Genomic DNA, 115343 nt, shown 5'->3' on the forward strand with positions numbered 1-115343 from the left:
TCAAACGCGAGCTGCGCGGCCGGTTAAACCAGGAAATTCGTGGTCTGGTTGAACAAAGTAATATGGCATTGCTCAATGAGAATGCCAATAAAGACAGTAAAGTGATCCCGACTCAACGCGATCTGCTGGCAGGGATTGTGGCCAAACATTATGCCAAACAGCATATCCTGCCACGCGACGTGGTCCTGGCCCATGAACGCGGCGAGATCCACTATCACGACCTGGATTACTCCCCTTTCTTCCCAATGTTTAACTGCATGCTGATCGACCTGAAGGGGATGTTGACCAAAGGGTTCAAGATGGGTAATGCCGAGATAGAAACACCAAAATCTATCTCCACCGCCACTGCCGTCACCGCGCAGATTATTGCCCAGGTGGCCAGCCATATTTACGGCGGCACCACCATCAACCGTATTGACGAAATACTCGCGCCTTTTGTCTCGCAGAGCTTTGCCAAACATCAGGCGATTGCCAAACAGTGGCATATTGCCGACGCCGAAGCCTTTGCCCACGAACGCACAGAAAAAGAGTGCTACGACGCCTTCCAGTCCCTGGAATATGAAGTCAATACGCTGCATACCGCCAACGGTCAGACGCCTTTTGTGACCTTTGGTTTTGGCCTGGGTACCTCCTGGGAATCACGCCTGATCCAACAGTCCATTTTACGTAACCGCATCGCCGGACTGGGAAAAAATCGCAAAACGGCGGTCTTCCCAAAATTGGTTTTTGCCATTCGTGAGGGTCTTAACCACAAGGCAGGCGACGCCAATTACGATATCAAGCAGTTGGCTCTCGAATGTGCCAGCAAGCGCATGTATCCGGATATTCTTAATTACGATCAGGTGGTTAAAGTTACCGGTTCCTTTAAAACGCCAATGGGCTGCCGCAGCTTTTTGGGCGTTTATGAAGAAAATGGTGAACAGATCCACGATGGCCGCAACAATATTGGCGTGATCAGCCTGAATCTGCCGCGCATCGCTTTAGAAGCCAAACATGATGAAGCCGCGTTCTGGGCCCTGCTCGATCAGCGTTTGCTGCTGGCGAAAAAAGCGCTGATGACGCGTATTGCGCGTCTGGAAGGCATTAAAGCCCGCGTTGCGCCGATTCTGTATATGGAAGGGGCCTGCGGTGTACGCCTGAAAGCCGACGATAATATCGCCGAGATCTTCAAAAATGGCCGGGCGTCTATCTCCCTGGGATATATCGGCGTCCATGAAACCATTAATGCGCTGTTTGGTAGCCAGACCCATGTGTTCGACGCCAGCCAACTGCGCGAAAAAGCGGTGGCCATTGTGGCCCGCCTGAAAGCCGCCACCGAGAGCTGGAAAGAAGAAACCGGCTACGGTTTTAGCCTCTACAGTACCCCAAGCGAAAACCTGTGTGACCGTTTTTGCCGTCTGGATGCCGCACAGTTTGGCTTGATTGAAGGCGTCACCGATAAAGGCTACTACACCAATAGCTTCCATCTCGACGTTGAAAAGAAAGTAAATCCTTACGAGAAGCTAAATTTCGAAGCCCCCTATCCCCCTTTAAGCAATGGCGGATTTATCTGCTACGGCGAGTACCCCAACCTGCAGCACAATTTGCAGGCGCTGGAAGACGTGTGGGATTACAGCTATAGCCGCGTCCCTTATTACGGCACCAATACGCCAATTGATGAGTGCTACGAATGTGGCTTTACCGGTGAATTCTCCTGTACCAGCAAAGGCTTTACCTGTCCGAAATGCGGCAATCATGATTCAGCGAAAGTGTCAGTCACCCGCCGAGTCTGTGGTTACCTCGGCAGTCCGGATGCGCGGCCGTTTAATGCCGGCAAGCAGGAAGAAGTCAAACGTCGGGTGAAACACCTGGCTAGCGGACAACTGGGCTAATAGATTGAATTATCATCAATATTATCCCGTTGATGTGATCAACGGGCCTGGCACCCGTTGCACCCTGTTTGTTTCAGGGTGCGTTCACCAATGCGTCGGGTGCTACAACAAAAGCACCTGGCGACTCAATTCCGGGCAGCCTTTTAGCCAGGCGATGGAAGATCAGATCATTGCCGATCTGCAGGATACGGAGATCCGCCGTCAGGGATTGTCGCTGTCGGGGGGCGATCCGCTGCACCCGCAAAATCTGCCCGCCATTGCGCAGTTACTCAAGCGCGTGGCCAGCGAATGTCCGGGTAAGGATGTGTGGCTATGGACCGGTTATTGTCTGGACGAACTCAGCGTCGAACAGCAACAGGTAGTAACGATGATCAATGTGTTAATCGACGGCAAATTTGTGGAAGCTTTGCGCGATCCTTCACTGGTTTGGCGCGGCAGTAGCAATCAGGTGATCCACTATTTGCGTTGAAGTGAGGCGGAAGGAAACTGCTCCTTTTGATGTACCACGGCCATGATAATGATCGTCTTGTTTAGTACAGCATAGACGATCAACAAGGAGGCTTTACTCATCAGTAATTTCTGCAGTCCTTGCATTAAAAGGATATAAAAACTCAAAAATTCTTTCCCTGTCCTGAACAGCACTCTCATCCCATTCGATAGGCATGGCACTCATATGTTGACACATTTGTGACAACAGATAAGCGTCACTGTCTGCAAGACTTCGTCCATTGTTCATCTCCCTGCAACTCCGCGATCACCAAACTGTCACTTATCCCGGGCAATATGAGGCCAACGTCGAACTGAGGTTGACATCATGCAAGCATCTCCCGCAATCCGATCATACTTCTCTCTGGCCATGCGCCGCACCTCACTGCAGGTAGCCGCTGCTGTTTCTGCGAGGTATTCACTGTGATGAACTTATCTAGACATCCGACCAGTTTCCCAACCCGTTATCAGCAAATTGCCGCCCAGCTTGAACAAGAGCTACGCAGCACCTATCGCTGTGGCGATTATCTGCCGCCAGAAAACCAGCTTGCCGAACGCTTTGAGGTTAATCGCCATACCCTGCGCCGGGCGGTGGATGAACTGGTTGAACGCGGTTGGCTGCAGCGTCGTCAGGGTATTGGCACGCTGGTGTTAATGCGCCCCTATGATTATCCGCTGCACTCACAGGCGCGGTTTAGCCAGAACCTGCTGGAACAGGGCAGTCACCCCACCAGCGAACGTCTGCTGGCGGTGATGCGTCCCTGCACCGATCACGTCGCCAGTGCGCTCTCCCGCGAGGAAGGCGACACAGTGATCCATCTGCGCACCCTGCGCCGGGTCAACAATGTGCCGGTATGCGTTATTGACCATTACCTGCCTGATCTTACCTGGTGGCCGGTTATTCAGCATTTTCAAAGCGGTTCGCTGCACGATTTTATCCGCACCGAGCTTAATCAGCAGTTAAGTCGCCGAACCACCCGTATCAATGCCCGCCGCGCGCTGGCAAAAGAGAGCAAGTTGCTCGAAATCGTGCCGCAAGCGCCATTGCTCTGCGTGCGAACAATCAACACCTGTGACAGTAACGATCGCGTGGCGGAATACTCCGTCAGTCTGACGCGTGCTGACATGATTGAACTGACGATGGAGCACTGAATGGACGCTTTACCAGGCCGTCAACGCTGGATGTCGGTGTTGGCCCATAGCCAACCTGCCGAGCTGCTTGCCCACTGGCAACCGCTGAATCTTAACCCGACTTTTCAACACCTGCGCCCGGCAGAAACCGGATTAACCCAGCTACAGGGGCGAATGGGCGGCAGCGGCAAACGCTTTGTGCTGGGCGATATGACCGTCACCCGCGCAGTGATCCAACTCTCCTCCGGGGTTTATGGCTACAGCTATGTCAGCGGACGCGACAAACAACATGCCGAACTCTGCGCGGTGATTGACGCCTTGCTACAGGTACCCGGTATGGATGAACTGTTACACAAACGGGTGATTGCGCCCCTGGCCGCCAGCCAACAGGCCACCCGCGAGCAGCGCGCCCGCGAAATTGCCGCCAGCCGCGTCGATTTCTTTACTCTGGTTCGGGGAGAATAAGCATGTCACTTGTTACCAGTTTTCAGCATCCGGTTGCCGATGCGCAGTACAGTTTCCGCCGTATTCTCAAGGCATTAAGCGAACCCGGCAGTCTGGTAAGACTGCCAGCGGTCAACGGTTTTGACGCGCTGGGATCCGCCAGCACCTGTGTGCTTTTGACGCTGGTCGATCAGGACACGCCGCTGTGGATCAGCCCGCAACTGGACAGCGATGTGTTGCGCCAGAATCTGCGTTTTCATACCGGTGCGCTACTGACCAAGGATCCCACTAACGTCAGCTTTGCGCTGGCCGCCGGATCTCTCGACAGCGCCACCTTATTGGCCTTCCCCTGCGGCGACGAAATGTCACCGGAGCTGGCCACCAGCGTGGTGGTGCAGGTTGACTCGCTCGAGGGCGGCACACCTTTACGCCTGCAGGGACCCGGCATTGAGCAACAGCGCATTGTGACCATGCAGTTGCCCGCTGCCGTGACCCGTTACCTGCTTAACCGTCCGCACCGCTTCCCGCTGGGGCTGGATTTTCTGTTTACCTGCGGTGAGCAACTGCTTGCCATACCGCGTACCACACGCGTGGAGGCTTGCTGATGTATGTAGCCGTCAAAGGGGGCGAAAAGGCCATTGAGGCCGCCCATCAACTGCTGGCGCACCAACGCCGCGGAGATCCGCAGGTTGCCGAGCTGGAAGCTGGGCAAATTGAGCAACAGCTGGGCCTGGCAGTGGATCGGGTGATGAGCGAAGGGGGAGTTTACGATCCCCAGTTAGCCGCGCTGGCGATCAAACAAGCATCCGGGGATCTGGTGGAAGCGATCTTCCTGCTGCGCGCCTATCGCACCACGCTGCCCCGCCTTGCGATCAGTCAGCCGCTAAACACTGCCGCTATGCGCCTTGAACGCCGGATCTCGGCAATTTATAAGGATCTTCCCGGCGGTCAGGTACTGGGCCCGACCTATGACTATACCCACCGCCTGCTGGACTTTGCGCTATTGGCCGAAGGGTTGCCGCCACAGGCCCCGAGAGCCAATGAAACACTGCCGGAAGATTGCCGCCACGTTTTTGACCTGCTGACGCAACAGCAACTGGCGGTAGCGGAAGAAGATGACGGCAGTGAACCGGACGATATCACCCGCACGCCACCGGTTTACCCGGCTTCCCGCGCGGCACGCTTGCAACAGTTGGTGCGCGGTGACGAAGGCTTTTTGCTGTCGCTGAGCTATTCCAGCCAGCGCGGCTATGGCCGTAACCACCCTTTTGCCGGCGAAATTCGTACTGGCTGGCTGACGGTGGAGATCGTGCCGCCAGAGCTGGGCTTTGCCATTGATATTGGCGAGATCCTGCTGACCGAATGTGAAATGGTTAACGGCTTTGTCACCCCGGCCGATAAACCCGCGCATTTTACCCGCGGCTATGGCCTGGTCTTTGGTCGCGCCGAGCGTAAAGCCATGTCGATGTCGCTGGTGGATCGCTCGCTGCAAAGTGGCGACTACCAGGAACAGGTCAGCAGCCCGGCGCAGGACGAAGAGTTTGTGCTGTCCCACGCCGATAACGTCGAGGCCGCCGGTTTTGTTTCGCACCTGAAACTGCCCCACTACGTCGATTTCCAGGCCGAACTGGAGCTGTTGCAGCGCTTACGCAAACAACATGCCAGCGCCGCGCACAAGGATCCTGCCGATGAAAAATAATCACCCCATTACCGCCGCCGGCTACAACGCCGGTTATCTGGATGAACAAACCAAACGCATGATCCGCCGGGCGATCCTTAAAGCCGTGGCGATCCCCGGTTATCAGGTGCCCTTTGCCGGACGTGAAATGCCCATGCCCTATGGCTGGGGCACCGGCGGTATTCAGATCACCGCCAGCGTGATCGGTGAGGACGATGTGCTAAAGGTTATCGATCAGGGGGCAGACGATACCACCAATGCGGTGTCGATCCGTCGCTTCTTCAAAGCGGTGACCGGGGCCGCCACCACCGAAAAAACCCGCGATGCCACGCTGATCCAGACCCGTCACCGCATTCCCGAAACGCCGTTAACAGAAGATCAGATCCTGATTTTCCAGGTGCCGATCCCCGAACCGCTGCGCTTTATTGAACCACGGGAAACGGAAACGCGAAAAATGCATGCACTGGAAGAGTACGGCGTGATGCAGGTAAAACTTTATGAGGATATCGCCCGCTTTGGTCATATCGCCACCACCTATGCCTATCCGGTAAAGGTCAACGATCGTTATGTGATGGATCCTTCACCGATCCCCAAATTCGATAATCCCAAGATGCATATGATGCCGGCGTTACAACTGTTTGGTGCCGGTCGTGAAAAACGTATCTATGCGCTACCGCCGTTTTGCAAAGTCGAAAGCCTCGACTTCGAAGATCATCCCTTTAGCGTGCAACAGTGGGATCAACCCTGCGCCATCTGCGGATCGCACAACAGCTATCTCGATGAAGTGGTGCTCGACGATCTCGGCAACCGCATGTTTGTTTGCTCCGATACCGACTACTGCGCCGAGCAGCTTGACGCCGCTCCCCGCCAAGAGGCCAATCATCCATGAATTCGCGCAATGCTTCTGCTCCTCCCCTGCTTTCGGTTGAGAACCTCACTCACCTCTATGCCCCCGGCAAAGGTTTTAGCGATGTGTCGTTTCAGCTTTATCCCGGTGAAGTCCTGGGTATTGTTGGCGAATCCGGCTCGGGGAAAACCACGCTGCTCCAGGCAATCTCCGCACGCCTGTCACCGCAGCAGGGTCGGGTGATCTACAACAACGGTATCCAGCCGGCGCAGTCGCTGTATCAAATGCCGGAAAGCGATCGCCGTCGCCTGCTGCGCACCGACTGGGGTGTGGTTCATCAGCATCCGATGGACGGTTTGCGCCGTCAGGTCTCGGCCGGTGGCAATATCGGCGAACGCCTGATGGCCATTGGCGAACGCAACTACGGTCATATCCGCCAGCAGGCCAGTCAGTGGCTGCAAGATGTCGAGATCCCGGTTTCGCGACTCGACGATCTGCCCACCACCTTCTCCGGCGGTATGCAGCAGCGGTTACAAATCGCCCGCAATCTGGTCACCCATCCGCGTCTGGTATTTATGGATGAACCAACCGGCGGGTTGGATGTGTCGGTGCAGGCACGTCTGTTGGATCTGCTGCGCACTCTGGTGGTGGAAATGCAGCTGGCGGTGGTGATTGTTACCCACGATCTCGGCGTCGCCCGTCTGTTAGCTCACCGTTTACTGGTGATGAAACAGGGCCAGGTGGTGGAAAGTGGTCTGACGGATCGGGTGCTGGACGATCCGCATCATCCTTATACCCAACTGCTCGTTTCATCCGTTTTGTCCTGAGATCCCTACATGAGTGATAAATCAATGACAGCCAGACTCCGGGTCGAAAAACTGAGTAAAACCTTTGTATTGCATAACCAGCAGGGAACCAGGCTACCGGTATTTAACGATGCCAACCTGGAGGTCAACGCCGGGGAGTGCGTGGTGCTGCACGGCCACTCCGGCAGCGGCAAGTCAACGCTATTACGTTCGCTATACGGCAATTATCTGCCGGACAGTGGCCAGATCTGGGTCTGGCATCAGCAGCAATGGCTGGATATGGTCAGCGCACCGGCGCGCGCCGTTCTTGACGTACGCCGCCACAGCGTAGGCTGGGTCAGCCAGTTTTTACGGGTGATCCCGCGTATCAGCGCACTTAATCTGGTGATGCAACCGCTGGTTGAACTGGGTATCGATAAAGCCCAGGCGCAGCAACGTGCCAGCGAGCTGCTACAGCATCTCAACGTACCGGAACGCCTGTGGTCATTGGCACCGTCCACGTTCTCCGGCGGCGAGCAGCAACGCGTCAATATCGCCCGCGGCTTTATTGTCGATTATCCAATTCTATTGCTTGATGAACCGACCGCCTCCCTCGACGCCACCAACCGTGCCGCAGTCGTCACCCTGATTGAGCAAGCCAAGGCTCGGGGGGCTGCCGTGGTCGGCATATTCCATGATCAAGATGTGCGACAACGGGTGGCAGATCGCCTGTACCTGATGACCCCGGAAACAGCTGATGCGGAGAATTTGGCATGATTATCAATAACGTCAATCTGGTATTGGCAGAAGAAACGGTCAAGGGTTCGCTGGAAATCAAAGACGGCATCATCGCCTCATTTACCGATAACCCTTCACAGTTGCCGCAGGCGCTGGATGCCGAAGGCGGTTGGTTAATGCCTGGATTTATCGAACTCCATACCGACAATCTGGATAAGTTTTTTACCCCGCGGCCGAAAGTTGACTGGCCTTCCCATTCGGCCATGAGCAGTCATGATGCGCTGATGGTGGCCAGTGGCATTACTACGGTGCTGGATGCCGTTGCCGTCGGGGACGTGCGCGACGGCGGTCATCGTCTGGAAAATCTGCAAAAAATGATCGATGCGGTGATCAACAGCCAACAGGCCGGGCTTAACCGCGCCGAGCATCGTCTGCACTTGCGCTGTGAGTTACCCCATGAGTCGACGCTGCCGCTGTTTGAACAGCTGATGCATAAACCGGGATTGTCGCTGGTTTCGCTGATGGACCACTCGCCAGGGCAGCGCCAGTTCGCCACCCCGCAGAAGTATCGCGAATATTATCAGGGAAAATATCAGATGAATGATCAGGAAATGGAGCTATTTCAGGCGTCGCAGATCGCCAACTCACGCCGCTGGGCACAGCCAAATCGTCAGGCCATTGCCGCCCACTGTCGCGAGCTGGGCATTGCGCTGGCCAGCCACGATGATGCCACTGCCGATCACGTCAGTGAATCCAAAGCGCTGGGCAGCGTGATTGCCGAATTCCCGACCACCGAAGACGCGGCCCGCGCTTCCCATGCGCACGGTCTGCAAGTATTGATGGGCGCGCCCAATATTGTGCGCGGCGGCTCGCATTCCGGCAATGTGGCAGCGAAACATCTGGCTTCGCTGGGGTTACTGGATATTTTATCTTCCGATTATTACCCTGCCAGCCTGATGGACTCGGTATTTCGCATTGCCATGGATGACAACAACGCCTTCAGCCTGTCGCAGGCGGTGGCGCTGGTTACACGCAATCCGGCAAGCGCACTGGGACTGAGCGACCGGGGGATGATTGCCGAAGGTAAACGTGCCGATCTGGTGCTGGCGCGCGCACACGACCATCATCACTATGTGCAAAACGTCTGGCGTCAGGGGATACAGGTGTTCTGATGACCCAGTTAGTCTATCTGATGGGCCCATCGGGTTCAGGCAAAGACAGCCTGCTTGATGCGCTACGTGATACCTCGCCACCAGGATTACTGGTGGCTCATCGCTATATTACCCGCCCGGCCAATGCCGGCGCGGAAAACCATATCGCCCTCAGTCTGCAGGAGTTTCAGCAGCGAAAAGCACGCCAGCTTTTCGCTCTCGACTGGCAGGCGCATCAAACCCATTATGCCCTCGGCATCGAAATTGATCTGTGGATGCAGCAGGGATTTACGGTGATTGTCAACGGCTCCCGCGCCTATTTACCTGTCGCCTCTGCCCGCTATCGCCAGGCGCTGTTGCCGGTTTGTCTGCATGTCTCCGGCGAGGTGCTTTCCCGGCGGCTAACGGCCAGAGGACGGGAAAGCACCGAGCAGATCGCCTTGCGTTTACAGCGCGCCGCCGACTATCAGCATACTTTGCCGTCAGACTGCTATCGCCTGAATAATGACGGTCATTTAGCGCATACGCTGGCCGAATTGCTGATGCTACTTGGCATCCGGTCAGCGCAGGCACAACCTCTCTCTTGCCCACAGGACACCCCTTTATGACAGCTGTCTATCCGCCACAAAGTGAACCCAGGGTTGGTCAAAACGTCGTGCTTAAACAGACCACGCTGGGTCAGTACGTCCATATCTGTGATGATGCGATCTTTGAAGAGGTCAGCATCGACGATTACTCTTATACCGCCGGACATAATCAGATCCACTACGCCAGTATTGGCAAGTTTGTCTCCATTGCCACCTATGTGCGCATCAATCCCGGCAACCATCCGACTTACCAGCGCATTGCCCAGCACCATTTTACCTACCGCAGTTCTGCCTATGACTTAGGCGACGACGATAATAATTTTTTTAACTGGCGACGCGAGCATGCTGTCAGCATTGGTCACGATGTCTGGATTGGTCATAACGCGGTGATTATGCCCGGGGTAACTATCGGCAATGGTGCAGTGATTGGTTCTGCGGCGGTGGTCACCAAAGACGTGGAGCCTTATGCGATTATGGCGGGCGTCGCCGCGAAAAAGATCGGCATGCGTTTTGATGATGCGTTGATCGCCAGGATCGAGCGCAGTCAGTGGTGGCACTGGGATCATCAAACGCTGCAGGAAAGAATGCCGGAGTTCAGGGATCGGGATCTTTTTGTTGAAAAGTATCTGTAAGGGAAATTTTGGTTTTTTAGCTTTAACCATAGCATAGGGGGGGCCATTTTTTAGAAAAATGGGGGGGAGTTTTTAATTGCAAATTTTCTTTTAACTTCAAGGTCAACTGCATTCGCTACGCTCACTGGGCGGCGGCCCAGACCGCCTCAAGGGTGCACCAGGGCCTGCACCCTTGAGAATCCCGGGCCCTGTCCAAATTGATATGTGTCGTGCCCTCGGTTCGAGTTCTTTCCAGTGACCCCTGCGCGTGGCCTAAACCACGCCGCTTCGCGGTCCTCTCGCTTGGTTTCGTGCCAACGGTAAGGCTGTTGTCACTCAACGCTGCGCTCGACGTAGGTTTTGAATCGGCCAGGAAACATTTACGGCAAAACCGGCAACATTAAAGGTCAACGGCGAAAGACAAAAAGACAAAAAGACAAAAAGACAAAAAGACAAAAAGACAAAAAGACAAAAAGACAAAAAGACAAAAAATCTTTGTCTGAAACGGCACGACATACATAGCTTACTGGCACATTCAGAGACGGCGCCGCGCGAAGCGGAGGGAGACGTTTTTGGCTCCCGACCGAGCAAGGGGACTGCGCAGCAGCGCGGCTCGTGCCACGCTCGGAGTCACTGAAACATAGCCGGTAATAGGCAGCAGACAAATCAACAACACCAAAAGGCCCAGGATTGTTAAGGAGCGGGCCAGCGCTCCTTAACTCGGTTCGGCACAGCGGGTTAAGTGGCCACTGCAATGATAAAACCGAAACAGCTCCTCATAGCCAATTGATTTTAAAACCATAAATTGACACTTAAGCCTAACCGAAACAATTCCGCTAAAGCCAATTAGTTTTAAAACAGAAAATTGCCATTTAAGCTGAAACGGCACGACGTACATAGCTAGTTGGCACATTCAGAGACGGCGCCGCGCGAAGCGGAGGGAGACGTTTTTGGCTCCCGACCGAGCAAGGGGACTGCGCAGCAGCGCGGCTCGTGCCACGCTCGGAGTCACTGAAACATAGCCGGTAATAGGCAGCAGACGAATCAACAACACCAAAAGGCCCAGGATTGTTAAGGAGCGGGCCAGCGCTCCTTAACTCGGTTCGGCACAGCTGGTCAAGTTGTCACAGCTATTATAAAACCGAAACAACTCCTCGGAGTTAATTGACTTTAAGCCCTCCCCCATAATAACTTCTTCCCAAACCCCAGGGTGTTATCGGTCATTTTGATCTCGTTTAAGGCAAGCTGCCAAATGGGCGCTTTCATCACCGCGGCAACAGGGAAATGCTTGCAGTATTGTGATCGGGCGGCCTTCTCGGCTTCCCCCTCCAGCACCGTGGCCTCGCCGCTGTATTGAATGCCTTTAATCAACGCCACGGTTTTAGGCTGGGTGGTGATAGTGCCGACAACATGCGGATTTTTATGCATCAGCGTACCGTGTCGGGTCTTTAGCTCGGTCATAAAATAAAGCACCATACGATCAACGTCAGCCACGTAAAAACAGTTGGCACTCCAGATATCACCTTCTGCCTGCGCGCACAGCGCCAATACATGGTTTTTACTTAGATAACGGCTAATAGTCTTTAGATCATCGGGATCGTTCATGCCCGGCTCCTGGCAACAAATTTGCCGACATTGTAACCCGATGTCCGGCGAGTAACAGCCTGCAGTTGCCACCGGGATACGCTTTTGCTTCACTTATGCCATCGACTGTGGGTAATCTGCAGCATTGTCAGCGACTGCCCAAAAGTAGCCTATCTATCGTGAACACCCAGCCTGCCGTTTCCTCCCTCTGGCATCTCTATATGCTGCGCACTCCAAGCGGCATGTTGTATACCGGCATCACCACCGATGTGATCCGCCGCCTACAGCAGCATCAAAGCGGTAAGGGGGCAAAAGCATTGCGCGGCAAAGGGGAACTGACGCTGGTATTTCATTGTCCGGCGGGCGATCGGTCGCAGGCATCAAAACTGGAATATCAGATAAAACAGTTGAGCAAGAAACAGAAAGAACAACTGGTGAATGATCGACCACAGAATATGACCGAATATTTACTGTAATAGGCGGGATAACCACATAAGGTTATTATTTAATAACGGGGCGTGATTGCGCCCCGCTTTATTAAAGCAACTCTTCGTACATTGTATCTATCTAAAGATGCAGACGATATTACAAAGCAACGTTAACGCTAATACCACCCACAAAAGCGTCTTTAACTTCAGATACAGCCCCTGGTGCAGAAATATATTGCAGGTTAGGACGTACTGTCAGCCAATCTGTGGCATGAATACCATAATAGAGTTCATAGTCGTATTCAGAACCACTCTGGATTGGTAAATAAGTCGGATTGCTGTACTCATTGACGTTATTTCCGTCATTCTGTTCACGCTGCGTACGGGTAAATTCATCATTGACGTGAATACGGCCCGCGCCAAATCCGATTTCATCTTTAGGACGTGCATCGAACAAACCGACATAAGTGACCGCCACTGACTGGAAGTTATCGGTGGTCGAGGTTTTCTTGTCGTTCATCACGCCCTGCAGGGTAAACGTCAGGCCACGGCTGTTATCGCCATCAACCGCAGTAAGTTGCTGTTGCACCAAAAAATAACCGCCGTAAGCGTGCGCCGTATCGCTGTATTGCATACCGCCGTTTTCAAAGGCACCGCTGCTGTAAACATTACCTTTGGTGGAGCTGTAGTAAGCACCAACTTTGTATTTACCCGGCAGCTGTTGCGCACCCAGTTTTGGCAACCAGCCAACTTCCAATGGGATCAGATTACCCACGGAGCCGGAGGTATCCAGACGGAAACCATTGCCGGTATCGTAGTTTTTCGGGTTCTGATTATAGATCCCGACCTGAGTATAAATTTCAGGGGTAAAGTTCAGTTTAACACGGCCGCCCCACTGGGAGATTGGCCAGTTATACCAGCGATCGCCACGCCAGTTACCCGCCGCACCGCTGCCCATGGTCAGGTTCTGGAAGTTGCTCTGCATGGAGTCGAAATCTTCACCCACCGTTACCCGACCGGCTTTGATATCCAGGGTATGGTTAAAATACCCCTGGCGCAGCCAGAACTGAGTCAGACGCGTAGTTTGCCCACGGCCATAGACTTCCTGGGTTGAGGAGAGTGTGCCCACCCGTGGATCGCCAATGGCGTCGTTGGTGACGTTTTTGCCGTTACGGTTGGTGACCGTCAGTTGGAATTCGGTGTCACTCCAGTTAAGCAGTTTTTCCAAATCAAGAGTGGTGCCAAACTGCCATTGATCGGCATAGCGGGCAGTGGTGGACTGATTATAACCGCCAGAAAAGTTGCTTGCCGCTTCACCGGTATAGTTTACCTGAAAATCAACGCCATCCTGCTTGAGCGCACTGCGCTCGCCACCCCAGTCCCCAAACATCCATGGAGAATTGACAGCCATTGGCGTCAGCGCATCAGCAGCTAATGCATGTGCGGAGGTAAAAAGCAGCGCGGCAGAACATGCCAGGCAGAGCTTTTTCAAACGAAGGGGAGTTTTATTGGCCACGTTAGATTCCTTGTTATACCTAAAGTTCAGTAACAACAATATTGTTCTTCGCGGAAGTTTATTCTGTGATGGATATTTGATTATTTTAAACAACGCAAGTAAATATGTAACAAGAGGTTGTTGGATATTTAATTATATAACTGACCACTGATATTCTTGTGCAAAAAGTGGCATGGTAATAAATAACTTTATAATACCATTACGAAATAGTTTCGTCGGAAAAAACATTATAACTCAATAAAAAGCATATTAGCACAATAAGATAAGACTTCATTAATTCCTTATTTATTCTTTATTTATTCATTATCTTTAGCAAATAAAGCTATTTATTAAAATAAGCATTAATTCCTAATAAAAAAGCCGACGTTTACGCATCGGCCTTTTCTTCTATAAAACATTTCATCCTGTACATCGTCGAGCAGGGTATATTCTGCGCTTAAAAGCGGTCGAAATGTGGCGGATAGGCCACCAGGCCGCTGACGCCTTCAAGGGCGTCTTCTGCCAAAACATAGAGTTGAAACGTCTGCTCGCTTTGCGGCCAGCGGCAATGCAAATTATGCTCAGCAGCTGGCTTAAAGCCAAACCGTTGGTAGTACTGCGGTGAGCCCAAGACCACCACGGTGGCATAACCAAACTCGTTGAGCGCATCCAAACCTTCATATACCAGTTTTTCAGCGATACCTTGCCGACGTAAGGAGTCTTCGACAGCCAGCGGGGCTAATGCTACCCACTGACGGTCTTCTCCCTGGACATCAACCGGGGTAAAGGCCGCATAACCTACAACGCCGCCTTCGTCGTCCGTGGCAACAATCCCCAACGTCAGCAAACCGTCTTCACGCAGTTGCTGCACCAGATCGGCCTCGTCATCGCGCGCAAAGGCTTTTCGCAATAAGCGATCTATCCCTGCGGCATCGACCGGAATTTCGACTCTGATTAACATGATGATATTGCCGGAGAGAATGACTCGCCGTCCTCTTGTTGACCCGCCTCAACGAAATCAGCCAGACGATGAAGCCCCTGGCGCAGTAGCGCAGGCATACTATCGAGTTCGATGGAGTCCATCAGATTTTTCACGTACAGGCCCAATTCCGTGTCTCCTTCAATACGCAAACGCCGTTTAAAGAACAGCGTATCCGGATCTTCGCGGCGGGCGGCGACCAGTATCAAGTCGTTAGCATTGCCGCTGAAGCTCACATCAAATTCTTTCTGCTCGCCAACCTGGATTTTGCCATCATTGACGGTCATCGACCATTGCAGATGCAGATCGGTGATCTCGATACGCAGCCAGCGACCCTCTAGAAAATCGAGATCCCCTTCAGCCAGCGCCTCCTGAAACTGCCAGCCAAGTACCTGTTGCAGAACCTGGCGCTTAAGTGCAAAGGGGGTAAATTTTAACGGCACACTTAACAGTGACGGCCCTTGGCGCACCATACGTGCTCGTAGTTTTTGCAACACTGGCACTTCTCCTCTGGATAACTTTTCTGGACATTATTGATGTCAAAACAGCCCATTTTGCCATATCGACGGCTTTGTACCGCGCTCTAAATCAATAATGTCTGATAAAAATAGTGCATGAGGTTAACTCCGCTAATTGTACGTGAGCATCGCTGACGGTCAAATCAAGTTGCAGCATCATGCAACAACAGGATTAAAGCTGCCTCAAATCAAAATATTGCCGACAGAGCTTATCTAAAATGAATCCCCGTTTGACCACACCAGGTGCTGGCCCTCACAGAAAGAACGACATGTTCGTCAGCTGTCCTTCGATCGGCTTCAGCAGGAGATGACTATGGAGCTACTTTGCCCGGCAGGGAATCTGCCCGCGCTAAAAGCAGCAATTGATAATGGAGCCGATGCGGTTTATATCGGTTTGAAAGATGACACCAATGCCCGACATTTTGCCGGCTTGAACTTCACCGAGAAGAAACTTCAGGAAGCGGCAGACTATGTTCATCGTCATCATCGCAAGCTGCATATTGCGATCAATACCTTTGCCCATCCCGATGGCTACCAACGCTGGGAGCGCGCCGTGGATATGGCGGCACAGCTGGGAGCCGACGCGCTGATCCTGGCCGATTTGGCCATGCTTGACTACGCCGCTACGCGCTATCCGTCGGTGGAGCGCCATGTGTCAGTGCAGGCCTCGGCCACCAATGAACAAGCCATCTCGTTCTACAAAAATAACTTTGATGTCGCCCGTGTAGTTTTGCCGCGCGTGCTCTCTATGCATCAGGTGCGTCAGCTGTCACGCAGCAGCGCAGTACCATTGGAAGTCTTTGCCTTTGGCAGCCTGTGCATTATGGCCGAGGGGCGCTGCTACCTCTCTTCCTATCTGACCGGTGAATCCCCCAACACCGTCGGTGCCTGTTCACCGGCACGTTTTGTGCGCTGGCAACAAACGCCACAGGGGATGGAGTCTCGCCTTAACGACGTGCTAATCGACCGCTATGAAGAAGGGGAAAACGCCGGTTATCCAACCCTGTGCAAAGGGCGTTATCTGGTTGATGGCGTGCGCTACCATGCACTGGAAGAGCCAACCAGCCTGAATACTCTGGAACTGCTGCCCGAACTCTTTGCCGCCAATATTGCCTCGGTTAAAATTGAAGGTCGTCAGCGCAGCCCGGCCTATGTCAGCCAGGTTACCCGCGTGTGGCGTGCGGCGATCGATCGCTGCAAGAACAATCCGCAGGAATTTACCACTGAGCAGTCGTGGATGACCGCCCTTGGCTCGCTGTCTGAAGGCACCCAGACGACGCTGGGTGCTTATCACCGCAAATGGCAATAATGAGGCGGAAACCATGAAATATTCTTTAGGCGCCATCCTCTATTATTGGCCAAAAACTGAAATTGAACACTTTTATCAAGCGGCCGTCGCCAGCGACGCCGAGGTGATTTATCTCGGCGAAACGGTGTGTAGCAAACGGCGGGAAATGAAAGTGGCCGACTGGCTGGACTTGGCCAAACAGATCAGTGCCAGCGGTAAACAGGTGGTGATCTCCACCCTGGCTCTGCTGCAAGCACCCTCGGAGCTGACAGAGCTGAAACGCTACGTCGAGAACGGCGAGTTTCTGCTGGAAGCCAACGATCTCGGTGCGGTCAATATGGCCTGGGAACGCAAGTTGCCTTTTGTCGCCGGTCATGCGCTGAACTGCTATAACGCCGTCACGCTGAAAATTTTGCACAAACAGGGCATGGTGCGCTGGTGTATGCCGGTCGAACTGTCACGCGACTGGCTGATTAACCTGCTCGATCAGTGTCAGTCTCTGGGGTTCCGCAATCAGTTTGAAGTGGAAGTGCTGGCCTATGGTCATCTGCCGCTGGCCTATTCCGCCCGCTGCTTTACCGCACGCGCAGAGAACCGCGCCAAAGATGATTGTGAAACCTGCTGTATTCAGTATCCACAGGGCAGAAAAGTCCTGTCGCAGGAAAACCAGCAAGTCTTTGTCCTTAATGGCATTCAGACGCAAAGCGGTGCCTGCTACAACCTTGGCAACGATCTCGCTTCAATGCAGGGACTGGTCGATATTGTACGACTTTCACCAATGGGCCTGGAGACGCTGCAAGTGTTGGCTGATTTCCGTGCCAATGAGCAGGGAGCCCATCCGCTGCCCTTAACGCAGCAAGCCGACTGTAATGGTTACTGGCGTAATATTGCCGGGCTGGAACTGGTCGGTTGACGCCCTGCCTCAGACGCATCCGGTCTGAGGCAGTGGTTTTCAATCATTGCGCAGCGGTCTCTTGCGTTGTAGCAACGTCCGCAAACGCCCGCTGTCGCGCAATAACCCCAAGCCAATCCCCAGCGCCGTATAAAATCCGCCAAGCACCAGCAGCATCAACATATCCCCGCCCACCTCGCTAAACGGCAATCCCATCTGATTGACGCCAGCAATGGCTTTAGTCGCCCAGGTGGAGGGCAGCATCGACGACACCGCTCTGACCCAGGCAGGCATGGCCTGCAGCGGCCAGATGGTGCCGGAAATATAAAATACCGGCATGGTGATAAACGACAGCGTCAGATAGATCATCTCTACGCTGCGCAGGCATTCGGTGACCAACTTGCCCAGCCCCAGCACCGCCAGCAGAAAAGGAAAGGTCAGCAAAATAATCTCGCCAATACTGGCGGTTTGCCGGTAGCCCAGCACCCAGGGCCACAATACAAACAGCACAATGGACAAAAACAGCCAAATGGGGATCAGCGCCGATAGCCCGCCGAGCATCGCCGGTATCGTCGGTTTACCGCTGGGGGCGCTTTTCAGGCCGATATTGACCCTGACACTGGCAATCAGCAGCGAGTGTTGCAACAACATCACCAGCAGGCCGGGGAAAATAATCGCTGCAAAACTGATCCCCGGATTAAACAGATCCAGGGTTTGTCCCACCATTGGTGTGAGCAGCACGCTGGCCTGACGACTGCTGAAGCCGCTACTCAGCAACAGCTGGCTATTATATTGCGTTAACAGGCTTTGATAGGCGGTCAGCACATCCTGTTCAATCTGACCGTTGGCCAGGCGGTTGGTGGCATCGCCGTATACCGGGATAACAATGGCTTCCCCCGCCAGAATTTTCTTTTCCAGATCGACGGGCATAATCACCACCGCAAACAGCTTGCGCTGCCCCAGATCGCGCTGCGCCTCGGGAATACTGTCGTAGGCGACAGTTTTGATTTTCGAGGTAGCATCCAGATCGCGGGTCAGCAGCCGACTGGCCGTGCTGTGGTCCTGATCAATCACCGCAACCGGCAGATCCCAGACGGTACGATTGGCGTAAACGGTACTCATCAGGCATAGCGAGATAAGCAACATCATCCACATTGGTTTTTCCAGCATGCCACTGAGTACGCGCACAAAGGTGCGCCAGTAGGTCAGTAATCCCTGGCGCCATGTCATTTGCCCGGCTCCTGTGTTTTAAGCCGTCGATACAGCCGACGATGGACCAATAACCCGGCCACCAGCGGGTAAATCAGCAAAATCGCACAAACGCTGACAATATGGCGGCCCGGCACCTGGCGTAAAAAGACATCAAACATCGCATTCAGGGCATGGGTCAGCGGTTCGATTTCCGAAATTATGCGCGCCGGCAGTGGCATCGACAGTTCAGGCACCGCCATGCCGGAGAAGGTTAATGCCAGACTAACCAGCATCGCCATCATGGTGTAAGCGGTAATGGTGCTGCCGGTAAAGGTAAACAGTAACAGCCCCAGGCTTTGCGCAGCAATTACGTAAAAAAAGGCAATCAACAGCATAAACAACGGATTGCCACTAACCCGAGCATCAAACACCCATACCAACAGCGCGATCTCGACCATCAGCAAGGTGGTGAAGCACAGCGTATAGGGGGCCAGCTTACCGAGCAGGCCAAAGGTGAAAGAAGGGGCGGCGATAAGCGCCTGGCTGCGGGCCATCACATAGATCATGCAGGTGACGGTAAACAGCTGCAGCAGATGGATGGTGGCGGCAAATTGCTGATAATAAACATAGCTGCCACTGGCATTGAACAAGCTGCCATAAGAGATATCCACGCTGGCAAGAGTGGGCACGGTTTTGCCGTACGACGAGGCAATAAAGGTGCGATAGCTGCTATTAAGTTCCGCGATCAGGCCACTAAAATCCTGGGTCGAATAGAGTCCGGCACCGTAAAACAGCGCATTATAATACAGCACCACGCTCGGCTGGCGACCGGCCAGCACATCGGCTTCAAAACGCGGGGGAATATACAGCAACGCATAGTCCTGCGCGGTACGCAGACGATACTCTGCCTCGGGTAATCCACCGCCGTAGGCTTCGACATGGGCATGAGAACCGGCATCCAGTTTGCGGATCAGCTCTTGGGACAGCGGACTATGGTCGTTATCCACCACCGAAACCGGTAACTCCAGCAGCGTACCTTCCGAAAAGTTACTGGCGATCAACACAAAGAGTAACAACGGAAAGCACCAGCATAGCCAGTGGATCACCTGTCGACGAAAGGCATGGTTTACCTCGCGGCTAAACGAACGGCTGAAACAGCGCCAGGCGGCCTTAACGCGATGCAACAGCAGGGAGCGTGCCATTATTGCCCGGTTTTCCACTGCCATAAGGCGCTCATTCCCTGACGCAGTCCGGCCACCGGTTGCAGGGGATAGAGTCGAACTTCAAAGGTTTTTAAGTCGAAATCGCCGGTCGCCCGGGTGGCGCGTTTGGTGGCGTAATCACCCAATGGAGCAATATAGCGAACCTCGGCATCGACGCGTTGGTTGGCCAGGCCCGGTACCTGCAAATTGACGCGATCACCTTTTCGCACCCCCGCCAAAATATCTTCACGCAGGTTAAAGACAAAATAGGCCTGCGGCAGTTGGATCAGAGTTAACAACGGGCTGTTGGCACTTTGCAGTTCACCGACTTCGGTGGGAATGGGCCCCACTTCGCCATCTACCGGCGCTTTGACCTGTAAATCATCGGTCTGGGCTTTTATCTCCAACAGGTTTTCTTCGGCAGCGCGCAATTGGGCAGCATAAACATCGCGCTGCTCAATACGGTCGCCGTTGACGCCCTGATCAAGATTGGCTTTCGCCACCTGCACCTGCTGATAGGCGCTGTCCCGTGCCTCACGGGAACTCTCCAGATCGGAGGCGGAGACATAGCCCTTGTCCGCCACGCGCGCATTGCGATTATAAAGGTCACGAGCATTAGTATAGGTGGCCTGAGCTTGCGCCAGAGTGGCTTGCAGATTGCGGATGCTCTCTTCGCGAGTGCCATTGCGTGAGAGATCCAGCTGAGCCTGAGCCTGATCGCGTGAAGCTTGCAGCGAGCGCAACTGCGCCATCAGTTCCGGGCTGTCGAGGGTTAATAGCAGTTGCCCCGCTTTGACATCGTCGCCACGGCGAACATGTCGCTCGACAATACGTCCCTTGGCCTTGGAGGCAACAATGACCTCAGGAGCATCCACTTCACCCTGCAACAATAAAGACTGGTTGTTGGCGCGAAATAATACGGCAAGAGAAATCGCCACCGCCACCAACAGCAGGGTCAATAATATCCTTTTATTCATCGTTTTTTTCCTTGCTGGCGGTCGAAAGCAAAGCTTCGCCTGACATAATTCTCAGGATCCCCTACCTTTTCATCGCCATCTGCCATGTTATCAGTGGCAATGCTAAGAGATCATAGCGCAGTTTTTTTAACACAACGTGTTGATATGAGACAAGCAAAGTCATGGCCACTGCTCACCGCTCAAATAGCGTATTCAAAACGGGGTAAATGGACGATACTTATCTTTATAATTAGCCAGCAAAGTTTTTTGCCACCCCCATCGCAGGCAATATCCAGGGGTAAGGCAGGAAGGCTTGCGGCCGGAACTCAAAAGGTGAATAAATATGTCTGAAGCGACAGCTAACAACAATCTGGTGCCTTTGTCGGTACTCGATCTCGCACCGGTGCCGCAGGGGGCCACCCCGGCGCAGGCCTTTCAATGCTCACTGGAACTGGCTCAGCAGGCAGAGAAATGGGGTTATCAACGTTACTGGCTGGCTGAACACCATAATATGACCGGCATTGCCAGTGCGGCCACTTCGGTGCTGATCGGTTTTATCGCGGCGGGAACCCACAGTATTCGTTTAGGTTCCGGCGGCGTGATGTTGCCAAACCACTCGCCGCTGGTGATTGCCGAACAGTTCGGTACGCTGGCCACCCTCTACCCTAACCGTATTGATTTGGGTCTTGGCCGCGCGCCAGGTACAGATCAGCGCACCATGATCGCTCTGCGCCGTCATCTGTCAGGTGAAGTTGATAATTTCCCCCGGGACGTGCAGGAACTTCAGCACTATTTTGGCGAGGTTCAACCCAATCAGGCCGTACAGGCGGTGCCGGGTCAGGGGCTACATGTGCCCATCTGGCTGCTGGGCTCCAGCCTGTACAGCGCCCAGTTAGCCGCTGCGCTGGGGCTGCCTTTTGCCTTTGCCTCCCACTTTGCCCCGGATATGTTGTATCAGGCGCTGTCGATTTATCGCAGCCAGTTCAAACCGTCGGCCCAGTTGCAGACCCCTCACGCCATGGTATGCATCAACGTGATTGCCGCAGATACTGATGAACAGGCACAGCGGATGTTTACCTCCAATCAGCAGCAGTTTATCAATTTGCGCCGCGGCAACCCCGGCAAGCTGCCAGCGCCGGTGGATAATATCGAAAGCCTGTGGTCAGCCCAGGAACGTTTTGGCGTCGATCAGGCCCTGCGTATGTCGGTGGTGGGCAATAAAGAGACTGTGCGTCAGGGATTACAGGCGGTACTGCGTGAAACCGAAGCCGATGAGCTGATGATTAACGGTCAGATCTTTGACCACCAGGCACGGCTACACTCGTTTGAAATCGTTGCCCAGTTGCAGGGCGATCTGCAAAAAACGGCGCGTATTAGTTAATCGCGGCAAGTGTCAGCGAAATAGCAAAAAAACAGCCCCGGATAAGTTGATATGCAACTTATCCGGGGCTGTTCGTTTTTCAGTGATCTTGCCATTATTTATCTTCGAACAGTTTTTCGATGGACTTTGTTGGGTAGAAAAGCGAGTTTGCATTATTCCCGGTCAGAGCAATAAACCCGAGCTTTAGGTAGAAGCGCTTAGCCTTTTCATTGATGGCATCAACAAACAGCCCATGCACGCCTACCGCCTGCGATGCAAGGTAGACCACTTTCATGGCATGAGTGACAAGGGTTGTCCCCCATTCTTGTCCCTGTAGGCCTTGATGAACAGCCAGACGACCCAAGGTCACGCTGGGTACATTGGGATAAGGCACTTTCCGCTTCTGTGTGTTCGATGGAAGGGCTTCTTTCTCGAAGCTGCTGCCAGAAAGCGTGTAGTAACCCATTACTTTGGGTTTGGGCTCTTTCGTCGTGAGCAAATAACCGCGCAGGATGCGGCCATTATGCTGACGCGCAAGATGATCGCCAAGAAAGGTATTTAGCGATCCTTCGCCACAGTCGAAGCCCGAAAAATCGTATTCGGTGTCTTCTGAAAAAATTTCAATGGTCAAATTGTCCACGTCTTACTCCATGCTTTGCAGACGGGCAGCTGCTCGTTTCAACCTTTCATTTAATGCAGGTGGATTGTTGATGGCATCCATGATCAGGTTCCAGGATTCCTCATTAAGAACCAGGCGACGATGTCGCTCAATAACTTCCGCAGCACGTTCAGAAGCACTGGCCACCATAAATTGAGTAATCGTCTGGTTGGATATTGCCGCAGCTTCTTCGATTGTGCTTTTATCTTCGTTGCTTAACCTGAGATCGATGCGCTGTTTTTTCAGTGCGGTCATGGTGTACTCCCTGGCTGGTTAACGCATTGCGGCAGCCATTCTCTTTACTTACGGTTTTAGTTTTTCAAAGCGATTCAATATTACGCCAACTGTACGGATTTATTCCGTACAAATACTATAAAGAGAGTCCCCCATTCTTGCAATAACTAAGTAGCCTTGCTGATTGAGAGACCAGAGCTTGATGCACAGCTCAAAAAAAAACCAGCCCGTAGGCTGGTTTTATTACTCATTATCTGACGAAAGCCTTGCGGCCCGGCAGATTATGCGTCAGTAGTACGACGCGGCGCACGGCTTGGCGGACGACGTTCGCCAGCGGCAGAAGCGCCAGCACCTTCACGGCGTTCACCAGGACGACCACGGCCACCTTCGCGACGTTCACCGCTGAAAGAACGCGGCGCACCGTTACCACGACGCTCGCCTGCTGCACCAGCCGGAGCTGCGCCAGCCGGACGTTCACGACGTGCTGGCTGAGGCTGTGCATCACCCAGCAGCTGCATGTTCATCGGCTTGTTCAGGATGCGAGTACGGGTGAAATGAGACAGAATTTCGCCCGGCATGCCTTTAGGCAGCTCGATGGTTGAGTGCGAAGAGAACAGCTTGATGTTACCGATATAACGGCTGCTGATATCACCTTCGTTGGCAATAGCACCCACGATATGGCGAACTTCAACACCATCATCACGGCCAACTTCAATACGATACAGTTCCATTTCGCCAGCGTCACGACGCTCACGACGTGGACGGTCACCGTCACGTGCCGGACGATCACCATCACGCGAAGGACGGTCGCCATCACGAGCCGGGCGACGATCGCTACGTTCGCTGCGTTCGCTGCGTTCGCCACGATCTTCAAATTCGCGACGTGGTGGACGGCTTTTGCCAACCGGATCCGCAGGAACGATCAGTGGACGTTCACCCTGAGCCATTTTCAGCAATGCTGCGGCCAGCGTTTCGATATCCAGTTCTTCTTCTTGCGGTTGCAGTTTAGCCAGCAGACCACGGTACATATCCAGATCGCTGCTTTCCAGTTGCTGCTGAACTTTAGCGGCAAACTTGGCCAGACGACGTTGACCCAGCACTTCTGCCGTTGGCAATTCCACTTCCGGGATTGCCAGCTTCATGGTGCGTTCTACGTTGCGCAGCAGACGACGTTCGCGGTTTTCAACAAACAGCAGAGCGCGACCAGCACGACCAGCACGACCGGTACGGCCGATACGGTGCACGTAGGATTCAGAGTCCATCGGGATGTCATAGTTGACAACCAGGCTGATACGTTCAACGTCAAGACCACGTGCTGCAACGTCGGTAGCAATCAGGATATCCAGGCGGCCATCTTTCAGGCGTTCCAGAGTCTGCTCACGCAGTGCCTGGTTCATATCGCCGTTCAGTGCTGCACTGCTGTAACCACTGCGTTCCAGCGCTTCAGCCACTTCCAGGGTCGCATTTTTGGTACGAACAAAGATGATAGCAGCATCAAAATCTTCAGCTTCCAGGAAACGAACCAGCGCTTCATTTTTACGCATGCCGAATACTGACCAGTAGCTCTGGCTGATATCCGGACGGGTAGTCACGCTTGACTGGATGCGCACTTCCTGTGGATCTTTCATAAAGCGACGCGTAATACGGCGGATCGCTTCTGGCATGGTTGCAGAGAACAACGCGGTCTGATGTTGAGCCGGGATCTGCGCCATAATGGTTTCTACGTCTTCGATAAAGCCCATACGTAACATTTCGTCGGCTTCATCGAGCACCAGACCGCTCAGGTTAGAGAGGTTCAGCGTGCCGCGTTTCAAATGGTCTAACAGACGACCCGGGGTACCAACAACAACCTGTGGACCCTGACGCAGTGCGCGCAACTGCACGTCATAGCGTTGGCCGCCGTAAAGTGCAACGACGTTAACGCCTTGCATATGTTTAGAGAAATCGGTCATGGCTTCGGCAACCTGAACCGCCAGTTCGCGGGTTGGTGCCAAAACAAGAATCTGTGGTGCTTTCAGAGAAGCATCAATGTTGTGTAACAGTGGCAGCGAGAACGCTGCAGTTTTACCACTACCGGTCTGAGCCATGCCCAGCACATCGCGACCATTTAACAGGTGCGGAATACATTCGGATTGAATCGGTGATGGTTTTTCGTAGCCCAGATCGGTCAGGGCAGCAATAATCGGAGCGGACAGCCCCAGGTCAGCAAAAGAGGTTTCAAGCTCAGTAGTCATGTACACGTGCCTCATTAATAATGGCAGCCAGTCTACATAACTCGTCGAGAAAATTTTCAGTCATTTTCATTGAAAAGTGTGAACCGGCTCAAAGTAGTTTATAAAACGAACAAAGCAACCCTCGCCCGTTAAGGCGATTAAAAATGGCATAGCACCATTGTTAATCAGGATGATATGTGTCGTCAGCTATTGCTGGTCCGATTCTGATAGGTCGTCTTGCTCTTGGCCCAAAAGCGCCAATTCCAACAATGCATAGCGGTGCTCAACAAAATTGTGAACGTTGTTAGCTACCGTCAGTTTGAACAATGCCGAAGCGCTGTTCTTGTCCCCCAGACTTAGGTAATGCTTACCTAAATAGAAGTCAGTTTCACTGAGATGCTCAGCGAGCGAAGTGTTATCCGTTGCTTCTGCCTTCAGGCGAACCATCAGCGTGGATTCGCTGATCTTGCCAAGGTAGAATTCGACGATATTCCATCCCCATTGCCCTCTGTCCGCTTTGTCATAGCGCTGCTGGAGCGCGACATCGGCATTCTTGGAATTGATTTCTCGCTCCACAAGATACAGCCATAACGAACGGAAGGGATCATTTGGATCGTCTCGATAAAACGCCTGCAAATCATCCTGCGCTAACGCATATCTGCCACCATAGTAAAGGGCGATACCGCGATTCAAACGCGCGTAATTGTAAGTTGGATCAAGCTCTAGTACAGAATCAAACGCTTCATAGGCAGCATCAAAATTGCCTGCCTGCGTTAGGTATATCCCCAGGTAATTAAAAACCTCTGGCATATCAGGACGAATAGATAGCGCTTGTGAAAAATCATTTCGCGCCAGCGCTCTTAGCCCGAGACTATCATACAGCACACCGCGCTCATATAATAGCTGTGCTCTCTCATCATCTGTTAAAGATCGACTGGCAAGTATTTGTTCCATACGCGCCAGGATCACTTCCTGCTGCAACGTCGGCTGCAGTGGGATCGCCAGGACTTCGTTTTTGCGCCAATCGTGGTTGCTGCATCCTGCCAACAAAAGTGTTGTCGCAACATAACAACAGCGCAAGAAAGGCTTCATTTCAACTCCCGAAGACAAACATTGGACAAACGTCCTGTTATCCGCTTGCTTAGCATAAGTGCATCCTGCACTCATGATACGAACAGCCCCCGGTCAAAAAACCGGGAGGCTGTAAACTACAGGTTACAGATTACTCTGCTGCTGGTTCAGCTGACTCGGCATCTGGCGTCGTCGCTTCTTTGATGCTCAAGCGTACACGACCCTGACGGTCAACTTCCAGAACCTTAACCGGTACTTCCTGACCCATCTGCAGATAGTCGGTCACTTTCTCTACGCGCTTGTCAGCGATTTGAGAAATGTGCACCAGACCTTCTTTACCGCCACCGATGGCAACAAAGGCACCAAAGTCAACGATACGGGTAACTTTACCCTGGTAGATGCGGCCAACTTCGATTTCGGCAGTGATCTCTTCGATACGACGGATAGCATGTTTCGCTTTTTCGCCGTCGGTTGCAGAAATTTTAACGGTGCCGTCATCTTCGATTTCGATGGTAGTGCCGGTTTCTTCGGTCAGCGCACGGATCACGGAACCACCTTTACCAATGACATCTTTGATTTTGTCAGAGTTAATTTTGATGGTGTGAATACGTGGAGCAAACTGAGAAATATCACCGCGCGGTTCGTTGATTGCCTGATTCATCACGCCCAGAATGTGCAGACGAGCACCTTTGGCCTGACTCAGAGCAGCCTGCATGATTTCGCGGGTAATGCCTTCAATTTTAATATCCATCTGCAGGGCAGTAATACCTTCGCTGCTGCCTGCGACTTTGAAGTCCATATCACCCAGGTGGTCTTCATCACCCAGAATGTCAGACAGAACCACAAAGTTGTCGCCTTCTTTAACCAGACCCATTGCGATACCCGCAACGGCGGCTTTAATCGGCACACCTGCATCCATCAGGGCCAGTGACGCGCCACATACGGAAGCCATAGATGATGAACCGTTAGATTCGGTGATTTCAGAAACAACGCGAACGGTGTAAGCGTAGTTTTCTGGCATCACAGCCAGCACACCGCGTTTTGCCAAACGGCCGTGACCGATTTCGCGACGCTTAGGTGAACCGACCATGCCGGTTTCGCCTACGGAGTACGGAGGGAAGTTGTAGTGGAACAGGAAGCTGTCGGTTTTCTCGCCCATCAGTTCATCAAGGTTTTGCGCATCGCGGGTGGTACCCAGCGTCGCGGTAACCAGCGCCTGAGTTTCACCACGGGTGAACAGCGCAGAACCGTGAGTACGTGGCAGTACGCCGGTACGCACATCCAGGCCACGGATCATGTCTTTTTCGCGGCCATCGATACGAGGCTCGCCTTTCAGCACGCGGCTACGTACCACGTTCTTTTCGATAGCGCCCAGCAGGTCACCGATTTCGCCAGCGTCCAGCGTTTCGTCTTGTGCCAGCAGGGTTGCAGTCACGTCAGCCTTGATCGCGTCAACGCGAGCATAACGTTCTTGCTTGTCGGTGATGCGGTAAGCGTCGCCGAGCTGAGATTCTGCCAGGGCAGCGATGCGCGCATGCAGGGCATCGTTGACCGCTTCTGGCTGCCAATCCCACTTAGGTTTGCCCGCTTCGGCCACCAGAGCGTTGATTTCGCTAATAACGATTTGTTGTTGATCGTGACCAAAGACCACGGCACCAAGCATCTGATCTTCGCTGAGGATTTCAGCTTCGGATTCAACCATCAGCACTGCGCCCTGAGTCCCGGCAACCACCAGGTCCAGTTTACTTTCTTTCAGTTCATCAGCCGTTGGGTTCAGCACGTACTGGTTATTGATATAACCCACGCGAGCAGCACCGATTGGGCCATTGAACGGGATACCAGACAGGCTCAATGCCGCAGAAGCACCAATCATCGCCACGATATCAGGGTTAACCTGTGGGTTCAGAGAAACCACGGTAGCAATCACCTGTACTTCGTTAAGGAAGCTATCCGGGAACAGTGGACGGATTGGACGGTCAATCAGACGTGAAGTCAGGGTTTCGCCTTCGCTTGGACGGCCTTCACGACGGAAGAAGCTGCCAGGGATACGACCGGCAGCGTAGGTACGCTCCTGGTAGTTCACGGTCAGTGGGAAGAAGCTCTGGCCGGCTTTGGCTTTTTTCTGGCCAACAACGGTAACGAATACAGCAGTGTCATCCATGCTTACCATTACGGCAGCAGTAGCCTGACGAGCCATCATACCGGTTTCTAAAGTCACGGTATGTTGACCGTATTGGAACTTACGAACAGTCGCTTTAAGCAATGTAATATCCTTTTTTGGTGACGCGCAGCTGTTATGACAGCAGTTCACATCAATTAATTCTGAACTTCACACTACATCCTCGCGACTAATGACAATCCTTAATCCGCTCATCGGGAATAAAGTCTCTCATTAGCCGCGCGAACCTCTGTAACGGAAGATCTCTCGAATAGATTACTCTTTTATAAAACATTTATTTCATAAAAAAGGTAGTAGAAACAACAGCTGTGTCAATATTTCGCTTTACCGTTGTTTCCTAGAATAAAGGGGCCAACTTGGCCCCTTTACACTGAAACTCGCTAACTTAGCGACGCAGACCCAGGCGTTCGATAACGCTGGTATAACGTGCTACGTCTTTACGCTTCAGGTAGTCCAGCAGTTTACGACGCTGAGAAACCATACGCAGCAGACCACGACGGCTGTGGTGATCTTTTTTGTGCTCTGCAAAGTGACCTTGCAGATGGTTAATTTGAGCAGTCAGCAGAGCAACCTGAACTTCGGTAGAACCACTGTCGTTAGTGCCACGACCGTAGTCTGCAACGATCTGAGCTTTAGCTTCAACGCTTAGAGACATAATTCACTCCAAAAATATTATAGTTTAATTAAACGGGCGCCGATCTCTAATTCAGCTACCCAATACACAAGCTGCGCTATTCTACTCTTTGAGTAGGCCGATCGCAACATGAGCAACACTGTGTTAACGAGCAAATCTGCGTCACAGATTTGTCGTTACTCAGGGTATTCGACGACCAGACGCTTAGGGGCCACGCGACCCTGATCGTCAATCTCGGCCACGCCGATAAACTTGCGTTCTTCGCCTTCGGTCATCCGCACCAGGCCGGATAATGGTGCCCCGGAGACCTGCACAGGTTGGCCCTGTTTCACGTAGCCGGCGACCACTGGCAGTAAATTGACTTCAGGAAAATCTTCGCACGGGCTGTCCATTGGCAACAGCAGCGGATCAAGCACCTCGCGCGGTTCGATGCCCTCGGCTTCGGCCTGGGCAATCAGCGCATTAAGCTGATCCATGGTCACCATCCGTTCCAGAGGATAGGTGGCAACCTGCAAACGGCGCAAAAAGCTGACATGCGCACCGCAACCGAGTTTTTCACCGAGGTCATCAACGATGGTGCGGATATAGGTGCCTTTGGAACAGTGAATTTCCAGCTCAACGTCGTGACCTTCCCAACGAATAAACTGTAACTCATACACCGTAATGCTGCGTGACTCGCGCGGAACTTCTATCCCTTCACGGGCATACTCATAGAGTTTACGCCCCTGGTATTTCAATGCGGAATACATTGAAGGGATTTGCTGTGTCTCACCACGAAAGCTTTCCAGCGCAGCATCTAACTCGGCCTGGCTAAAAGTCACCGGGCGTTCTGCAATCAGCTTGCCTTCGGCATCGGAGGTATCGGTGCGCTGTCCCATACGGGCGATCACGCGATAACGCTTATCGGAGTCGAGCAGAAAACGTGAGAACTTGGTGGCTTCACCCAGGCACAGCGGCAACATACCGGTAGCCAGTGGATCCAGCGCGCCAGTATGTCCTGCACGATTGGCGTTATACAGGCGTTTCACCTTTTGTAACGCGTCATTTGACGACAGACCCAGTGACTTATCCAGCAACAGAACGCCGTGAATATCACGGCCGCGGCGACGTGGACGACTCATCAGGACTCCTCGTTGTCGCCTGCTGCAGAACGACGCTCAGCATCGTTTCTCACTACGTTGGTCACCAGGTTGGACATACGCATGCCTTCAACCAGTGAGTTGTCGTAGGCAAAGGTCAACTCGGGCACCACGCGCAAACGCATGGCTTTACCAATCAGCGTACGGATAAAACCAGAGGCATCTTGCAGGGCCTTGATACCGTTTTTAATACGGTCAGGATCCTGTGGTGCGGTGGTCAATACGTCGAGGAAGGTAACAAATACTTTGGCATAAGCCAGGTCACGGGACACTTCAACACCGGAGACAGTGGCCATACCGACGCGAGGATCTTTCACTTCGCGTTGCAATATGATGGCAATCTCTTTCTGCATCTCCTGAGAGACGCGTTGGGTACGGCTGAATTCTTTAGCCATAATCTTTAACTCCACACGTTGACTTCGTCATGCTCAGCCCCTGTACCACAGTGGTGCAAGGTACAATATTCGGGTAAAGCTGATGACAAATAAGGGGGCGCAAGGCCCCCCCAATGGTTCTGAATGTAGTCGCAAAGCGGAACGTTAAGCGATGGTACGTTTGATTTCGATGATTTCGAAGACTTCGATCACATCGCCAGCACGTACGTCGTTGTAGTTCTTAACGCCGATACCACATTCCATGCCGTTACGGACTTCGCTAACGTCATCTTTAAAGCGGCGCAGGGATTCCAGCTCGCCTTCATAGATAACCACGTTGTCACGCAGAACACGGATTGGGTTGCTACGTTTAATCATACCTTCAGTAACCATACAGCCTGCGATAGCGCCAAATTTCGGTGACTTGAACACGTCACGAACTTCAGCCAGACCAATGATTTGCTGTTTGTATTCTGGTGCCAACATCCCGCTCATCGCCTGTTTGACTTCGTCAATCAGGTTATAGATAACCGAGTAGTAACGCAGATCCAGGCTTTCGTTTTCAACGACACGGCGAGCGGAGGCATCGGCACGGACGTTAAAGCCAAGGATGATTGCGCGAGAAGCGGCGGCCAGGGTCGCGTCGGTTTCGGTGATCCCACCAACACCCATACCCACGATCTTGACTTTGACTTCTGCCGTTGACAGCGCCTGCAAGGCATCAGAAATCGCTTCACAAGAACCCTGTACGTCAGATTTCAGCACGATGTTCAGTTCAGAAACTTCACCTTCGGTCATGTTCGCAAACATGTTTTCCAGTTTGGATTTCTGCTGGCGAGCCAGTTTGACTTCGCGGAACTTGCCTTGACGGTACAGCGCTACTTCGCGCGCTTTCTTCTCATCACGTACTACGGTGACTTCGTCACCCGCCGCCGGAACGCTGGACAGACCCAACACTTCGACAGGGATAGAAGGACCGGCACCGGTGATTTCACGACCCATTTCGTCGCGCATCGCACGCACACGGCCATATTCGAAACCACACAGGATGATATCACCCTTGTTCAGCGTACCTTCCTGAACCAGCACGGTAGCAACTGGGCCACGGCCTTTATCCAGGAAAGATTCGATAACTACGCCGCTTGCCATACCGCTGCGTACTGCTTTCAGCTCAAGCACTTCAGCCTGCAGCAGGATTGCGTTCAACAGTTCGTCGATGCCAGTACCTACTTTCGCAGAGACATGAACAAACTGAGACTCGCCGCCCCACTCTTCTGGCATAACGCCATACTGAGACAGTTCGGTTTTAACGCGTTCCGGATCAGCGTCTGGTTTATCGATTTTGTTAACCGCAACCACGATAGGCACGCCAGCAGCTTTCGCATGCTGAACCGCTTCGATGGTTTGTGGCATCACGCCATCATCGGCAGACACCACCAGAACCACGATATCGGTGGCCTGAGCACCACGAGCACGCATTGAGGTAAAGGCGGCGTGTCCCGGGGTATCGAGGAAGGTGATCATGCCATTTTCAGTTTCGACATGATAAGCACCAATGTGCTGGGTGATGCCGCCTGCTTCGCCTGCGGCTACTTTCGTTGAACGAATGTAGTCAAGCAAAGAGGTTTTACCATGGTCAACGTGGCCCATGATGGTCACAACAGGTGCACGCGGTTCAGCTGCTGCCTGAGTACCGGTATCACGGTCGCTCATCAGTGCTTCTTCCAGTTCGTTTTCACGACGCAGGATAACTTTGTGGCCCATTTCTTCGGCAACCAGTTGCGCAGTTTCCTGATCAATAACCTGGTTGATGGTGGCCATGGCGCCCAGTTTCATCATGGTTTTGATGACCTGAGAACCTTTAACTGCCATTTTGTTGGCCAGTTCGGCAACGGTAATGGTTTCACCCACCACAACGTCACGGTTGACGGCTACGACAGGCTTGTTAAAACTCTGTTGCAGCGTACTTGGCTTACGCTTGCCTTTACCACCACGGGTAACGGCACGAGCTTCTTCGCGATCGGCTTTAGATTCAGACAGTTTATTGCCTTTCTTCTGCTTGGTCGCTTTGCCACCGCGAGTACGGCTGCGGCGTTCGCCTTCAACTTTGGCGTCGTTTTCGTCTTCGGCAGCACGTGCGTGCTGGGAAGTGGTGACATGATAGTCGGCAGATTCGGATTCACTTGGCGCAACCGTTTCGGTCCACACGCCTGAGTCAGCCATTTTACGGGCTTCTTCAGCAACGCGACGGGCGTTTTCTTCGATTTTGCGTTGTGCTTCTTGTTCAGCTTTACGTTTAAGTTCTGCTGATTCTGCTTCACGGCGTGCTTTTTCTGCCTGAGCTGGCTTGGTTACTTCGTCGGTATGTTGATTCGTCACTTTATCTTTTTCCGCTGCGTCACGCTTAGCTTTATCAGCGGCCTCACGTTTGGCTTGCTCAACGGCTTCACGCTTCGCTTTTTCCAGAGCGGCCGCTTGTTGGGCCTGCTCCTGTGCTATGCGCTGTACCTGTTCTTCCGCTTCACGCTTTGCCTGCTCTTCCGCTTCGGCCTGAGCAATTTCTGCCTCGGTCATATCACGTTTGACATAAGTGCGTTTCTTGCGGACCTCGATTTGCACCGATTTACTCTTCCCGCCGGTGCTCGGAACATTAAGTGTACTACGCGTTTTGCGTTGCAACGTCAGTTTGTTTGTCGCATTTGAATTTCCACGGTTCAAATGCGCCAACAATGTCTCTTTTTCATGCTGGGTGACAGAGTCAGCTTCAGACTTGTCGATCCCTGCATCAGCAAATTGCTGTACCAGGCGATCAACCGGAGTTTGGATCTCCGCTGCCAGCGATTTTACGGTTACATCTGTCATGCTGTTCCTTCCTGCTACAGTTTATTACGCATTGTCGCCAAACCAACAGATATTGCGTGCGGCCATGATAAGTTCACCAGCCTGTTCGTCATTAAGACCTTCAACATCTGCCAGATCGTCAACACCCTGCTCGGCAAGATCTTCCAGCGTGCAAACACCGATTGCTGCCAGTTTAAACGCCATGCTGCGTTCCAAACCTGCAAGACTCAGCAGATCTTCAGCAGGCTTGTTGTCACCGAGACTTTCTTCCTGTGCCAGGGCCAGGGTGGTCAGCGCTTCTTTTGCACGTTCGCGCAGCGCATCTACCGTGTCTTCGTCCAGACCATCGATTTCAAGCAACTCGTTCACTGGCACATAGGCCAATTCTTCGAGCGTTGAGAAACCCTCTTCTACCAGGATCGTTGCAAAATCTTCGTCGATCGCCAGATACTTGGTGAAGGTAGCAATTGCAGCATGCGCCTCGGCCTGATGTTTGGCCTGCAGGTCGTCTGCCGTCATCACGTTCAGTTCCCACTTGTCATCATTGCGATGCTGTTTCAACAACTGGGAAGCTAAACGCACGTTTTGGCCATTACGGCCAATCGCCTGTGCCAGGTTGCTGGCTTCAACGGCGATATCCATGGTGCAGCGGTCTTCATCAACCACAATAGAGGCAACGTCTGCCGGAGCCATGGCGTTGATAACGAACTGCGCCGGATTATCATCCCAAAGGATAATATCAATACGTTCACCGCCCAGTTCACTGGAGACGGCCTGAACGCGCGCACCGCGCATACCGACACAAGCACCGACCGGGTCGATACGCTTGTCATTGGTTTTAACGGCAATCTTGGCGCGTGAACCCGGATCGCGGGCAGCGGCCTTGATTTCAATCAGCTCTTCGCCGATTTCAGGCACTTCAATGCGGAACAGTTCGACCAGCATTTCGTTGCGTGAACGGGTAACGAACAGTTGCGCACCACGTGCTTCAGGACGTACCGCATAAAGAACACCGCGGATACGGTCGCCGGAGCGGAAGTTCTCACGCGGTAGCATATCTTCGCGCAGGATAACGGCTTCTGCGTTGCTGCCCAGATCCAGAGCAATGCTGTCACGGTTAACTTTTTTCACCACACCGGTAACAATCTCGCCTTCCTGCTGACGGAACTGGTCAACGACCATGGCGCGCTCAGCTTCACGAACTTTCTGAACGATAACCTGTTTTGCCGTTTGCGTGGTGATGCGGTCAAAAGTAACGGATTCGATTTGATCTTCGACGTAATCACCCAACTGAATGGATGGATCTTCGTACTGTGCAGCTTCGAGTGTAATTTCGCGCGTCGGTTGGGTCACTTCGTCTACAGCAACCCAGCGGCGGAAGGTGTCAAAGTCGCCGGTTTTACGGTCGATGGTGACGCGAACTTCGATTTCCTGCTCGTACTTTTTCTTGGTCGCTGTCGATAAAGCAGTTTCCAGCGCTTCAAAAATCTTTTCGCGCGGGAGGGCTTTTTCATTAGAAACTGCTTCTACAACAGCCAGAATCTCTTTATTCATCCTAGTTGCCTCATCCTAACTTTAAAAGTGGGGTACCAGGTTCGCCTTCTGGATGTTGCTCAGTGCGAACACTTCATCTTTCCCATCCACCGTAACCGTGATCGTTTCGCCTTCGACAGCTTTGATTATTCCCTGCCACTTGCGGCGATTCTGCATAGCCATACGCAACACCACGCTCACTTCATCACCAATGAATCGTTGATAATGCGCTGCGGTGAACATAGGGCGATCGAGGCCCGGGGAGGAAACTTCCAGGTTATAGGCGACGGTAATCGGGTCTTCTACTTCGAGAACAGCGCTAACCTGGTGGCTGACATCAGCACAATCATCAACTGTGATCCCGTCTTCACTATCAATATAGATGCGTAGCGTCGACTGGCGAGCCCGTACGAACTCAATACCTACCAGCTCGAAGCCTAATGCTTCGACCGGTGCTGAAATCATCTCTGTTAATTTTTGTTCTAATGTGGACAACTCCACCCCCAAGACATAAAAAAAGGGCCTAATAGCCCAGTGATTCTGTTGCCAAATAACAAAAAACCCCGATAAATCGGGGCTTTATGCAACTGGACCCTATTTGCCGCATGGCGGCTTCGGTGCAACTTTCTAAAAGAATTCTTTTCAAATGGATACTCAGAATCACCGGGGAGATACTAGCAGTATATTTGAAAACAAAGACTTGAGGAAAGTGGTTGCGGGGGCCGGATTTGAACCGACGACCTTCGGGTTATGAGCCCGACGAGCTACCAGGCTGCTCCACCCCGCGTCCGAAAACGTGGCGAATACTTATTTTCGCGACTCGATGCCGCAAAATACTACGCCGATAACCGCAAGAATGCAAGTTATCAAAAGATTGGTACCGAGGACGGGACTTGAACCCGTAAGCCCATTCGGGCACTACCACCTCAAGGTAGCGTGTCTACCAATTCCACCACCTCGGCACTCTTTTTTTCTCAATCACGTTTACTGTCCAAGTAAGCGCAATTGTTTGAAAACCTTTTACTTCTTACTTCTTAGCACTGACTGTCAGGCGACAACTTATTTAGGAATATCACTGTTCGGCGCTGCAGGAGCGGCCGGTGCAGTTGTCTGCTCAGATTTCACTGGCTGACTCAAATTTTCCCACTGGCTGCCTTTTTGGCTCTTATTGGTGCTCATGTTCCCCAGAATCAAACTAATGACGAAGAACAGCGCCGCCAGAATAGCCGTCATGCGGGTCATAAAGTTACCGGAACCGCTCGAACCGAACAATGTGCCAGATGCACCTGCTCCGAAAGAGGCTCCCATATCTGCGCCTTTACCTTGTTGCAGCATAACCAGACCGATTAGGCCGATAGCTACGATAAGGAAAATTACCAGAAGAGCATCGTACATAGTTGTACCTGTATCCTTGCGGGATCACCGCGTGCTAATTGCTTCTCACCTGCTTCTTACTATGATTAGCTGCAGGTCTTCAAAGACCTACTGAAGCGGGTGTGAATACTAACCAAAGCGTTATGCTCACGCAAGGGCAATTTTCAGCTAAGTGTTCAATTGCGGAAAAAAGCGACAAACGCAGCAATTTTCAGGCCTTTTATGCCGACAAGATAAGCAACTTAACCGCGGATGCCCAGTTTGCGGCACAAAATGGCGATGCCGGCTCTTGATCTGCCGGCACCGTTTTTTGCTTAGGCGGCTTTCACCGCGTCGGCAATCAGGTTGGCCAGACGTTCCACCAACTCGGCATCTTCACCTTCGACCATTACGCGGATCAAGGGTTCGGTACCTGATTTACGCAACAGCACGCGACCTTTGCCCGCCAGTTGCTTCTCGACATCGGCAGTCACCGCTTTCACCTCGTCGCTTTGCAGCGGATCGTGCTCGCCGGTAAAGCGTACATTGACCAGGATCTGCGGCAGTAATTTCATACCACTGCATAAGTCATGCAGGCTCATATGGTTGCGAACCATCGCCGTCAACACCTGCAGCCCGGCAACAATGCCGTCACCGGTGGTGGTTTTGTCCAACAGAATAACGTGGCCGGAGTTTTCGGCCCCGATACGCCAGCCCTTTTCCTGCAGCGTTTCCAGCACATAGCGGTCGCCGACTTTGGCACGAGCAAAAGGGATACCCAGCTGTTTAAGGGCCAGTTCAAGTCCCATATTGCTCATCAGGGTGCCGACCACGCCACCGCGTAACTGGCCCTGACGCAGCCCCTCGCGGGCAATGATATAGAGGATCTGATCGCCGTCGACGCGATTGCCTTCATGATCCACCATAATGATGCGGTCGCCGTCACCGTCAAAGGCCAACCCCAGGTCAGCTTTCTCCTGCAATACGCGCTGTTGCAGCAAAGCAACGTCGGTTGCGCCACAGCCTTCGTTGATATTCATGCCATCCGGTTCGCAGCCGATGGCAATCACTTTGGCACCCAGCTCACGCATCACGCTTGGTGCAATGTGATAGGTCGCGCCATTGGCGCAGTCGACCACCATTTTCAGGCCACTAAGGCTGAGTTCTGCCGGGAAAGTACCTTTGCAAAACTCGATATAGCGCCCGGCGGCGTCAACAATACGGCTGGCTTTCCCCAGTTCGGATGAGTCGACGCAGGTCAGGGGTTTTTCCATTTCGGCTTCAATGGCTTCTTCCACATGGTCGGGTAATTTCGCGCCATCGATTGAGAAGAATTTAATGCCGTTATCATAATAAGGGTTATGCGACGCCGAGATCACAATGCCCGCTTCCGCGCGGAAGGTGCGGGTCAGATAGGCAATAGCCGGGGTTGGCATCGGGCCGGTAAAAGAGGCCGACAGTCCGGCGGCGGCCAATCCCGCCTCAAGGGCAGATTCCAGCATATAGCCGGAAATGCGCGTATCTTTCCCGATAATCACTTTACCCGAGCTGTGACGAGCCAGCACTTTGCCCGCCGCCCAACCGAGCTTCAATACAAAATCAGGCGTAATCGGGCTATCGCCAACCTTGCCACGAATGCCATCTGTACCAAAGTATTTACGGTTGCTCATAATTTATCTTTATCCCTTAGCTGAAAGTGTTGCTTCGACGATACGCATGGCCTGCACCGTTTCTTTAACGTCATGCACCCTGACAATCTGCGCGCCCTGCATGGCGGCAATCACCGCACAGGCAACGCTTCCCGTTACCCGTTGTTCCGGAGGCAGATGCAAAAGCTGGCCAATCATCGATTTTCTCGACATGCCGACGAGGAGCGGTAAACCAAAATGATGAAACTCGGCCAAGCGGGCCAGCAGTTCATAATTATGATTCAAATTCTTACCGAAACCGAACCCCGGGTCGAGCAACAATTTCTCTTTCGGAATACCGGCCTCAATACACTGGGCAATATGTTGCCCAAAATAGTGATCAACTTCAGCGATTAAATCAACGTATTGCGGCGCATGCTGCATTGTTTTTGGCTCGCCCTGCATATGCATCAGGCAAACCGGTAAGCCGCTCTCCACCGCCGCCTGCATCGCACCAGGTTCCTGCAATGAGCGGATATCGTTGATCAGGTGGGCACCAGCGCGAGCCGATTCGCGGATCACCGAGGCTTTGGAAGTATCCACCGACAGCCAGACGTCAAACCGGCTGGCCAGCGCCTCAACCACCGGCACCACGCGGGAAAGCTCTTCGTCATCACTTACCTCGGCCGCACCCGGACGGGTCGACTCGCCGCCAATATCAAGGATAGTCGCGCCGGCCTCCATCATCGCTTGCGCATGGCTAATCGCCAGATCCAGACGATTATGGCGACCCCCGTCAGAAAATGAATCGGGGGTAACGTTGAGGATCCCCATTACCTGAGGAAAAGTGAGGTCCAGTGTGCTGCCTTTTGCAGTGAGCTGCATGATGCCTTCCCGTCGCGCTGTTTTTGTGGGCTCAAAATGTAAAAAACCCCGGACAAGGCCGGGGTTTTAGTTTAATCAGTACAGGCTGTTGACGCAAAGCCCGCAATCAGCCATTTACTTACCGCTGAATTGCTCACGCATCGTATTGCCTGGGTTAGGCGTACGAGGCTCATCAACTGGCGTGGGTGCCTTAGGTGTACCGTTATCGTTTGAATCGTTGCTGCCGGTTTCATCCCAACCTGCTGGCGGACGAACCACTTCTTTACGCGTCATCAGATCGTCGATCTGCGGTGCATCAATGGTTTCATACGTCATCAGCGCTTTGGTCATATTGTGCAGGATGTCCATATTGTCATCCAGGATCTGACGGGCACGCTTGTAGTTGGTTTCGATCAGCAATTTTACTTCCTGGTCGATAATACGGGCGGTTTCATCCGACATATGCTTGGCTTTTGCCACAGAACGACCCAGGAACACTTCGCCTTCTTCTTCTGCGTAGAGAAGCGGGCCCAGTTTTTCCGAGAAGCCCCACTGAGTGACCATGTTACGGGCAATCGAGGTAGCCACTTTAATGTCGTTTGACGCACCGGTAGAAACCTTGCCAACACCGTAGATAATTTCTTCGGCTAAACGACCACCGTAGAGGGTGGAAATCTGGCTTTCCAGTTTTTCACGGCTGGCGCTGATAGCATCGCCTTCCGGCAGGAAGAAGGTCACACCCAGAGCACGGCCACGAGGAATAATCGTCACTTTATGTACTGGATCATGGCCTTTATCTTTCAGCAACCAGCCAATAATGGCGTGGCCAGCTTCATGATAAGCCGTCGACTCTTTCTGCGCTTCGGTCATCACCATGGAGCGGCGTTCTGCACCCATCATGATTTTGTCTTTGGCTTTTTCAAATTCAACCATCGACACAACGCGCTTGTTACCGCGAGCCGAGAACAGTGCAGCTTCGTTGACCAGGTTAGCCAAATCGGCACCGGAGAAACCCGGGGTTCCGCGGGCAATGACTGCTGCATCAATATCGGGAGACAATGGCACACGACGCATATGAACTTTCAGGATCTGTTCACGGCCACGAACATCTGGCAAGCCAACCACAACCTGACGGTCAAAACGGCCCGGACGCAACAGCGCTGGGTCAAGCACGTCTGGACGGTTGGTCGCCGCGATAACGATAATGCCTTCATTACCTTCGAAACCATCCATCTCAACCAGCATCTGGTTCAGGGTCTGTTCACGTTCGTCGTGACCACCGCCCAAACCTGCGCCACGCTGACGACCGACAGCATCGATTTCATCGATAAAGATGATGCAAGGTGCCGCTTTTTTGGCCTGCTCAAACATGTCACGCACACGAGATGCGCCGACACCCACGAACATTTCCACGAAGTCAGAACCTGAAATGGTAAAGAACGGCACTTTGGCTTCACCGGCAATAGCTTTTGCCAGCAAAGTTTTACCGGTACCTGGCGGGCCCACCATCAGTACGCCTTTAGGGATCTTGCCGCCCAGTTTCTGGAAACGGCTCGGTTCGCGCAGGTAATCAACCAGCTCGCTCACCTCTTCCTTGGCTTCGTCACAACCGGCAACGTCGGCAAAGGTGGTCTTGATTTGATCTTCTGTCAGCATGCGGGCTTTGCTTTTACCAAAGGACATCGCGCCTTTGCCGCCTCCGCCCTGCATTTGCCGCATAAAGAAGATCCAGACCCCTATCAGCAACAGCATCGGGAACCAGGAAATAAAGATAGATGCAAGCAGGCTCGGCTCTTCAGGCGGCTCACCAACAACTTTCACATTCTTCGTCAACAAGGTATCCAGTAATTTAGGATCGTTGACAGGGATATAGGTCGTGTATTTGTTACTGTCTTTCTTGGTAACGTTAATCTCACGGCCATTGATACGTGCTTCACGAATCTGGTCTTGGGTCAATTCGGACATGAAGGTAGAATAATCTACCCTACGGCCATTCGACTCGCTGGGCCCAAAGCTCTGAAATACAGACATCAATACAACCGCGATGACTAACCAGAGAATCAGGTTCTTCGCCATGTCACTCAAGGGATTAACCTCATATTACAACTGTGTTAACAAACAGCGTTAGGGTACTACAGTTTCCGCCCTGTCGCTACGATGTACACTTCTCGCGAACGTGCTCGGGAAGCGTCTGGCTTACGAATCTTAACCTTCGTAAACAGGGAGCGAATTTCCCGTAGGTATTCATCAAAACCATCTCCCTGGAACACCTTCACCAGGAAACTTCCGCCTGGTGCCAGTACATCTCGACACATATCCAGCGCCAACTCAACCAGATACATCGATTTTGGTATATCGACTGCCGGAGTACCACTCATATTCGGGGCCATATCGGACATGACCACCTGAACTTTGTTGTCTCCTACTCTATCGAGCAGGGCTTTGAGAACTAATTCATCACGAAAATCGCCCTGAAGGAAATCGACTCCAACGATTGGATCCATAGGTAAAAGATCCAAAGCGATAATCCGCCCTTTGTTACCAATCTGCGTGGCCACATATTGAGACCATCCACCAGGAGCTGCACCCAGGTCAACAACGGTCATACCCTGTTTAAACAGCTTATCGCTCTGCTGTATTTCATCAAGTTTAAACCAGGCACGGGAACGCAGCCCTTTTTTCTGTGCTTCTAACACATATTTATCGCTAAAGTGTTCCTGCAACCAGCGACTGGAGCTTGCAGAACGCTTTTTATTAGACATTATTTAGTAACCATATAGTGTTCAAACTACCCTGAGTTAGAGCCTTAACAACAAGCTCTTAGCGTCATTGCGTCTATGGCTAAGTCGTCTTGACACGTGACCCGGTTGCATACCGAGTTGGTGATAATGATGAGATGGCGGTAGAATGCACCGTTTTCAATCCCAACTTAAGTAAAAAAAGACGATGAATCTTAACAATAAGCAAAAACAGTACCTGAAAGGCCTGGCACATCCGTTAAAACCGGTGGTCATGCTGGGTAATAACGGCCTGACTGAAGGCGTGCTTGCCGAAATCGAACAGGCGCTGCAACATCATGAGCTCATCAAGGTGAAGATTGCAGCCGAAGAGCGAGAAACCAAGACTTTGATTGTTGACGCCATTGTCCGGGAAACCAAAGCGAACAACGTACAAGTCATCGGCAATATACTGGTGCTTTACCGCCCTGCTGCTGAAGACCGCAAAATCATCTTACCGCGTTAAGTCTTGAGAGTTTAACGAAAAGCGCGTTGGATTTAACGATTAAAGTTGCTATCTATACGTGGTTTTACAAAAGGCCTTAGCAGGCCTTTTCATTTTACCGCCAAAAGAGCCGGTAAAAAGAGCGGTAGTAATCACAAAACCACCGCCCCTCCACGCCAAATTAAATATATTCTACTTTCAGCACTTCGCACTCGACATCACCGCCAGGCGTTTTGATAACCACAACGTCATCTGGCTCTTTGCCAATCAGGCCACGGGCAATCGGCGAGTTCACCGAGATCAGATTCTGCTTAAAGTCAGCTTCATCATCACCCACAATGCGGTAAGTCTGCTGTTCATCAGTGTCGAGATTCATTATGGTCACGGTGGCACCAAAAATAACCCGCCCTGAGACCGGCATCTTCATGATGTCGATAACCTGAGCGTTGGATAATTTGGCTTCAATTTCCTGAATACGCCCTTCGCAGAACCCTTGCTGCTCACGTGCAGCATGGTACTCGGCATTTTCTTTCAAGTCGCCATGCTCGCGGGCAGTGGCAATATCAGCAATAATTTTGGGGCGACGAACGCTCTTCAGATAATCAAGTTCTTCACGTAATCTTTCAGCGCCACGCAATGTCATCGGAATCGGTTTCATATTTTCACTACCTCTAACTATGTCCTTTGGTCAAACACCGTCCTGAATTTATCAGGTAGAAATCAAGCCTTTGAGGTTGACTCGCTCTGGCGATAAACAAAAAAAACCTCACCCGGGGTAAACACCAGGCCAGGAGGGGTTTTTCATTTTGAGTGGTATTTTACCGTAGAGTTCCTTTGGGATCATCGTTTACTTTCACCCACGTTGCGCCCCCGTTCGTTGCATCGTAGTATGGCAACCATGTCATCCAGCAGTTATCCAGAGCCTATACTCAAAATAATGCGTTTTTTACGAATTGTCAGTGGATTAGCCTGCGCGATTGCTCTTAATGCAAACGCAGCGCAGGTAGAAAACTATACTCAATATCTGCCGGAAGGTACAAATCTGTCAGTACTGGTACAGAAGATTGGCGCAACCACGCCCGTTCTCGATTACCACGGTGATCAAATGGCCTTACCCGCCAGTACCATGAAAGTGCTCACCGCGCTGGCCGCCTTGTTACAGTTAGGCCCGGATTTTCGCTTTAATACCACGTTGGAAACCAAAGGCAGTATCAGCGATGGCATACTTCGCGGCGATTTAATCGCCCGTTTTGACGGTGACCCGACGTTTAAGCGTCAGAATATTCGGAATATGGTCGCAGTATTAAAAAAACAGGGCGTCAAAGAGATCAGCGGCAATGTGGTGATTGATACCTCGGTGTTCGCCAGTCACGATAAAGCGCCAGGCTGGCCGTGGAATGATATTACCCAGTGTTTTAGCGCCCCGCCGGCCGCTGCCATTGTCGATCGCAACTGTTTTTCGGTATCACTTTACAGTGCTGCCAAAGCGGATGAGAACGCGTTTATCCGCGTAGCCTCTTATTATCCGGTCCATATGTTTAGCGAAGTGCGTACGCTGGCCAAAGGCTCGCCGGATGCGCAATATTGCGAACTGGATGTTGTTCCCGGCGAGTTCAACCGCTTTACACTGACCGGTTGTCTGACGCAACGCAGCGATCCCTTACCTTTGGCCTTTGCCATTCAGGATGGCGCTGCCTATGCCGGGGCGATCCTCAAAGATGAGCTGTTACAGGCAGATATCCAGATTGATGGCACCTTAAAACGTCAAACGCAAGCCACCCCGGCCGGTACTATATTGGCGCAAACCCAATCGGCACCGCTGCACGAGCTGCTGCATATGATGTTGAAAAAATCTGACAACATGATTGCCGATACCGTATTTCGCACCATTGGTCATCAACGCTTTGGCGTACCCGGTACCTGGCGTGCGGGTTCCGATGCCGTGCGTCAGGTGTTGCGCCAAAAGGCAGGCATTGAGCTGGGCAACTCCATTCAGGTAGATGGATCCGGATTATCACGCCACGATCTGGTGTCGCCAAAGACCATGATGCAGGCGTTGCAGTATATCGCCGAGCACGACAAGGAACTGGATTTTATCTCCATGCTGCCATTGGCCGGTCATGATGGCACCTTGCAATACCGTGGCGGTCTGCATGAAGCGGGGGTCGATGGCAAAGTCTCGGCAAAAACCGGTTCTCTGGCAGGCGTCTATAATTTGGCCGGGTTTATTACCACCGCCAGCGGTCAGCGTTTGGCATTTGTGCAGTATCTTTCGGGTTATGCCGTTCCTCCGGAAGATCAGCGCACGCGCCGGGCACCTTTAGTTCGTTTTGAGAGCCGTCTGTATCGCGATATTTATCAAAACAACTAAGCGACTCAATCACTAAGAGCATAAACACTTTTTATGAAACTGCTGATAGTCGAAGATGACGAGCTGTTGCGCCAGGGGCTGACCCTGGCGCTAAACGGCGAAAATTATGCCAGCGATAGCGCCGCCAGCGCCGCTGAGGCCAATGCTTTGCTGCAAAGCAGTCAATACAGCCTGATCATTCTGGATTTGGGGCTGCCCGATATCGATGGCGCTACCCTGTTGCGTCAGTGGCGTCGACAGAATATTGCCTTGCCGGTGCTGATTTTAACCGCCCGTGATGCGCTGGAAGACCGTGTTGATGGGCTTGATGCCGGGGCTGATGACTATTTGGTCAAGCCTTTCGCGCTGGTCGAACTTTTGGCCCGCGTCCGCGCGCTGATCCGCCGCTATCAGGGGCATAGCGATAATTTGATGGTGGTCGGCAACCTGACGCTAAATCTCTCCAGCCAGCAGGTCTACCAGCAGGAACAGCTGGTAGAGATCACCCCAAAGGAGTTCGCCATTCTCTCCAGGCTGATTATGCGTGCCGGGCAAACCGTTAATCGCGAACTGTTGCAGCAGGATCTCTATTCCTGGCAGGACGATTTGGGATCCAATACCCTTGAAGTGCATATTCATAATTTGCGCCGCAAGTTGGGTAAAGATCTGATCCATACCGTACGCGGCATTGGCTACCGTCTGGATACGCCCGCATGACCAGCATGCGGCGGCGGTTGTTGGTGATGCTGGCGCTGATTCTATTTGTCACGCAGTTGACCAGTGTTTTCTGGCTATGGCATGAAAGCCAGGAGCAGATTAACTTACTAGTTAATGACACCCTATCGGCCAAGGTGCGCAATGCCCATGTCGAAAAGGAGATTGCCGAAGCCATTGCCTCGCTGATTGCCCCTTCGTTAACCATGCTAGCAGTCACACTGCTGCTCTGTTTCTGGGCGATAAGCTGGATCATCAGCCCCCTCAGGCAGTTGCAAAAACGCCTTGAGACGCGTTCTGCCGATAACCTCTCTCCCTTGCCATTAAACAGTGAGATCAGCGAAGTCGTGGCCGTGACCCGAGCGATCAATCAGCTACTTTCCCGACTGTCACACACTATTGCCCAGGAAAGACTCTTTACCGCCGATGCCGCCCATGAACTGCGTACTCCGCTGGCCGGGCTGCGGTTACACCTTGAATTGATGGATAAAAACGGGGTTGCAGGCAGCAGTATGCTGATCGGCCGTATCGATCAATTAATGCATACTGTCGAGCAGTTGCTGATGCTTTCCCGCGCCGGACAAAACTTTGCCAAAGGGCAGTATCAGCAAGTGGATTTGCTTAACCATGTGCTTGAGCCTTTGCGTGAAGAGCTTGCTGAAATGCTCGCCGGACATCAGCAACGTCTGGTAACCCAGGGGCAAATCCAGCGTGAAGTAGAAGGCGATGCGGTCCTGTTGCGATTAATGCTGAGAAACGTGGTTGAGAATGCCCATCGTTATAGCCCGCCGAACAGCGATATCACCATAACGCTCGCAGAACGCGATCAGGGCGTGTTGGTACAGATTGATGACTGTGGGCCGGGAATTGATGAGAAAATGGCAGGTGAGTTGACTGAGGCCTTTAAACGGGCCGATCAACGCTTTGGCGGCAGCGGTCTGGGGCTCAATATTGTTTTGCGCATCATCAATCTGCACGGTGGCCATTTGCGTCTGCTTAATCGTCAAAACAGCCCAGGGTTAAGCGTCCAGTGCTGGTTACCCTTCCGGGCCTTTACCCCTAACAGCGGCGAATAAAAAAGGCCGCTGTTAAGCGACCTGAGTTTGATGACAAAGTCGTCTTGATGATCGAGATACCCGGGCATAGCACACCTAGGGGCGCTCCGGCGGGCAAGCCCGCTACGACCCCAACGGTGCACTCTCCCTAATAACGGACTTTGTCAGCAGTCTGAGGCCGCTGTTAAGCGACCTTTTAGCACCATGGCTGAAATCTGGTTAAGCGAACTTAGCGTTCATAAATGATTTCGACACCTTCGTCGTCTTCATCATCCCAGTCATCCCAGTCTTCATCGTCTTCTTCTGCTTCGACTTCTGCCAGTTGTTCACGATGGTAATCATCCCACATGAATTCAACTTTTTCAGGTATCGCTTCTTCAATCGACATATGCACAGGGTTGTCGTTGATAAACTTCATCACTTCCCAGCACAGCGCGTTAACGCCTTCACGATTGGCCGCAGAAATCAGGAAGTAATCGCCTTCCCAGTTCAGGCCTTCGGCAATCTCTTTTGCCCGGCGCTCGGCTTCTTCCTTGTCGATTAGATCGACTTTGTTAAACACCAGCCAACGCGGTCTCTGTGCCAGCTTCTCATTATACTGTTGCAGCTCGTTAATGATAACTTTGGCATTTTCAATCGGATCGGATTCATCGATTGGCGCGATATCTACCAGATGCAGCAGCACGCGGCAGCGTTCAAGGTGTTTAAGGAAACGAATACCAAGACCGGCACCTTCCGAGGCCCCTTCAATAAGACCCGGGATATCGGCAATAACAAAGCTTTGTTCGTTATCCATACGCACTACGCCGAGGCTTGGCACCAGCGTGGTAAACGGATAGTCGGCAACTTTTGGTTTGGCGGCAGAGACAGAACGAATAAACGTGGATTTCCCGGCATTGGGCAAGCCCAACATACCGACGTCAGCCAGCAGCATCAGTTCCAGCGTCAGGTCACGCATTTCGCCTTTGGTACCCATGGTTTTTTGGCGTGGTGAACGGTTGACCGAGGATTTAAAACGGGTATTACCCAATCCGTGGAAACCGCCTTTCGCCACCATCTGTACCTGACCATGACGAGTCATATCGCCCAGCACTTCGCCGGTTCCCTGATCCAGCACGCGGGTACCGACAGGAACTTTGATAGTGATATCTTTGCCACGTTTACCGGTACAGTCACGGCTCTGACCATTCTCACCACGTTCGGCGCGGAAAGATTTTACAAAACGGTAGTCAATCAGCGTATTGAGGTTTTCGTCGGCGACTAAAAAAACGTCGCCGCCATCCCCGCCGTCACCGCCGTCAGGCCCACCATGAGGAATATATTTCTCGCGGCGGAAGCTTACGCAACCATTACCGCCATCGCCTGCTACGACCAGGATCGTCGCTTCATCTACAAACTTCATTTCAACTGTCTCCGTAAATCATTCACCCGGATGCTTTAAGCGAGCAACCAGGTTTTGTTCTGTTCTTGGATGCCACAAACGATGGCCAATTGCAGAAAACATTGCCCCTGCAACGACCACAAAGGCACCAAAATAACCGATCAGGTTAAGCACCGGCGCGGCAAAGGTGTTTGGCCAGGCGAGCACCAGTAAATCTGAAAATAACAGGGTAAACAGGGGCGTTAAGGTAATTAACGCACTCACCTGTGCCGCCTGCCATCTCGCCATTGCTTCAGCTAATGCGCCGTACCCCACCAGAGTATTTGCGCCGCAGAACAGAAGACAGGCTAGTTGCCAGCTATTAAGTTGTAGCACCAACCCGGGCTTGGCCACGGGAAAGAGTGCAATAGCACATAAAGTGTACAGCATAAAAAGAATCTGCGGTGAAGTCAGTCTTCGCAGTAGTACTTTTTGCGCGACACCATAACTGACCCAAACGGTGGCGGCGCCTATTCCCAATATCACCCCCAGGGTGTAATCGGTCAGGCGGGTAAAGATCTCGATCAAACTGGTATTGAAAAATAATACCAGCCCGCAAATCAGCATCACTGCGCCAATAATCTGCGTAAATCGCATGCGTTCTTTCAAGATAATGACGCTTGCGAACATCATGCCAACGGGTGAAAGCTGGCCGATTACCTGCGACGCCGTCGGACTGAGATATTTCAGCGACGAGCAAAATAACACAAAGTTACCCAGCAAGCCGCCAGTTGCGACCAGCAGGACAAATAACCATCGGGAACGACGGAAGAGCTGCATCGGAGGCAGTTTTCGCCGGACGAACAATATCGCCCCCAGAACCCCCCCGGAGATCGCAAAGCGAAACCAGACGGCGGTCAACGGATCCATCACCACCAACACCTGCTTTAAGGCAATGGGCAAAACACCCCAGCACATAGCCGTGATGACCGCGAGCATAATGCCGATAGGCGCTTGTGATTTGATATCCATTTTTTGGCCGGTGTGGGCTAACAGAATGTAAAAAGCCCCGCAACTAATTGCGGGGCTTACATCAATCTATTAAGACTCGAAGAAATTATTCAGCTTCGATGCTGATAAATTTACGATTTTTCGGGCCTTTAACTTCGAACTTGACTTTACCGTCAGCCAAAGCAAACAGAGTGTGGTCTTTGCCGCAACCCACGTTGATACCAGCGTGGAATTTGGTGCCGCGCTGACGAACGATGATGCTGCCTGCCAGTACTGCTTCGCCGCCAAAGCGTTTTACGCCCAGACGTTTAGCTTCTGAATCGCGACCGTTGCGTGTGGAGCCGCCAGCCTTTTTGTGTGCCATTGTTCCGCTCTCCTAAACTTAAGCGCTAATGCCGGTGATTTTAACATCAGTGAACCACTGACGATGGCCTTGCTGCTTACGGTAGTGTTTACGACGACGAAACTTAACAATCTTAACTTTCTCGCCACGACCGTGAGCAACTACTTCAGCTTTAATCACACCGCCAGCAATTAAAGGCAAGCCGATGTTGATTTCTTCACCGTTAGCAATCATCAGAACCTGGTCAAACTCAATCGTTTCACCAGTTGCGATGTTTAGCTTTTCCAAGCGAACAGTTTGACCTTCGCTTACTCGGTGTTGTTTACCACCACTTTGGAAAACCGCGTACATATAAAACTCCGCTTTCCGCGCACTCAACTTTGTATAGTCCAGAGGGCGCTATAAATATTCACAATAGGGCGCGAATTCTACGCAAAAAATCAGCATATGACAAGAGCACAATCACCAGAAAAGAAGAAAAAAAGCGCAGTTCATTTGAACGCGTTTATCTCGCTCATTTTTCAAGTACAATCAGTTCTACAGTTTGCATCATGTGCCAATGTGAGCAAGATCTCATTGCGGTGAAGAGAAACACAGCCGAAAAATCACAATGAACCTAGAACAGATTATCGATCTCACCGAACAAGATATGGCTGCGGTTAATGCAGCGATTCTCGAACAGTTGAACTCTGATGTCTCCCTCATCAATCAACTAGGGTATTACATTATAAGCGGTGGCGGTAAACGAATTCGCCCAATGATTGCCGTGCTTGCAGCCCGTGCCCTGAACTACAGCGGTGATAAGCACGTAACGGTTGCGGCGTTGATAGAATTTATCCACACCGCCACCCTGCTGCATGACGATGTCGTTGATGAATCTGATATGCGCCGCGGCAAAGCCACCGCCAATGCCGCCTTTGGCAATGCGGCCAGCGTACTGGTCGGCGACTTTATCTATACGCGAGCATTCCAGATGATGACCGACCTGGAATCGCTACCCGTTCTGGCGTTAATGGCCAAAGCGGTAAACGTGATAGCAGAAGGTGAAGTGCTGCAGCTGATGAACTGTAACGATCCGGACATTACCGAAGAAAGCTACATGCAAGTCATCTACAGCAAAACGGCAAGGTTGTTTGAAGCGGCTGCGCAGGCATCTGCCATGCTCGCCGGTGGTGACGACGCACAGGTCCAGGCATTGCAGGACTATGGTCGTTATTTAGGCACCGCCTTCCAGCTGATTGACGATCTTCTCGATTACGACGCAGATGGCGAGACGCTGGGCAAAAACACCGGTGATGACCTCAATGAAGGGAAACCGACGCTGCCCTTGCTGCATGCCATGAACCACGGTGATAGCGAACAGGCAATTATGATCCGCCAGGCCATTGAGCAAGGTAACGGCAGGCATTTGCTTGAACCGGTGCTGCAGGCCATGCATCAATGCGGCTCCCTTGACTACACGCGTAACCGAGCCGAAGAGGAAGCCGACAAGGCTATTGCCGCATTACGGGTATTACCTGAATCGCCTTACCGACTGGCCCTTGAAGGTCTCGCTCATTTAGCCGTCAAACGTGATTTTTAATTAAACCATTAACAAGGCTCTCCCCGCCTCAAATGCCGGGGTGGCTTTGTTTAGTCGAATTTTGCTCGTCGGCGTTAATGCAGTCGATCATCGCCGTCATTCCTTTTCTGACGATATAAGAGATAATTTGTTTGCGCTCTGTTTCGTTAAGTTGCTTATAACTCTCAATCCAGATTGCCAGGGGATCCTGATAGGAAGTACAAAGATATTCTGCAGATTTTTCCTGAATAATTAATGCAGGTTTTGTCCTGTTAGGCAGGCTATCGATATGATATTCCACTGCTCTGCCCTGGACACCAAAACGGCGCCGTTTTTCCCATCCCTGACGCCTTGCCATACCATGTACGCCTTGGGTTGAGGTAGGTAAACCATTTATCCCGACAAGCTCCTTTGCTGCAAACCATTCCTGTTTCATGGCATTCCTTTGTATTAGTTGCAAACCGAAAATAGAAAACCCGTCTGCATTTCACTCTACAGTCAAGGCAATATCTTTACATAACAAAGAATCAGAGAGGCCGATATCACTTAAATTTAACCGCTAATAATTAACACGCAATGTGTTGCCCTGAAATATATCATCACATAGGTAACATTACCCCTAAAATTGTCAAATTCCGAATTATTGCATCAAATTTAAAAAATCAGCAAATAGGTTCATCCAATAGATTCAGCCGCTTAATCATTTGCGTCAGTCCATCACGCACAATAAAGGTGATGATTTTCTTGCGCTCATCTTCATGCAGTTGCTTGTAACTCTCAATCCAGATAGCGAGCGGATCTTGATAACTGGAATACAGATATTCTGCTGACTGCTCATGCATCATTAAATTTGAAACCGTTTTGATTGGCAGGCTATCCACATGATATTCAACGCCACGCCCCTGAACGCCAAGACGTCGGCGCTTAATCCAATTCTGGCGGCGCGCCATGCTGTGTATTCCCTGAGTTGATGTCGGTAACCCAGGAAAACCAATCAGTTCTTTTGCTGAAAACCACTCTCGATTCATAATATTATTCTCTATTTAGCAAACGAATTATAATAAATATCAATCATTACTGCTCAAACGGGCAAGCGCGGTTATTATATGGGCAACGAGTTTATACGCTTATGCTGAAATTTAAGTTATACCACTACTCAATACTATTCGGAATTAACAAATTAAAAAATCATCATTTCATATTTTTTGATGAAATATTTTTATGAAAAAAAATGAAACCCAAAGCCTCATTTTACCCCTAAAATTTAATTACATTTAACAAATCGATTGAGAATAAGATAAAAATCATTACTTTCAATAAGATAATTTGAAATGCAAATAAATGCTGGCTTATTTTTTTTAGAAAAAATGCACTCACTATATGATAGTAACGACACAAAAAATCAAGCGAACAGAACCACTAATATCAAGAATATTTTATTTAACCCACCTTACCAGATAAACTAAACTCAATAATTACAGTGAGTTATTTCAAGAAAATTATGAACTTAGTGATTAGCGTAAGACTGTTGATTAATAATTAAAAATTGTGATTTTTTTTGAGAACTCGATTTGAACTATGTTCGTAAATTTGCTCATATATCTTTCCAAATAAAAAATTGCCAATCAAATTCCGTTCACCAGAACAGGTAGATAATTAGACAATGGAGCAAATATGCTATTAAAGAGAGAAGATTGGCATCACGCTGATATCATCGCATCACTACATAAACGTAGAACCACCCTGGCGGCTTTATCACGTTCTGCCGGGTTAAGTTCATCAACCCTGGCCAATGCCTTGTCCCGCCCATGGCCAAAAGGAGAGTGGATTATTGCCAATGCCCTTGGTTTACACCCTGCAGAAATCTGGCCCAGCCGTTACTATGACCCAAAAACCAATCAACTGTTAGAGAGGAGAATGCGCGCACAGCCGAGTTTTAAAATAACGAGGAAATAAGTGATGACCAACCCGCCGGAGCATGCTCCGGCGGCGGCAAAATAGAGAGGTAAGCGAAAAAAAATCAGCTGTTGATAAACTGCTCACCCAATTGGATATCCTGGTGAAGTACGTCAAGCATGGCTTCCATGGCTTGTTGTTCAAATGAACTCAGGGTGCCCAGTTCTTTGAGCTCTGCAATACCGTTTTTACCTAATAAGATCGGTTGTGCAAAGAAGCGAGCATGCTCACCGTTACCTTCAACATATGCACATTCAACGATACCTGCTTTCCCCTGCAACGCGCTTACCAGAGAGAGACCAAAACGCGCCGCCGCCTGTCCCATGGACAGCGTGGCCGATCCGCCGCCAGCTTTCGCCTCGACAACTTCGGTGCCGGCATTTTGAATACGTTTCGTCAGTTGGGCAACTTCAGCAGGGGTAAAACTGACATCGGGGATTTGCGAAAGCAAAGGCAAGATAGTCACACCGGAGTGGCCGCCAATGACCGGCACCTCGATATCTGCCGGTGACTTGCCTTTCAATTCGGCAACAAAAGTATTGGCGCGAATGATATCCAGAGTCGTGACACCAAAAAGTTTGTTTTTATCGTAAACACCGGCTTTTTTCAGCACCTCAGCCGCAATTGCCACCGTGGTGTTCACCGGGTTGGTGATCACCCCAATACAGGCTTGCGGACAGGTGACGGCGATTTGCTGCACCAAATTACGGACGATACCGGCGTTGACATTAAACAGGTCCGAGCGATCCATACCGGGTTTGCGAGCCACGCCGGCAGAAATCAGCACAACGTCAGCACCAACCAATGCCGGTTTGGCATCTTCACCACAGAACCCTTTCGTGTAAACCGCCGTGGGGATATGGCTGAGATCGACCGCCACACCCGGCGTAACAGGTGCGATATCATACAGTGAGAGTTCAGATCCAGCGGGTAATTGGGTCTTGAGTAGAAGTGCGAGAGCCTGGCCAATGCCGCCGGCAGCACCAAGGATTGTAACTTTCATCCTATACTCCTTTTTTTATGACGTTAAAAAAACACCACGAATTCATTCACTTAGTAACCTTAGTAAACTATGGGGTTAAAAACAAATACCAGATGGAGAGATTGCGAGGTCGCGCAGAAATTAAACTGTCGACCAGATCACCTTTATCAGGGCTTTTGTTTTCATATCATTAATATAAAGCAAAATATTTGTATAATCCCGGATCCTGTCATTTGGCTTACTCTGCGGTCATCGCCGCGGATCCGCTATAGGCAGAACAACCTCATTTCAATAACATGTAATTAACCTTTATTCCCAATGAGAGTGCACATATTTGGCATATTCACGATTCTCAAGATCAATAATAGAGTTACATGCCTTATGTTTTAGCTCCTTTCAAGTTAATAACATGATGTTTGATTGCATAAAAATGCAGTTATCTGCATAATCAATGCAACTACTTATGTGATGCAATGGGTGCAAAATGCGTAATCCTGCCAAACAGGAAGATTTAATCAAAGCTTTCAAAGCCCTCTTGAAAGAAGAGAAGTTTAGCTCTCAAGGTGAAATCGTTGTCGCACTGCAAGATGATGGCTTTGACAACATCAATCAGTCCAAAGTCTCACGCATGCTGACTAAATTTGGAGCGGTCAGAACTCGCAACGCCAAAATGGAAATGGTCTACTGCCTGCCTGCGGAGATTGGCGTACCGACAACCACCAGTCCTCTGAAAAATCTGGTTCTCGATATTGACTATAATGACGCGGTGGTGGTGATCCGCACCAGTCCTGGCGCAGCGCAGCTGATTGCTCGTTTGCTTGATTCGCTGGGAAAATCGGAAGGGATCCTCGGCACCATTGCCGGCGACGACACCATCTTTATTACTCCGGCACGCAAGTTCACCGTCAAACAGCTCTATGAAGCGATCCTCAGCCTGTTCGAACAAGAGCTTTAACTCGCCCTTTGGCCCGATCCTCTTTATCCACCCGCGCATGGCCGGGCCAATCAACCAGGCAATCATCCCTGACGGCTGTTGGTTTAACCTAAACCCGATAGCCCCTCACCCTTCATAAAAGGTGATAATCAATTATTTACCACTATTAATGGTTATCAATAACTGACCAACTTCCCTTCCGCTCCGCTTTCACCTTCTTTAGGTGGCTATCAGCCATCTTTTTTGGGCAACAACACTTGCAGCAGGATACCTTGTAATATTTCGCACAGATAGCTAATTCGCTACAATTAGTTGATAAGTATCAAATTTAACAATAAATGAACAATTTATCGGCATCTTTTATTCTTTTCTGTTATTAAAAATCAACTAAGCCCCCTCATAACAACCCAAAAAACTATTAGCAAACTATTAATTTTTGCAGTTATTAGATGTATACTCATTTTCGTGATGTGAATCACAGTTCGTTGGAACATATAAAAATAGAGACGAGGTCAAAAATGAAAATTAATACTACTATCGCAACTTTAGGCGTGCTTTCTGTTCTGTCATTTGGTGCTTTTGCAGCACAACCTGTTACAGAAGCGCAGACACAAAATTTGCATTCAGTCGGTGTGATCAGTGTCAGCGGCATTGATGGTACCCCTTCGGATATTCGTCAGGCGCTGTCTGATAAAGCCGACCAGCAGGGTGCCAAAGCCTTCCGCGTGATTGAAGCGCGTAACGAAGGCAACTATCACGCCACGGCTGAAATTTATCAGTAACCACTGAATTGTTACCTTCAGGTAAGAAATCTGAAGGAGCGAATATTTGAATATTCATTCAAATATCGCTGATGACACGGATTTATCGCTGCAAAAACCCATGCATTATGTTCGCCATAGATAGACGCGACGCGGTTAGTGCAACAGACGTTCTTACAGAATTGATAAATCCACTAATTGAACTGCGTAGTCATTTACGCATATGAAAATTGAGGACATTATCATGAAAATTATCACTGCTATTGCTGCTCTGAGTTTGCTTTCTGCCGTTTCATTCGGCTCGTCTGCTGCACAATTGATCAGTAATCAACAAGCTGAAAATCTGCGCCCTATGGGGGTGATCAGCGTAAGCGGTATTGATGGCACACCAACTGATATTCGTCAGCAGTTGTCCCAGAAGGCCGACAGTGAAGGTGCATCATCATATCGTGTTATTGAAGCCCGAAATGATGGCAACTATCACGCAACGGCAGAAATTTATAAATAACGCTTCTGTCCGGATCGGCCAAAAAATTTAAAACCATCGCATGCTTTATCTATTAGCTTAAATGGTTTCAACGGCCAACAATGATCACTAACAAGAAACACTGTTGAGGCCAAAGAGAACGGCACTGCCACTGCCCTGTTCTCTTATGAAACGAAACCCTCGTCGTCCTGTCCGACGACACCCTTTGCCCTCGCTTGCGAGGGTTTTTTTTATCTTTATTTCATAGAAAAAACAGGGGGATCGATGATACAGGCAAGAGAAGGAAGTCATGGATGCGGGATATGAGCACGGTGTTTACCGTGCTCATCGTGCTATCAGAGCGGAGGGGTCGCTTTATTGTCGGCCTGCGCTTTTTTCTGTTCCAGCGCAGCCAGCAATTTACCGTGAATACCGCCAAAGGCACCGTTGCTCATCACCAAAATATGGTCACCCGGTTGCGCGGTTTTCATGATCATATCCACCAGGGCATCGACGTCAGCATGCCAATGTGCCGGTTGAACACAGCGTTCGGCCACTTCTGAAACCTGCCAGGGAATATTGTGCGGTTGCAATAAAAAGACTTCATCCGCACGTCCGAGAGAAGGCGCCAGTTCGTTTTTACTCATGCCCATTTTCATGGTATTGGAACGAGGTTCGAGCACGGCAATAATCCGCGCCGTCCCACCCACCTTGCTACGCAGAGCCGCCAGGGTAGCCAGGATGGCCGTTGGGTGATGGGCAAAGTCATCATAGACGCTGACGCCATTGGCAACACCACGCAGCTCAAGACGGCGACGCGCATTAATAAATGCGCCCAATGCATGACAGGCATCAGCCGGGGTTACGCCAACATGACGAGCAGCCGCCACCGCCATTAAGGCGTTATGCATGTTGTGTTCACCCACCAGCGACCAGGACACTTCACCGGCGAGCTCGCCGTTGAGGTAGACCTGAAAAGTGCTGGCATCCGCAGAGGTCTTTTTAGCATCCCAGGTACAACCGTCACCGGTAAATTCCTGCTCGCTCCAGCATCCCATCGCCATCACCTGTTTTAACGGCGTATCGTGGTCCGGCAGAATGATTTTGCCCTGTCCCGGTACCAAACGAACCAGGTGGTGAAACTGCTTCTGAATAGCTTTCAAATCGTCAAAAATATCGGCATGGTCAAACTCAAGATTATTGAGTACCAGCGTTCGCGGGCTGTAGTGAACAAACTTTGAACGTTTGTCGAAAAACGCACAGTCATATTCATCGGCTTCAATCACCATAAAGGGACTGTTGCCAAGACGCGCCGAGACGTCAAAGTTGCCAGGCACGCCACCAATCACGTAACCCGGTTCATAACCGCAGGCTTCCAGGATCCAGGCGACCATGCCCGACGTGGTGGTTTTGCCGTGCGTTCCCGCTACCGCAATCACCCAACGGCCAGGAAGGACATGATCGTGCAGCCATTGCGGACCGGAAACATAGGGAATGCCTTGTTCCAGCACGGCTTCAACACAGGGGTTGCCGCGGACCATGGCATTGCCAATAATCACCAGATCGGGATGTGGCTCAAGCTGATCGGGCGAGTAACCCTGAATCAACTCAATACCCTGATTTTCCAATAGCGTACTCATGGGTGGATAAACATTATCATCCGACCCGGTAACCTGATGTCCTTGAGCGCGTGCCAGCATTGCCAGTCCGCCCATAAATGTGCCGCAAATCCCAAGAATATGAATGCGCATAATTTTTCCGTTATTGCTCTTAAGTCAGTGGCTATTCTAACGCTCAGAATCCATCAGAAGAAATGGATTTGCCTATGATCCGTCCATATATTTGGGCTAAACTGCTTTCGCTTCTGTAAAATTTTTATTAATAATCCGTTATTCATCCTAAGATTCAGGGAATGTGTCATGAAAACGTTAGGCGAATTTATTGTAGAAAAGCAGCAAGACTTTCCACACGCCACCGGCGAGCTGACTGCTTTGCTGTCCGCGATAAAACTTGGTGCTAAGATTATTCATAGGGACATTAACAAAGCCGGACTGGTCGATATACTCGGTACCAGCGGTGTTGAAAACGTGCAGGGCGAAGTTCAAATGAAACTCGACCTGTATGCTAACGAAAAACTCAAAGCAGCCATGAAAGCACGCGGCGAAATTGCCGGCATTGCCTCAGAAGAAGAAGATGAAATTGTGATCTTCGAGGGTGAACGTGCTGCCAATGCCAAATACGTGATCCTGATGGATCCATTGGACGGTTCATCAAACATTGATGTCAACGTTTCGGTCGGGACGATCTTCTCGATCTACCGCCGTACCACCCCGCTCGGTCAACCGGTCACCGAAGCAGACTTCCTGCAACCTGGCCATCGTCAGGTTGCCGCCGGCTACGTGGTTTATGGTTCATCCACTATGCTGGTTTACACCACCGGTGCTGGCGTTCATGCCTTTACCTACGATCCTTCATTAGGGGTATTCTGCCTGTCCCACGAACGCGTCATGTTCCCGGCGAAAGGTAATATGTATTCCATTAACGAAGGTAACTACATCCGATTCCCGCTGGGCGTTAAAAAATACATCAAGTATTGCCAGGAAGAAGATGAGTCAACCCAGCGTCCGTATACTTCACGCTATATCGGTTCTCTGGTTGCCGACTTCCATCGTAACCTGCTGAAAGGCGGGATCTACATTTACCCAAGCACCGCCAGTCATCCTCAGGGAAAATTGCGCCTGCTGTATGAATGTAACCCAATGGCCTTCCTGGCGGAACAAGCCGGCGGTAAAGCCAGCGATGGCAAAAACCGCATTCTGGATATTATCCCGCAGAAATTGCACGAACGTGCGCCTTTCTTTGTCGGCAACAGTTCGATGGTGGAAGATGCAGAACGCTTTATCAAACAGTTCCCTGACGAATAAAAAGCTCACTCACCCAATAAATAGTCACGCGCAGCAACAGGTTGCAGGTGATCGCAAGGGTGGGAATAATCGCAGTGCTGTTTGTTAACTGACCTTAACGTACCCAATAAGCGGGGGCATAATGCCCCCGCTTCAGACTGCTGACAAAGTCCATTATTAGGGAGAGTGCACCGTTGGGGTCGTAGCGGGCTTGCCCGCCGGAGCGCCCCTAGGTGTGCTATGCCCGGGTATCTCGATCATCAAGACGACTTGGTCATCAAACTCAAGCGGGGGCATAATGCCCCTGCTTTTTACTGATTTCAGCGGCTTGGCAGATAAGCCAGAGCCCCATGGGCCCCCACCTGCTGTTGCAGTTTGAACACCGCCACTGTTTGCGCCAGGCGTTGCGCCTGCTCTTCCAGCGAACGCGTTGCCGCCGTGGCCTCTTCTACCAACGCCGCATTCTGCTGAGCAACCCGATCCATTTGCGTAATCGCAATATTGACCTGCTCAATGCCGTGCGTCTGTTCGCTGGTGGCGATGGAAATCTCTTTCATCAGGCTGGTTACTCGCGTCACTTCGCTGGCAATTTCATGCATGGTATCGGCCGCCGATTTGACCATCACTTCCCCTTCAGCCACCCGGTTTTCCGAGACGCCGATCAGTTCTTTGATCTCTTTTGCCGATTGCGCACTGCGCTGCGCCAGGCTTCTGACCTCACCGGCTACCACGGCAAATCCACGACCTTGTTCACCGGCACGAGCAGCCTCTACCGCAGCATTCAGGGCCAGGATATTGGTCTGGAATGCAATACCATCAATCACCGAGACAATATCGCCAATACGCTTTGAACTGTCAGTGATCGCCAGCATTTTCTCCATTACATGTTGCACCACTTCACTGCCTTTATTGGCAATATTCGAGACGCTAATTGCCAGCTGGTTAGCCTGTTCGGAGTTGACGGCGTTCATTTTCACCGTCGAAGTCAACTGCTCCATACTGGCGGCTGTTTCTTCCAGCGAGGCGGCAGACTCTTCGGTACGCTGCGCCAGGTGGATATTTCCGGCAGCCAGTTCGCGGGAACCGACATCAATCTGATTGCCGGCATCGCGGACTCTGACCATTGAGCTATAAAGCGATCCCTGCATACTTTTCATCGCTTTCGCCAAACGCCCCATTTCATTGTCACTGGAGTCGTCAATCTCGTCGGTCAAATCCCCTTCGGCAATCAACTCGAGTTGACGAATTGCATGGCCCAGCGGGTGCATAATGATTTTTTGCAGGGCAAACCAGGCGAGCAGTGCGATCAATATAGCAATAACAAAAGCGCTGCTGATGGTGATGGTTTGTAACATTGCCAGATAATTGGCTTTGGCCATTCGCGCCTGGGTGGTCTGTTCGGCATACTGACGGAAATCTTCCAGCGCTTTATCATAAGCATTGCTGGGAGCGTTCATTTTCTTTTCCATCACGTCGTAATAGATATCGGTGGACTGATCTTTCACCGCCTGCGTGGCGGGTACCAGCCCATCCTTGCGATAAACGGCATAGGCCTCTTTAATGGCGTTGCTCAACGCCCGGCCTTGCTCATCCTTGTCATCCATTGCCAGAAAAGCGGCAACCTGACGATCTGAGGATTGGATATAGCTGTCAACGCGCTTCATGGTCGCCGCCGAGTCATCCAGCATGCCGATTTCCAACTGATGCACAGCAACCGCTGTTGCTACGCGCGCGCGTAACGAAAAAATATAACTGTTGGCCAAAGAGCCCAGTTCATCCCCCTGTAGCTGATTAATCTGCTGTAAAGAAGCGGTTCCCTGCCTGATGGCGTTCAACCCCAAAGTACTGACTAACAACAGAATCAGGGTCATTATCACTAACAAGGCAATTAGGCCTGTTTTAACGCTCATCTTGTTTAACATAGTGTGATATCCGGCCAGTTTGATAAATTGAGAAAAGGGGGGTAGGAGTGCAGATAATAAGTTTCTTTTCTTTGGAAGGATCTATCGGCTCAAAAGCACGTTACTTGAGAAGAAACAAAAAAACAGAGGGTTAGACGGGTAGTTCCGATAAAGAGAACAGATCCTGTTGTTAACGTACCATAAGATTCGTCTTGACCGTGGCTCGTGCTACGCCTGCGGTCATCGCGCATAAGCAAAATCCGGCGAGGAAAAGGCAGGAAATCGTGACGGAGTTGGCTATAATGTCCGGCACTCCATTCCTGGTCCAATAAAGGAACACCAACGATGAGCTTATTGAATGTACCGGCTGGCAAAGATTTGCCAGAAGATATCTATGTTGTTATCGAAATTCCGGCCAATGCCGATCCAATCAAGTACGAAGTAGATAAAGATACCGGTGCACTTTTTGTTGACCGCTTTATGTCAACAGCAATGTTCTATCCGTGTAACTACGGCTATGTTAACCATACGCTGTCTCTGGACGGTGACCCGGTTGACGTACTGGTACCGACACCTTACCCGTTACAGCCTGGTTCTGTGATCCGCTGCCGTCCGGTAGGCGTATTGAAAATGACTGACGAATCTGGCGAAGATGCGAAAGTTGTTGCGGTTCCCCACAGCAAACTCAGCAAAGAGTACGATCACATCAAAGATGTGAACGATCTGCCTGAATTGCTGCGTGCTCAAATCACCCACTTCTTCGAGCAGTATAAAGCGCTGGAAAAAGGCAAATGGGTGAAAGTAGAAGGTTGGGAAAATGCCCAGGCCGCGAAAGATGAAATCGTCACTTCATTCAAGCGTGCTGCCGACGCCAAATAAGTCCGGTTTAACCCGACTTGTTTGCAAAAAAACACCGCCTGTTAGACGGTGTTTTTTTTCCCTGACGGGGCAATTTGCCCTTTATGGTCTTCTCACTGCTCGTCTTGCAGACGCTTCACCCAGTCCCCACCTTTGATACGTTCAACACCATCCAGTGAACGAATATAGAGGTAGATCCAGGCGCTACCATACGGCGTAGCGATCAGCTCACGACGATAATCTTTGGTATTACTTTTCAGTTCGTCAAGCTCAGCCATAATGGACGAGTTAATACGGTAAACTTCGCAATAGATCTTCCCTTCCCCGTGAACCGCTGCCGGATAATGCCCCAGATTATACAGGGCATAGCCGTCAAGCTCGTGGTCACCCAACCACTGAGCGTTAGTCATCCAGTGACTGTTACCTTGCTTGCGTCGTAAACTGCCGTAGACAATTATTCGCATAGTTAAAACTCAAACTGATAGAGCAAATCTAATGCCTGGTCGATACCAGACACCGCTTCCAGATACAATTTAGGCATTAAACGATAACGCAAAGTCAGGGTCGCCAGCGAGTCAAAAATACCCACGCCATATTTCACTTGCAGCCCAGGCAGAACATAACCACTCACCACGACCTGCGAGCTGTCCCCGACACCTTGCGTATCCAGTGCCAGATTACTGACACCAAATGCCTCACCGATTTTACCCACAAGTTTGCCACTTTGCGCAACCCCCATGCCAATAAGCATCGAGGTCATGGCACCACTGTCGGCTCCCGAACTGTCCAGCCCTTGTCCCCGTAACAAATAGGAGAGCGCTTCCTGCTGTGACATGGTCGGGTCAGAGAAAACCTCCAGCTTGGGCGCATCTGCTTCGCCAGTCACCCGCACACCCGCTACAACGTCATTCTCGGTGGAGTCCGGATTGCGGATCGCCTCAAGATTGAGCAGCGGCTGGTCTGCCGGACCAGAGAAAAGCAGTTGGCCTTTCCTGACGATTAAATCTTGCCCGTAAGCGTGGAACCGGCCTGAAGGGATATCAATCTGGCCGTTTAATCCTAATCCACGTTTATCCTGAGCCACTTTAAGCGCGCCTTTTAAACGCGCTTTCAGGCCAAAGGCATCAATGCGAACATCATCTCCGATATTCACCACAAGATTACTGTTGATCGGTATCGAGGCGGAAGCAGGGGCAATCGGCTGATGCTGGTCATTTAACATCACCTCATCTGACGAGACTCCTACTGCGCTCTCGGGAAGTTCCTGAACCGTAATCCGTGCCCAGGGAATATCCACTCTTCCGTTCAACGAAAATGCTTGCGGTGTAGCATCAAACACTAGATCAGGCGAGACATCAAGCCGAACCATAGGTGGAATCGATACCCTGACCTTTTCTCCCTTGGCAGCGATACGCGCACGCCAGTTATTGAGTTCACTCCAGTCGGCATTACCGTTCAACGACAATTGACCGTGCGCAGTCTGGATCACCCCATCCAGTATTGAGGACATGCCGTTGAAAACGATGTTTAAATTGGCATTGGTAATATCAAACGGCATAAATTGACCGTCAAAATTCACCTGCGTCAGCATCAACTTGCCAAATACCTGCGGCTTTTGCGCATTGCCTGCCAGCCGTAAATTGGCGTTCAAGATACCCGATGCTTTTTCTCCGTCTGCCAGTGCCGGTTGCAGAATGGCCATCGAGAGACGGGTGATATTGACGTTACCGCCAAGCGTTCGTTTACCGAGGGGATCGGCTATCTGGATCTTGCCATCAAGTTGGCCGTTATTGGCAATTTTGATCAGCCAGTCGAGGTCTGCCTTGCCGTTTTGCAAGGCAGCATTAATATTCAGCGTATCAAAGGTAACGGGCAGAGGATTGCCCTGGATCAGTTGCTGCACTTTGACCCCTTTGCCCACCAGCGACAAACTGGCCTGTGGCAGACCGGCCTGCGCTTTCCAACTGACGTTGGCTTTGCCGCTAAATTGCCCGCTAAGCTGAGTCGCATCCGTCAGGAAAGGCTTGAGCATGGCTAAATCAAAACGATTAAGTACCAGGCTCGCCTGTCCGCTGGCACCGGCATCAATGGTAGTCGGCACGCAAATATCGGCGTTGGGATTCTGCCAGCAGTGTGGGCTAACGGTAACCCGCTGCTCGTGATTAAAATAAGCCAGAGCGATTGGCCGGGTCAGCCGCCATTGGCCTACCGGGGTGTCAAACAGCGTATTGGTAACTGTGCCTTTCCACTGCTGGGAGGGACGATCAAAACTGCCGTTCAGCACCAGGCGCCCTCCCACCGGCTTACCGGTGATGTTGAGAGTAAGCTGGTGCTGCTTTTCGTTACCTTTCGCGTCAAGACTCAGTTCGCCAATTTCCAGCGCATCCTGCTTCAGTTGTACGACTTTTACCGCCAGGGTGCCCTCTACCTGCTGTGTTGAGGTGATATCGCCTTTAACATTGACCCGATTGATGCTCAACGCCTGCCATTTCAGGTTGCTGGCGGTAAGGTCGGCCAGCAGTTGCGGCGCTTTGAGATTGCCACGCAGTTTGATCATGCCTTTGACGACGCCGCCCAGGCCGGGCAATGCGCCATCAAGATGCGGGGAGTCAACGTTGGCATCCAGCGCCCACTGGTCACTGAGTTTGCCTTTGACATCCAGATTATTACGCCCCAACTCCAGATGCAGTTGCGGAATATCCCACTGGCCGTAGCTGTTGCCGCGTAGATTACCGCGGGCCTTGAGCTGATTGTTTTTCACATTGCCGTCCAGCTCCAGCGCAGGTATCTGCAACTGCCAGCTGTCGCCATACAGGCTGCCACGCACGGCCAGCTTGCCCTGTAATTTGGCTGGCCACTCTGGCCACTGTTTGCCGGTATTTATGCCGTTTAACGTCAGCAGGGTATTCCAGCTCACCGCCTTGCTCCAGTCCACCAGCCCGCTTAACTCGGCGTTGCCCTGTAAGGCAGTCAGTCTCATCATTTGCAGAGTAAATTGTTCAGGATTACCTTTCCCCTGCAGAGATAAATTTGCGGGGGGAAGGCCCTCACCGCTGAAATCGGAATGTAGCGCAAGGGCATAATCGCTGGCTTTACCGCTGAGTTGCAGATCAAAACCCTTGATCTGATATTGCGGGGTGCCGCTTAATGGCCACTGCAATGCCTCGCTTTGCACGCGTAAATCCAGCGGCAGCCCAACCTGCGCCAGTTGGGTTTGCGCTGCCAGCTGCGCGCGCACGGGTCCGGAGAGATTCACCGCCAGGTTTAGCTGATTACGCAGTTCACCGCTCACCGTCAGTTTAATTTTCTCCCCTTTCAGCGGATCGATATTCAGGCCACTGTTGATGGTCAGATTCACCGGCCAGTTTTGCCTCAATGTCGCCTGGCCAATACCGTCGATTGACCCCTGCGGCGAGCGTACTTCGAGTTTATTCAGGGTCACCTGTTGATTTTCAGTGGTCACTTTTAGCAACAAGCGGGTGATAAGCAGCTCGCTGTCACCGGTCAAACGAAGATTTTCAGCGGTCAGTTGCTGTACGTTAAGATCGAGCGGCAGCGTAAAATCCGGCAATGTCGGCAGTAACGGCTTGGCAAACAACGCTTTTAACGTCTCACCCAGCGGCGCTTCAGGTACCGCAGGTCTGGCCGGCTGCGGCGGTTCACCGGTCACTTTTTCACTGACCTTGGCCACAGCCTTGTCCTGTACTGCCTGCACCACTGGCGGCAGCGGATTTTGCGGCGTTTTTGGCAAGGCAATCAGCAGACCGGCAATATTGGTGGGTAACAGCGTCAGGGAACGGGCTTTCCACTGCACACCGGTGCGAAACTCCGCCAGTGACACCGTGCGGTCATCCAGGGTGACATTGACATTGCTCAGTGTCAGCAGCCGCAGAGTAATGGGATAAGGCGTACTGAGATTGGTTAGCGGCTCACTGCTCTGTGGCTCAGGGGTACTGGCTGGCGCCATTTCCTTGCTGTTGACCACCACATTGATATCGCGGGCGCGCACGGCATTGAGACACAGTTCACTGTGCCGGAAACAAGACAAATCGACGGAAAGATGAAACTCGCCGGCTTTAACGTCAATTCCCGGCATGCTGTATTTGACATCTTTTAAGGTCAGGCTGCGCCAGCCGCCATCAACGCTGGCAATACTCAAACCAGGCACAAATCGCTGGGCACCGTTAATCACCAGATGCAGGCCGGTTTGCGTACCGACAAGAAACGCCACTGCGCCAGTAAGCAGCAGCACAATAAGGAGAAATACCAGACAGATCTTTTTAAATAAACTCATAATTCTGGCCCCAGGCCGATATAAAATTGCAATCCATGCTCACTCTGATCGGCCACTGGGGCCGCGATATCAAATTTCACCGGCCCAATCGGCGAGGCCCAGCGGACACCGACACCCGCACCGGTTTTCACATTGCTTTTGGCAATATCATCCACCGCTTCGCCACTGTCGACAAACACCGCCCCCCACCATTTCCCGGTAACGTTATATTGATACTCCAGCGATCCGGTGGCCAGTTTTGAAGCCCCGGTCAGTTTGCCGTCGCTGTCTTTCGGGGAGATGGATTTATATTTATAACCGCGGATGCTGCGATCGCCACCGGCAAAGAAGCGTAGTGATGGCGGCACCTTGTCAAAGTTGTTGGTCTCTATCCAGCCGAGATTACCGCGCACCACAAAACGGTGTTTTTGTCCCAACGTCCGTATCCAGACGTTTTGCGCCTGCACCACGGCGAAATCGATATCCGATCCCCAGGTAGTATCAGAAACATCGAGGGAGTAGCGCTGGGTATCGCCCCAGGTTGGCATCAGGCCACCGCGCGAGCGGGTACGGCTGATAGTTACCCCGGGGTAGATCAGCATGGTGGTATTGGTTACCGCAGCCTGGGTAAAGTGGTCAAGACTCCAGCGCAAATTGATTGAGCGCTGCCAGCCGCTGGACAGATCCCAATAACGCGCCACGTTGGCGGTGCTGGAATCTGACTTGGTATCATTGAGGTCTTCACGCTTGAACCCGCCCTGCACCAGATAATACTGTTCCAAGGGGTCTTTAAGCAGCGGGATCTTATAGCTGAGATCCAGGGTTTGCTCAGGAGCAGAGAGACTTACCGAGCTTTCGAGACTCTGGCCGCGGTCATTGATCCACGGTTTTTTCCAGTTGGCCTTGACCCTCGGTCCCACGTCGGTGGCATAGCCGCCCCCCAGCTCCAGGGTATTACGGTTGCGTGGCGTTACCAGCGCATTGAGCGGCAGCGTTTTATCGGTTTTCACGCTTTTTTGCGCAAAGTCCGGGGATACCACCACCGAATTAAACCAGCCGGTGGCCGCCAGCCGTCGATTTAGTTCTGCCAGTTGGGCTGAGGTGTAATAGTCGCCCTGATGGAAAGGCACCAGATTTTGCAGATAGTCATCGCGGATCTGCGCCCCTTTGAAATTGACCGCGCCAAAGCGATAGCGCTGTCCACTGTCAAAATCGATATCCCAAAATGCCTGATGTTGATCTTCGATGATCCCCAGTTGGCTTTTACGCATATCGGCATCGAAGTAGCCGCGCCGCAAAGCCAGCCCGGTTAGCGAGCTTTTAAAACCATCATAGGTACCATGATTTAAACGCGTGCCGATGGCCGGTACCTGCGCCTTTTTCAGGGCAGCAAACTCACTATCGTCCCTTGCCTGTCCGCTAATAACCACTTGGGTACCGGCAATTTTGATTGGTGTTCCGGGGGTGACTTTAGCCACTAAAACCGGACGACCCGGCGGCGGTGTCTGGATAAAATCAAAATCGATGGTGGGCTGATAATAACCCAAAGGACGCAGACCCAGCTGAATGGCCTCGCTGACACGGGCGCGAAAACGCCCGTCAGCCGCCACCTCATCAGTTCCAATGGCAGAGAGGCGCACACGAACGTTTTTTTCCAGGTCGCCATCCAGCCCTTCAAGCTGTAAACGTACTTTTGCGGCAAAAGATAAGGGGGAGGCCAGCAGTACGGCTAACACAAAAAGTTTAGGGTATCGTGGCACAAGCTCTCCTGCTACGTTTCATTGTCCTGTTAAAATATCAGATGCGATTTGCTGAAATCATGACCACGCGATTAAGGCATCTATTCCCCAGGTCATTGAAATTGTAGCAAGGCCACGCATAATCATCCGACATTCGTCACCACTTCTTATTAGTCAGTGTCGGTAAAGCTGCTACAGTTTCAATTTCAGCGGGGTTATAGCCAATAGTTTCAAAGATGAAGGCTATTAGATGGTATTGTGTGCAAAGAAGCCAGCGGATACAACCCACAAACTTTATCGATATAAATTAGCGGAGTCTCTTGTGGCGCAACTCACAGATAAAACCCAGGCTATCAGCAAAGAAGCGGCGTTAACCGGTCGTACCACTCCCATGCCGGTCGCAACGCTACATGCAGTTAATGGCCACTCCATGACCTATGTACCGGAAAATATGGAGATTGCCCTGTTTGCAATGGGCTGTTTTTGGGGCGTGGAACGCCTGTTCTGGCAATTGGATGGCGTCTATAGCACGGCAGCAGGCTACGCCGGAGGCTTTACTCCCAATCCAACCTATCGTGAAGTCTGCAGCGGTCAGACCGGACATGCCGAAGTGGTGCGTATCGTCTTTGATCCGGCAGTGATCGCCTATGAGCAACTGCTGCAGATTTTTTGGGAAAATCACGACCCGGCGCAGGGCATGCGTCAGGGTGGTGATATAGGCACGCAGTATCGTTCCGCCATTTACGCGCAAAGCCAGCAACAGCAGCAAGCCGCATTAGCCAGTCTGCAGCGCTTTCAGCAGGCAATGCGCAGCGCGGGGGATAATCGCGCGATCACCACAGAAATCAGCGAAGCACTGCCTTTTTATTATGCCGAGGACGATCATCAGCAGTATCTGGCGAAAAACCCCGAGGGTTATTGCGGACTGGGTGGGATTGGAGTCTGTTTACCCCGCCAATAGCCGGCTAAATTGGGCACTGGCGGCAATATGACCGCTCCTGCTATACTATCCGGGCCGCATTCGCGGCCTGGTAGATACGTTTCTTGCTGTTATCTTAGCTTTTATATCCAAGTCACTGCATTGCAACAAGGCAGCAAGCAAAGTGATACCAATGAGCTTACATAAGTCGCTGATTGGCATAAATGCGATTCGCCGCGGTAAATGCAGCGTCAGACTCGCAGGATATAGCGCATTTGAATGTTTTCTCTAACAATACCAAACGGATTAGCCTTCCCTGCCGGCATGAACCCCGGTGTTAAACGGATAGATTATGTTAAATAGTATTTTACTTATTCTTTTATTAATCGCGATCAGCGCCTTCTTCTCCCTTTCGGAGATATCGCTGGCTGCTTCGCGCAAAATCAAACTTAAACTGTTGGCAGACGAAGGAAACGTCAATGCCGCACATGTACTGAAATTACAGGAAACCCCTGGACTGTTCTTCACCGTGGTGCAAATCGGCCTCAACGCCGTTGCCATTCTCGGTGGTATTGTCGGTGACGCCGCCTTTTCCCCGGTATTTCGCATCTTCTTTGAAAAATTCCTGCCGCCAGAACTTTCCGAACAGGTCAGCTTTATCTGCTCGTTTATCCTGGTCACCAGTATGTTTATCCTGATTGCAGATTTGACGCCGAAGCGCATCGGTATGATTTCACCCGAAACGGTCGCCGTTCGGATAGTCAACCCGATGCGTTTCTGCCTGTTCGTTTGCCGCCCGATGGTGTGGTTCTTTAACGGATTGGCCAATGTTATCTTCCGTCTGTTTAAACTGCCCACCGTGCGTAACGATGATATTACCTCCGACGATATCTATGCGGTGGTGGAAGCCGGTGCGCTGGCCGGGGTGCTGCGCAAACAGGAACACGAGCTGATTGAAAACGTTTTTGAGCTGGAATCACGCACCGTTCCCTCGTCGATGACCTCCCGTGAAAGCGTGATTTACTTCGACCTGCGGGAAAGTGAAGAGAGTATCAAAGATAAAATTTCCACCCATCCCCATTCCAAGTTTTTGGTCTGCGACGGGCAAATTGACCAGGTCGTCGGCTATGTCGACTCGAAAGACTTGCTCAATCGCGTCTTGGGTAATCAAAGTCTGATGCTGAGCAGCGGCGTACAAATTCGTTCTGCGCTGATTGTTCCCGATACGCTGACGCTGTCAGAAGCCCTGGAAAGCTTTAAAACAGCGGGAGAAGACTTTGCGGTGATCCTCAACGAATATGCGTTGGTGGTCGGCATCATTACCCTTAACGACGTCATGACCACCTTGATGGGTGATTTGGTCGGCCAGGGTATGGAAGAACAGATCGTGGCGCGCGATGAAAACTCATGGCTGATTGAAGGTGGCACACCGATCGAAGACGTGATGCGCGTGCTGCATATTGAGGATTTCCCGCAGTCTGGCAATTATGAAACCATCGGCGGTTTTATGATGTTTATGCTGCGCAAAATTCCCAAGCGTACCGACTTTGTGAAATTCTCCGGCTTTAAATTTGAAGTGGTGGATATCGACAGCTACAAGATTGACCAGCTACTGGTCACACGCATCAGCGATCTGCCAGTTGCTCCATTGCTGCCAAAATCACCCGACGATAAAACCGCGTGATCATTGACGGTTCCTCGGGGCAACCCTGCCGGTAAACAACAACGGCCGCAATATCCATTGCGGCCGTTGTTGTTTTTACTGCTGGTGTCGCGTCAGCTACGCTATTCCGCCTGCAGGTGCATCACTTGGCGGTTAACCTCAGACATCACGCTAAAGTGGCGCCTGTCGCGAATTTTTGGCAACAGGATCTTGCCTTGGTCAAACTCAAAGGCGCCGACATCTTTGATATAAATGCGGCCTCTGAACAACGTTTTCACATATTTAGCCACTTTCAGTGGGTTATAACGTTGGAAGATTCTCATTTTTTTAACTTTCCTCCCTTCAAGTATCTAGCTTACTCAGACCACGAATGCAGAACTTGCCATCTGGGACCTAGACCTAAGTACAGTGAGTAGACCTGAAAGATAGCACCGAGTTCCTTTTAATCCAGTCTATTTCACTACTTTTACATAGTTTGACGATATTGAACTTCAACCAGTAAGCGGCACGCAGTATAACCGGTCAATATGTATCGTTGATGACAGAATCTTTTTTTTGCTTATCATTTTGTTAACAAATAAGCCCCGGCAGAGCACGCATTTTTGTTACTGGCAGCACATTATAGGTATCTCAACAGGACAGACCACTTGAAACAATCCTATGCTTGTCAGAGCCTATGGCCGCGATTCACCCTTTACGTTGCCTGCCCACCCGCCGTTTCAGGAGAATTTATGCTTCAAAAATGTTTAATAATTGTAGCTCTATTGTTAACACCTGTTGTGACCTCTGCCCACAATTTGGAAATTGGTAATCGCGTTCCCCCTGTCAGCGTGATGGACAAAGGTGAGCTGCTTTATATCAACGATGACTTCAGTTACAGCAACTGGACCAGCGTCAGGCTGCAGGGCAAGGTGCGCATTATTCAACATATTGCCGGCCGTACCAGTGCCAAGGCTCTGAATGCGCCGCTGGTTGATGCCATTCGCCAGGATAATCTGCCGCAAGACCGCTATCAGACCACCACCATCATCAATACCGACGATGCCATTATTGGCAGTGGTATCTTTGTACGAAACAGCATTGAAAACGGTAAAAAAGAGTTCCCCTGGTCGCAGGTGATTGTCGACAGTAACGGTGCCGTAGCGAAAGCCTGGCATTTACAAAGTAAAAACTCAGCGATTATCGTGCTGGATAAAGCCGGAATTATTCATTTCGCCAAAGAGGGGGCATTAACGCCGCAAGAGGTGAATCAGGTGATTGATATGGTTAACCAGTTGATCAAGGAATAGACCGACAATAAGCGCGGTGAACGCGCTTATTGTCGCGAGGAAGGTCGCGGTTATTCCTTAAAACAGTGACACCCGAAAGCCGGGATTCAGGAACGACTCTTTTGGCGTATACATCAGCGTCTGCCCTTGCCAGTCGGTCACTGTGGCTCCGGCGGCCTGAGCCACGGCATGACCGGCAGCCGTATCCCACACCGAGGTTGGCCCGAAACGCGGATAGAGCTGGGCCGAACCTTCGGCAACCAGACAAAACTTCAGCGACGAGCCAATGCTTACCGTCTGGTGCTCACCTAGCTGGGCCAGGTAATCCTGCAACTCCTGATCGCTACTGTGAGAACGGCTCACCACCACCAGCGGCGGATGTGCCTGGCGCGCATTGATATCAACTCGCTGGCCATTCTCTTCTTTCCAGGCTTTACCTTCTGCAGCAGCATACATCACCCCGGTCACCGGGACATACACCACACCAAGAACCGGCATGCCCGCTTCGATCAAGGCAATATTGACGGTAAACTCGCCATTACGTTTCAGAAACTCTTTGGTACCGTCAAGAGGATCAACCAGCCAGAAACGATCCCAACGCTGACGTACTTCCCATGAAGGGGGATCTTCTTCCGATAACAGCGGCGTCTGCGGATCCAGCGCCAGCAAACCTTGTTTAATCACATTATGTGCGGCGATATCGGCGGCGGTCACCGGTGAATCATCCTTTTTCTGGCGGGCATCGACCGGCTGTTCGCCATCGTAGACTTTCATTATGGCATCACCCGCTTCGCGGGCGAGCTGGCAAATTTGTTCCAACATCATTCACCTCAGTGGTTTTTTCTCTTAAGTATAAAGCCTAGTTTTTTTTAACCGGAATAGCTATCACCGATACCGCTTGTGCCGATGAATTCATTTCCGTCAAATTTACCGCTTCTGCCTTGGCACTTTAATTGGATATCTATCACATTTATTCGTGACAGTGAGTTACACCCGCTAATATTTTTGAGATATCTGTCGTGCTTTTCCCGCTCAATATCTCGAATGGAGGCAATGTTATGCTTAAGCGTCACCTGAGATTTTCTCTGGTCGCCATATGGGTTGCAATGGCCACCGCCCAGGCCGCAACTGTCGACCTGCGCATTATGGAAACCACCGATCTGCACAGCAATATGATGGATTTTGACTATTACAAAGATAAACCGACCGAAAAATTTGGCCTGGTGCGTACCGCCAGCCTGATAAACGCGGCGCGGGCGGAAGTCAAAAACAGCGTGCTGGTAGATAACGGTGACGTCATTCAGGGCAGTCCGCTCGGGGATTATATGGCGGCCAAAGGACTGAAAGACGGTGAGGTCCATCCGGTTTACAAAGCAATGAATACGCTAAACTATGCAGTAGGTAATCTCGGCAATCATGAATTCAATTACGGCCTCGATTATCTGCAAAAAGCCCTGGCAGGGGCAAAATTCCCCTATGTAAATGCCAATGTGATTAACGTCAAAAGCGGTAAACCGCTGTTCACCCCCTTTCTGATCACCGATAACCCGGTTACCGACAGTGAAGGCAAAACCCACAATCTGCGTATCGGCTATATCGGTTTTGTGCCACCACAAATCATGGTGTGGGACAAAACCCGGCTGCAAGGCAAAGTTACCGTGGCCGATATCACCGCAACAGCGAAAAAGTGGATCCCGGAAATGCGCAAACAAGGGGCCGAGATTATTGTTGCCATCCCGCACTCCGGACTATCGGCAGAGCCTTACCGGGCGCAGGCCGAAAACTCCGTCTACTACCTCAGCCAGGTCAAAGGCATTGATGCCATCATGTTTGGTCATGCCCATGCGGTTTTCCCCAGTGAAGAGTTTGCCGCAATCAAAGGGGCCGATATCAGGCAAGGTACCCTCAATGGCATTCCGGCCGTTATGCCGGGGATGTGGGGCGATCATCTCGGCGTGGTGGATCTGGTGTTGAACAACGATAGCGGCAGTTGGCGAGTCACCCAGGCCAAGGCAGAAGCGCGCCCCATCTTTGACAATGTGGCTAAAAAATCGCTGGCAGCGGAGGATCCGCAATTACTGCAGGTGCTGGCTGCGGATCATCAGGCCACCCGCGACTTTGTCAGTCAGCCGATAGGTAAAGCCACGGCAGATATGTACAGCTACCTGTCACTGATCCAGGACGATCCAACGGTACAGATCGTCAATAATGCGCAGAAAGCCTATACCGAACATTTTATTCAGGGCGATCCGGATCTGGCTGGTCTGCCGGTGCTGTCGGCGGCGGCTCCCTTTAAAGCAGGCGGACGCAAAAACGATCCGGCCAGCTTTGTTGAAGTCGAAAAAGGGCCGCTGACCTTCCGCAACGCCGCCGATCTCTATCTCTACCCCAATACGCTGGTGGTGATGAAAGTCAGTGGGCAGGAGGTGAAAGACTGGCTCGAATGCTCAGCCGGTCAGTTTAACCAAATCGATACCCACAGCAGTCAGCCTCAGTCGTTAATAAACTGGGATGGCTTCCGTACCTATAATTTCGACGTTATCGACGGCGTTAATTATCAAATTGACGTCACCCAACCGGCGCGATTTGACGGGGAATGCCAACTGAAAAATAAAAATGCCGAACGCATCAAGCATCTGACCTATCAGGGCAAGCCCGTTCGCCCCGACGCAATATTTTTGGTAGCGACCAACAACTATCGGGCTTATGGCGGCAAGTTTGCTGGTACCGGCGACAAACATATCGCCTTTGCCTCACCGGATGAAAACCGCGCCGTGCTGGCTGCGTATATCAGCGCCGAAACCAAAAAGCACGGTGCCGTTACGCCACAAGCCGACAATAACTGGCGACTGGCGACGATCAAGGCGGCGCAACCATTGGATATCCGCTTTGAAACCTCGCCAGATGATAAAGCCGCCGCGTTTATCAAGTCACATGCGCAATATCCGCTGACCGCCAAAGGCACGGATAGCATCGGCTTTGCTCTCTACCAGATCAACCTGCAACAATAAGCCTGGTCACAACGCCTCCTGATCGGAGGCGTTAAGTCAGTCGACAGTCACGAGCAGAGCGAGACAGTCCGAAGCCCCAAGGCTGTCTCGCTCTGGACATCGACTTCGTCAGCCCCCTCTCCCACCTGCGCATTTTATTTTCCCGTACTTCCTTTGAGCTATAGCCAAACTCTATAACATGTATTTATAATACATGTTATAGAGTTTACTCATTTAATAAGGCATCCCATGGACTATCGCAATCAACCTCTCGGTGCACTGGCTGTCGCCATTCCTCGCGCTACCCGCTTATTCCGTCAATACGATCTCGACTTCTGCTGCGGCGGCAAACAGACCTTGCTGCGGGCCGTCAGCAAAAAAGATCTGGATATTGATCTGATTGAGCGACTGTTGGCGGAAATTGAGCAACAGCCGGAGACCTCCGTCAACTGGCAAACCGCCACGCTGACCGAGATCATTCACTATATTATTCCCCGTTTCCACGATCGTCACCGCCAGGAGCTGCCGGAACTGGTGCTGATGGCCGAAAAAGTCGAGCGCGTACATGGCGATAAAGCCGCCTGCCCACACGGCCTGGCCGTGCAGCTACAAACCATCCTCGACGAGCTGACCAGCCATATGATGAAAGAAGAGCAGATCCTGTTCCCAATGATCGTCAGCGGTATGGGACGTCAGGCCAGCGGCCCGATTTCGGTAATGGAACGCGAGCATGATGACGCGGGCAATATTCTGGAAGAGATTAAACGCCTGACGAATAACGTGACGCCGCCGGAAGACGCATGTGTGACCTGGCGGGCGCTATATGCCGGGATCAACGAGTTTATTAGTGATTTGATGGAACACATTCATCTGGAAAACAATCTGTTATTCCCACGGGCTCTGCGTGGTGAATAGAGCGATAAACGATATGAAAAAGGACGCCATCGGCGTCCTTTCGTTTGATAACAAAGTGGTATTGCTGATCGAGATACCTGGACATAGCACACGACCCCAAGGGTGCACTCTCCCTAAAAACTGACTTTGTCAGCCGTCAGAAAGACGCAATTCGCACCCTTGCTATGTTAATTATCCCTTGGGATAATTACAGAATTTCCAGCAGCTCGACTTCGAAAGTCAGGGCACTGAATGGCGGGATGGTTGCACCGGCACCGCGTTCGCCATAAGCCAGGTTATGAGGGATATACAGCTCCCACTTGGAACCCACCGGCATCAGGGTCAGCGCTTCAATCCAGCCAGGAATTACGCCGCTTACCGGGAATTCAGCCGGCTCACCGCGCTGTACGGAGCTGTCAAACACAGTACCGTCGATCAGTTTGCCCGTATAATGCACACGTACGCGATCCTGACGGCCTGGAATAGCGCCTTCGCCCTGCGTAATCACGGAGAACTGTAAACCGGACTCAGTGCTGGTCACGCCTTCTCGCTGGGCATTGGCAGTCAGAAATTCCTGACCTTCCACTGCCAGCGCTTCCTGACGCTGAAGGCGAACGGCATCAGCACGTTCGTGTACTTCACGCAGTGCGCGGTGTACCACATCGACAGGCACAGCAGGGGTGTTCCCTTCTAGCGCATCGCGTAAGCCTGCAAGAAGAGCATCAGGCTCTAAGCCCTGTAAACCGGATTCCTGCAGTTGTTGACCGACCTGCAAGCCGATACCGTAACTTGCCTGCGCTTCAACGCTGTCAAATGAAGGGGTTGTCATGAAATATCCTTTAATCATAAAAAAGTCGAAGACGCAGCATAACAGCGTGGGAGTGGCGGGTAAAATCCTCTGTCGCCGAAGGTGATTTTTAACGCAATATTGGCGACGGCGGCGGTTAATTTTCACTTCTATTGCCGGGTCGTGCATCTTTTTACTGCGGTTTATGCTTTGTTCCTTTTCGCATCAAGCAGTTAACCAGCTATACTTAAGCGTATAATCAAGCAATAATTTTGACGTCTGATTTTTTTAGTATTATGCGCAACAAGAGAGGTTGTCATGGGCCAATTCACGCCCAGGAGAAGGAAGGCCACCCGTATTTTTCAACCCATGTTGAGATCCTGGATTGCTACCACTATGCAAAGGCCATTACGCAAAAAACCGCCAGAGACCACTGAGCAGGATGAGGTCGAAACAGCAGAAGTGTCCTCGCCTCACCGCGTGAGGGGAAAAGCTTCTACGCTGTTCGAACGAATCTGGCATTTAAGTGATGATTTTCACTGGATGGAACCGCTGCCCTATTTTCATCGTCGCTGGATAATCATCAGCCTTTTGCTGGTGGTGATCGCCATTCTCTGGCCCTATTCGCCGGAAAACACCTACGCCCCGTCCGATCAGACCAGCTCGGTGCCAATGCAGGCGGATCTGCGTAATGAGCAAGGGCGTACCACGCAGCTTGCTCAACCGCAGCCCGATCAGTCTCAACGAGTACAATCACAGCCGGCTTCACCGCCGGCAACCAGCGATCAGGGTAGCTGGAAAAGCTACCACATTCAGTCGGGTCAGACTCTGGCCCAGCTATTCCGCGATAATAACTTGATGGTCAATGATGTCTTCGCCATGGCGCAGGTGGAAGGAGATGACAAGCCGCTGAGCAATCTGCACACCGGACAGGAAGTGAAAATACAACGTAATGCCCAGGGCGTGGTCACGTCGCTGGAAGTGATTAACGATCAGAATACCGCCATACGCTTTACCCGCCAGGCCGACGGCAGCTATCAGCGCAGCCGCTAATTTCTCGAGATGATGGCTAACTTGCCCGCCAGGCCGATTGCCTGAGTGCAGAAAAGCAAAACGCCGGCACAAGGCCGGCGTCTTAACGGATCACTTAACGCGTAATATTACGCTTCAGCAACCACAACTACAGTCAGCTTAGCGAAAACATCGCTGTGAACCTGGAAGTCCACTTCGTGTTCGCCCAGAGTGCGCAGAACGCCATCTGGCAGACGAACTTCGCTCTTGGCAACTTTAACACCTGCCGCAGTCACTGCGTCAGAGATGTCACGAGTACCGATAGAGCCGAACAATTTACCTTCGTCGCCTGCTTTAGACGCGATGGTAACAGAGCCCAGTTCGTTGATGCTGGTTGCGCGAGCTTCAGCGGCGCCCAGAACGTCAGCCAGTTTGGCTTCCAGTTCTGCACGACGTGCTTCGAAATACTCAACGTTTTTCTTGGTAGCAGGAACAGCTTTGCCCTGTGGTACCAGGAAGTTACGGGCATAACCCGCTTTAACGTTAACTTGATCACCCAGGCTGCCCAGGTTTGCTACTTTATCAAGCAGAATAACTTGCATTACCTTATCCTCTCAAAGTCGTTAATGGACTGTGGCCTATTACTGATGACGATCAGTATATGGCAACAAAGACAGGTAGCGTGCGCGCTTGATACAACGAGCGAGCTGACGCTGGTATTTTGCACGAGTACCGGTGATACGGCTCGGAACAATTTTACCACTTTCGGTAATGTAGTTTTTCAGCGTAGCGATATCTTTATAATCGATCTCTACAACGCCTTCCGCGGTAAAACGGCAGAACTTGCGACGACGGAAATAACGTGCCATTTGGCTAGTCTCCAGAATCTATCAATTCAATCTGCTCGGCATGTAACACCACTTTATTGAGCCCATTGCGACCTTGATGGCAGCTAATGAATCCAGTGACGGTGAGTTGCGTGCCGACCGTTATACTGTGAGTTAATACTTGTGACTGATGTCCACTGACAACCACGGGCATTCGGCACCATGCTTGTCTGTTGAATCCGGCTTCCTGCTGCTGCGAGCGATGCTCAAGCACAAACTGGCAGTGAGGAATACCCGATGGACTGACTTTACGAATGGGGGTCTTGCACACTGTGCCAGACAACACCAGGCGATTAGTCGTCACAAAAATTACTCTTCAGAATCCCCAGCTTCAGAATCATCATTAGCTTCGGCGAAATCTTCACGACGCTCACGGCGTTCGTCTTTCGCTTTAACCATTGGTGAAGCTTCAGTTACCGCGTGCTTAACGCGCATAACCATGCTGCGGATAACGGCGTCGTTGAAGCGGAAGTTTGTTTCCAGCTCATCGATCGCTTCCTGCGGAGCTTCAACGTTCAGCAGAACGTAGTGGGCTTTGTGCAGTTTATTGATCGGGTAAGCCAGCTGACGGCGGCCCCAGTCTTCCAGACGGTGAATCTGACCAGCAGCGTTAGTGATGGTAGCACTGTAACGCTCGATCATGCCCGGAACCTGTTCGCTCTGGTCAGGATGGACCATAAAAACGATTTCGTAATGACGCATAGAATTGCTCCTTACGGATTATTCAGCCTCCTGTCAGGGTCAGCCGTGGCCCATGGAAGCAAGGAACGTGTTATGTGTACGGCTGAAAAAATGACGCGCAATTATAGGGCCGCACTCTCAGAAACTCAAGGACCCAGATAGATTAATTTCTCAGCGCCATTTTCGCCGTACTTTGGCCGCCCTTTTACAGCCGGGCGGCAAAAAACTCGGTGGTTTTCTGCAGGGCATTGACCGACACCTTATGCTTGGCCGCCGGGTCGCTGATAAAGGTCAGGTTGTGCGCCAGGTGGTGCTGCACGAGCGCCTGTTGCAGTCGCGCGCTTTCGGCAAAGGGCACCACATCATCCTGCTCGCCATGCCACACCAATAAAGGTTTGCTGCCCACCAGCGCCAGTTTGTCGCTGATATCGCACTGCAACAGCAGCGCCATCTGCTGCGTAAAGTCCGCCCGGGAGAGGCCGCTGTTGCCGCCAAAGGAGGGGAAAAGCCGTTCAGACAGGGTGGCAAAATACCCCGAGCCCATTAAATTGGCCGCCACTTTCACCCAGGGATAATGGATCAATGCCGCCATGGTGGTCATACCCCCCATGGACACGCCGCCGACACCCAGCCGCTGTTCATCCGCCAGCCCGCGGGCGACAAAAGTGTCTTTCAATAGCGCCAGCTCGGTCAGGTTGTTTTGCAGAATGCGCCAAAAGTGACTCAACAAGACGTTTTCATCCGTTTCAGCGCGCGCGCCGTGCATCAGCGCATCGGGCAAAATAACCCGAAAACCGGCCTGTGCCAGCGTGTAACCAAAATAGGAGTAGATCTCCTTGGAAGAAGTAAAGCCATGATAGAAAAATATAGTGGGCAGCAACTGATGATATTGCCCGGCAGGAACGGCGTGGATCAGCTGAATTCCATCCACAGTTTCCTCATACATTTCAACCATCTCACGCTCCCTGGCGCATAGCGCCACTTAAGGCAAAGGATAAGGACATAACTTATTAATCATTTTTAATTCAGAAAGGGAAAACATCGCAAATAGTAAACAATTATCGATTATTTATCAGCCATGCTTTTATCAATTGCGTTTTGCAAGATCAAGTCAGAATAAAGCGTAGCTTAGGAGATCACCGCATTTGCAAACTTTGGATGGGGATTTTCCAGACAAAACAGCACCGATCACGCAGTAAGCGCATACATAAGAAATATTTATTTACAAATGGTGACTAATCCTTTCAGGATTTAAGCCGTTGTAGCGCTTATCTAAGCTAACGAGATTTGATCATGACAATCGCCTCTCCCTTCTCTTTTCGCCACTGGACAGTTGGAGCAAAACTGGCGAGTTGCGCTTCTTTGCTGGTTGGCTCGTTATTTATTATTTTTACCCTCGCCCTCACCTACTCGGCGGGTAAGCAGGTTGACTCGCTGGCAGTCAGTGAAATGAACGAACAGGCGGCGGGCGTGGCGGATATGATCGAAATGGTCAATACCAGCCTAAATACTGAAGTTGACAGCTATACCCGCTTGTTTACCAATTTTTTGCCCAGTGATTTTGCTCTCGATAGCAGCGGTGATGCACATATTGGCAGCCTCGCCGTGCCGGTGCTGAAAGCGGGTGGCAAAGCGCTGAATCTCGATACCAGCATTCCCGATGATTTTTTACAACGCACGGGGGCGGTCTCCACCATTTTTGTGCGCGCTGGCAACGATTTTGTGCGCGTGACTACCTCGTTGAAAAAACAGGACGGTACTCGTGCCATGGGCACCGTGCTCGACCCGACTAGCCCGGCTTATGGCAATGTCATGGCAGGAAAATCATTTAGCGGGCTGGCGACACTATTTGGCAAAAGATATATCACCAAATATCAACCCGTCATCGACAGTGCCGGGCAAGTGATTGGCATTTTGTTTGTCGGCGTAGATATCACCAAACAGTATGGCGATATCCGTGAAAAAATCCTGTCAAAACATATTGGCAGCGACGGACATATGTTTGTGCTTAGCAGTGCCGCCGGCCCGCAATTGGGTAGTTATCTGGTTCACGCCAGTGATGAAGGTAAAAAACCTGACTGGCCGGCAAACGTCTTCGAGCAGATGATGCGTAGCAATAATGGTCAGGTTAGTTACCAAAATGCCACAGGTAACGAGCAGTTTATGGTTTATACCACCATCCCGAGCTGGCACTGGATGGTCGTAGTGAGTACCGATCGCGACAGTCTGACTGCCGAGGTGCATAAAACCCGCGATATGTTTCTGATCATTGGTATGATCGCGCTGCTGGCTTTTGTGCTGCTGTTTCTCGGGCTGGCACGGCGGCTGGTCAGTCGGCCATTGGTTGATGCGGTCAGTCTGGCGGAAAGATTTGCCAACGGCGATCTGCTGGCCCGCTCCGAGCACCAACGGGTTGATGAAATAGGCTCGCTGATGAGTGCGCTGAATGGCATTGGTCAGGGACTGGAAAAAATTGTCGGTGAAGTTCGCCAGGTCTCTTCTCAAGTCTTGCATGATACCGAGAATCTGGCAGCGGACAGTGCGCAAATCACCCGACAGATTGCCACTCAGGCCAGCAGCCTGGAACAAACCTCCGCCAGCATCGAACAGCTGACCTCTACCGTGCAAAACAATGCTCATAATGCTTCCCAGGCCACGCTATTGGTGCAAAAAACCGCAACGGCGGTAAAAGACGGTGCCAGCGCGGTAAGCAACTCAGTTGCCAGCATGGGGGCAATAAAACAATCTTCTCAGCACATTTCTGATATCACCACGCTGATCGAAACCATTGCCTTCCAGACCAATATTCTGGCCCTTAATGCGGCGGTTGAAGCGGCACGAGCGGGTGAACAAGGGCGAGGATTTGCCGTCGTGGCCTCAGAAGTCCGAGCTTTGGCACAGCGCAGCTCCAGTGCGGTAAAAGAAATTGAAGCACTGATCGCTGACTCACTGCAAAAAGTCGAGGAGGGACATCAGGGGGCCGAAAAAACTCAGCAGAAAATGCGCGATATTCTGGAAAGTATCGAGGGGGTAGAAACCTTGATGAAAGATATTGATACCGCCTCCCACGAACAGTCGATCGGTATTTCGCAGGTCAATATTGCCATTATGCAAATTGGCAAAGCCACGCAGGAGAATGCCACTCTGGTCGAGCATTCGCAGCATACTGCCGATGCCCTCAGCAACCAGGGCCGCCATCTCTCGGAAGTGGTCAGCGTGTTTAAAATTAGCGAATAACCCCTCGCCAGCCCTCGGTGGCGGGGGCTACACTGAGGTATGTGTTAGCGGAGAACAATCAATGAAACACTGCCTTTCCCTGTTACAGCGCGGCCTCAGTACCCTGTTGCTACTGAGCGCGCTGAGCGCCTGCAGCATACTGCAACCGACTCCCATGCCGCCCCCTGCGCCGACCAGCAAAGCGCAGGAGGTGGTACGTGGGCAAACGGCTACACTGACCAAGATAGGCAATGTTTCGGCCAGAGTGAGCGGCAGCCCGATGGATGTCGAGGCCGCCATTCGCCACAAAGCCGATGCCGCCGGTGCGCATTATTATCTGATCCTCTATGTCAGCGACCAAATCGTACCGGGCCGTTGGTCTGCCGAGGCCATTCTCTATCGCTAATCGCCACTGACTGCGGATTATTGGGCGCCCATCGCCCGATCGAGCAGTTGCTGGCACAGCCGTTCATCAATCAGGCTCTCGCCACGGGGATCGAGAGTCATTCGACACCAGGCATCCGCCATGGGCGGCGAGGAAACCTCGAGCATTTCGGCAGCAGCGTACAGATTAAACAACTGACTGGCGAGGGTGCGTCCGTAAGCTTCGTTGCCTCTTTTCAGGCATTGCATAAATTGCCGCGCCGCTTTGTCAAACAGGCGATTCTGGCCACGGACCTGATGCAGCCGCTGCTGGACCTCCTCCTGAGCGCCGGGCATTTTTTTCAGGCTACGCAACACGTCAAGGCACATCACGTTACCTGAGCCTTCCCAGATGCTGTTAACCGGCATTTCACGGTACAGGCGCGGTAGTTCGTTCTCCTCGCAATAGCCGATGCCCCCCAGTACCTCCATCGCCTCGGCGACAAAAGGTATGCCTTGTCGACAAACCTCAAATTTTGCCGCCGGTGTCAGTAAACGACTGATCACCTGTTGCTGGCTGTCGGTGGTATTGGCGCGAGCATGGGCCAGACGGAACAACAGTGCCGTTTGCCCCTCCAGCCTCAGCGCCATCCGGCTTAGCACCTGACGCATTAGTGGCTGCTCGATCAACGGCTTGCCAAACGCCTGGCGCTGGAAAGCATGGTACAACGCGACAGAGAACGCACGGCGCATCATGGCGTGGCTGCCCAGCGCGCAATCAAAACGCGTATGGCCGCCCATTTTCAAAATATGCCGCACCCCCTCCCCTTCATCGCCCAGCAGCCAGCCAATGGCATTAAAAAATTCCACTTCACCGCTGGCGTTAGACCTGTTGCCCAACTTGTCCTTTAAGCGTTGAATACGTACCGCGTTGCGCTCACCGTCAGGCAGCACCCGCGGTAAAAAGAAGCAGGATAGCCCACCCTCGGTCTGCGCCAGCACCAAATGCGCATCACTTTGTGGCACCGAGAAAAACCATTTATGGCCGACCAGCCGATAAGCCTTGCCGGGGCCGCGTCCCTCTATCGCCGTGGCGGTGGTGGTGTTGCTTAGCACATCGGAGCCGCCCTGTTTTTCGGTCATGCCCATACCAATCAGCAGCCCGCGTTTTTTGTCGCCAGGCATTAAGTGCGCGTCATAGCGATCGGACAGCAGCGGTGTCAGCCAGGCGCTGAACTCAGCGGGCAGAAACTGTTGCAGCACCGGTGTAGCACCGTAGGTCATGGTGATGGGACAGAGGGTTCCGGCTTCAACCTGGGCATGCAATACAAAGCGGGCGGCACGGGCAACAGCCGAACCGATGCGCGCATCTTCCTGCCAGGAAAGGTTATGTACCCGATTCGCCACCAGCCCTTGCATAAGTAAATGCCAGGCCGGATGAAAACGCACATCATCCAGTGGCTCTCCGCTGGGTTCAAAGCGTAATAAATCGGGAGGATTGGCATTGGCTAAGCGCCCCAGCTCAAGAGATTCGGCCGAGCCAAGCTGCTGCCCCAGGGAAGCCAGCACATCCAGGTCCCAGCCAGCACGCTGGCGCACTACCGCTTCACGCAGCGCGGTATCAGACAGGAATAAATTGCTGTTGTTCAGAGGTTTGGGCTGATTAAACACCCGATGAGTTTCCCAGTTCATATCCATCTCCCTAATCCGTTGCATCAGGATCAAGTATGGTAAAAACCAGTAATTTTACCGCAGAGTGGATCACAAACAGGGGAAACGCCTGCGGCCAGCAAGGCCGCAGGGGGGAAAGGCGACTCAGCCTTTGACTGAACGCTGGCGTACCGCTTCAAATAAGCAAACGCCGGTGGCCACTGACACATTTAATGAAGAGACGGAACCGGCCATCGGGATACTGATTAGCTCATCGCAATGGTCACGGGTCAGACGACGCATACCTTCGCCTTCAGCGCCCATCACCAGGGCCATCGGCCCGGTCATCTTGCTCTGAAACAGCGTATGGTCAGCTTCACCCGCAGTACCGACGATCCACACGTTATGCTCTTGCAGCAAACGCAGGGTACGGGCCAAATTGGTGACGTTGATTAGCGGCACGTTTTCGGCGGCACCGCTGGCGACTTTTTTCGCTGTCGCATTCAGCTTGGCCGAACGGTCACGAGGCACAATTACCGCATGCACACCGGCGGCATCGGCGGTACGCAAACAAGCGCCGAGGTTATGGGGATCGGTAACACCGTCAAGCACCAACAAGAAGGGGCTGTCCAGACTTTCCAGCAACGCGGGCAGATCGTTTTCCTGATACTGACGACCCTCTTTGACTCTGGCAATAATCCCCTGATGGACCGCGCCTTCGGATTTGTCATCCAGCCACTGACGACTGGCAACCTGGATCACAATGCCGCTGGCCTCGATTTCATCGATCAGCGGTTTAAGACGTTTATCATCGCGGCCTTTAAGAATAAAAACTTCCAGAAAGCGTTGCGGATCGTTGTCGAGTAAGGCTTTGACGGAGTGGATACCGTAAATAATTTCGCTCATGATGCTCTTTAAAATAGCTTTACGGGCAACAAGTGCCCGTAGTCTGATCGTGAATAGCTGTAATCAACAGCGGTAATGAATTGCTAAACCAATGGCAGCGATCCTGGCATGGACTGACGCAGGCATCAGTCCATAACCGCGCAAATCAGGAGGCAATCTGCTTTTTCTTTGCTCGTTTGCTCTTGGTCGCTTCGGCAATTTTCTGCGTCTTATCCGAAGGCTTTTTGGCTTTTTTAGGCTTGCCGTCTTTGCCAACGGCACTCACCGCTTTGCCCTCTTTTTTCGCTTTGGCCGGTTTGGCTGATTTGTCGCCTTCTTTGCGGAATGCGCTATCTGGCTCAAAATTGGTGTTTTTCTTCACCGAGCGACGACGACCGGCATTGGCCGGTGCCGTAGAACGCATCGTGCGCTCGCCGGGATTTTTTGCCCTGTCACGGGCAGTTTTGCCTTCGCCACGCGCTTTACGAGCACTGGACACCAACGCAAAATCGATTTTTCGCTCATCCATATGCACCGCTTCGACGCGAATTTCAACGGCATCACCCAGGCGATAAACGCTGCCCGAGGATTCACCGACCAGACGCTGACCGATATTATCATAGCGATAATAGTCGTTATCGAGGGTAGAGACGTGGACCAGGCCATCGATAAACAGGTCAGCCAGACGTACAAAGAAACCAAAGCCGGTAACGCTGGCGATAATGCCGTTAAACACCTCGCCAACGTGGTCCTGCATAAAGTCACACTTCAGCCAGTCGGCAACGTTGCGCGTCGCTTCATCAGCGCGGCGCTCGGCCATGGAACAGTGCTCGCCCAGTTGCAGCATATCGGCGTAATCACTATGCCAGCCACCGGTCGGCGTCCAGCGCTCCTTGAGGTTGCCATGCTCTTTAGCCAGCAGATATTTGATGGCGCGATGCAGTGACAGGTCGGGATAACGACGGATTGGCGAAGTAAAGTGGCCATAAGAGGCCAATGCCAGACCAAAGTGTCCGCGGTTTTCCGGATCGTAAATTGCCTGTTTCATCGAACGCAGCAGCATGGTTTGCAGCATTTCACGGTCAGGACGATCTTTGAGTTCATCCATCAACTGCGCGTAATCTTTTGGCTCAGGCTTCATACCGCCGCCCAGCGTCAGACTCAGTTCCGCCAGTACACTTTTCAGCGCCGAGATATGGTCATCGCTTGGACGGTCATGCACGCGGAAGAGTGCCGGTTCGTTATGTTTCTCAACAAAACGCGCCGCGGCAATATTCGCCAGGATCATACATTCTTCGATCAGTTTATGCGCATCGTTACGCACCGTCGGTTCCACGCGCTCAATGCGACGTTCGGCATTGAAAATAAACTTGGCTTCTTCGGTTTCAAATGCAATCCCGCCGCGCTCGGCACGGGCCTGATCCAGCACCTTATACATGGTATGCAGTTCTTGCAGGTGTTTGACCAGCGGAGAATACTGCTCGCGCAGCTCTTCGTTGCCTTCAATAATGTGCCAGACCTTGGTATAGGTCAGACGGGCATGGGAGCTCATCACCGCTTCGTAGAACTTGGAAGTCGTCAGCTTGCCCTGTGCCGAAATGGTCATTTCACAGACCATGCACAGACGATCAACCTGTGGATTAAGCGAGCAAAGGCCATTAGAGAGCACCTCTGGCAGCATTGGCACTACCTGCGACGGGAAATAGACAGAGGTAGCACGGCTGCGCGCTTCGGCATCCAGTGCCGTACCCTGACGCACGTAATAGCTGACATCGGCAATAGCGACCCATAAACGCCAACCGCCGCCACGTTTTTTCTCACAGTAAACGGCATCGTCAAAGTCGCGAGCATCTTCACCATCAATGGTAACCAATGGCAGACTGCGCAGGTCAACGCGGCCTTTTTTCGCTTCTTCCGGCACCTGTTCACTCAGGTCGGCGACCTGTTTTTCTACCTGTGGCGGCCAGACATGAGGGATTTCATGGGTACGCAAGGCAATATCCACTGCCATATTGGTGCCCATTTTGTCGCCCAGCACTTCAACGATTTTCCCCACCGCTTTGGTACGGCGAGTCGGACGCTGAGTCAGCTCGACCACCACCATATAACCCATACGGGCGCCGCTTACGGCATCGGCGGGGATCAGGATATCAAAGCTTAACCGGCTGTCATCCGGCACCACAAAACCGGCACCGGCATCGGTAAAGTAGCGACCGACGATCTGGCTGGTTTTGGGGACCAATACGCGAACGATACGCGCTTCACGACGGCCTTTACGGTCAGTGCCCACTGGCTGAGCCAGTACCACATCACCGTGAATACACATTTTCATCTGTTCGGCAGACAGATAAACATCATCTTTTTTCACACCTTCCAGACGCAGGAAACCGTAGCCATCACGATGGCCAATTACGGTACCTTTTAACAAATCAAGACGTTCTGGCAGGGCATAGCATTGACGACGGGTAAAGACCAGTTGGCCATCCCGCTCCATTGCCCGCAGTCTGCGACGCAGGGCTTCCAGCGCTTCTTCGCCTGACAGGTTCAGTTCATTGCCCAGCTCTTCGCGGCTGGCGGGAGTTTCACGTTTCCCCAGGTGTTCGAGAATAAACTCACGGCTGGGAATGGGTGATTCGTATTTTTCTGCTTCCCGTTCCAGAAATGGATCTTGTGACATCGCGGTTCCTCCGTTGTCATCAGCAGTTTGTTGAAGACTTTTCATTCAACAAGCAATAATTTGTAGAGTTGCGAATTATCTTGCACCATATCGGCCAAGGTATATTGGTTCAACTCATCAAGAAAATGTTCTACGGCGGTATGCAGTACATGCTTTAGCCGGCAAGCCGGGGTAATGTGGCAAAAACCTGTCGAACAATTAACCAGGGCTAACGGTTCCAGCTCGCGGATAACGTTACCCAATAAAATGGTTTCTGCCGGTTTACCCAGCCTGATGCCACCATTTTTACCGCGTGTTGCCGTAACGAGTCCCGCCCGGCTCAACTGGTTTATAATTTTCACCATGTGATTACGAGAGACACCATACACTTCGGTGACCTGTGAAATATTAGTGAGCTGACCCGCTGGCAGTGATGCCATATAGATCAGAGCTCTTAAACCATAATCGGTAAAACTTGTTAACTGCACACTAACCTCTGGGTATTTTTACCCGTTCTGTGGTCGCATCCTTAACCAATAGATTTCCTGGTGCACTCGAGATAATGACGGCGATCTGATGCGCTTAGTTAAGATTACTCTATTGCAGAGTCAACTCGCCACAAAGTTTGTCGCTATCCGCTTTATCTTTCACGTTGTCAACGACTCAGACATGCCCATATAGAGCGCAATAGTTGCCTTGGGCGCGGTATTCCCGGTGGTTAAAATCGATTGGGTGAGTACGAGACAAAAATCGAGATGACATTATCAGCAGATAAAAAAAAGAAACCGGGCAGATCGCCCGGTTGTCATCACGTGAGTTTCCCCAACGTGGTTCAGTGCCTGTTTTTGACGCTTAAGCGTCAAAAGGGTCACGCAGGATCATGGTTTCAGTACGATCCGGACCGGTGGAGATAATATCAACCGGCACTTCGGTCAGCTCTTCTACACGTTTAATGTAGTTACGCGCCGCCTGTGGCAGTTGATCCAGTTCTTTAACACCGAACGTGGTTTCGCTCCAACCTGGCATGCTTTCGTAAATAGGCTCGATACCTTCCCAATTCTCCGCAGCCAGCGGGGTGGTGGTCACTTCTTTGCCATCTGGCATACGGTAGCCGACGCACAGTTTGACTTCTTTCAGGCCATCGAGCACGTCCAGCTTGGTCATGCAGAAGCCAGACAGTGAGTTGATCTGCACCGCACGGCGTACCGCGACGATATCCAGCCAACCACAGCGACGACGACGACCGGTGGTCGCACCGTATTCGTTGCCCTGTTTGCACAGGTATTCGCCAATGTCATCAAAGAGTTCAGTCGGGAACGGACCGGCACCCACGCGGGTTGAGTATGCTTTAACAATACCCAGCACGTAATCGACATAACGCGGGCCAAGACCAGAACCGGTTGCTACGCCACCCGCGGTGGTGTTGGAAGAGGTCACATACGGATAAGTACCGTGGTCGATGTCCAGCAGCGTACCCTGGGCACCTTCAAACATGATCAACTCACCTTTTTTACGGGCGCTATCGAGCAGTTCGGAAACGTCAACCACCATGGCAGTCAGGATGTCGGCGATAGCCATCACTTCATCGAGGACTTTCTGGTAATCAACCGCTTCTACTTTGTAGTAGTTCACCAGCTGGAAGTTGTGGTATTCCACGATTTCTTTCAGCTTGTGAGCGAAATTCTCTTTATTGAACAGGTCACCGACGCGCAGACCGCGACGAGCAACTTTATCTTCATAGGCAGGGCCAATACCACGGCCAGTGGTACCGATAGCTTTCGCACCACGAGCTTTCTCACGCGCCATATCCAGAGCGACGTGATAAGGGAGGATCAGCGGGCAAGCTTCAGACAGTAACAGTCGTTCACGTACCGGGATGCCACGAGCTTCAAGTTCACCCATTTCTTTCATCAATGCGTCAGGGGCCAGAACCACACCGTTACCGATGATGCTAATGACGTTTTCACGCAAAATGCCAGAAGGAATTAAATGAAGAACGGTTTTTTCACCGTTGATAACCAGAGTATGACCGGCGTTGTGCCCGCCCTGATAGCGCACAACATATTTTGCCCGTTCAGTTAGCAAGTCAACAATCTTGCCCTTCCCTTCGTCACCCCATTGAGTGCCTAGTACGACGACGTTCTTACCCATCTCAAGAATCACCAGGTTGCTTAAAAAAGGATTCTAACATCTCATTAAGGGGCTTTCAGTAGTTTTAGCATACGATTGCGCGAAAAATTTCCATTTCGTGCCAGGTATCTCTTGTTACTGCATTTTCTTTATTGCCCCAAAAGCTAACTATTGAGGTGACGACTCAACATGTAGTAAATAACACAGCCGGCAACCACTAGACCGCCGCCAAAACGCCGTAACAGCCCGTCCGGCAGTTGCGTCATTGCCAGGATCATTTTTCGCCACGCGTGCGGAAAAAACATCGGCCCCAACCCTTCCAACACCAAAACCAGTGCGACAGACAACCAAATGCTTGTATTCATCATCGAGATACTCTGTGAAAACTCACCCATTGCAGATAAAACAAAAGGCCCGCTATGGGCCTTTTGGGGACAACATCTCGCTGCTTATCTTCGTTCACCTCAAGGATAACGAAAACCGGCAGGGTCATTATGCGGATTAAGGCTTGATGGTCTTTTCTGGCGATTTCATATAACGGAAGAAATCATCATTAGGACTCATCACCATCACATCATTACCGCTCTTGAAGCTTTCATCATAGGCACGCAGGCTACGAATAAAGGCATAGAAGTCCGGATCCTGACTGAAGGCATCAGCAAACAGCTTGGCTGCCTGTGCATCCCCTTCACCACGAGTAATACGTGCCTGACGCTCTGCTTCAGCCAGGGTACGGGTCACTTCATAGTCAGCAGTAGCACGCAACTTCTCGGCTTCTTCCTGCCCCTGAGAACGGTGACGACGCGCCACGGCTTCACGTTCTGCACGCATACGCTGGAAAATGGCGTCAGAAACTTCGGCTGGCAGATTGATCTGCTTGATGCGCACATCAACCACTTCAATACCAAGTGCCGCCATGCTGTTAGGATTCACCGCTGGCACTTTGCCGTTGGTTTCCTGCTCAACACGCTTGGCTACAGAAGCAATGGCGTTATCGGCTTCTGTCGTTGCAGCAGCGGCGGCATCTTCATCGTCGGTGCCTTTGTTCAGGGCATCGCGCACATCCAGCGTCAGACGACCGCGAGAGTCGGTCACGATATCTTTCACATCCAGACGGCCAATTTCAGAACGCAGACGGTCGCTGAACTTACGTTTCAACAGCACTTCAGCCTGAGAAACATCGCCACCACCGGTAGCCAGGTAGTAACGGCTAAAGTCACTAATACGCCATTTCAGATAAGAGTCGACGATCAGGTCTTTCTTCTCTTTGGTCACAAAACGGTCAGCCTGGTTATCCATGGTCTGAATACGGGCATCCAGCGTTTTGACGGATTCGAAAAAAGGCACTTTAAAATGCAGGCCGGGAGCATAAACCAGCGGTTTATTATCACCATCACGCAGCACTTTGCCAAAACGCAGAACAATGCCGCGTTGGCCTTCCTGCACCACAAACAGTGAAGCATAAAGCGCCACCAGCACTACAACAACGACAAGTAAAATTGACTTACGCATTGGTTATTCTCTCCCTACGCGAAGGGTGTCGTCACGCTGTGCATCCACACGGCGCTGCTCCATGACACTGCCAGAAGAACTCGAGCTGCTGTTACTGGCACTGCTGCTTCTATTACTCGTCGGTGGGGTCACCGGCCTTAACGGGATCATACTGCTGGCATTGGCCGCACCGTTATTACCGGCAGCGGATTTACCTTGCAGGATTTGGTCCAGTGGCAACACCATCAGGTTGTTACTCTTGTCGTTAATCAATACCTTGCGAGTGTTGCTCAGCACATTTTGCATGGTTTCAATATACAGACGCTCACGGGTGATTTCCGGGGCAGCTTTATATTCAGGCAAAAGTTCGGCAAAACGCGCCACTTCACCCTGCGCTTCCAGGATGGTGCGGTCTTTATAGGCCTTGGCGTTTTCCAGCAGGCGCTGTGCCTGACCGTTGGCACGAGGCTGAACTTCATTGGTGTAAGCTTCGGCTTCGCGGATATATTGCTGTTCGTTTTCACGGGCGGCAATGGCATCATCAAAGGCGGCTTTCACTTCTTCCGGTGGACGCGCCGTCTGGAAGTTAACGTCCTGAACGGTGATGCCCATATGATAAGGGCGAATAGTCTCTTCCAGTACGCGCTGGGTATCGCTACGCACCGTTGTTCGACCTTCCGTCAGAATTTTATCCATCGTGTACTTGCCAATCACTCCGCGCAATGCGCTGTCGGTAGCCTGACTCAGGCTGTCATCGGCATTGGCAACGCTGAACAGATAGGCACGAGGATCGGTAACGCGGTACTGCACGTTCATTTCGACGCGTACCACGTTCTCATCGGAGGTCAGCATAATGCCTGACGCCGCCAGCTCGCGCACGGTTTCGACGTTGACCGCCCGCACCTGATCGATAAAGGTCGGTTTCCAGTTCAGGCCCGGCTCAACCATATGATTGAATTGACCAAAACGCGTCACCACGCCCCGTTCGGCTTCTTTGATGGTATAAAACCCGCTGGCGGCCCAAATCACCACCACCGCTGCCACCGCAAGACCGACGAAACGACTATTCATATTTTTCTGCGGCGCAGAGGGACTACCACTACCGGACCCCTTGCCGCCAAAACCGCCGAGTTTTTTACTCAGTTTACGGAAGATATCATCAAGATCGGGAGGCCCCTGATCGCGGCCGCCCTTATTGTTATTGCCACCAGAATTATTTCCACCAGAGTTGCCGCTATTTTTGCTGCTTCCCCAGGGGTCGCGGTCCTGTCCGTTATTACCGGGCTGATTCCACGCCATGTTATAGCTCCATTATTCTATGATTGGTGTTCTTCAGGCCAAATCAGACAAGGCTTATACCCGCCATTTTTCAGGGTGCCAATACCTTGACTGTCCGTGCCTGTCCCCACGGCCTACAGCTGTAAGCTGCCGGGACAGGCTTGGTTGTCGCGGTACTGCATCATGAAATCTGTCAGGTATTGTTGCGGATATAACCGCTCATTGCCTGTTCTTGTTTGCAAAGGCGCAGCCAGTCAACAATGGGCATACGCACCATCAGACCAATACTGCCATCCTCTTCAATCCATTCTTTTTCAATCGCCTGAAGCTGGTAAAAACGGCTACGAAGGCGGCCAGCTTCTGGTGGCAAGCACAATTCTATCTGCGCTATTTCACCGGACAGACGCTCCGTTAATGCCTGAAATAGCAACGAAATACCTTCCCCCGTCACGGCGGAAAGCCAGACGCGGACAGGAACATTCTCTTCGTTGCGGTCAATACGCGGAACAAAGTCATCCAGCATATCTATTTTATTCATCACTAACAGCACAGGGATATCATCTGCATCAATCTCCGCCAGCACCGTATTTACCGCATCGATATTTTCCTCAACGCGAATATCGGCTGCATCAATCACATGCAACAACAGAGATGCCTGTCGGGTTTCCTGCAATGTTGCCTTAAATGCAGCAACCAAATCGTGAGGCAGGTGACGAATAAACCCTACGGTATCCGCCAGCACCGTTTCACCTACATCTGTCACCATCACGCGGCGCAGGGTAGGATCGAGGGTGGCAAACAACTGATCGGCCACATACACATCGGCCTCGGTAATACGATTAAATAATGTCGACTTTCCGGCGTTGGTATAACCCACCAGCGAAACTGTCGGCACATCGGCACGTACGCGGGAGCGCCGTCCTTGCTCACGCTGCTTGGCGACGCGTTCAAGACGACTTAAAATAAGGGTGATTCTGTCGCGCAAAAGACGACGGTCAGTCTCAAGCTGGGTTTCCCCGGGTCCACGCGCACCGATCCCGCCCCCTTGGCGTTCAAGGTGAGTCCAGCCGCGTACCAGTCGGGTTGCTATATGGCGTAACTGTGCCAATTCTACTTGTAATTTACCTTCGTGAGTACGGGCGCGCTGGGCAAAAATATCTAGAATCAGTCCAGTACGATCAACCACGCGGCATTCACACAAGCGTTCCAGGTTACGTTCCTGGCCAGGTGATAATGCGTGATCAAACAGGATTACAGATGCGCCGGTTGCTTTAACGGCATCTGCGATTTCTTGGGCCTTTCCTTCACCGACAAAGTATTTGGGGTGTGGGGCCTTACGGCTCCCGGTGATGACTTGCAACGCCTCAACACCCGCAGAAGAAACCAGCGATTCAAACTCGCTCAAGTCTTCTGTGTCTTTGTCCTGCGAGAAATAGATATGAACCAGTACGGCCTGCTCACCGGCTTCATAACGGTCAAACAAGCGTGTGACCTCTCAATTGAGAAAAAGAATTCAACGAGGGGCACATAAGGGGCAAAAAACCCTTTATGAACCCCTTCGATATTGAACGACCATGCGCCTTATTCGGCGTCATCGCCATCCTGCGGCTGCTGTGAAGCAGACGGTGCACTACCATGATGATAGTTGCTGGTAGTACCGCCAGTTGGCGTATTGCTATGATGAGATACCGGGCGAGAAGGCACCACGGTGGAGATAGCGTGTTTATACACCATCTGGTTTACCGTGTTTTTCAACAGAATGACAAACTGATCAAAAGACTCAATCTGGCCTTGCAGCTTAATACCATTCACCAAGTAAATAGAAACCGGAACACGTTCGCGACGCAATGCGTTCAGGAACGGATCTTGCAAAGATTGCCCCTTAGCCATTCTATCTTTTCCTTATTTGTTTGTTGTTTGTAACTTAGAGCCTACAAGCTCGAAAATAAATCACATAAAAAATTTGCGCGTTGAGTACTCATCAATTGTACACAATCATCCAACCTATGCACTAACAACCTGAATTACACGGTTTAAGGCCTCATTTGGCTTTTCTGAATCAAGCCATTCAACGCCTTCCCAACCCCGTAACCATGTCATTTGACGCTTGGCCAGTTGTCGTGTCGCACAAACACCACGATAAACCATTTCATCGTAGCCGATTTCACCAGAAAAATATGACCACATCTGGCGATAACCGACACAACGAATGGAAGGCATGTCCGTATGCAAATCACCCCGAGTGAAAAGCGCTTTCGCTTCTGCTTCAAATCCATTGGCAATCATTTGCCGAAAGCGCATTTCAATACGATCATGCAGCAATTCGCGACTCGTAGGTGCAATCGCAAATTGATGTACCCGGTAAGGTAAGGCTTCACCCGAAACTTTTACTAGTTCCGTTAAAGTTTTACCCGAAATATAAAAAACTTCCAGTGCTCTGGAGAGTCTCTGTGGATCATTCGGATGAATACGCATTGCCGCAACCGGATCGACTTCACTTAACTTCTGATGCAGCGCTTCCCATCCCTGTTCCGCCGCCTGCGCCTCAATGCGCTCGCGCACTTTTGCATCTGCGGCAGGCAGGGGAGAAAGTCCCTCCAGCAATGCCTTGAAATAAAGCATTGTGCCGCCCACCAACAACGGAATTTTCTGACGCGAAGTAATTTCGGCCATTTCGCGCAGGGCATCGGCGCGGAAATCAGCGGCGGAGTAAGACTGCGCGGGATCGAGAATATCAATCAACCGATGCGGTGCCTGCGCCAACTCTTCCGGCGAAGGTTTGGCCGTGCCAATATCCATCCCCCGATAGATAAGAGCAGAATCAACGCTAATAAGTTCAACCGGAAGATGCTGGCGTAAGGCCATCGCCAGGGCAGTCTTGCCCGAAGCGGTAGGGCCCATAATAAAAATTGCAGGAGGTAATGCTTTGTTTTCAGAATCAGTCATGCTTAAAAGCCGCCAATGCCGGCTGTAAATCAACAGGTTGCAAGAGTCCGGAAGGTGGAGATCTGACCAACTGCGGGCAAAGTCGCTCAACATCCGTGAGTAATTGTATTGCTTGAGAAACTGTCCAGACTTCATGCTCACTGCCAATACTGCGGGCAAACCACATAGCTACCGCATCAGGAGTCACCTCCTGGAGAACAGCAATATAGCCTAACAGTTCAGGTATCAACTTTTGTAAATTTTGTTGGCGCAATGGTAAAGGTACCGTTCGCAGCGTGCCGCGCTGTTGTTCAAGGACCATGTCGATACCAAAATGCTGCAAAAGCGCCTGATGGCGGGTAAACGCCGCCCGCTCTTCTTTACTCAACGTCAATTTAACCGGGATCAGTAACGGCTGAGGACGTAATCCTTCAGAAGTGGGGGTGAGTTGGGCCGTTTTCAACCATCGTTCGGCAACCGACAGTGATAACAGCACCAGTTTGTGATCTCTTTCCAGTAATGCAATATCCGCCGAACAGAGAGTCAATACGCGGCCAAAGCCCTGGCTATGCCCTTCGAGGGCCACTTCTGGCAAAGCGGGCTCCTGCGCTGCCGTGGCTACCGCCATGTTCTCGGTATAATCGCCGCGACCAGCAGCGGGCTTGAGCAATTGCTGATAAAGCTCGCCTTGTGGCTTGCTGTAAGCGTTGCCGTCGTTAAAACGCGGTGCCGGCTCCCGCAGATGGGCCGAGCGGCTGGTTTGCGGAAATACCGATTTTGCCGCCGACACCGGCGCTGGCGCACGTTTCTCTGTCGCGCCAGGTGGCGAGACTGGCACTGTCTTGTTCGCGGCTTCAGGCGGTGTTATTTCTGCTGGCTGAGCAAAATGGTTGCCGCCCGCAGCCTGGCGATTTTCAGGCTGCCAGCGCGGTGAGTCACCTTCCAGCTGCGTTGGATCGATAACCGGATCCCCCGCCTGCTGCAGCACAGTGACTACCGCCTGATAAATAAAATCATGCACCAGCCGCGACTGATGAAAGCGCACTTCATGTTTCGCCGGATGCACGTTAACGTCCACCTGATGCGGATCCACATCGAGATACAGCACATAGGCCGGTTGTTGATCGTCTTTCAACTGATCCTGATAGGCCTGGCGGATCGCATGATTAATCAGGCGGTCCTTCATCATGCGGTTATTCACATAGCAATATTGCATATCGTTGAGGCTGCGCGATCCCGCCGGATCGGCCACCCAGCCGTGGATCGCCAGATCGCCATGACGCCACTCCACCTCAAGGGCATGCTCCACAAAGGTGGGACTGCAAATTGTTGCCAGACGGCGCAGGCTCTGGGCCGGATCTTTTACCGCCCGGTATTGCCGCATCAATTTGCCGTTGTGACTGAGGTTGAACGCCACGTCAAAGCGGGCCAGGGCGATACGTCTGACCACCTCGTCAATATGGGTAAACTCGGTCTTCTCGGTACGCATAAACTTGCGGCGGGCCGGGGTGTTAAAGAATAAATCGAGCACTTCGACCGTGGAGCCCTGAGGATGGGCGGCGGGCTTGACGGTCACCGCCATATCACGCCCTTCGGCATAAGCCTGCCAGGCTTCATCCTGACTGGCGGTACGCGAAGTCAGCGTCAAACGGGAAACCGAGCTGATACTGGCCAGCGCTTCGCCGCGAAAACCCAGGCTGAGGATGGCTTCAAGATCGTCAAGGGAGCTGATTTTACTGGTGGCATGGCGAGCCAGCGCCAGCGCCAGCTCATCTTTGCCAATACCACAACCATTGTCACGAATGCGGATCAGCTTGGCGCCGCCGCGATCGATATCAATATCAATCCGGGTCGCACCGGCATCCAGGCTATTTTCCACCAGCTCTTTAACCACGGATGCCGGCCGTTCTACAACCTCACCGGCGGCAATCTGATTTGCCAGCTGCGGTGGCAGTACCCGAATTGGCATAACCGCTCCTGTCTTCTCAAGAAGATAATGTTAAACACCCGGTCAAGAATGCGGGATGGTCAAGGTTTGGCCGAGCTGGACTTCACCGGATTTCAGATGATTTGCGGTTTTGATATCACCCATACTGACGCCATATTTTGACGCAATGGCCGACAGCGTATCGCCGCGCACCACCTTGTGTCTGGTGGGCTTCTTCGCGCTGTTGGCGGCAGTAATGCGGGCAACCGGTGGCGTTGCAGCGACTACGGTGGCCCCCGCCGGAACTTTAATCCGTTGTCCGACCCAGACGCCGTCTTTTTTAAGTCGATTAAGATCGCGCAAGGCACTCATTGTCGTGCCGTAGCGTGCCGCAATGCCGGATAAGGTTTCACCGGGTTTGACCTGATGGACCTGCGTGGCCCCGGCCAATGCCGCCGTGGCCTCAATCGGGCCTGGCTGGCTCAGGGCGGGCGCTGCGGGAGTGTCATTCACCGCCGTTGCGCTGGCCAGCAACGGTCGGTTTTCGACCTTTGGGCCAGATTGTAACGGATGGGAAAGGAAATAACTGCGCAGGCCTTCATAAATGGCATGGGCAATTTTATCCTGATAATCACTGCTACCGAGCAACCGCTCACCGCTTGGATTACTGATAAAGCCGGTTTCTACCAGCAATGACGGGATATCCGGAGAGCGCAAAACGCCCAGGCTGGCATGCTCGGGTTTGCTCTTGTGTAATGCGCCAACCCGACGCAGTTGTTGCAACACTTTGGTTGCCACGTCGTAACCCACCCGCTGAGAGTGGCCAAACTGCAAATCCAGCACTGCCTGGCTCAGATAGGGGTCGGAGGCGGTGTTGGCCAGCATATCGCCTGCGCCACCCAGCAACTCAGACTGTTTCTCGTGCTGCTCCAGCCAGTTACCCATTTCATTGTTGGCACGACGGTTGGACAACACCCATACCGAAGCCCCGCTGACGCTGCGGTTAGGCGCGGCATCGGCGTGAATGGAAACCAGTAAATTTGCCCCCTTCTTACGCGCCACATCCGAACGGCCCATTACCGAAATAAAGTAATCGCCGTCGCGGGTCAGTACCGGTTTAAACATCGGATCCCGCGCCAGCTCCGCCTGCAGCTTGCGAGCAATGGCAATGGTGACGTTTTTCTCTTTTAGCCCGCCAATGCCTTGCGCACCGGGATCTTGCCCACCGTGACCGGCGTCGATGGCCACGATAACCTGGTTATCCGAGGTATTACCGCTGGTGCGCGGCGTTGGGGTACCGCTCAGCACCGGCGCACTGGTGGCAACAATACTGTTGTCACCATCAACGGGGGCACTCTGCGCTATGCTGCTGCGCGCTGGCCGGGAAAAGGTAGCTTTCGGAGCCGCGGCATTAAGGGTGAAGACCACCGTGTAATCATCACCATTGGGTTGAACCTGGGCGTTGGTGCGCACCTTTTGCGTCAGTTCAAACACCAGCCGTTGAGTGGTCGCCTCTGCTGGCGTACTGGCTCGCACGCGTTTAACCAGATTTTGACCGCTAAAATTAAGTGGCAATCCGCGCATCACGCCGTTTTGCTTGATATCAATGACCATGCGTTCGGGGTTATGCAGCGGGAAAAATGAGTAATCGGGTTTGCCATCAAAAGTGATGGTCACCAGCGATTGCGTGCTGCCGTTGGTGACATTGATGTTTTTCATCCCCGCAGCAAAAGCGGGAATAATGTTCGCCGATGCCATAACCGCCACAGTCAGCACCAGCATCGCTGCAATTTTGTTCAAAAATATCTTAACGCATTGAATCATTACAGCATTATCCTTGCTCTTGTAGCAACTGCAGTAAACGGTTACCTGCCTCTGAAACGGCCTTGATGGTTGCCAATCGCCCCTGTGGCTGATAAGTGAGCGTCAGTTCCAGGTCGGGATCGGGTAATACCCCTGCGCCCTGCTGCGGCCATTCCACCAGACAAATGGCGTCTTCGGTAAAATAGTCGCGAATGCCCATAAACTCGAGTTCTTCGGGGTCTGCCAGACGGTACAGATCAAAATGGTACACCGCCATAGGATCAAGCTGATAAGGTTCCACCAGAGTATAAGTGGGGCTTTTCACATTGCCTTTATGCCCACGCGCCTGCAGGAATCCCCGGCTAAAGGTGGTTTTTCCCGCGCCTAAATCGCCATACAGGTGAATAACGGTCGCACCTTGACAGGCGTTGGCTAAATCGGCGCCAAGTTTCAGGGTGGCGGCTTCATCTGGCAGAGCTAAGTCAAATTGAGTCATGGGCTGATTTCTATTTTTCAAGGTCAGGATTAACCAACGGGGTTATCCAGGTTAATAAATCCGTGGCCAGCATGCCGCGCATGCCTTGACGTTGCGCCAGGATGTCCGCCGCCGCACCGTGAACCACAGTGCCTGCGCAGGCGGCATCATAGAGCGATAATTTTTGTGCCAACAAGGCACCAATCACCCCCGACAGCACATCACCCATGCCGCCGCTGGCCATACCGGCATTGCCGACATCGGCCACGGCCATGCGCTGGTCGTCAGCGATGATAAGGGTACCGGCCCCTTTTAACACCACAACGCCACCATAACGTTCGCTCAGGCGGCGCAAAGAAAGTAAGCGGTCGCTTTCAATTTCTTTTACCGAGCATCCCAAAAGACGGGCCGCTTCGCCGGGATGGGGGGTCAACACGCGATTTTGCCGTTTCTGCGGGGTTATTGCCAGCATGTTAAGCGCATCTGCATCCCAGATCGCCGGTTTTTCACTTTCAGCCACGCGGCGAAAGGCAGATTTTCCCCATTCATTTTGACCCAGACCCGGACCAATCACGACGGCGCTGGCCCACTCGAGGCTGGCGATTAATGATTCATCGTTTAACTCTTGCACCATCAGCTCGGGACGGGCGGTTAACAATGGACCGATATGTTGTTTGTGAGTAAGTACTCGCACCATGCCTGCTCCGGCGCGCAACGCGGCTTCTGCCGCCATACGAATGGCACCGGCATAGCCGATATCACCGCCTATCAGCAGTAAATGGCCGTGATCGCCTTTATGGGAACAGGGACGACGAGGTTTGAGCCATTCACCCAGCCGCGAACGGTCAAGACGTGCCAACAACGGCTGATGTCCGCCTAGCCAGCTTTCCAGCCGCAGGCCGGCATAGTGCAACTCGCCAACGTAATCCCTCGCCTGGCCGGTCAATAACCCGACTTTCAGGGCAATAAAGGTCACTGTCGCTGTGGCATGGACCGCGTCACCGGGTGCCACACCATTTAACGCCGAGAGGCCAGAGGGAATATCCAGCGCCAATACGGCGGCAGGATGCTGGTTGATGGACTGAATTAGCCGCGCCATCGGCTCGCGGGGAGCGGCGGTTAAGCCGGTACCCAACAAGGCGTCCACCAGCAGATCGGCGTCCTGCGGCCAGGGTTGTTCGATATTGCCAATCACGCCCCCTGTCTTCTGCCATCCTTGCTGTGCCTGCTGCGCCTCTGCCGGCAACGGCTTACTGCTGGCAACCGCCAACAGCGTCACCTTGATCCCGGCATCCTTGGCCAGGCGGGCCAGCTCATAGCCATCGCCGCCGTTATTGCCAGGTCCACACAAAATCAACCAGTGCTGCGAGTGAGGGAAACGTGATCTTGCCACACTGAACGCTGCCGTTGCTGCCCTTTGCATCAGGGTAAACAATGAGATACCGGTGTCTTGCGCCGCTTGTGCCTCGGCCTGGCGCAGCCAGTCTGCAGAATAGACGGAATATGGTAAACTGGGCAGGTTCTGTTTTTCACTGTGGTTAGTCATGACGTACCTCCTCGATCTCGATCAATTAGCCCAACATATCAAGCAATGGGGCCAGTCGCTAGGCTTCCAACAGGTTGGCATTTGCGATACCGACCTCAGTGCAGAGGAACCTCGACTGCAAGAGTGGCTTGATAAACAATACCATGGCGAGATGGCATGGATGGCTCGTCATGGCATGTTGCGCGCCAGACCCCATGAACTGTTGCCCGGAACCCTGCGGGTGATCAGTGTGCGTATGAATTATCTGCCCGCCAAGGCCGCTTTTGCCAAAACCCTCAATGATCCCCAGCTTGGCTATGTCAGTCGCTATGCGCTGGGTCGCGACTACCATAAAGTATTGCGCCAACGGCTGAAAAAGCTCGGCGAGATGATCCAAAATTTCTGCAGTGAGGCGCAGCCTGATTTAGCGCTCAGCTTCCGACCTTTTGTTGACTCGGCACCGGTAATGGAACGCCCGCTGGCGGAAAAAGCCGGGCTTGGCTGGGTTGGTAAACACTCACTTATTCTTAATCGCGAAGCGGGATCCTGGTTCTTTCTTGGCGAGTTGCTGATCGACCTGCCGCTACCAGTGGATACGCCGCAGCCAGAACAATGTGGTCGCTGTGTTGCCTGTATCACCACCTGTCCCACCGGCGCCATCGTTGCGCCTTACCAGGTGGATGCCAGACGCTGTATTTCCTATCTGACCATTGAGCTTGAAGGCGCCATACCGGAAGCGTTTCGCCCGCTGATGGGCAATCGCATCTATGGTTGCGATGACTGTCAGCTGATTTGCCCGTGGAACCGTTATTCACAGTTGAGCGATGAGCCGGATTTCAGTCCGCGTGCGGCGTTGCATGCGCCCAAATTGGTCGAATTGTTCAGTTGGGATGAAGAGAAGTTCCTGCGCGTGACCGAGGGATCGGCAATACGCCGCATAGGCCATTTACGCTGGTTACGCAATATTGCCGTGGCACTGGGAAATGCCGCTTATGGCGAAGATATCCTGTTGGCCCTGCAAAGCAGGCAAGGAGAAAATAGTATGCTGGATGAACATATCACGTGGGCTATCGCGCAGCAGTGGCACAAACGGGGTGAACATCAGATAGAAGTACAATCTTCGCAGCAGAAACGACTGATTCGGGCAGTGGAAAAAGGCCTGCCACGGGACGCGTAAAGTAAGAATATTCTGCAGAAAATGAAATTACTCGGCTGTGAATAAAAATAAAAATGCTTTGTCGATCAATTGCAAAAAAAAGAGCAAGTGATCGTTATAACGTTTTCCCACAAATTTTAATTGTTATAAATCAATATGTTATTTTTTGGCAATATCCATAGCGCAAATAAAGAACAGTGCAAAAAATAAACAAAATCTGTGGATAACTCTGTTCACAAAGTTAATTCAGGCTATGTATAATTTAACAAAGCTGTCATGAACGCACGCAAGCAGCGCGCTGACTGGGGTAATGATAGAAAGATAAAAATTGGAGCGGGAAACGAGACTCGAACTCGCGACCCCGACCTTGGCAAGGTCGTGCTCTACCAACTGAGCTATTCCCGCATTTGAGATGCAAAGTGCACCTTGTTGTAAATTATTCTCTAACATCTTCCTCTTCGACAGAAGAGACAGTGATCGTTTAGACAAATACAACATTTGAAATTGAAACTTTTTGGAGCGGGAAACGAGACTCGAACTCGCGACCCCGACCTTGGCAAGGTCGTGCTCTACCAACTGAGCTATTCCCGCGTCGCATGGCACTACTTTTTCTTTACTGCTTTTTCTCTGGATTATCTCTTTAAAAAATAAGCCAAAAAAATTTGGAGCGGGAAACGAGACTCGAACTCGCGACCCCGACCTTGGCAAGGTCGTGCTCTACCAACTGAGCTATTCCCGCTCTGCATACTAACGAAATTCTTCATCGGTACGGGGTGCGCATTATACGAGAAATCTTTCTCCCCGCAAGCCCCCCAGACAAAAAAAGTCGTTTTTATTCGAGTAACTTGCGCGACTGCCGATTAAAAGAACAGAAAGCTCAATTAACCAGCAATCCTTTGATTTCAAGGCACTCGCTTAAAACAGAAAAATATTTTTCATACCATTACAGCTGGATAAAGTGTTCGCGGTAATAAGCCAGCTCGGCTACCGACTCACGAATATCATCCAACGCCTGATGGGTATTTTTCTTTTGGAAACCGGCCAGCACTTCCGGCTTCCAGCGACGTGCCAGTTCTTTCAGCGTACTCACGTCGAGATAGCGATAGTGGAAATAGGCTTCCAGCTCTGGCATGTATTTGAAAAGAAAGCGACGGTCCTGGCCAACGCTGTTACCGCAGATCGGCGATTTGCCGGCGGGGACCCACTGCTGTAAAAACTCGATAGTTTTTAACTGTGCGGCATTATCGTCATAAGGACTGGCTTTCACTCGCTCTACCAGCCCGCTGCCGGTATGGGTACGGACATTCCATTCGTCCATCAGGCCCAACTGTGCGTCCGATTGATGCACAGCCATTACCGGCCCTTCTGCCAGAATGTTCAAATGCGCATCCGTTACCAGAGTGGCAATTTCAATGATGCGGTCTTGCTCAGGGTCGAGACCGGTCATTTCCAAATCGATCCAAATCAAATTACTGTCATTCGTTGTCATATGTACTCCTGCCATGAAAAAACCCACAACGCTTAATTAATGTAAAATAGCTGGTATCATAGACGTTTTGGTCGCAACGAGCGATTAAAGCCAGTCAAGTGAGGCGCAGTGACTAAGATAAAACTGTCAAAAGGGCAACAACGTCGCGTTCATGCCAACCACGAGCGTCGTCTGCAAAAGACTGACAAACGTAAAGAGTTGGATGACTCCCTGCACGGCGAACCACAAGAAGGCGTGGTGATCAGCCGTTTCGGGATGCATGCTGACGTTGAAGCTACCGACGGCAGCCAGCATCGCTGCAACATCCGTCGGACCATCCGTTCGCTGGTCACCGGCGACCGTGTCGTTTGGCGTTCCGGCGAAAATGCCAGCGTCAAAGGCATTGTTGAAGCCGTTCATGAGCGTAGCTCAGTGCTGACCCGCCCTGATTTTTACGATGGCGTAAAACCTATCGCCGCCAATATCAACCAAATCGTGATTGTCTCGGCGATATTGCCGGAGCTTTCACTCAATATTATTGACCGTTACCTGGTCGCCTGTGAAACCGTTGAAGTCGAGCCGTTGATTGTCCTCAATAAAATCGACCTGCTCGACGACGAAAGCCGCAAGTTTGTGGCACAAATGATGGATATTTACCGTCGAATCAACTACCGCGTACTGGAAGTTTCCAGCCACACGGGCGAAGGGATGGACGCTTTTATTACCGCCCTCACCGATCGCATCAGTATTTTTGCCGGGCAATCGGGGGTCGGCAAATCCAGCCTGCTGAATACCTTGCTGCCGCAGGATGAAAAACAGATCGTGGTCAATGACGTCTCCGATAACTCGGGCCTTGGCCAGCACACCACCACCGCCGCACGTCTGTACCACTTCCAGCATGGCGGCGACGTGATCGACTCCCCTGGGGTGCGTGAGTTCGGTTTGTGGCACCTGGTTCCGGAACAGATCACCCAGGGCTTTATCGAATTCCGCCCTTATCTGGGCTATTGCAAATTCCGCGACTGCAAACATGGTTCCGATCCTGGTTGCGCCATCCGTGAAGCGGTAGACAAAGGCGAAATTGCCGAGGAGCGTTTTGATAATTATCATCGCATCCTGGAAAGCATGGCCGATGTCAAAACGCGTAAAAGCTTCGACAGTCTCTGAAAATAGCCGGCGATTAACGTAAAATCGCCCGGTTTTTTCTCACTTTTTATTCACTCGGCCGCTGCACCGGTGGCCAGATGACATTTTTTCAAGAGGATTTCCCGTGCTCGATAGCATCAAAATCAGGCTTCAATACTTACTTCCTAAACAAGGGCTGACCAGACTTGCCGGCTGGGGCGCTGAACGTCGTGGAGCGATGCTGACGCAGTGGGTGATCAAAGCCTTTGCCTGGTACTATAAAGTTGATATGAAAGAAGCTCAGGATCCCGAGTTTTCGGCTTATCCAACCTTTAACGAATTCTTTGTCCGTCCATTGCGTGACGGCGCACGTCCGGTCGTCAGTGGTCTGGATATGCTGTGCCTGCCCGCCGACGGCGCTGTCAGCCAGTTGGGGCCGATTACCGACGGCAAACTCTTTCAGGCCAAGGGCCATTTCTATAGCCTCGAGGCGCTGCTCGCCGGAAACTATCAACTGGCAGAACGTTTTAAAGAGGGCCTGTTCGCCACCACTTATCTGGCACCGCGCGACTATCATCGCGTGCATATGCCGTGCGACGGCGTACTGCGCGAAATGATTTATGTGCCGGGCGACCTGTTCTCCGTCAACCCGCTTACCGCCGCCAATGTGCCTAATCTTTTTGCCCGCAATGAGCGCGTCATCTGCGTATTTGATACTGAATTCGGTCCAATGGTGCAGATCCTGGTGGGTGCCACTATTGTCGGCAGCATTGAAACGGTGTGGTCAGGCACGGTCACGCCACCGCGCGAAGGGATCATCAAACGCTGGACCTACCCGGCAGCCAATGACGAAGCCGCCATTACGCTGGAGAAAGGTCAAGAAATGGGGCGCTTTAAGCTTGGCTCGACGGTGATTAACCTGTTTGCTGCCAATCAGGTCGCCTTTGTTCCGCAGTTAAGCAGCGGTACGGTTACGCGTATGGGTGCACCTTTTGCCGAAGCCCTTCGTCTTCACGCCGCCGAACCGGTGACTAGCGAGAACGTAATTTAAGTTATTGAGAGGAAGAGTGCCCTTGCGCCTGATATCCACCCTGCTGGTAACCTTGCTGCTGGCGTTGTCGCTGTCTGCCAACGCCGCACTGACTGAAGATCAACTCCAGCAAGAGTTGAAACAAGCCGAAGCCAACAAGGAAATGGCCAATCAGGCGCAGATCGTCGAGTCGTTGCAAAATGCCATTAACTGGCTGAATGAAGCTCGCGCCTCGCAGGCCAGTTCCGCGCAATACCAGGCGGTGATTGACGATTTTCCACGCCTGATGCAAACCCTGCGTCAGGAGTTGAAAAGTCAGAGCGAAAAGCCGCTGCCGATTGATGATGACCTGACCTCGACCCAGCTGGATCAGCAGATCCTGCAAGTAAGCAGCCAATTGCTGGAAGAAGCGCGTCAGCTAAGGCAAGAACAGGACCGTTCGCGGGAGATCAGTGATTCTCTCAGCCAGTTGCCGCAACAGCAATCCGAAGCCCGTCATGCCCTGGCCGATATTGACCAACGTCTGCAAAGTGCCGCCAACAGTAGTTCTCCCCTGGCTCAGGCGCGGTTAAAATTACTGCAGGCCGAGTCCGCCGCCCGTAAAGCGCGGGTAGATGAACTGGAGCTCGCCCAGCTTTCGGCCAGCAATCGTCAGGAGCTGTCGCGCGCTCGCGCCGAACTCTACAAAGTTCGCCACGATCGTCTGGATGAACAGCTGCAGACCCTGCGCAATAATCTTAATAGCCAACGCCAGCGCGAAGCAGAAAACGCCCTGGCAAAAACCGAACAATTGGCAGAACAAAGCGGCGAACTGCCGCAAAGTATCACCGCACAGCTGCAGGCTAACCGTGAGCTGTCAATGGCGTTGAACCAGCAAGCGCAGCGCATGGATTTGATCTCATCTCAGCAACGCAAGGCCGCCGCCGACACCCTTAAAGTGCGTCAGGCGTTGAGTACCATTCGCGAACAGGCGCAATGGCTGGGAGCCTCCAGCCTGCTGGCGGAAACCCTGCGCGCCCAGGTGAGTAAACTGCCCGAAATGCCAAAACCGCAGCAGTTAGACGGTGAAATGGGTGAGCTGCGCGTTCAGCGTTTGCATTACGAAGATTTGCTGGGCAAACAGCTGCAATATCGCTCCGCCAGTCAGGATGATGGACAGTCGCTTAGCGCCGCACAGCAAAAAATCCTCACCGCGCAGTTAAAAACCCAAACCGATTTACTTAACTCGCTGCTCTCCGGCTGTGACACACAGATCCTCGAATTAACCAAACTTAAAGTCGCCAATACACAATTGGTTGAAGCATTGAACGAGGTTAACGATGCGGCGCACCGCTACCTGTTCTGGGTAGCCGATGTTGATCCGCTCAGCCTGACCTATCCGCTGCAAACCATGCATGATCTTAATCGCCTGCTGTCGCTGGATACCCTTTCGCAGTTGGGTAAGGCGCTGATCATGATGGTCACCAGCCGGGAAACCCTGCTGCCGCTGTTTGGCGCGTTGATCCTGGTGATCATCAGCATCAGCTCCCGTCGGCACTATTATAATTTTCTCGATCGCGCCAGCAGTCGCGTCGGCAAAGTCACCCAGGATCAGTTTTCGCTGACCCTGCGTACGCTGTTTTGGTCGATCCTGGTGGCGATCCCGCTGCCGGTGCTGTGGGCCGCACTGGGGTATGGCCTGCAAAGCGCCTGGGAATACTCCATCGCCGTGGCCATTGGCGACGGGGTAACCGCGACCCTGCCGATCCTGTGGATGTTTATGATCAGCCGCTATCTGGCGCATCCCAAAGGACTATTTATTACCCATTTTGGCTGGCCGCAACCGCGGGTTTCGCGCGCCCTGCGTTACTATGCGCTGTCAATCTGGCTGATCGTACCGCTGATTATGGCGTTGATCACTTTTGATAATCTCAACGATCGCGAATTCTCCACCACCCTGGGCCGCCTGTGCTTTATTGTGCTTTGCGCCTTGTTGAGCCTGGTCAGCCACAGTCTGAAACGCGCCGGGATCCCGCTGTATCTCGATAAACAGGGCAATGGCAGCAATGTGTTCAACAGTGCGCTGTGGTGGATGCTGCTCGGTGCACCGCTGGTAGCCGCCATGGCCTCGATGCTCGGCTTTCTCGCCACCTCACAGGCGCTGCTGGCCCGCCTGGAAACCTCGGTAGCCATCTGGTTCCTGTTATTGGTGATTTATTACATCATTCGTCGCTGGATGCTAATACAACGCCGCCGCATCGCCTTTGAGCGCGCCAAACAGCGGCGCGCAGAAATGCTTAGTCAGCGCGCCCGTGGCGAAGAGGAAAATGCCCATAACACCAGTAACGAAGGGATGATTGACATTGAAGAGCCGGAAGTGGATCTCGATGCGATCAGCGCCCAGTCACTGCGTCTGGTGCGATCGCTGTTGGCGATGATCGCCTTGATCTGCGTGATCTTTCTCTGGTCTGAAATTCATTCGGCGTTTTCGTTTCTGGAAAACATCAAGCTATGGGATGTCTCCTCCACCAGCCAGGGGGTGGAAAGCACGCAGCCCATTACCCTCGGCCATGTGCTGATTGCCATTCTGGTGCTGATTGTCACCACACAACTGGTGCGTAACCTGCCCGCACTGCTTGAGCTGGCGCTGCTGCAGCATCTGGATCTTACGCCGGGTACCGGTTATGCCACCCTGACCATCACCAAATACGTGGTGTTGCTGGTGGGCGGTCTGACGGGCTTCTCTATGCTGGGGATCGAATGGGCAAAACTGCAATGGCTGGTGGCGGCTATGGGGGTTGGACTGGGCTTTGGTTTACAAGAGATTTTCGCCAACTTTATTTCGGGCCTGATGATCTTGTTTGAAAAGCCGATCCGTATTGGCGATACCGTTACCATTCGCGATCTGACCGGCAGTGTCACCAAAATCAATACTCGCGCCACCACCATTGTCGACTGGGATCGCAAAGAGATTATTGTGCCCAATAAGGCCTTTATCACCGAACAGTTTATCAACTGGTCGCTGTCCGACTCGGTGACTCGCGTAGTATTAACCGTGCCCGCACCGGCCGAAGCCAATAGCGAAGAAGTCACGACGCTGCTCACCCAGGCGGCACGAAAATGCTCGCTGGTGCTCGATAATCCGGCACCGGAAGCCTATCTGGTCGATTTGCAACAGGGTATTCAGATTTTTGAACTGCGCATGCACGCGGCAGAGATGGCACACCGCATGCCGTTACGCCATGAAATTCATCAGTTGATCCTTGCCGGCTTCCGCGAACACGGCATTACTCTTCCGTTCCCGCCTTTCCAGGTGCGCACGGAAACCCTGCATCGCGCACAAAAGACCGGCAACACGCCATTAAGCAGCAGCGCTGCACGTACCCCGGGCGATCTTTGATATTTTCCCGCGGGCAAATTGCCAGCGGGAAGACGCGGCATTTTTCTGCTCAGGCAAACTCAGGCGCGAGAGACAGGAAACGCCAGTACGTCGCTAAGACTCTCCACACCGAGGGCAATCATCACCAGGCGATCGACACCCAGGGCGACACCGGCACACTCCGGCATGCCGTGTTGCAGGGCATCCAGCAGATTGTTGTCGATAGGGTGTTGCGGCAAGCCTTTCGCCGCCCGCTTGCGGTTATCCTGCTCAAAACGCTGGCGCTGTTCGTTACCGTCGGTCAACTCGCGGAAACCATTGGCCAGCTCGACGCCTTTGTAATACACCTCAAAACGCTCGGCAACGCGGTGGTCTTCGGTGCTGATCTCCGCCAATGACGCCTGTGTGGCCGGGAAATGATAGACAAACGTTGGTTTGTCACGACCAATATGTGGCTCGACCCCCATGGCAAACAGCAGTTGCAATAGCGTATCGCGATCTTCTTCCTGATCGGCAATATTGGCCAGATCCAGTTTGGCGGCCGCTTCCCGCAGCTGGGTTTTATCGGCAGTTAATGGGTCGATATCGAGGTGGCGAATAAATACCTGCTGGTAGGAGACGGACTCGGCGCTGTCGCAATCAAGGATTTGTTGCAGCAAGTCATCGACTTCATTCATCAGGCGATACATATCATAACGAGGACGGTACCACTCCAGCATGGTGAACTCGGGATTATGGTAGCGACCGGCTTCTTCATTACGGAAACTGCGACACATCTGGAAAATAGGACCACTGCCGGCAGCCAGCAGGCGTTTCATATGATATTCCGGGCTGGTCATCAGATAGAGGGTCATGCCGTCGGCAGCACCCGGCCCGACAAAACGTGTCTCAAAAGGAAACAGATGAATGTCGGTGATCGTCGCCTGACTCATGGCCGGTGTTTCCACCTCCAATACGCCGCGATCGCTGAAAAAACGTCGAATTCCAGCAAGAATTGCCGCACGCTTCAACAAATTGGCGATAGATGCACTGGGTTGCCAGCTTGCTGTTTCGCTCATGATTACTTACTCCGATGTCAGACAGGGGATGCAGTCTACCCGTATAGCCGGATGCAAACAAATTTCCCCGAATTGTGATCCCTCCAGTATCCCCTTCTCACTCATCATGTCAAAAACTGACCAAATCAGCGTTCATATCAACATATGTCGCTTACTCCTTAAGTATTATTATGTGGGTACAAATTTTAAACAAACCGCTTTACGACCTCATTCATGGAGGAAAACCGTGGAAATTTTTAACGCTGATATTGTGATTATAGGTGCCGGGGGAGCAGGACTGCGTGCCGCAATTGCCGCCGCAGAAGCGCATCCAACTCTGAGTATTGCACTCGTATCTAAAGTTTATCCTATGCGTAGCCACACCGTGGCCGCCGAGGGAGGGTCAGCCGCTGTCACAAAGGATGAGGACAGCTTTGACTTTCATTTTCAGGATACGGTTTCAGGAGGGGACTGGCTGTGCGAACAAGACGTAGTTGATTACTTTGTTCACCAATGTCCTCAGGAAATGACCCAACTCGAATTATGGGGCTGTCCCTGGAGTCGTAAAGAGGACGGTAGCATCAACGTCCGCCGCTTCGGTGGCATGAAGATCGAGCGCACCTGGTTTGCCGCTGACAAAACCGGCTTCCATATTCTGCATACCCTGTACCAGACCTCGCTTAAATACCCGCAAATTCACCGTTTTGATGAACACTTTGTGATCGATATTCTTGTCGATGAAGGTCGCGTACAGGGAGTGGTGGCGATCAATATGATGGAAGGCACTCGCGTGCAGATCCGCGCCAATGCAGTGGTTATGGCCACCGGCGGCGCTGGCCGCGTGTATCGCTATAACACCAACGGCGGTATTGTGACCGGCGACGGCATGGGTATGGCATTGCGTCATGGCGTGCCTTTACGTGATATGGAGTTTGTGCAATATCACCCTACCGGTCTGCCTGGCTCAGGCATTCTGATGACGGAAGGCTGTCGCGGTGAAGGCGGTATTCTGGTTAATAAAAACGGCTACCGTTATCTGCAGGATTACGGCATGGGACCAGAAACCCCACTTGGCCATCCGCAGAACAAATATATGGAACTCGGCCCGCGTGACAAAGTCTCGCAAGCCTTCTGGCACGAATGGCGTGCTGGCCGCACCGATAGCACCCCTCGCGGTGATGTGGTGTATCTCGACTTGCGCCATCTCGGTGAGAAAAAACTGCGTGAGCGCCTGCCGTTTATTTGCGAACTGTCAAAAGCTTATGTCGGCGTCGATCCGGTGTCTGCTCCGATCCCGGTACGGCCAACGGCGCACTACACCATGGGCGGCATTGAAACCGATGCCAACTGCGCGACTCGTATCGCCGGACTTTATGCCGTGGGTGAATGCTCTTCTGTCGGTCTGCACGGTGCCAACCGTCTCGGCTCCAACTCACTGGCTGAACTGGTGGTATTTGGTCGCCTTGCCGGCGAGCAGGCGGCGCAATATGCCCTCGGCAGTGCCCCGCTCAATACTTCCGCCCTTACCGCTCAGGCCGCCGATATTGAACGTCGTTTACAGCAAATCATGCAGCAGGAAGGCAATGAAAGCTGGGCGGCCATCCGCGATGAAATGGGCCTGTCGATGGAAGAAGGCTGTGGTATTTACCGCACGCCAGAGCTGATGCAGAAAACCATCGATAAACTCGCCGAGCTGAAAGAACGCTTCAAAAAAGTCAAAATCAAAGATACCTCAAGCGTGTTCAACACCGATCTGCTGTATACCCTTGAGCTGGGTTATGGCCTCGATGTGGCGCAGTGTATGGCGCATTCCGCCTTCCAGCGCAAAGAATCACGCGGCGCGCATCAGCGTCTGGATGACGATTGCACCAAACGCGATGACGTCAATTTCCTGAAGCATTCACTGGCCTTTTATCAAGGGGACGATGCACCACGTCTCGACTATTCGCCGGTAAAAATCACTACCCTGCCTCCGGCTCAACGTGCTTACGGTGCCGCAGGCGAAGCTCAGGATAAAACCAAGAAGGAGCAATCCAATGGCTAAGCCCGAAAGCCGGAAGGTTGACATCGTCCGCTATAATCCGGAAACCGACACCAAACCTCATGCCGTCAGCTATGAGGTCCCTTTCGACCAGCAAACCTCGCTGCTTGATGCCCTCGGTTATATTAAAGATCATCTGGCACCCGACCTCTCCTACCGCTGGTCATGCCGTATGGCCATTTGTGGCTCCTGCGGCATGATGGTCAATAACGTGCCAAAACTGGCCTGCAAAACCTTTCTCCGCGACTATCCGCAGGGCATGACCATTGCCGCATTGGCCAATTTCCCGATCGAACGCGATCTGGTGGTCGATATGACGCACTTTATCGAAAGCCTGACGGCGATAAAGCCTTACATCATTGGCAACGATCGCAGCATCGAACAAGGTGCCAACAGCCAGACCCCGGCGCAAATGGAGAAATATCATCAGTTCTCCAGCTGCATCAACTGTGGTCTGTGCTATGCCGCCTGCCCACAGTTTGGCCTTAATCCAGAGTTTATTGGCCCGGCAGCTATCACGCTGGCGCAGCGCTATAACCTGGATAATCGCGACCATGGTCAAAAGGAACGTATGCCACTGCTTAATGGTGAAGACGGTGTCTGGCGTTGTACTTTTGTCGGCTATTGCTCGGAAGTGTGTCCAAAACACGTCGACCCGGCCGCCGCGATCCAGTTAGGGAAAGTGGAAAGCAGTAAAGATTTCATAATTGCGAAACTCAGACCGCAATGAAGGAGCAAAATATGACAGACACAAATTCGTCCGTAGGCTCTAAACGCAAGCCCTATCGCCAGGAGATGCCGGCCAACTGGTGGCGTCAATCGGCGTTTTATCGCTTTTATATGCTGCGTGAAGGCACGTCAATTCCGACGCTGTGGTTTGGCGTGCTGCTGTTGGCTGGCATTATCTGCCTGAAACGCGGTCCGGAAAGTTGGGAAGGCTTTGTCGGTTTTCTGCAGAATCCGCTGGTGCTGATCCTCAATGTGATCACCCTGCTTGCTACCCTGCTGCACAGCAAAACCTGGTTTGAACTGGCCCCCAAAGCCGCAATCATCATCGTGAAATCGCAAAAGGTCGGCCCAAGGCCGATTATCACGCTGCTGCGGGCAGTCACCGCCATTGTGACTCTGGTCGTGCTTGGCGTTGCGCTGTTTTATTAAGGGAGAAAAACGTGAAAACTATTCCTAAACGTTCTGATGAACCGATCTTCTGGGGGCTGTTTGGCGCTGGCGGTATGTGGAGTGCCATTGTCTCACCGGTGATCATTTTGCTGGTGGGGATCTTGTTGCCGCTGGGGCTGTTTCCCGATGCCGCGTTAAGCTATATGCGCATTGTGCATTTTGCGCAAAGTCTGATTGGTCGCCTGTTCTTGCTGGTGGCCATCGCGCTGCCATTGTGGTGTGCCCTGCACCGTTTACACCACAGCCTGCACGATTTGAAAATTCATCTGCCGGCAGAAAAATGGCTGTTTTACGGTTTGGCCGCCATTTTGACCATTATCTGCGCGCTTACGTTATTTATGATTTAAGCTGACCGTCCCCCTACAGCGGCTTATGGTTTAAGCCGCTGTATCTTCACTTCTTTCCTGTCCTTATTCCCTGCGCTTATCTACACTTTGTGTTCAATTCAAAAAAGGGAAGGCTATGCGTATCTGGTCAAAAATGGGCGTGATTATCTCCACGCTGCTTTCGGTCGCCTGCAGTGTGACTCCGCCTGCACACGTCAAGGTGGTGAATAATTTCGAGCTGAATCGCTATCTGGGCAGTTGGTATGAAATTGCTCGCCTCGATCACAGCTTTGAAAGCGGTCTGCAACAGGTGACGGCAACTTACAGCCTGCGCAATGACGGCGGCGTCAAGGTGATCAATCGTGGCTTTAATCCGGTAAAAAACCAGTGGCAGCAAAGCGAAGGGAAAGGCTACTTTATCGGACCGACCTCACAAGCCGCGCTTAAAGTCTCTTTCTTTGGTCCTTTCTACGGCGGCTACAATGTTATTGCCCTGGATAAAGAGTATCGCTATGCGCTGGTTTGCGGCCCAAATAGCGGTTATCTGTGGATCCTGTCACGCACGCCACAGCTTGATGCGGGCGTTAAACAGCAGTTGCTGAAAACGGCACAGGATTACGGTTTTGACACGCAACAGCTGGTGTGGGTCAAACAGCCTTAAAACGCGGAAAACAATGCAGAAGGGTGACACAGCGCGGATATCGTCACCCTTAAAAGGTTATTTGCCGATTATTGGCTGGCGCTTTTTTGGATGGCGTTGCCCCCGGCAGAAATATCCTCCCCGACACCGCGGGTAGTGTTACAGGCACTTAATAAACTGGCGACAACCACCACAGATACCACGGCAAGAATACTTTTCTTCAGCATATAAAAATCCTTCCTGTCAAAGAATGTAAGGTATTGCACTTTAAGTGTAGTTAAAAAAAAGCGAGGGGGGATAGCCGCAGGCATTAAGGCAAATCAGAGGGAATGGCAGAGAAGAAACTAAGGCTGAGCTTACCGTCAGCCTGCTCTGGAGATAGCACCGCCGAGGTGTTGCACATCCTGACCAAAGCCATGTACGGTGTTACAACCGCTCAGAGTAGTCAGCATCAGCACTGAAACCACGATAAACAACATTCTTTTCAACATTGTAAACGTAATCCAATTTATCAAAAATCCAAACATTGGCACCACGACAAAAGCAATTTGCCGTGGCGCCGTAACATGTCTTCGCGAGATTACTTAACGCGTGACACGTATTCGCCAGAGCGGGTGTCAACGCGGACAACTTCGCCAATCTGTACGAATAATGGAACCTTGACCACGGCGCCAGTGCTCAGGGTAGCAGGCTTGCCGCCGGTACCGGCAGTATCACCTTTCAGACCTGGATCGGTATCGGTGATTTCTGCTTCGATAAAGTTCGGTGGCTGAACAGCGATAGCGCGACCGTTCCACAGAGTGATAATACACTCCGCATTATCTTGCAGCCATTTTGCGGCGTCAGAAACGGTTTTGTCTTCAACCTGATGCTGTTCAAAAGTCTCAGGGTGCATAAAATGGTAGAACTCACCGTCGTTGTACAGGTAGTTCATATTGGTATCTACCACGTCTGCGCCTTCGCAGGAGTCAGTAGATTTAAAGGTTTTTTCCACACGGGAACCAGTGAGCAGACGACGCATTTTAACGCGTGCGAAAGCCTGGCCTTTGCCTGGTTTTACAAATTCACTGGATTCGATAGCGTAAGGCTCGCCCTCGAACATGATTTTAAGACCCGGACGGAAATCGTTGCTAGAATAAGTCGCCATAATGGCCCTCTAATTTTAAACTGGTAGCTTAGCCAAAAAAATGGCAAACATTGTAACCCTAAATACGCCATTTAGAGAAG

111 protein-coding genes and 5 tRNA genes (2 of these 116 only partly in view) are annotated in these 115343 nt (G+C 51.9%); 45 read left to right on the top strand and 71 right to left on the bottom strand.

Features of this window, described 5'->3' with window-relative positions:
• Nucleotides 1–1871: the 3' portion of an anaerobic ribonucleoside-triphosphate reductase gene (nrdD, locus tag GW590_RS02785; RefSeq protein ID WP_169401655.1), read on the top strand. 271 nt of this gene lie to the left of the window's left edge; the window shows 1871 of its 2142 coding nt (coding positions 272–2142); the start codon falls outside the window, past its left edge; it ends in the stop codon at nucleotides 1869–1871.
• Between the two features lie 4 nt (nucleotides 1872–1875).
• Nucleotides 1876–2340, top strand: coding sequence for an anaerobic ribonucleoside-triphosphate reductase-activating protein (gene nrdG / locus GW590_RS02790; RefSeq protein WP_169401480.1), 465 nt, complete (start codon nucleotides 1876–1878; stop codon nucleotides 2338–2340).
• Between the two features lie 93 nt (nucleotides 2341–2433).
• Here the strand turns inward: nrdG and GW590_RS24265 are convergent, their stop codons facing one another.
• The gene (locus tag GW590_RS24265) at nucleotides 2434–2607 is read right to left on the bottom strand and encodes a type II toxin-antitoxin system RelE/ParE family toxin (RefSeq protein WP_235955834.1); all 174 of its coding nucleotides are present in this window, start codon (nucleotides 2605–2607) and stop codon (nucleotides 2434–2436) included.
• Between the two features lie 176 nt (nucleotides 2608–2783).
• On the opposite strand from GW590_RS24265, the gene phnF reads away from it, so the two are divergent.
• From phnF to GW590_RS02845, 10 genes are read left to right on the top strand one after another with little or no spacing between them, the layout of a single operon-like run.
• Nucleotides 2784–3509, top strand: coding sequence for a phosphonate metabolism transcriptional regulator PhnF (gene phnF / locus GW590_RS02800; protein WP_169401481.1), 726 nt, complete (start codon nucleotides 2784–2786; stop codon nucleotides 3507–3509).
• Nucleotides 3510–3953 carry a phosphonate C-P lyase system protein PhnG gene (gene phnG, locus GW590_RS02805; protein WP_169401482.1) on the top strand — a complete coding sequence of 148 codons (444 nt, stop codon included), beginning with the start codon at nucleotides 3510–3512 and terminating at the stop codon, nucleotides 3951–3953.
• Nucleotides 3954–3955: 2 nt separating this feature from the next.
• Nucleotides 3956–4537, top strand: a complete 582-nt coding sequence (gene phnH, locus GW590_RS02810; protein ID WP_169401483.1) for a phosphonate C-P lyase system protein PhnH — start codon at nucleotides 3956–3958, stop codon at nucleotides 4535–4537.
• Nucleotides 4537–5631: a carbon-phosphorus lyase complex subunit PhnI gene (locus tag GW590_RS02815; RefSeq protein WP_169401484.1), complete on the top strand. Its 1095-nt coding sequence runs from the start codon at nucleotides 4537–4539 to the stop codon at nucleotides 5629–5631. The genes phnH and GW590_RS02815 overlap by 1 nt, the downstream gene beginning before the upstream one ends.
• A complete protein-coding gene (locus GW590_RS02820) occupies nucleotides 5621–6499 on the top strand; it encodes an alpha-D-ribose 1-methylphosphonate 5-phosphate C-P-lyase PhnJ (protein ID WP_169401485.1) in 879 nt (292 codons plus the stop codon). The genes GW590_RS02815 and GW590_RS02820 overlap by 11 nt, the downstream gene beginning before the upstream one ends.
• Complete coding sequence (gene phnK / locus GW590_RS02825; protein ID WP_169401486.1) at nucleotides 6496–7284, top strand: phosphonate C-P lyase system protein PhnK; 789 nt, start codon at nucleotides 6496–6498, stop codon at nucleotides 7282–7284. The genes GW590_RS02820 and phnK overlap by 4 nt, the downstream gene beginning before the upstream one ends.
• Nucleotides 7285–7308: 24 nt before the next feature.
• A complete protein-coding gene (phnL, locus tag GW590_RS02830) occupies nucleotides 7309–8019 on the top strand; it encodes a phosphonate C-P lyase system protein PhnL (protein ID WP_169401487.1) in 711 nt (236 codons plus the stop codon).
• Nucleotides 8016–9152 (top strand): alpha-D-ribose 1-methylphosphonate 5-triphosphate diphosphatase, encoded by a 1137-nt coding sequence (gene phnM / locus GW590_RS02835; protein ID WP_169401488.1) that lies wholly within the window; start codon nucleotides 8016–8018, stop codon nucleotides 9150–9152. Before phnL ends, phnM begins: the two co-directional genes overlap by 4 nt.
• Nucleotides 9152–9739 (top strand): ribose 1,5-bisphosphokinase, encoded by a 588-nt coding sequence (phnN, locus tag GW590_RS02840; protein ID WP_169401489.1) that lies wholly within the window; start codon nucleotides 9152–9154, stop codon nucleotides 9737–9739. Before phnM ends, phnN begins: the two co-directional genes overlap by 1 nt.
• On the top strand, nucleotides 9736–10350 hold the full coding sequence (locus tag GW590_RS02845; RefSeq protein ID WP_169401490.1) for a DapH/DapD/GlmU-related protein: 615 nt from the start codon (nucleotides 9736–9738) through the stop codon (nucleotides 10348–10350). The genes phnN and GW590_RS02845 overlap by 4 nt, the downstream gene beginning before the upstream one ends.
• Before the next feature lie 1149 nt (nucleotides 10351–11499).
• Here GW590_RS02845 and GW590_RS02850 read toward each other — a convergent pair.
• Nucleotides 11500–11934: a YhbP family protein gene (locus GW590_RS02850; protein WP_169401491.1), complete on the bottom strand. Its 435-nt coding sequence runs from the start codon at nucleotides 11932–11934 to the stop codon at nucleotides 11500–11502.
• 200 nt (nucleotides 11935–12134) lie between these two features.
• On the opposite strand from GW590_RS02850, the gene GW590_RS02855 reads away from it, so the two are divergent.
• The gene (locus GW590_RS02855) at nucleotides 12135–12389 is read left to right on the top strand and encodes a GIY-YIG nuclease family protein (RefSeq protein ID WP_211186613.1); all 255 of its coding nucleotides are present in this window, start codon (nucleotides 12135–12137) and stop codon (nucleotides 12387–12389) included.
• 109 nt (nucleotides 12390–12498) lie between these two features.
• On the opposite strand, the gene GW590_RS02860 is transcribed toward GW590_RS02855, so the two are convergent.
• The 3 genes from GW590_RS02860 to ubiT form a co-directional block, all read right to left on the bottom strand.
• Nucleotides 12499–13857, bottom strand: coding sequence for a carbohydrate porin (locus tag GW590_RS02860; protein WP_408014902.1), 1359 nt, complete (start codon nucleotides 13855–13857; stop codon nucleotides 12499–12501).
• 436 nt (nucleotides 13858–14293) lie between these two features.
• Nucleotides 14294–14797: a GNAT family N-acetyltransferase gene (locus tag GW590_RS02865; protein WP_169401493.1), complete on the bottom strand. Its 504-nt coding sequence runs from the start codon at nucleotides 14795–14797 to the stop codon at nucleotides 14294–14296.
• Entirely contained in the window at nucleotides 14791–15312 is a 522-nt protein-coding gene (gene ubiT, locus GW590_RS02870; RefSeq protein ID WP_169401494.1) for a ubiquinone anaerobic biosynthesis accessory factor UbiT, read from the bottom strand. The genes GW590_RS02865 and ubiT overlap by 7 nt, the downstream gene beginning before the upstream one ends.
• 334 nt (nucleotides 15313–15646) lie before the next feature.
• On the opposite strand from ubiT, the gene ubiU reads away from it, so the two are divergent.
• Together ubiU and GW590_RS02880 are read left to right on the top strand one after the other, a co-directional pair.
• Nucleotides 15647–16642, top strand: coding sequence for a ubiquinone anaerobic biosynthesis protein UbiU (gene ubiU / locus GW590_RS02875; RefSeq protein ID WP_169401495.1), 996 nt, complete (start codon nucleotides 15647–15649; stop codon nucleotides 16640–16642).
• Nucleotides 16643–16655: 13 nt separating this feature from the next.
• Nucleotides 16656–17534 (top strand): U32 family peptidase, encoded by an 879-nt coding sequence (locus GW590_RS02880; protein WP_169401496.1) that lies wholly within the window; start codon nucleotides 16656–16658, stop codon nucleotides 17532–17534.
• Nucleotides 17535–17573: 39 nt separating this feature from the next.
• On the opposite strand, the gene GW590_RS02885 is transcribed toward GW590_RS02880, so the two are convergent.
• Genes GW590_RS02885 through GW590_RS02895 form a run of 3 tightly spaced genes read right to left on the bottom strand, consistent with a single transcriptional unit; the run spans nucleotide 17574 to nucleotide 20883 of the window.
• Nucleotides 17574–18743, bottom strand: a complete 1170-nt coding sequence (locus GW590_RS02885; protein WP_169401497.1) for an ABC transporter permease — start codon at nucleotides 18741–18743, stop codon at nucleotides 17574–17576.
• Complete coding sequence (locus tag GW590_RS02890; protein ID WP_235955835.1) at nucleotides 18740–19930, bottom strand: ABC transporter permease; 1191 nt, start codon at nucleotides 19928–19930, stop codon at nucleotides 18740–18742. The genes GW590_RS02885 and GW590_RS02890 overlap by 4 nt, the downstream gene beginning before the upstream one ends.
• Nucleotides 19906–20883, bottom strand: a complete 978-nt coding sequence (locus GW590_RS02895) for an HlyD family secretion protein (protein ID WP_169401498.1) — start codon at nucleotides 20881–20883, stop codon at nucleotides 19906–19908. The genes GW590_RS02890 and GW590_RS02895 overlap by 25 nt, the downstream gene beginning before the upstream one ends.
• A gap of 322 nt (nucleotides 20884–21205) precedes the next feature.
• Here GW590_RS02895 and GW590_RS02900 point away from each other — a divergent pair, with 322 nt between their 5' ends.
• A complete protein-coding gene (locus GW590_RS02900; RefSeq protein ID WP_169401499.1) occupies nucleotides 21206–22243 on the top strand; it encodes a luciferase-like monooxygenase in 1038 nt (345 codons plus the stop codon).
• A gap of 94 nt (nucleotides 22244–22337) precedes the next feature.
• Here the strand turns inward: GW590_RS02900 and GW590_RS02905 are convergent, their stop codons facing one another.
• From GW590_RS02905 to rlmE, 19 genes are all read right to left on the bottom strand, one after another.
• Nucleotides 22338–22862: a GNAT family N-acetyltransferase gene (locus GW590_RS02905; RefSeq protein ID WP_169401500.1), complete on the bottom strand. Its 525-nt coding sequence runs from the start codon at nucleotides 22860–22862 to the stop codon at nucleotides 22338–22340.
• Between the two features lie 3 nt (nucleotides 22863–22865).
• Nucleotides 22866–23135, bottom strand: coding sequence for a type II toxin-antitoxin system TacA family antitoxin (locus GW590_RS02910; RefSeq protein ID WP_169401501.1), 270 nt, complete (start codon nucleotides 23133–23135; stop codon nucleotides 22866–22868).
• 260 nt (nucleotides 23136–23395) lie between these two features.
• The gene (locus GW590_RS02915) at nucleotides 23396–25348 is read right to left on the bottom strand and encodes a DEAD/DEAH family ATP-dependent RNA helicase (RefSeq protein WP_169401502.1); all 1953 of its coding nucleotides are present in this window, start codon (nucleotides 25346–25348) and stop codon (nucleotides 23396–23398) included.
• The gene (gene yrbN, locus GW590_RS24595; protein ID WP_096335046.1) at nucleotides 25338–25418 is read right to left on the bottom strand and encodes a protein YrbN; all 81 of its coding nucleotides are present in this window, start codon (nucleotides 25416–25418) and stop codon (nucleotides 25338–25340) included. Before yrbN ends, GW590_RS02915 begins: the two co-directional genes overlap by 11 nt.
• Before the next feature lie 116 nt (nucleotides 25419–25534).
• Complete coding sequence (gene nlpI / locus GW590_RS02925; RefSeq protein WP_169401503.1) at nucleotides 25535–26419, bottom strand: lipoprotein NlpI; 885 nt, start codon at nucleotides 26417–26419, stop codon at nucleotides 25535–25537.
• 130 nt (nucleotides 26420–26549) lie between these two features.
• A complete protein-coding gene (gene pnp / locus GW590_RS02930; protein WP_169401504.1) occupies nucleotides 26550–28661 on the bottom strand; it encodes a polyribonucleotide nucleotidyltransferase in 2112 nt (703 codons plus the stop codon).
• A gap of 301 nt (nucleotides 28662–28962) precedes the next feature.
• Nucleotides 28963–29232, bottom strand: a complete 270-nt coding sequence (rpsO, locus tag GW590_RS02935) for a 30S ribosomal protein S15 (RefSeq protein ID WP_169401505.1) — start codon at nucleotides 29230–29232, stop codon at nucleotides 28963–28965.
• 155 nt (nucleotides 29233–29387) lie between these two features.
• Nucleotides 29388–30332 carry a tRNA pseudouridine(55) synthase TruB gene (gene truB / locus GW590_RS02940; protein WP_169401506.1) on the bottom strand — a complete coding sequence of 315 codons (945 nt, stop codon included), beginning with the start codon at nucleotides 30330–30332 and terminating at the stop codon, nucleotides 29388–29390.
• Complete coding sequence (gene rbfA, locus GW590_RS02945; RefSeq protein WP_169401507.1) at nucleotides 30332–30745, bottom strand: 30S ribosome-binding factor RbfA; 414 nt, start codon at nucleotides 30743–30745, stop codon at nucleotides 30332–30334. The genes truB and rbfA overlap by 1 nt, the downstream gene beginning before the upstream one ends.
• Before the next feature lie 144 nt (nucleotides 30746–30889).
• Nucleotides 30890–33586 (bottom strand): translation initiation factor IF-2, encoded by a 2697-nt coding sequence (infB, locus tag GW590_RS02950; protein WP_169401508.1) that lies wholly within the window; start codon nucleotides 33584–33586, stop codon nucleotides 30890–30892.
• A gap of 24 nt (nucleotides 33587–33610) precedes the next feature.
• A complete protein-coding gene (nusA, locus tag GW590_RS02955) occupies nucleotides 33611–35119 on the bottom strand; it encodes a transcription termination factor NusA (protein WP_169401509.1) in 1509 nt (502 codons plus the stop codon).
• A gap of 21 nt (nucleotides 35120–35140) precedes the next feature.
• Nucleotides 35141–35593 (bottom strand): ribosome maturation factor RimP, encoded by a 453-nt coding sequence (rimP, locus tag GW590_RS02960; RefSeq protein WP_169401510.1) that lies wholly within the window; start codon nucleotides 35591–35593, stop codon nucleotides 35141–35143.
• Between the two features lie 215 nt (nucleotides 35594–35808).
• Nucleotides 35809–35885, bottom strand: a tRNA-Met gene (locus GW590_RS02965).
• A gap of 88 nt (nucleotides 35886–35973) precedes the next feature.
• A tRNA-Leu gene (locus tag GW590_RS02970) sits at nucleotides 35974–36060 on the bottom strand.
• A gap of 97 nt (nucleotides 36061–36157) precedes the next feature.
• A complete protein-coding gene (gene secG / locus GW590_RS02975) occupies nucleotides 36158–36493 on the bottom strand; it encodes a preprotein translocase subunit SecG (RefSeq protein ID WP_169401511.1) in 336 nt (111 codons plus the stop codon).
• A 293-nt stretch (nucleotides 36494–36786) separates the two neighbouring features.
• Nucleotides 36787–38121 (bottom strand): phosphoglucosamine mutase, encoded by a 1335-nt coding sequence (gene glmM, locus GW590_RS02980; RefSeq protein WP_169401512.1) that lies wholly within the window; start codon nucleotides 38119–38121, stop codon nucleotides 36787–36789.
• Between the two features lie 9 nt (nucleotides 38122–38130).
• Nucleotides 38131–38964: a dihydropteroate synthase gene (gene folP, locus GW590_RS02985; RefSeq protein WP_169401513.1), complete on the bottom strand. Its 834-nt coding sequence runs from the start codon at nucleotides 38962–38964 to the stop codon at nucleotides 38131–38133.
• Nucleotides 38965–39078: 114 nt separating this feature from the next.
• Nucleotides 39079–41019 carry an ATP-dependent zinc metalloprotease FtsH gene (gene ftsH, locus GW590_RS02990; protein WP_169401514.1) on the bottom strand — a complete coding sequence of 647 codons (1941 nt, stop codon included), beginning with the start codon at nucleotides 41017–41019 and terminating at the stop codon, nucleotides 39079–39081.
• Nucleotides 41020–41075: 56 nt separating this feature from the next.
• Nucleotides 41076–41705, bottom strand: a complete 630-nt coding sequence (gene rlmE, locus GW590_RS02995; RefSeq protein ID WP_169401515.1) for a 23S rRNA (uridine(2552)-2'-O)-methyltransferase RlmE — start codon at nucleotides 41703–41705, stop codon at nucleotides 41076–41078.
• A gap of 184 nt (nucleotides 41706–41889) precedes the next feature.
• Between rlmE and yhbY the strand changes: the two genes are divergently transcribed.
• Nucleotides 41890–42186 (top strand): ribosome assembly RNA-binding protein YhbY, encoded by a 297-nt coding sequence (gene yhbY / locus GW590_RS03000; protein WP_169401516.1) that lies wholly within the window; start codon nucleotides 41890–41892, stop codon nucleotides 42184–42186.
• Between the two features lie 160 nt (nucleotides 42187–42346).
• On the opposite strand, the gene greA is transcribed toward yhbY, so the two are convergent.
• A complete protein-coding gene (greA, locus tag GW590_RS03005; RefSeq protein WP_169401517.1) occupies nucleotides 42347–42823 on the bottom strand; it encodes a transcription elongation factor GreA in 477 nt (158 codons plus the stop codon).
• A 279-nt stretch (nucleotides 42824–43102) separates the two neighbouring features.
• On the opposite strand from greA, the gene dacB reads away from it, so the two are divergent.
• The 3 genes from dacB to pmrB are packed head-to-tail and all read left to right on the top strand — an operon-like array spanning nucleotide 43103 to nucleotide 46305.
• Nucleotides 43103–44536, top strand: coding sequence for a serine-type D-Ala-D-Ala carboxypeptidase (dacB, locus tag GW590_RS03010; protein WP_169401518.1), 1434 nt, complete (start codon nucleotides 43103–43105; stop codon nucleotides 44534–44536).
• Nucleotides 44537–44569: 33 nt separating this feature from the next.
• Nucleotides 44570–45232, top strand: coding sequence for a two-component system response regulator PmrA (gene pmrA, locus GW590_RS03015; protein ID WP_169401519.1), 663 nt, complete (start codon nucleotides 44570–44572; stop codon nucleotides 45230–45232).
• The gene (gene pmrB, locus GW590_RS03020) at nucleotides 45229–46305 is read left to right on the top strand and encodes a two-component system sensor histidine kinase PmrB (RefSeq protein ID WP_169401520.1); all 1077 of its coding nucleotides are present in this window, start codon (nucleotides 45229–45231) and stop codon (nucleotides 46303–46305) included. Before pmrA ends, pmrB begins: the two co-directional genes overlap by 4 nt.
• A 208-nt stretch (nucleotides 46306–46513) precedes the next feature.
• Here the strand turns inward: pmrB and cgtA are convergent, their stop codons facing one another.
• From cgtA to rplU, 4 genes are all read right to left on the bottom strand, one after another.
• Nucleotides 46514–47686, bottom strand: a complete 1173-nt coding sequence (gene cgtA, locus GW590_RS03025; RefSeq protein ID WP_169401521.1) for an Obg family GTPase CgtA — start codon at nucleotides 47684–47686, stop codon at nucleotides 46514–46516.
• Between the two features lie 18 nt (nucleotides 47687–47704).
• Nucleotides 47705–48670: a DMT family transporter gene (locus GW590_RS03030; RefSeq protein WP_169401658.1), complete on the bottom strand. Its 966-nt coding sequence runs from the start codon at nucleotides 48668–48670 to the stop codon at nucleotides 47705–47707.
• Between the two features lie 91 nt (nucleotides 48671–48761).
• On the bottom strand, nucleotides 48762–49019 hold the full coding sequence (rpmA, locus tag GW590_RS03035; RefSeq protein ID WP_169401522.1) for a 50S ribosomal protein L27: 258 nt from the start codon (nucleotides 49017–49019) through the stop codon (nucleotides 48762–48764).
• An 18-nt stretch (nucleotides 49020–49037) separates the two neighbouring features.
• Nucleotides 49038–49349, bottom strand: coding sequence for a 50S ribosomal protein L21 (gene rplU / locus GW590_RS03040; protein WP_169401523.1), 312 nt, complete (start codon nucleotides 49347–49349; stop codon nucleotides 49038–49040).
• A gap of 259 nt (nucleotides 49350–49608) precedes the next feature.
• Here rplU and ispB point away from each other — a divergent pair, with 259 nt between their 5' ends.
• Entirely contained in the window at nucleotides 49609–50580 is a 972-nt protein-coding gene (gene ispB / locus GW590_RS03045) for an octaprenyl diphosphate synthase (protein ID WP_169401524.1), read from the top strand.
• A gap of 28 nt (nucleotides 50581–50608) precedes the next feature.
• On the opposite strand, the gene GW590_RS03050 is transcribed toward ispB, so the two are convergent.
• Nucleotides 50609–50995 carry a DNA-binding protein gene (locus GW590_RS03050; RefSeq protein WP_169401525.1) on the bottom strand — a complete coding sequence of 129 codons (387 nt, stop codon included), beginning with the start codon at nucleotides 50993–50995 and terminating at the stop codon, nucleotides 50609–50611.
• Nucleotides 50996–51221: 226 nt separating this feature from the next.
• Nucleotides 51222–51587: a DNA-binding protein gene (locus tag GW590_RS03055; protein ID WP_169401526.1), complete on the bottom strand. Its 366-nt coding sequence runs from the start codon at nucleotides 51585–51587 to the stop codon at nucleotides 51222–51224.
• Between the two features lie 646 nt (nucleotides 51588–52233).
• Between GW590_RS03055 and GW590_RS03060 the strand changes: the two genes are divergently transcribed.
• Nucleotides 52234–52515, top strand: a complete 282-nt coding sequence (locus GW590_RS03060) for a helix-turn-helix domain-containing protein (protein ID WP_169401527.1) — start codon at nucleotides 52234–52236, stop codon at nucleotides 52513–52515.
• Between the two features lie 64 nt (nucleotides 52516–52579).
• On the opposite strand, the gene mdh is transcribed toward GW590_RS03060, so the two are convergent.
• Nucleotides 52580–53518, bottom strand: a complete 939-nt coding sequence (gene mdh / locus GW590_RS03065; RefSeq protein ID WP_169401528.1) for a malate dehydrogenase — start codon at nucleotides 53516–53518, stop codon at nucleotides 52580–52582.
• Between the two features lie 463 nt (nucleotides 53519–53981).
• On the opposite strand from mdh, the gene argR reads away from it, so the two are divergent.
• The 3 genes from argR (at nucleotide 53982) to yhcN (GW590_RS03080) (ending at nucleotide 55700) form a co-directional block, all read left to right on the top strand.
• Nucleotides 53982–54452, top strand: coding sequence for a transcriptional regulator ArgR (gene argR / locus GW590_RS03070; protein ID WP_169401529.1), 471 nt, complete (start codon nucleotides 53982–53984; stop codon nucleotides 54450–54452).
• 497 nt (nucleotides 54453–54949) lie between these two features.
• The gene (gene yhcN, locus GW590_RS03075; protein ID WP_169401530.1) at nucleotides 54950–55213 is read left to right on the top strand and encodes a peroxide/acid stress response protein YhcN; all 264 of its coding nucleotides are present in this window, start codon (nucleotides 54950–54952) and stop codon (nucleotides 55211–55213) included.
• A 223-nt stretch (nucleotides 55214–55436) separates the two neighbouring features.
• A complete protein-coding gene (gene yhcN, locus GW590_RS03080) occupies nucleotides 55437–55700 on the top strand; it encodes a peroxide/acid stress response protein YhcN (protein ID WP_169401531.1) in 264 nt (87 codons plus the stop codon).
• Nucleotides 55701–56014: 314 nt separating this feature from the next.
• Here yhcN (GW590_RS03080) and mpl read toward each other — a convergent pair whose 3' ends face one another.
• Nucleotides 56015–57409: a UDP-N-acetylmuramate:L-alanyl-gamma-D-glutamyl-meso-diaminopimelate ligase gene (gene mpl / locus GW590_RS03085; protein ID WP_169401532.1), complete on the bottom strand. Its 1395-nt coding sequence runs from the start codon at nucleotides 57407–57409 to the stop codon at nucleotides 56015–56017.
• 168 nt (nucleotides 57410–57577) lie between these two features.
• Here mpl and fbp point away from each other — a divergent pair, with 168 nt between their 5' ends.
• Nucleotides 57578–58582, top strand: a complete 1005-nt coding sequence (gene fbp, locus GW590_RS03090) for a class 1 fructose-bisphosphatase (RefSeq protein WP_169401533.1) — start codon at nucleotides 57578–57580, stop codon at nucleotides 58580–58582.
• 299 nt (nucleotides 58583–58881) lie between these two features.
• Here fbp and GW590_RS03095 read toward each other — a convergent pair whose 3' ends face one another.
• The gene (locus tag GW590_RS03095; RefSeq protein WP_169401534.1) at nucleotides 58882–60483 is read right to left on the bottom strand and encodes a methyl-accepting chemotaxis protein; all 1602 of its coding nucleotides are present in this window, start codon (nucleotides 60481–60483) and stop codon (nucleotides 58882–58884) included.
• A 324-nt stretch (nucleotides 60484–60807) separates the two neighbouring features.
• Here GW590_RS03095 and ppa point away from each other — a divergent pair, with 324 nt between their 5' ends.
• Nucleotides 60808–61341, top strand: a complete 534-nt coding sequence (gene ppa, locus GW590_RS03100; RefSeq protein WP_169401535.1) for an inorganic diphosphatase — start codon at nucleotides 60808–60810, stop codon at nucleotides 61339–61341.
• A gap of 92 nt (nucleotides 61342–61433) precedes the next feature.
• Here ppa and GW590_RS03105 read toward each other — a convergent pair whose 3' ends face one another.
• From GW590_RS03105 to tamA, 3 genes are read right to left on the bottom strand one after another with little or no spacing between them, the layout of a single operon-like run.
• Entirely contained in the window at nucleotides 61434–61784 is a 351-nt protein-coding gene (locus GW590_RS03105; RefSeq protein ID WP_169401536.1) for a gamma-glutamylcyclotransferase family protein, read from the bottom strand.
• A 2-nt stretch (nucleotides 61785–61786) separates the two neighbouring features.
• On the bottom strand, nucleotides 61787–65614 hold the full coding sequence (tamB, locus tag GW590_RS03110; protein ID WP_169401537.1) for an autotransporter assembly complex protein TamB: 3828 nt from the start codon (nucleotides 65612–65614) through the stop codon (nucleotides 61787–61789).
• On the bottom strand, nucleotides 65611–67353 hold the full coding sequence (gene tamA, locus GW590_RS03115) for an autotransporter assembly complex protein TamA (protein ID WP_169401538.1): 1743 nt from the start codon (nucleotides 67351–67353) through the stop codon (nucleotides 65611–65613). Before tamA ends, tamB begins: the two co-directional genes overlap by 4 nt.
• Before the next feature lie 301 nt (nucleotides 67354–67654).
• Here tamA and msrA point away from each other — a divergent pair, with 301 nt between their 5' ends.
• Entirely contained in the window at nucleotides 67655–68293 is a 639-nt protein-coding gene (msrA, locus tag GW590_RS03120; RefSeq protein ID WP_328803031.1) for a peptide-methionine (S)-S-oxide reductase MsrA, read from the top strand.
• Between the two features lie 310 nt (nucleotides 68294–68603).
• Nucleotides 68604–69935: a hemolysin family protein gene (locus GW590_RS03125; RefSeq protein WP_169401540.1), complete on the top strand. Its 1332-nt coding sequence runs from the start codon at nucleotides 68604–68606 to the stop codon at nucleotides 69933–69935.
• Nucleotides 69936–70036: 101 nt separating this feature from the next.
• Here the strand turns inward: GW590_RS03125 and GW590_RS03130 are convergent, their stop codons facing one another.
• Nucleotides 70037–70237 carry a DUF1107 domain-containing protein gene (locus GW590_RS03130; RefSeq protein WP_169401541.1) on the bottom strand — a complete coding sequence of 67 codons (201 nt, stop codon included), beginning with the start codon at nucleotides 70235–70237 and terminating at the stop codon, nucleotides 70037–70039.
• Nucleotides 70238–70645: 408 nt separating this feature from the next.
• On the opposite strand from GW590_RS03130, the gene GW590_RS03135 reads away from it, so the two are divergent.
• Nucleotides 70646–71203: a YtfJ family protein gene (locus GW590_RS03135; RefSeq protein WP_169401542.1), complete on the top strand. Its 558-nt coding sequence runs from the start codon at nucleotides 70646–70648 to the stop codon at nucleotides 71201–71203.
• A 57-nt stretch (nucleotides 71204–71260) separates the two neighbouring features.
• Here the strand turns inward: GW590_RS03135 and cysQ are convergent, their stop codons facing one another.
• The gene (cysQ, locus tag GW590_RS03140) at nucleotides 71261–72004 is read right to left on the bottom strand and encodes a 3'(2'),5'-bisphosphate nucleotidase CysQ (protein WP_169401659.1); all 744 of its coding nucleotides are present in this window, start codon (nucleotides 72002–72004) and stop codon (nucleotides 71261–71263) included.
• A gap of 236 nt (nucleotides 72005–72240) precedes the next feature.
• Between cysQ and GW590_RS03145 the strand changes: the two genes are divergently transcribed.
• Complete coding sequence (locus tag GW590_RS03145) at nucleotides 72241–74193, top strand: bifunctional 2',3'-cyclic-nucleotide 2'-phosphodiesterase/3'-nucleotidase (protein ID WP_169401543.1); 1953 nt, start codon at nucleotides 72241–72243, stop codon at nucleotides 74191–74193.
• A 228-nt stretch (nucleotides 74194–74421) separates the two neighbouring features.
• Complete coding sequence (ytfE, locus tag GW590_RS03150) at nucleotides 74422–75087, top strand: iron-sulfur cluster repair protein YtfE (protein ID WP_169401544.1); 666 nt, start codon at nucleotides 74422–74424, stop codon at nucleotides 75085–75087.
• Between the two features lie 187 nt (nucleotides 75088–75274).
• Here ytfE and fklB read toward each other — a convergent pair whose 3' ends face one another.
• Nucleotides 75275–75895 carry an FKBP-type peptidyl-prolyl cis-trans isomerase gene (gene fklB, locus GW590_RS03155; RefSeq protein WP_169401545.1) on the bottom strand — a complete coding sequence of 207 codons (621 nt, stop codon included), beginning with the start codon at nucleotides 75893–75895 and terminating at the stop codon, nucleotides 75275–75277.
• 276 nt (nucleotides 75896–76171) lie between these two features.
• Here fklB and GW590_RS03160 point away from each other — a divergent pair, with 276 nt between their 5' ends.
• On the top strand, nucleotides 76172–76906 hold the full coding sequence (locus GW590_RS03160; protein ID WP_169401546.1) for an OapA family protein: 735 nt from the start codon (nucleotides 76172–76174) through the stop codon (nucleotides 76904–76906).
• A gap of 107 nt (nucleotides 76907–77013) precedes the next feature.
• On the opposite strand, the gene rplI is transcribed toward GW590_RS03160, so the two are convergent.
• The 5 genes from rplI to yjfP all read right to left on the bottom strand — a co-directional run bounded on the left by rplI (nucleotide 77014) and on the right by yjfP (nucleotide 79387).
• Entirely contained in the window at nucleotides 77014–77466 is a 453-nt protein-coding gene (rplI, locus tag GW590_RS03165) for a 50S ribosomal protein L9 (RefSeq protein WP_169401547.1), read from the bottom strand.
• Nucleotides 77467–77505: 39 nt separating this feature from the next.
• Nucleotides 77506–77733, bottom strand: coding sequence for a 30S ribosomal protein S18 (gene rpsR, locus GW590_RS03170; protein ID WP_002210155.1), 228 nt, complete (start codon nucleotides 77731–77733; stop codon nucleotides 77506–77508).
• Between the two features lie 4 nt (nucleotides 77734–77737).
• Complete coding sequence (priB, locus tag GW590_RS03175; RefSeq protein ID WP_169401548.1) at nucleotides 77738–78055, bottom strand: primosomal replication protein N; 318 nt, start codon at nucleotides 78053–78055, stop codon at nucleotides 77738–77740.
• Nucleotides 78056–78060: 5 nt separating this feature from the next.
• Nucleotides 78061–78453: a 30S ribosomal protein S6 gene (gene rpsF, locus GW590_RS03180; RefSeq protein WP_169401549.1), complete on the bottom strand. Its 393-nt coding sequence runs from the start codon at nucleotides 78451–78453 to the stop codon at nucleotides 78061–78063.
• A 184-nt stretch (nucleotides 78454–78637) separates the two neighbouring features.
• Complete coding sequence (gene yjfP / locus GW590_RS03185; RefSeq protein ID WP_169401550.1) at nucleotides 78638–79387, bottom strand: esterase; 750 nt, start codon at nucleotides 79385–79387, stop codon at nucleotides 78638–78640.
• Nucleotides 79388–79725: 338 nt separating this feature from the next.
• Here yjfP and GW590_RS03190 point away from each other — a divergent pair, with 338 nt between their 5' ends.
• A complete protein-coding gene (locus GW590_RS03190) occupies nucleotides 79726–81669 on the top strand; it encodes a methyl-accepting chemotaxis protein (RefSeq protein ID WP_169401551.1) in 1944 nt (647 codons plus the stop codon).
• A gap of 61 nt (nucleotides 81670–81730) precedes the next feature.
• Nucleotides 81731–82054, top strand: coding sequence for a biofilm peroxide resistance protein BsmA (gene bsmA, locus GW590_RS03195; protein ID WP_169401552.1), 324 nt, complete (start codon nucleotides 81731–81733; stop codon nucleotides 82052–82054).
• Between the two features lie 17 nt (nucleotides 82055–82071).
• On the opposite strand, the gene GW590_RS03200 is transcribed toward bsmA, so the two are convergent.
• The 15 genes from GW590_RS03200 to nnr form a co-directional block, all read right to left on the bottom strand.
• A complete protein-coding gene (locus GW590_RS03200) occupies nucleotides 82072–83703 on the bottom strand; it encodes an isovaleryl-CoA dehydrogenase (protein WP_169401553.1) in 1632 nt (543 codons plus the stop codon).
• A 123-nt stretch (nucleotides 83704–83826) separates the two neighbouring features.
• The gene (rlmB, locus tag GW590_RS03205) at nucleotides 83827–84567 is read right to left on the bottom strand and encodes a 23S rRNA (guanosine(2251)-2'-O)-methyltransferase RlmB (protein WP_169401554.1); all 741 of its coding nucleotides are present in this window, start codon (nucleotides 84565–84567) and stop codon (nucleotides 83827–83829) included.
• A 145-nt stretch (nucleotides 84568–84712) separates the two neighbouring features.
• Nucleotides 84713–87223 carry a ribonuclease R gene (rnr, locus tag GW590_RS03210; protein ID WP_169401555.1) on the bottom strand — a complete coding sequence of 837 codons (2511 nt, stop codon included), beginning with the start codon at nucleotides 87221–87223 and terminating at the stop codon, nucleotides 84713–84715.
• Between the two features lie 41 nt (nucleotides 87224–87264).
• Nucleotides 87265–87690, bottom strand: coding sequence for a nitric oxide-sensing transcriptional repressor NsrR (gene nsrR, locus GW590_RS03215; protein ID WP_169401556.1), 426 nt, complete (start codon nucleotides 87688–87690; stop codon nucleotides 87265–87267).
• A 364-nt stretch (nucleotides 87691–88054) separates the two neighbouring features.
• A complete protein-coding gene (locus GW590_RS03220; protein WP_169401557.1) occupies nucleotides 88055–89353 on the bottom strand; it encodes an adenylosuccinate synthase in 1299 nt (432 codons plus the stop codon).
• A gap of 143 nt (nucleotides 89354–89496) precedes the next feature.
• On the bottom strand, nucleotides 89497–89697 hold the full coding sequence (locus GW590_RS03225; protein WP_169401660.1) for a DUF2065 domain-containing protein: 201 nt from the start codon (nucleotides 89695–89697) through the stop codon (nucleotides 89497–89499).
• Nucleotides 89698–89833: 136 nt separating this feature from the next.
• Nucleotides 89834–90844 carry a protease modulator HflC gene (gene hflC / locus GW590_RS03230; RefSeq protein WP_169401558.1) on the bottom strand — a complete coding sequence of 337 codons (1011 nt, stop codon included), beginning with the start codon at nucleotides 90842–90844 and terminating at the stop codon, nucleotides 89834–89836.
• A gap of 3 nt (nucleotides 90845–90847) precedes the next feature.
• The gene (hflK, locus tag GW590_RS03235) at nucleotides 90848–92122 is read right to left on the bottom strand and encodes an FtsH protease activity modulator HflK (protein ID WP_169401559.1); all 1275 of its coding nucleotides are present in this window, start codon (nucleotides 92120–92122) and stop codon (nucleotides 90848–90850) included.
• 172 nt (nucleotides 92123–92294) lie between these two features.
• Entirely contained in the window at nucleotides 92295–93584 is a 1290-nt protein-coding gene (gene hflX / locus GW590_RS03240) for a ribosome rescue GTPase HflX (RefSeq protein WP_169401560.1), read from the bottom strand.
• Between the two features lie 98 nt (nucleotides 93585–93682).
• Nucleotides 93683–93991: an RNA chaperone Hfq gene (gene hfq / locus GW590_RS03245; protein ID WP_169401561.1), complete on the bottom strand. Its 309-nt coding sequence runs from the start codon at nucleotides 93989–93991 to the stop codon at nucleotides 93683–93685.
• 114 nt (nucleotides 93992–94105) lie between these two features.
• Nucleotides 94106–95047, bottom strand: a complete 942-nt coding sequence (gene miaA, locus GW590_RS03250; protein ID WP_169401562.1) for a tRNA (adenosine(37)-N6)-dimethylallyltransferase MiaA — start codon at nucleotides 95045–95047, stop codon at nucleotides 94106–94108.
• Nucleotides 95040–96995 (bottom strand): DNA mismatch repair endonuclease MutL, encoded by a 1956-nt coding sequence (gene mutL, locus GW590_RS03255; RefSeq protein WP_169401563.1) that lies wholly within the window; start codon nucleotides 96993–96995, stop codon nucleotides 95040–95042. The genes miaA and mutL overlap by 8 nt, the downstream gene beginning before the upstream one ends.
• A 42-nt stretch (nucleotides 96996–97037) precedes the next feature.
• On the bottom strand, nucleotides 97038–98735 hold the full coding sequence (gene amiB / locus GW590_RS03260; protein WP_169401661.1) for an N-acetylmuramoyl-L-alanine amidase AmiB: 1698 nt from the start codon (nucleotides 98733–98735) through the stop codon (nucleotides 97038–97040).
• A gap of 49 nt (nucleotides 98736–98784) precedes the next feature.
• The gene (gene tsaE / locus GW590_RS03265) at nucleotides 98785–99252 is read right to left on the bottom strand and encodes a tRNA (adenosine(37)-N6)-threonylcarbamoyltransferase complex ATPase subunit type 1 TsaE (protein ID WP_169401564.1); all 468 of its coding nucleotides are present in this window, start codon (nucleotides 99250–99252) and stop codon (nucleotides 98785–98787) included.
• Between the two features lie 10 nt (nucleotides 99253–99262).
• Nucleotides 99263–100777, bottom strand: a complete 1515-nt coding sequence (nnr, locus tag GW590_RS03270) for a bifunctional ADP-dependent NAD(P)H-hydrate dehydratase/NAD(P)H-hydrate epimerase (protein ID WP_169401565.1) — start codon at nucleotides 100775–100777, stop codon at nucleotides 99263–99265.
• Between nnr and queG the strand changes: the two genes are divergently transcribed.
• Nucleotides 100776–101933, top strand: coding sequence for a tRNA epoxyqueuosine(34) reductase QueG (gene queG / locus GW590_RS03275; protein ID WP_169401566.1), 1158 nt, complete (start codon nucleotides 100776–100778; stop codon nucleotides 101931–101933). The genes nnr and queG overlap by 2 nt on opposite strands.
• A gap of 308 nt (nucleotides 101934–102241) precedes the next feature.
• Here the strand turns inward: queG and GW590_RS03280 are convergent.
• The 4 genes from GW590_RS03280 to orn all read right to left on the bottom strand — a co-directional run bounded on the left by GW590_RS03280 (nucleotide 102242) and on the right by orn (nucleotide 103401).
• Nucleotides 102242–102317, bottom strand: a tRNA-Gly gene (locus GW590_RS03280).
• 110 nt (nucleotides 102318–102427) lie between these two features.
• Nucleotides 102428–102503 (bottom strand) — tRNA-Gly (locus tag GW590_RS03285).
• Nucleotides 102504–102575: 72 nt separating this feature from the next.
• Nucleotides 102576–102651: transfer RNA gene (locus GW590_RS03290), tRNA-Gly, on the bottom strand.
• Between the two features lie 204 nt (nucleotides 102652–102855).
• Entirely contained in the window at nucleotides 102856–103401 is a 546-nt protein-coding gene (gene orn / locus GW590_RS03295; protein WP_169401567.1) for an oligoribonuclease, read from the bottom strand.
• A 108-nt stretch (nucleotides 103402–103509) separates the two neighbouring features.
• Between orn and rsgA the strand changes: the two genes are divergently transcribed.
• The 3 genes from rsgA to mscM all read left to right on the top strand — a co-directional run bounded on the left by rsgA (nucleotide 103510) and on the right by mscM (nucleotide 108914).
• The gene (gene rsgA / locus GW590_RS03300) at nucleotides 103510–104547 is read left to right on the top strand and encodes a small ribosomal subunit biogenesis GTPase RsgA (RefSeq protein ID WP_169401568.1); all 1038 of its coding nucleotides are present in this window, start codon (nucleotides 103510–103512) and stop codon (nucleotides 104545–104547) included.
• Nucleotides 104548–104650: 103 nt separating this feature from the next.
• Entirely contained in the window at nucleotides 104651–105556 is a 906-nt protein-coding gene (gene asd / locus GW590_RS03305; RefSeq protein ID WP_169401569.1) for an archaetidylserine decarboxylase, read from the top strand.
• A 22-nt stretch (nucleotides 105557–105578) separates the two neighbouring features.
• Nucleotides 105579–108914 (top strand): miniconductance mechanosensitive channel MscM, encoded by a 3336-nt coding sequence (gene mscM / locus GW590_RS03310; protein ID WP_169401570.1) that lies wholly within the window; start codon nucleotides 105579–105581, stop codon nucleotides 108912–108914.
• Between the two features lie 59 nt (nucleotides 108915–108973).
• On the opposite strand, the gene epmA is transcribed toward mscM, so the two are convergent.
• The gene (gene epmA, locus GW590_RS03315) at nucleotides 108974–109951 is read right to left on the bottom strand and encodes an elongation factor P--(R)-beta-lysine ligase (RefSeq protein ID WP_169401571.1); all 978 of its coding nucleotides are present in this window, start codon (nucleotides 109949–109951) and stop codon (nucleotides 108974–108976) included.
• A 226-nt stretch (nucleotides 109952–110177) separates the two neighbouring features.
• Here epmA and frdA point away from each other — a divergent pair, with 226 nt between their 5' ends.
• The 5 genes from frdA to blc all read left to right on the top strand — a co-directional run bounded on the left by frdA (nucleotide 110178) and on the right by blc (nucleotide 114137).
• A complete protein-coding gene (frdA, locus tag GW590_RS03320; RefSeq protein WP_169401572.1) occupies nucleotides 110178–111974 on the top strand; it encodes a fumarate reductase (quinol) flavoprotein subunit in 1797 nt (598 codons plus the stop codon).
• Entirely contained in the window at nucleotides 111967–112701 is a 735-nt protein-coding gene (locus GW590_RS03325; protein ID WP_169401573.1) for a succinate dehydrogenase/fumarate reductase iron-sulfur subunit, read from the top strand. The genes frdA and GW590_RS03325 overlap by 8 nt, the downstream gene beginning before the upstream one ends.
• Before the next feature lie 11 nt (nucleotides 112702–112712).
• Nucleotides 112713–113129 (top strand): fumarate reductase subunit FrdC, encoded by a 417-nt coding sequence (gene frdC, locus GW590_RS03330; RefSeq protein ID WP_169401574.1) that lies wholly within the window; start codon nucleotides 112713–112715, stop codon nucleotides 113127–113129.
• Between the two features lie 11 nt (nucleotides 113130–113140).
• Nucleotides 113141–113497, top strand: coding sequence for a fumarate reductase subunit FrdD (gene frdD / locus GW590_RS03335; RefSeq protein ID WP_169401575.1), 357 nt, complete (start codon nucleotides 113141–113143; stop codon nucleotides 113495–113497).
• A gap of 115 nt (nucleotides 113498–113612) precedes the next feature.
• A complete protein-coding gene (gene blc / locus GW590_RS03340; protein ID WP_169401576.1) occupies nucleotides 113613–114137 on the top strand; it encodes an outer membrane lipoprotein Blc in 525 nt (174 codons plus the stop codon).
• Between the two features lie 68 nt (nucleotides 114138–114205).
• Here the strand turns inward: blc and GW590_RS03345 are convergent, their stop codons facing one another.
• The 3 genes from GW590_RS03345 to efp all read right to left on the bottom strand — a co-directional run bounded on the left by GW590_RS03345 (nucleotide 114206) and on the right by efp (nucleotide 115263).
• Complete coding sequence (locus GW590_RS03345; protein ID WP_169401577.1) at nucleotides 114206–114343, bottom strand: entericidin A/B family lipoprotein; 138 nt, start codon at nucleotides 114341–114343, stop codon at nucleotides 114206–114208.
• Between the two features lie 135 nt (nucleotides 114344–114478).
• Nucleotides 114479–114607 (bottom strand): entericidin A/B family lipoprotein, encoded by a 129-nt coding sequence (locus tag GW590_RS03350; RefSeq protein WP_169401578.1) that lies wholly within the window; start codon nucleotides 114605–114607, stop codon nucleotides 114479–114481.
• An 89-nt stretch (nucleotides 114608–114696) separates the two neighbouring features.
• A complete protein-coding gene (gene efp, locus GW590_RS03355; RefSeq protein WP_169401579.1) occupies nucleotides 114697–115263 on the bottom strand; it encodes an elongation factor P in 567 nt (188 codons plus the stop codon).
• Between the two features lie 40 nt (nucleotides 115264–115303).
• Here efp and epmB point away from each other — a divergent pair, with 40 nt between their 5' ends.
• A protein-coding gene (gene epmB / locus GW590_RS03360; RefSeq protein ID WP_169401580.1) for an EF-P beta-lysylation protein EpmB crosses the window boundary here: on the top strand, nucleotides 115304–115343 show its start. 989 nt of this gene lie beyond the right edge of the window; 40 of the gene's 1029 nt are visible here — the first part of the coding sequence; its start codon is at nucleotides 115304–115306; the stop codon falls past the right edge of the window.

The organism is Rouxiella aceris, from assembly GCF_012933545.1.
GTDB lineage: Bacteria > Pseudomonadota > Gammaproteobacteria > Enterobacterales > Enterobacteriaceae > Rouxiella > Rouxiella aceris.

Excerpts from the sequence above, each read along its gene's own strand:
- GW590_RS24265 (WP_235955834.1), bottom strand. The coding sequence starts at position 2,607 with ATGAACAATGGACGAAGTCTTGCAGACAGTGACGCTTATCTGTTGTCA.
- phnF (WP_169401481.1), top strand. The coding sequence starts at position 2,784 with ATGAACTTATCTAGACATCCGACCAGTTTCCCAACCCGTTATCAGCAA.
- phnG (WP_169401482.1), top strand. The coding sequence starts at position 3,510 with ATGGACGCTTTACCAGGCCGTCAACGCTGGATGTCGGTGTTGGCCCAT.
- phnH (WP_169401483.1), top strand. The coding sequence starts at position 3,956 with ATGTCACTTGTTACCAGTTTTCAGCATCCGGTTGCCGATGCGCAGTAC.
- GW590_RS02815 (WP_169401484.1), top strand. The coding sequence starts at position 4,537 with ATGTATGTAGCCGTCAAAGGGGGCGAAAAGGCCATTGAGGCCGCCCAT.
- GW590_RS02820 (WP_169401485.1), top strand. The coding sequence starts at position 5,621 with ATGAAAAATAATCACCCCATTACCGCCGCCGGCTACAACGCCGGTTAT.
- phnK (WP_169401486.1), top strand. The coding sequence starts at position 6,496 with ATGAATTCGCGCAATGCTTCTGCTCCTCCCCTGCTTTCGGTTGAGAAC.
- phnL (WP_169401487.1), top strand. The coding sequence starts at position 7,309 with ATGACAGCCAGACTCCGGGTCGAAAAACTGAGTAAAACCTTTGTATTG.
- phnM (WP_169401488.1), top strand. The coding sequence starts at position 8,016 with ATGATTATCAATAACGTCAATCTGGTATTGGCAGAAGAAACGGTCAAG.
- phnN (WP_169401489.1), top strand. The coding sequence starts at position 9,152 with ATGACCCAGTTAGTCTATCTGATGGGCCCATCGGGTTCAGGCAAAGAC.
- GW590_RS02845 (WP_169401490.1), top strand. The coding sequence starts at position 9,736 with ATGACAGCTGTCTATCCGCCACAAAGTGAACCCAGGGTTGGTCAAAAC.
- GW590_RS02850 (WP_169401491.1), bottom strand. The coding sequence starts at position 11,934 with ATGAACGATCCCGATGATCTAAAGACTATTAGCCGTTATCTAAGTAAA.
- GW590_RS02855 (WP_211186613.1), top strand. The coding sequence starts at position 12,135 with ATGCTGCGCACTCCAAGCGGCATGTTGTATACCGGCATCACCACCGAT.
- GW590_RS02865 (WP_169401493.1), bottom strand. The coding sequence starts at position 14,797 with ATGTTAATCAGAGTCGAAATTCCGGTCGATGCCGCAGGGATAGATCGC.
- ubiU (WP_169401495.1), top strand. The coding sequence starts at position 15,647 with ATGGAGCTACTTTGCCCGGCAGGGAATCTGCCCGCGCTAAAAGCAGCA.
- GW590_RS02880 (WP_169401496.1), top strand. The coding sequence starts at position 16,656 with ATGAAATATTCTTTAGGCGCCATCCTCTATTATTGGCCAAAAACTGAA.
- GW590_RS02885 (WP_169401497.1), bottom strand. The coding sequence starts at position 18,743 with ATGACATGGCGCCAGGGATTACTGACCTACTGGCGCACCTTTGTGCGC.
- GW590_RS02890 (WP_235955835.1), bottom strand. The coding sequence starts at position 19,930 with ATGGCAGTGGAAAACCGGGCAATAATGGCACGCTCCCTGCTGTTGCAT.
- GW590_RS02895 (WP_169401498.1), bottom strand. The coding sequence starts at position 20,883 with ATGAATAAAAGGATATTATTGACCCTGCTGTTGGTGGCGGTGGCGATT.
- GW590_RS02900 (WP_169401499.1), top strand. The coding sequence starts at position 21,206 with ATGTCTGAAGCGACAGCTAACAACAATCTGGTGCCTTTGTCGGTACTC.
- GW590_RS02910 (WP_169401501.1), bottom strand. The coding sequence starts at position 23,135 with ATGACCGCACTGAAAAAACAGCGCATCGATCTCAGGTTAAGCAACGAA.
- GW590_RS02915 (WP_169401502.1), bottom strand. The coding sequence starts at position 25,348 with ATGACTACTGAGCTTGAAACCTCTTTTGCTGACCTGGGGCTGTCCGCT.
- yrbN (WP_096335046.1), bottom strand. The coding sequence starts at position 25,418 with ATGAAAATGACTGAAAATTTTCTCGACGAGTTATGTAGACTGGCTGCC.
- nlpI (WP_169401503.1), bottom strand. The coding sequence starts at position 26,419 with ATGAAGCCTTTCTTGCGCTGTTGTTATGTTGCGACAACACTTTTGTTG.
- rpsO (WP_169401505.1), bottom strand. The coding sequence starts at position 29,232 with ATGTCTCTAAGCGTTGAAGCTAAAGCTCAGATCGTTGCAGACTACGGT.
- truB (WP_169401506.1), bottom strand. The coding sequence starts at position 30,332 with ATGAGTCGTCCACGTCGCCGCGGCCGTGATATTCACGGCGTTCTGTTG.
- rbfA (WP_169401507.1), bottom strand. The coding sequence starts at position 30,745 with ATGGCTAAAGAATTCAGCCGTACCCAACGCGTCTCTCAGGAGATGCAG.
- infB (WP_169401508.1), bottom strand. The coding sequence starts at position 33,586 with ATGACAGATGTAACCGTAAAATCGCTGGCAGCGGAGATCCAAACTCCG.
- nusA (WP_169401509.1), bottom strand. The coding sequence starts at position 35,119 with ATGAATAAAGAGATTCTGGCTGTTGTAGAAGCAGTTTCTAATGAAAAA.
- secG (WP_169401511.1), bottom strand. The coding sequence starts at position 36,493 with ATGTACGATGCTCTTCTGGTAATTTTCCTTATCGTAGCTATCGGCCTA.
- glmM (WP_169401512.1), bottom strand. The coding sequence starts at position 38,121 with ATGAGCAACCGTAAATACTTTGGTACAGATGGCATTCGTGGCAAGGTT.
- folP (WP_169401513.1), bottom strand. The coding sequence starts at position 38,964 with ATGCAGCTCACTGCAAAAGGCAGCACACTGGACCTCACTTTTCCTCAG.
- ftsH (WP_169401514.1), bottom strand. The coding sequence starts at position 41,019 with ATGGCGAAGAACCTGATTCTCTGGTTAGTCATCGCGGTTGTATTGATG.
- rlmE (WP_169401515.1), bottom strand. The coding sequence starts at position 41,705 with ATGTCTAATAAAAAGCGTTCTGCAAGCTCCAGTCGCTGGTTGCAGGAA.
- yhbY (WP_169401516.1), top strand. The coding sequence starts at position 41,890 with ATGAATCTTAACAATAAGCAAAAACAGTACCTGAAAGGCCTGGCACAT.
- greA (WP_169401517.1), bottom strand. The coding sequence starts at position 42,823 with ATGAAACCGATTCCGATGACATTGCGTGGCGCTGAAAGATTACGTGAA.
- dacB (WP_169401518.1), top strand. The coding sequence starts at position 43,103 with ATGCGTTTTTTACGAATTGTCAGTGGATTAGCCTGCGCGATTGCTCTT.
- pmrA (WP_169401519.1), top strand. The coding sequence starts at position 44,570 with ATGAAACTGCTGATAGTCGAAGATGACGAGCTGTTGCGCCAGGGGCTG.
- pmrB (WP_169401520.1), top strand. The coding sequence starts at position 45,229 with ATGACCAGCATGCGGCGGCGGTTGTTGGTGATGCTGGCGCTGATTCTA.
- cgtA (WP_169401521.1), bottom strand. The coding sequence starts at position 47,686 with ATGAAGTTTGTAGATGAAGCGACGATCCTGGTCGTAGCAGGCGATGGC.
- rpmA (WP_169401522.1), bottom strand. The coding sequence starts at position 49,019 with ATGGCACACAAAAAGGCTGGCGGCTCCACACGCAACGGTCGCGATTCA.
- rplU (WP_169401523.1), bottom strand. The coding sequence starts at position 49,349 with ATGTACGCGGTTTTCCAAAGTGGTGGTAAACAACACCGAGTAAGCGAA.
- ispB (WP_169401524.1), top strand. The coding sequence starts at position 49,609 with ATGAACCTAGAACAGATTATCGATCTCACCGAACAAGATATGGCTGCG.
- GW590_RS03050 (WP_169401525.1), bottom strand. The coding sequence starts at position 50,995 with ATGAAACAGGAATGGTTTGCAGCAAAGGAGCTTGTCGGGATAAATGGT.
- GW590_RS03055 (WP_169401526.1), bottom strand. The coding sequence starts at position 51,587 with ATGAATCGAGAGTGGTTTTCAGCAAAAGAACTGATTGGTTTTCCTGGG.
- GW590_RS03060 (WP_169401527.1), top strand. The coding sequence starts at position 52,234 with ATGCTATTAAAGAGAGAAGATTGGCATCACGCTGATATCATCGCATCA.
- mdh (WP_169401528.1), bottom strand. The coding sequence starts at position 53,518 with ATGAAAGTTACAATCCTTGGTGCTGCCGGCGGCATTGGCCAGGCTCTC.
- argR (WP_169401529.1), top strand. The coding sequence starts at position 53,982 with ATGCGTAATCCTGCCAAACAGGAAGATTTAATCAAAGCTTTCAAAGCC.
- yhcN (WP_169401530.1), top strand. The coding sequence starts at position 54,950 with ATGAAAATTAATACTACTATCGCAACTTTAGGCGTGCTTTCTGTTCTG.
- yhcN (WP_169401531.1), top strand. The coding sequence starts at position 55,437 with ATGAAAATTATCACTGCTATTGCTGCTCTGAGTTTGCTTTCTGCCGTT.
- mpl (WP_169401532.1), bottom strand. The coding sequence starts at position 57,409 with ATGCGCATTCATATTCTTGGGATTTGCGGCACATTTATGGGCGGACTG.
- fbp (WP_169401533.1), top strand. The coding sequence starts at position 57,578 with ATGAAAACGTTAGGCGAATTTATTGTAGAAAAGCAGCAAGACTTTCCA.
- GW590_RS03095 (WP_169401534.1), bottom strand. The coding sequence starts at position 60,483 with ATGTTAAACAAGATGAGCGTTAAAACAGGCCTAATTGCCTTGTTAGTG.
- ppa (WP_169401535.1), top strand. The coding sequence starts at position 60,808 with ATGAGCTTATTGAATGTACCGGCTGGCAAAGATTTGCCAGAAGATATC.
- GW590_RS03105 (WP_169401536.1), bottom strand. The coding sequence starts at position 61,784 with ATGCGAATAATTGTCTACGGCAGTTTACGACGCAAGCAAGGTAACAGT.
- tamB (WP_169401537.1), bottom strand. The coding sequence starts at position 65,614 with ATGAGTTTATTTAAAAAGATCTGTCTGGTATTTCTCCTTATTGTGCTG.
- GW590_RS03125 (WP_169401540.1), top strand. The coding sequence starts at position 68,604 with ATGTTAAATAGTATTTTACTTATTCTTTTATTAATCGCGATCAGCGCC.
- GW590_RS03130 (WP_169401541.1), bottom strand. The coding sequence starts at position 70,237 with ATGAGAATCTTCCAACGTTATAACCCACTGAAAGTGGCTAAATATGTG.
- GW590_RS03135 (WP_169401542.1), top strand. The coding sequence starts at position 70,646 with ATGCTTCAAAAATGTTTAATAATTGTAGCTCTATTGTTAACACCTGTT.
- cysQ (WP_169401659.1), bottom strand. The coding sequence starts at position 72,004 with ATGTTGGAACAAATTTGCCAGCTCGCCCGCGAAGCGGGTGATGCCATA.
- GW590_RS03145 (WP_169401543.1), top strand. The coding sequence starts at position 72,241 with ATGCTTAAGCGTCACCTGAGATTTTCTCTGGTCGCCATATGGGTTGCA.
- ytfE (WP_169401544.1), top strand. The coding sequence starts at position 74,422 with ATGGACTATCGCAATCAACCTCTCGGTGCACTGGCTGTCGCCATTCCT.
- fklB (WP_169401545.1), bottom strand. The coding sequence starts at position 75,895 with ATGACAACCCCTTCATTTGACAGCGTTGAAGCGCAGGCAAGTTACGGT.
- GW590_RS03160 (WP_169401546.1), top strand. The coding sequence starts at position 76,172 with ATGGGCCAATTCACGCCCAGGAGAAGGAAGGCCACCCGTATTTTTCAA.
- rplI (WP_169401547.1), bottom strand. The coding sequence starts at position 77,466 with ATGCAAGTTATTCTGCTTGATAAAGTAGCAAACCTGGGCAGCCTGGGT.
- rpsR (WP_002210155.1), bottom strand. The coding sequence starts at position 77,733 with ATGGCACGTTATTTCCGTCGTCGCAAGTTCTGCCGTTTTACCGCGGAA.
- rpsF (WP_169401549.1), bottom strand. The coding sequence starts at position 78,453 with ATGCGTCATTACGAAATCGTTTTTATGGTCCATCCTGACCAGAGCGAA.
- yjfP (WP_169401550.1), bottom strand. The coding sequence starts at position 79,387 with ATGGTTGAAATGTATGAGGAAACTGTGGATGGAATTCAGCTGATCCAC.
- GW590_RS03190 (WP_169401551.1), top strand. The coding sequence starts at position 79,726 with ATGACAATCGCCTCTCCCTTCTCTTTTCGCCACTGGACAGTTGGAGCA.
- bsmA (WP_169401552.1), top strand. The coding sequence starts at position 81,731 with ATGAAACACTGCCTTTCCCTGTTACAGCGCGGCCTCAGTACCCTGTTG.
- GW590_RS03200 (WP_169401553.1), bottom strand. The coding sequence starts at position 83,703 with ATGAACTGGGAAACTCATCGGGTGTTTAATCAGCCCAAACCTCTGAAC.
- rlmB (WP_169401554.1), bottom strand. The coding sequence starts at position 84,567 with ATGAGCGAAATTATTTACGGTATCCACTCCGTCAAAGCCTTACTCGAC.
- rnr (WP_169401555.1), bottom strand. The coding sequence starts at position 87,223 with ATGTCACAAGATCCATTTCTGGAACGGGAAGCAGAAAAATACGAATCA.
- GW590_RS03220 (WP_169401557.1), bottom strand. The coding sequence starts at position 89,353 with ATGGGTAAGAACGTCGTCGTACTAGGCACTCAATGGGGTGACGAAGGG.
- GW590_RS03225 (WP_169401660.1), bottom strand. The coding sequence starts at position 89,697 with ATGAATACAAGCATTTGGTTGTCTGTCGCACTGGTTTTGGTGTTGGAA.
- hflC (WP_169401558.1), bottom strand. The coding sequence starts at position 90,844 with ATGCGTAAGTCAATTTTACTTGTCGTTGTTGTAGTGCTGGTGGCGCTT.
- hflK (WP_169401559.1), bottom strand. The coding sequence starts at position 92,122 with ATGGCGTGGAATCAGCCCGGTAATAACGGACAGGACCGCGACCCCTGG.
- hfq (WP_169401561.1), bottom strand. The coding sequence starts at position 93,991 with ATGGCTAAGGGGCAATCTTTGCAAGATCCGTTCCTGAACGCATTGCGT.
- miaA (WP_169401562.1), bottom strand. The coding sequence starts at position 95,047 with ATGACTGATTCTGAAAACAAAGCATTACCTCCTGCAATTTTTATTATG.
- mutL (WP_169401563.1), bottom strand. The coding sequence starts at position 96,995 with ATGCCAATTCGGGTACTGCCACCGCAGCTGGCAAATCAGATTGCCGCC.
- amiB (WP_169401661.1), bottom strand. The coding sequence starts at position 98,735 with ATGCTGGTGCTGACTGTGGCGGTTATGGCATCGGCGAACATTATTCCC.
- tsaE (WP_169401564.1), bottom strand. The coding sequence starts at position 99,252 with ATGACTCAATTTGACTTAGCTCTGCCAGATGAAGCCGCCACCCTGAAA.
- queG (WP_169401566.1), top strand. The coding sequence starts at position 100,776 with ATGACGTACCTCCTCGATCTCGATCAATTAGCCCAACATATCAAGCAA.
- nnr (WP_169401565.1), bottom strand. The coding sequence starts at position 100,777 with ATGACTAACCACAGTGAAAAACAGAACCTGCCCAGTTTACCATATTCC.
- orn (WP_169401567.1), bottom strand. The coding sequence starts at position 103,401 with ATGACAACGAATGACAGTAATTTGATTTGGATCGATTTGGAAATGACC.
- epmA (WP_169401571.1), bottom strand. The coding sequence starts at position 109,951 with ATGAGCGAAACAGCAAGCTGGCAACCCAGTGCATCTATCGCCAATTTG.
- GW590_RS03325 (WP_169401573.1), top strand. The coding sequence starts at position 111,967 with ATGGCTAAGCCCGAAAGCCGGAAGGTTGACATCGTCCGCTATAATCCG.
- frdC (WP_169401574.1), top strand. The coding sequence starts at position 112,713 with ATGACAGACACAAATTCGTCCGTAGGCTCTAAACGCAAGCCCTATCGC.
- blc (WP_169401576.1), top strand. The coding sequence starts at position 113,613 with ATGCGTATCTGGTCAAAAATGGGCGTGATTATCTCCACGCTGCTTTCG.
- GW590_RS03345 (WP_169401577.1), bottom strand. The coding sequence starts at position 114,343 with ATGCTGAAGAAAAGTATTCTTGCCGTGGTATCTGTGGTGGTTGTCGCC.
- GW590_RS03350 (WP_169401578.1), bottom strand. The coding sequence starts at position 114,607 with ATGTTGAAAAGAATGTTGTTTATCGTGGTTTCAGTGCTGATGCTGACT.
- efp (WP_169401579.1), bottom strand. The coding sequence starts at position 115,263 with ATGGCGACTTATTCTAGCAACGATTTCCGTCCGGGTCTTAAAATCATG.